This window comes from Pontibacter sp. HSC-14F20 (genome assembly GCF_019599265.1).
In the GTDB taxonomy this organism is placed as follows: Bacteria; Bacteroidota; Bacteroidia; order Cytophagales; family Hymenobacteraceae; genus Pontibacter.
Genome location: NZ_JAHZTC010000010.1, coordinates 1 through 113,322, shown reverse-complemented (window position 1 = coordinate 113,322; position 113,322 = coordinate 1). Strand labels below are relative to the sequence as shown.

The 113,322-nt window shown below is 50.5% G+C and carries 115 protein-coding genes and 1 tRNA gene; 53 read left to right on the top strand and 63 right to left on the bottom strand.

What is annotated here, in order from left to right; all coding sequences use genetic code 11:
• The first annotated feature begins 345 nt into the window (after positions 1–345).
• The 3 genes from K3G39_RS11735 to K3G39_RS11725 all read left to right on the top strand — a co-directional run bounded on the left by K3G39_RS11735 (position 346) and on the right by K3G39_RS11725 (position 2,542).
• Complete coding sequence (locus K3G39_RS11735; protein WP_220626348.1) at positions 346–975, top strand: porin family protein; 630 nt, start codon at positions 346–348, stop codon at positions 973–975.
• A gap of 174 nt (positions 976–1,149) precedes the next feature.
• Positions 1,150–1,872: a YceI family protein gene (locus tag K3G39_RS11730; protein WP_220626347.1), complete on the top strand. Its 723-nt coding sequence runs from the start codon at positions 1,150–1,152 to the stop codon at positions 1,870–1,872.
• Between the two features lie 124 nt (positions 1,873–1,996).
• On the top strand, positions 1,997–2,542 hold the full coding sequence (locus K3G39_RS11725) for a hypothetical protein (protein WP_255594263.1): 546 nt from the start codon (positions 1,997–1,999) through the stop codon (positions 2,540–2,542).
• A 123-nt stretch (positions 2,543–2,665) separates the two neighbouring features.
• Here K3G39_RS11725 and K3G39_RS11720 read toward each other — a convergent pair whose 3' ends face one another.
• Positions 2,666–3,223: a type 1 glutamine amidotransferase domain-containing protein gene (locus tag K3G39_RS11720; RefSeq protein ID WP_220626346.1), complete on the bottom strand. Its 558-nt coding sequence runs from the start codon at positions 3,221–3,223 to the stop codon at positions 2,666–2,668.
• Between the two features lie 114 nt (positions 3,224–3,337).
• On the opposite strand from K3G39_RS11720, the gene K3G39_RS11715 reads away from it, so the two are divergent.
• Together K3G39_RS11715 and K3G39_RS11710 are read left to right on the top strand one after the other, a co-directional pair.
• Positions 3,338–3,835 carry a TlpA family protein disulfide reductase gene (locus K3G39_RS11715; RefSeq protein WP_255594262.1) on the top strand — a complete coding sequence of 166 codons (498 nt, stop codon included), beginning with the start codon at positions 3,338–3,340 and terminating at the stop codon, positions 3,833–3,835.
• 20 nt (positions 3,836–3,855) lie between these two features.
• Positions 3,856–4,491: a thioredoxin family protein gene (locus K3G39_RS11710; protein ID WP_220626345.1), complete on the top strand. Its 636-nt coding sequence runs from the start codon at positions 3,856–3,858 to the stop codon at positions 4,489–4,491.
• A gap of 1 nt (position 4,492) precedes the next feature.
• Here K3G39_RS11710 and K3G39_RS11705 read toward each other — a convergent pair whose 3' ends face one another.
• The gene (locus K3G39_RS11705) at positions 4,493–4,870 is read right to left on the bottom strand and encodes a hypothetical protein (RefSeq protein ID WP_220626344.1); all 378 of its coding nucleotides are present in this window, start codon (positions 4,868–4,870) and stop codon (positions 4,493–4,495) included.
• Positions 4,871–5,162: 292 nt separating this feature from the next.
• On the opposite strand from K3G39_RS11705, the gene K3G39_RS11700 reads away from it, so the two are divergent.
• From K3G39_RS11700 to K3G39_RS11690, 3 genes are all read left to right on the top strand, one after another.
• A complete protein-coding gene (locus tag K3G39_RS11700) occupies positions 5,163–5,786 on the top strand; it encodes a C40 family peptidase (protein WP_220626343.1) in 624 nt (207 codons plus the stop codon).
• Between the two features lie 179 nt (positions 5,787–5,965).
• Positions 5,966–6,649 carry a YkvA family protein gene (locus K3G39_RS21165; protein ID WP_220626342.1) on the top strand — a complete coding sequence of 228 codons (684 nt, stop codon included), beginning with the start codon at positions 5,966–5,968 and terminating at the stop codon, positions 6,647–6,649.
• Between the two features lie 262 nt (positions 6,650–6,911).
• Positions 6,912–7,652, top strand: a complete 741-nt coding sequence (locus K3G39_RS11690) for a SprT family zinc-dependent metalloprotease (RefSeq protein WP_220626341.1) — start codon at positions 6,912–6,914, stop codon at positions 7,650–7,652.
• A gap of 162 nt (positions 7,653–7,814) precedes the next feature.
• Here the strand turns inward: K3G39_RS11690 and K3G39_RS11685 are convergent, their stop codons facing one another.
• The 8 genes from K3G39_RS11685 to K3G39_RS11650 form a co-directional block, all read right to left on the bottom strand.
• On the bottom strand, positions 7,815–8,072 hold the full coding sequence (locus tag K3G39_RS11685) for an acyl carrier protein (protein WP_220626340.1): 258 nt from the start codon (positions 8,070–8,072) through the stop codon (positions 7,815–7,817).
• A 3-nt stretch (positions 8,073–8,075) separates the two neighbouring features.
• The gene (locus K3G39_RS11680) at positions 8,076–11,510 is read right to left on the bottom strand and encodes an efflux RND transporter permease subunit (protein ID WP_220626339.1); all 3,435 of its coding nucleotides are present in this window, start codon (positions 11,508–11,510) and stop codon (positions 8,076–8,078) included.
• An 18-nt stretch (positions 11,511–11,528) separates the two neighbouring features.
• On the bottom strand, positions 11,529–12,677 hold the full coding sequence (locus K3G39_RS11675) for an efflux RND transporter periplasmic adaptor subunit (protein ID WP_220626338.1): 1,149 nt from the start codon (positions 12,675–12,677) through the stop codon (positions 11,529–11,531).
• 31 nt (positions 12,678–12,708) lie between these two features.
• Positions 12,709–14,184 (bottom strand): TolC family protein, encoded by a 1,476-nt coding sequence (locus tag K3G39_RS11670; RefSeq protein WP_220626337.1) that lies wholly within the window; start codon positions 14,182–14,184, stop codon positions 12,709–12,711.
• Positions 14,185–14,204: 20 nt separating this feature from the next.
• The gene (locus tag K3G39_RS11665; protein ID WP_255594261.1) at positions 14,205–14,837 is read right to left on the bottom strand and encodes a TetR/AcrR family transcriptional regulator; all 633 of its coding nucleotides are present in this window, start codon (positions 14,835–14,837) and stop codon (positions 14,205–14,207) included.
• A gap of 248 nt (positions 14,838–15,085) precedes the next feature.
• Positions 15,086–15,829 (bottom strand): LytTR family DNA-binding domain-containing protein, encoded by a 744-nt coding sequence (locus tag K3G39_RS11660; RefSeq protein ID WP_220626336.1) that lies wholly within the window; start codon positions 15,827–15,829, stop codon positions 15,086–15,088.
• The gene (locus tag K3G39_RS11655; RefSeq protein ID WP_220626335.1) at positions 15,804–16,853 is read right to left on the bottom strand and encodes a sensor histidine kinase; all 1,050 of its coding nucleotides are present in this window, start codon (positions 16,851–16,853) and stop codon (positions 15,804–15,806) included. Before K3G39_RS11655 ends, K3G39_RS11660 begins: the two co-directional genes overlap by 26 nt.
• A 9-nt stretch (positions 16,854–16,862) precedes the next feature.
• Positions 16,863–17,708, bottom strand: a complete 846-nt coding sequence (locus K3G39_RS11650) for a cell wall-active antibiotics response protein (RefSeq protein WP_220626334.1) — start codon at positions 17,706–17,708, stop codon at positions 16,863–16,865.
• A 211-nt stretch (positions 17,709–17,919) separates the two neighbouring features.
• On the opposite strand from K3G39_RS11650, the gene pheS reads away from it, so the two are divergent.
• The 5 genes from pheS to K3G39_RS11625 all read left to right on the top strand — a co-directional run bounded on the left by pheS (position 17,920) and on the right by K3G39_RS11625 (position 20,888).
• Positions 17,920–18,948: a phenylalanine--tRNA ligase subunit alpha gene (gene pheS, locus K3G39_RS11645; RefSeq protein WP_220626333.1), complete on the top strand. Its 1,029-nt coding sequence runs from the start codon at positions 17,920–17,922 to the stop codon at positions 18,946–18,948.
• A gap of 91 nt (positions 18,949–19,039) precedes the next feature.
• Positions 19,040–19,897, top strand: coding sequence for a 3-hydroxyacyl-CoA dehydrogenase family protein (locus tag K3G39_RS11640; RefSeq protein WP_220626332.1), 858 nt, complete (start codon positions 19,040–19,042; stop codon positions 19,895–19,897).
• Positions 19,857–20,309, top strand: coding sequence for a hypothetical protein (locus K3G39_RS11635; protein WP_255594260.1), 453 nt, complete (start codon positions 19,857–19,859; stop codon positions 20,307–20,309). Before K3G39_RS11640 ends, K3G39_RS11635 begins: the two co-directional genes overlap by 41 nt.
• A 137-nt stretch (positions 20,310–20,446) precedes the next feature.
• A tRNA-Asn gene (locus K3G39_RS11630) sits at positions 20,447–20,520 on the top strand.
• A gap of 197 nt (positions 20,521–20,717) precedes the next feature.
• The gene (locus K3G39_RS11625) at positions 20,718–20,888 is read left to right on the top strand and encodes a hypothetical protein (RefSeq protein WP_220626331.1); all 171 of its coding nucleotides are present in this window, start codon (positions 20,718–20,720) and stop codon (positions 20,886–20,888) included.
• A 66-nt stretch (positions 20,889–20,954) separates the two neighbouring features.
• Here K3G39_RS11625 and K3G39_RS11620 read toward each other — a convergent pair whose 3' ends face one another.
• The 4 genes from K3G39_RS11620 to K3G39_RS11605 form a co-directional block, all read right to left on the bottom strand.
• A complete protein-coding gene (locus tag K3G39_RS11620; RefSeq protein WP_220626330.1) occupies positions 20,955–21,569 on the bottom strand; it encodes a sterol desaturase family protein in 615 nt (204 codons plus the stop codon).
• Positions 21,570–21,676: 107 nt separating this feature from the next.
• A complete protein-coding gene (locus tag K3G39_RS11615; RefSeq protein WP_255594259.1) occupies positions 21,677–22,198 on the bottom strand; it encodes a shikimate kinase in 522 nt (173 codons plus the stop codon).
• 15 nt (positions 22,199–22,213) lie between these two features.
• Positions 22,214–23,305, bottom strand: coding sequence for a BT_3928 family protein (locus K3G39_RS11610; protein ID WP_220626329.1), 1,092 nt, complete (start codon positions 23,303–23,305; stop codon positions 22,214–22,216).
• Between the two features lie 192 nt (positions 23,306–23,497).
• Positions 23,498–24,052 (bottom strand): DUF1599 domain-containing protein, encoded by a 555-nt coding sequence (locus K3G39_RS11605; RefSeq protein ID WP_220626328.1) that lies wholly within the window; start codon positions 24,050–24,052, stop codon positions 23,498–23,500.
• Positions 24,053–24,094: 42 nt separating this feature from the next.
• On the opposite strand from K3G39_RS11605, the gene folP reads away from it, so the two are divergent.
• From folP to K3G39_RS11590, 3 genes are all read left to right on the top strand, one after another.
• The gene (folP, locus tag K3G39_RS11600; protein ID WP_220626405.1) at positions 24,095–24,952 is read left to right on the top strand and encodes a dihydropteroate synthase; all 858 of its coding nucleotides are present in this window, start codon (positions 24,095–24,097) and stop codon (positions 24,950–24,952) included.
• Complete coding sequence (gene cdaA, locus K3G39_RS11595) at positions 24,949–25,794, top strand: diadenylate cyclase CdaA (protein WP_220626327.1); 846 nt, start codon at positions 24,949–24,951, stop codon at positions 25,792–25,794. Before folP ends, cdaA begins: the two co-directional genes overlap by 4 nt.
• Before the next feature lie 291 nt (positions 25,795–26,085).
• A complete protein-coding gene (locus K3G39_RS11590) occupies positions 26,086–26,427 on the top strand; it encodes a hypothetical protein (protein WP_220626326.1) in 342 nt (113 codons plus the stop codon).
• Positions 26,428–26,774: 347 nt separating this feature from the next.
• Here K3G39_RS11590 and K3G39_RS11585 read toward each other — a convergent pair whose 3' ends face one another.
• From K3G39_RS11585 to K3G39_RS11560, 6 genes are all read right to left on the bottom strand, one after another.
• Positions 26,775–27,215 carry a hypothetical protein gene (locus tag K3G39_RS11585; protein ID WP_220626325.1) on the bottom strand — a complete coding sequence of 147 codons (441 nt, stop codon included), beginning with the start codon at positions 27,213–27,215 and terminating at the stop codon, positions 26,775–26,777.
• A 19-nt stretch (positions 27,216–27,234) separates the two neighbouring features.
• Complete coding sequence (locus K3G39_RS11580; protein WP_220626324.1) at positions 27,235–27,453, bottom strand: PLDc N-terminal domain-containing protein; 219 nt, start codon at positions 27,451–27,453, stop codon at positions 27,235–27,237.
• Positions 27,454–27,480: 27 nt separating this feature from the next.
• Positions 27,481–28,011 (bottom strand): hypothetical protein, encoded by a 531-nt coding sequence (locus K3G39_RS11575; RefSeq protein WP_220626323.1) that lies wholly within the window; start codon positions 28,009–28,011, stop codon positions 27,481–27,483.
• Positions 28,012–28,018: 7 nt separating this feature from the next.
• Positions 28,019–28,309, bottom strand: a complete 291-nt coding sequence (locus tag K3G39_RS11570) for a hypothetical protein (protein WP_220626322.1) — start codon at positions 28,307–28,309, stop codon at positions 28,019–28,021.
• A 94-nt stretch (positions 28,310–28,403) separates the two neighbouring features.
• Positions 28,404–29,600, bottom strand: a complete 1,197-nt coding sequence (gene kbl, locus K3G39_RS11565; protein ID WP_220626321.1) for a glycine C-acetyltransferase — start codon at positions 29,598–29,600, stop codon at positions 28,404–28,406.
• A gap of 65 nt (positions 29,601–29,665) precedes the next feature.
• On the bottom strand, positions 29,666–30,778 hold the full coding sequence (locus K3G39_RS11560; RefSeq protein WP_220626320.1) for a hypothetical protein: 1,113 nt from the start codon (positions 30,776–30,778) through the stop codon (positions 29,666–29,668).
• A gap of 375 nt (positions 30,779–31,153) precedes the next feature.
• Here K3G39_RS11560 and K3G39_RS11555 point away from each other — a divergent pair, with 375 nt between their 5' ends.
• The 3 genes from K3G39_RS11555 (at position 31,154) to K3G39_RS11545 (ending at position 34,386) form a co-directional block, all read left to right on the top strand.
• Positions 31,154–32,131 (top strand): NAD-dependent epimerase/dehydratase family protein, encoded by a 978-nt coding sequence (locus K3G39_RS11555; RefSeq protein ID WP_220626319.1) that lies wholly within the window; start codon positions 31,154–31,156, stop codon positions 32,129–32,131.
• 386 nt (positions 32,132–32,517) lie between these two features.
• Positions 32,518–32,856 carry a co-chaperone YbbN gene (locus tag K3G39_RS11550; RefSeq protein ID WP_220626318.1) on the top strand — a complete coding sequence of 113 codons (339 nt, stop codon included), beginning with the start codon at positions 32,518–32,520 and terminating at the stop codon, positions 32,854–32,856.
• A gap of 75 nt (positions 32,857–32,931) precedes the next feature.
• Positions 32,932–34,386: a DUF4403 family protein gene (locus K3G39_RS11545; RefSeq protein ID WP_220626317.1), complete on the top strand. Its 1,455-nt coding sequence runs from the start codon at positions 32,932–32,934 to the stop codon at positions 34,384–34,386.
• A 131-nt stretch (positions 34,387–34,517) separates the two neighbouring features.
• Here K3G39_RS11545 and K3G39_RS11540 read toward each other — a convergent pair whose 3' ends face one another.
• The gene (locus tag K3G39_RS11540; RefSeq protein ID WP_220626316.1) at positions 34,518–35,246 is read right to left on the bottom strand and encodes a hypothetical protein; all 729 of its coding nucleotides are present in this window, start codon (positions 35,244–35,246) and stop codon (positions 34,518–34,520) included.
• 235 nt (positions 35,247–35,481) lie between these two features.
• On the opposite strand from K3G39_RS11540, the gene K3G39_RS11535 reads away from it, so the two are divergent.
• The gene (locus K3G39_RS11535) at positions 35,482–36,471 is read left to right on the top strand and encodes a YihY/virulence factor BrkB family protein (RefSeq protein ID WP_255594258.1); all 990 of its coding nucleotides are present in this window, start codon (positions 35,482–35,484) and stop codon (positions 36,469–36,471) included.
• A 75-nt stretch (positions 36,472–36,546) separates the two neighbouring features.
• Here the strand turns inward: K3G39_RS11535 and rlmN are convergent, their stop codons facing one another.
• Both rlmN and K3G39_RS11525 read right to left on the bottom strand, forming a co-directional pair.
• Positions 36,547–37,620, bottom strand: coding sequence for a 23S rRNA (adenine(2503)-C(2))-methyltransferase RlmN (gene rlmN, locus K3G39_RS11530; RefSeq protein WP_220626315.1), 1,074 nt, complete (start codon positions 37,618–37,620; stop codon positions 36,547–36,549).
• A 21-nt stretch (positions 37,621–37,641) separates the two neighbouring features.
• Entirely contained in the window at positions 37,642–38,070 is a 429-nt protein-coding gene (locus K3G39_RS11525; RefSeq protein ID WP_220626314.1) for a thioesterase family protein, read from the bottom strand.
• Between the two features lie 173 nt (positions 38,071–38,243).
• On the opposite strand from K3G39_RS11525, the gene mnmD reads away from it, so the two are divergent.
• From mnmD to K3G39_RS11510, 3 genes are all read left to right on the top strand, one after another.
• Positions 38,244–38,921, top strand: coding sequence for a tRNA (5-methylaminomethyl-2-thiouridine)(34)-methyltransferase MnmD (gene mnmD / locus K3G39_RS11520; protein WP_220626313.1), 678 nt, complete (start codon positions 38,244–38,246; stop codon positions 38,919–38,921).
• A 66-nt stretch (positions 38,922–38,987) separates the two neighbouring features.
• Complete coding sequence (locus K3G39_RS11515; protein WP_220626312.1) at positions 38,988–39,527, top strand: glutathione peroxidase; 540 nt, start codon at positions 38,988–38,990, stop codon at positions 39,525–39,527.
• 271 nt (positions 39,528–39,798) lie between these two features.
• The gene (locus tag K3G39_RS11510; RefSeq protein WP_220626311.1) at positions 39,799–40,116 is read left to right on the top strand and encodes a hypothetical protein; all 318 of its coding nucleotides are present in this window, start codon (positions 39,799–39,801) and stop codon (positions 40,114–40,116) included.
• A 106-nt stretch (positions 40,117–40,222) separates the two neighbouring features.
• Here the strand turns inward: K3G39_RS11510 and K3G39_RS11505 are convergent, their stop codons facing one another.
• Together K3G39_RS11505 and bshC are read right to left on the bottom strand one after the other, a co-directional pair.
• Positions 40,223–40,804 carry a 5-formyltetrahydrofolate cyclo-ligase gene (locus tag K3G39_RS11505; RefSeq protein ID WP_220626310.1) on the bottom strand — a complete coding sequence of 194 codons (582 nt, stop codon included), beginning with the start codon at positions 40,802–40,804 and terminating at the stop codon, positions 40,223–40,225.
• Positions 40,804–42,366 (bottom strand): bacillithiol biosynthesis cysteine-adding enzyme BshC, encoded by a 1,563-nt coding sequence (gene bshC / locus K3G39_RS11500; protein ID WP_255594257.1) that lies wholly within the window; start codon positions 42,364–42,366, stop codon positions 40,804–40,806. Before bshC ends, K3G39_RS11505 begins: the two co-directional genes overlap by 1 nt.
• A gap of 270 nt (positions 42,367–42,636) precedes the next feature.
• Between bshC and K3G39_RS11495 the strand changes: the two genes are divergently transcribed.
• A complete protein-coding gene (locus tag K3G39_RS11495; RefSeq protein ID WP_220626308.1) occupies positions 42,637–43,017 on the top strand; it encodes a PH domain-containing protein in 381 nt (126 codons plus the stop codon).
• Between the two features lies 1 nt (position 43,018).
• Here the strand turns inward: K3G39_RS11495 and K3G39_RS11490 are convergent, their stop codons facing one another.
• The 11 genes from K3G39_RS11490 to K3G39_RS11440 form a co-directional block, all read right to left on the bottom strand.
• Entirely contained in the window at positions 43,019–43,414 is a 396-nt protein-coding gene (locus tag K3G39_RS11490) for a hypothetical protein (RefSeq protein ID WP_220626307.1), read from the bottom strand.
• A gap of 180 nt (positions 43,415–43,594) precedes the next feature.
• Complete coding sequence (gene rimO / locus K3G39_RS11485) at positions 43,595–44,908, bottom strand: 30S ribosomal protein S12 methylthiotransferase RimO (RefSeq protein ID WP_220626306.1); 1,314 nt, start codon at positions 44,906–44,908, stop codon at positions 43,595–43,597.
• Positions 44,909–45,121: 213 nt separating this feature from the next.
• Positions 45,122–45,532 (bottom strand): hypothetical protein, encoded by a 411-nt coding sequence (locus K3G39_RS11480; RefSeq protein ID WP_220626305.1) that lies wholly within the window; start codon positions 45,530–45,532, stop codon positions 45,122–45,124.
• A 114-nt stretch (positions 45,533–45,646) separates the two neighbouring features.
• Complete coding sequence (locus tag K3G39_RS11475; RefSeq protein ID WP_220626304.1) at positions 45,647–46,159, bottom strand: carboxypeptidase regulatory-like domain-containing protein; 513 nt, start codon at positions 46,157–46,159, stop codon at positions 45,647–45,649.
• A gap of 18 nt (positions 46,160–46,177) precedes the next feature.
• A complete protein-coding gene (ftsY, locus tag K3G39_RS11470) occupies positions 46,178–47,137 on the bottom strand; it encodes a signal recognition particle-docking protein FtsY (protein ID WP_220626303.1) in 960 nt (319 codons plus the stop codon).
• Between the two features lie 113 nt (positions 47,138–47,250).
• Complete coding sequence (locus K3G39_RS11465) at positions 47,251–47,403, bottom strand: DUF4295 domain-containing protein (protein WP_007652248.1); 153 nt, start codon at positions 47,401–47,403, stop codon at positions 47,251–47,253.
• A gap of 2 nt (positions 47,404–47,405) precedes the next feature.
• Positions 47,406–47,594 carry a 50S ribosomal protein L33 gene (gene rpmG / locus K3G39_RS11460; protein ID WP_007652246.1) on the bottom strand — a complete coding sequence of 63 codons (189 nt, stop codon included), beginning with the start codon at positions 47,592–47,594 and terminating at the stop codon, positions 47,406–47,408.
• 122 nt (positions 47,595–47,716) lie between these two features.
• On the bottom strand, positions 47,717–47,929 hold the full coding sequence (locus tag K3G39_RS11455) for a hypothetical protein (RefSeq protein ID WP_220626302.1): 213 nt from the start codon (positions 47,927–47,929) through the stop codon (positions 47,717–47,719).
• A 51-nt stretch (positions 47,930–47,980) separates the two neighbouring features.
• Positions 47,981–49,600, bottom strand: a complete 1,620-nt coding sequence (locus K3G39_RS11450) for an aminopeptidase P family protein (RefSeq protein WP_220626301.1) — start codon at positions 49,598–49,600, stop codon at positions 47,981–47,983.
• Positions 49,600–49,839, bottom strand: coding sequence for a 50S ribosomal protein L28 (gene rpmB, locus K3G39_RS11445; RefSeq protein WP_007652245.1), 240 nt, complete (start codon positions 49,837–49,839; stop codon positions 49,600–49,602). Before rpmB ends, K3G39_RS11450 begins: the two co-directional genes overlap by 1 nt.
• A 133-nt stretch (positions 49,840–49,972) precedes the next feature.
• Positions 49,973–50,146, bottom strand: a complete 174-nt coding sequence (locus K3G39_RS11440; protein WP_253401136.1) for a DUF5522 domain-containing protein — start codon at positions 50,144–50,146, stop codon at positions 49,973–49,975.
• A gap of 145 nt (positions 50,147–50,291) precedes the next feature.
• Between K3G39_RS11440 and K3G39_RS11435 the strand changes: the two genes are divergently transcribed.
• The 8 genes from K3G39_RS11435 to K3G39_RS11405 all read left to right on the top strand — a co-directional run bounded on the left by K3G39_RS11435 (position 50,292) and on the right by K3G39_RS11405 (position 58,708).
• On the top strand, positions 50,292–50,606 hold the full coding sequence (locus tag K3G39_RS11435) for a hypothetical protein (protein WP_220626300.1): 315 nt from the start codon (positions 50,292–50,294) through the stop codon (positions 50,604–50,606).
• A gap of 151 nt (positions 50,607–50,757) precedes the next feature.
• Complete coding sequence (rocD, locus tag K3G39_RS11430) at positions 50,758–51,999, top strand: ornithine--oxo-acid transaminase (protein WP_220626299.1); 1,242 nt, start codon at positions 50,758–50,760, stop codon at positions 51,997–51,999.
• Between the two features lie 119 nt (positions 52,000–52,118).
• Positions 52,119–52,376 carry a putative signal transducing protein gene (locus K3G39_RS11425; protein ID WP_220626298.1) on the top strand — a complete coding sequence of 86 codons (258 nt, stop codon included), beginning with the start codon at positions 52,119–52,121 and terminating at the stop codon, positions 52,374–52,376.
• A gap of 132 nt (positions 52,377–52,508) precedes the next feature.
• Complete coding sequence (locus K3G39_RS20875; protein WP_255594256.1) at positions 52,509–52,634, top strand: hypothetical protein; 126 nt, start codon at positions 52,509–52,511, stop codon at positions 52,632–52,634.
• Between the two features lie 46 nt (positions 52,635–52,680).
• Positions 52,681–52,851 (top strand): hypothetical protein, encoded by a 171-nt coding sequence (locus K3G39_RS11420; RefSeq protein WP_220626297.1) that lies wholly within the window; start codon positions 52,681–52,683, stop codon positions 52,849–52,851.
• Between the two features lie 116 nt (positions 52,852–52,967).
• Positions 52,968–53,942 carry a porphobilinogen synthase gene (gene hemB / locus K3G39_RS11415; protein ID WP_255594255.1) on the top strand — a complete coding sequence of 325 codons (975 nt, stop codon included), beginning with the start codon at positions 52,968–52,970 and terminating at the stop codon, positions 53,940–53,942.
• Positions 53,943–54,142: 200 nt separating this feature from the next.
• A complete protein-coding gene (locus tag K3G39_RS11410) occupies positions 54,143–57,904 on the top strand; it encodes a S8 family serine peptidase (RefSeq protein ID WP_220626296.1) in 3,762 nt (1,253 codons plus the stop codon).
• A gap of 186 nt (positions 57,905–58,090) precedes the next feature.
• A complete protein-coding gene (locus tag K3G39_RS11405) occupies positions 58,091–58,708 on the top strand; it encodes a hypothetical protein (protein WP_220626295.1) in 618 nt (205 codons plus the stop codon).
• Between the two features lie 76 nt (positions 58,709–58,784).
• Here K3G39_RS11405 and K3G39_RS11400 read toward each other — a convergent pair whose 3' ends face one another.
• The 4 genes from K3G39_RS11400 to K3G39_RS11385 form a co-directional block, all read right to left on the bottom strand.
• A complete protein-coding gene (locus K3G39_RS11400) occupies positions 58,785–61,319 on the bottom strand; it encodes a DUF5916 domain-containing protein (protein WP_220626294.1) in 2,535 nt (844 codons plus the stop codon).
• A gap of 201 nt (positions 61,320–61,520) precedes the next feature.
• Positions 61,521–61,901 carry a co-chaperone GroES family protein gene (locus K3G39_RS11395; protein ID WP_220626293.1) on the bottom strand — a complete coding sequence of 127 codons (381 nt, stop codon included), beginning with the start codon at positions 61,899–61,901 and terminating at the stop codon, positions 61,521–61,523.
• A 158-nt stretch (positions 61,902–62,059) separates the two neighbouring features.
• Positions 62,060–63,259 (bottom strand): homogentisate 1,2-dioxygenase, encoded by a 1,200-nt coding sequence (locus K3G39_RS11390; RefSeq protein ID WP_220626292.1) that lies wholly within the window; start codon positions 63,257–63,259, stop codon positions 62,060–62,062.
• Positions 63,260–63,335: 76 nt separating this feature from the next.
• A complete protein-coding gene (locus K3G39_RS11385; protein ID WP_220626291.1) occupies positions 63,336–65,021 on the bottom strand; it encodes a S41 family peptidase in 1,686 nt (561 codons plus the stop codon).
• Positions 65,022–65,702: 681 nt separating this feature from the next.
• Between K3G39_RS11385 and ruvX the strand changes: the two genes are divergently transcribed.
• The gene (gene ruvX / locus K3G39_RS11380) at positions 65,703–66,119 is read left to right on the top strand and encodes a Holliday junction resolvase RuvX (protein ID WP_220626290.1); all 417 of its coding nucleotides are present in this window, start codon (positions 65,703–65,705) and stop codon (positions 66,117–66,119) included.
• Positions 66,116–66,676 carry a peptide deformylase gene (def, locus tag K3G39_RS11375; protein WP_220626289.1) on the top strand — a complete coding sequence of 187 codons (561 nt, stop codon included), beginning with the start codon at positions 66,116–66,118 and terminating at the stop codon, positions 66,674–66,676. Before ruvX ends, def begins: the two co-directional genes overlap by 4 nt.
• A gap of 78 nt (positions 66,677–66,754) precedes the next feature.
• Here def and K3G39_RS11370 read toward each other — a convergent pair whose 3' ends face one another.
• The 5 genes from K3G39_RS11370 to K3G39_RS11355 all read right to left on the bottom strand — a co-directional run bounded on the left by K3G39_RS11370 (position 66,755) and on the right by K3G39_RS11355 (position 69,832).
• Entirely contained in the window at positions 66,755–67,621 is an 867-nt protein-coding gene (locus K3G39_RS11370; RefSeq protein ID WP_220626288.1) for a hypothetical protein, read from the bottom strand.
• Positions 67,622–67,739: 118 nt separating this feature from the next.
• The gene (lepB, locus tag K3G39_RS11365; protein WP_370627252.1) at positions 67,740–68,738 is read right to left on the bottom strand and encodes a signal peptidase I; all 999 of its coding nucleotides are present in this window, start codon (positions 68,736–68,738) and stop codon (positions 67,740–67,742) included.
• A complete protein-coding gene (locus K3G39_RS21160) occupies positions 68,695–68,823 on the bottom strand; it encodes a hypothetical protein (RefSeq protein WP_370627251.1) in 129 nt (42 codons plus the stop codon). The genes lepB and K3G39_RS21160 overlap by 44 nt, the downstream gene beginning before the upstream one ends.
• 179 nt (positions 68,824–69,002) lie before the next feature.
• On the bottom strand, positions 69,003–69,425 hold the full coding sequence (locus K3G39_RS11360) for a DUF1810 domain-containing protein (protein ID WP_220626287.1): 423 nt from the start codon (positions 69,423–69,425) through the stop codon (positions 69,003–69,005).
• Between the two features lie 218 nt (positions 69,426–69,643).
• Positions 69,644–69,832 (bottom strand): hypothetical protein, encoded by a 189-nt coding sequence (locus tag K3G39_RS11355; RefSeq protein WP_220626286.1) that lies wholly within the window; start codon positions 69,830–69,832, stop codon positions 69,644–69,646.
• On the opposite strand from K3G39_RS11355, the gene K3G39_RS11350 reads away from it, so the two are divergent.
• From K3G39_RS11350 to K3G39_RS11340, 5 genes are all read left to right on the top strand, one after another.
• Positions 69,831–70,025 (top strand): hypothetical protein, encoded by a 195-nt coding sequence (locus K3G39_RS11350; RefSeq protein WP_220626285.1) that lies wholly within the window; start codon positions 69,831–69,833, stop codon positions 70,023–70,025. The two genes, K3G39_RS11355 and K3G39_RS11350, sit on opposite strands and share 2 nt — an antisense overlap.
• A gap of 107 nt (positions 70,026–70,132) precedes the next feature.
• The gene (locus K3G39_RS11345; RefSeq protein ID WP_370627250.1) at positions 70,133–70,735 is read left to right on the top strand and encodes a zinc dependent phospholipase C family protein; all 603 of its coding nucleotides are present in this window, start codon (positions 70,133–70,135) and stop codon (positions 70,733–70,735) included.
• A gap of 75 nt (positions 70,736–70,810) precedes the next feature.
• Positions 70,811–71,029: a hypothetical protein gene (locus K3G39_RS21155; protein ID WP_370627249.1), complete on the top strand. Its 219-nt coding sequence runs from the start codon at positions 70,811–70,813 to the stop codon at positions 71,027–71,029.
• Positions 71,016–71,180, top strand: a complete 165-nt coding sequence (locus tag K3G39_RS20870) for a hypothetical protein (protein WP_255594254.1) — start codon at positions 71,016–71,018, stop codon at positions 71,178–71,180. Before K3G39_RS21155 ends, K3G39_RS20870 begins: the two co-directional genes overlap by 14 nt.
• Positions 71,181–71,300: 120 nt before the next feature.
• Entirely contained in the window at positions 71,301–72,869 is a 1,569-nt protein-coding gene (locus tag K3G39_RS11340; RefSeq protein WP_220626284.1) for a serine hydrolase, read from the top strand.
• Positions 72,870–73,864: 995 nt separating this feature from the next.
• On the opposite strand, the gene ettA is transcribed toward K3G39_RS11340, so the two are convergent.
• Positions 73,865–75,535, bottom strand: a complete 1,671-nt coding sequence (gene ettA, locus K3G39_RS11335; protein WP_220626283.1) for an energy-dependent translational throttle protein EttA — start codon at positions 75,533–75,535, stop codon at positions 73,865–73,867.
• 366 nt (positions 75,536–75,901) lie between these two features.
• Here ettA and K3G39_RS11330 point away from each other — a divergent pair, with 366 nt between their 5' ends.
• The 3 genes from K3G39_RS11330 to K3G39_RS11320 all read left to right on the top strand — a co-directional run bounded on the left by K3G39_RS11330 (position 75,902) and on the right by K3G39_RS11320 (position 78,529).
• Positions 75,902–77,215: a DUF349 domain-containing protein gene (locus K3G39_RS11330; RefSeq protein ID WP_220626282.1), complete on the top strand. Its 1,314-nt coding sequence runs from the start codon at positions 75,902–75,904 to the stop codon at positions 77,213–77,215.
• A 278-nt stretch (positions 77,216–77,493) separates the two neighbouring features.
• A complete protein-coding gene (locus tag K3G39_RS11325; protein ID WP_007652164.1) occupies positions 77,494–77,715 on the top strand; it encodes a DUF2795 domain-containing protein in 222 nt (73 codons plus the stop codon).
• Between the two features lie 91 nt (positions 77,716–77,806).
• The gene (locus K3G39_RS11320) at positions 77,807–78,529 is read left to right on the top strand and encodes an ABC transporter ATP-binding protein (RefSeq protein ID WP_220626281.1); all 723 of its coding nucleotides are present in this window, start codon (positions 77,807–77,809) and stop codon (positions 78,527–78,529) included.
• Here the strand turns inward: K3G39_RS11320 and K3G39_RS11315 are convergent.
• The 3 genes from K3G39_RS11315 to queA form a co-directional block, all read right to left on the bottom strand.
• Entirely contained in the window at positions 78,526–79,218 is a 693-nt protein-coding gene (locus K3G39_RS11315) for a 2-C-methyl-D-erythritol 4-phosphate cytidylyltransferase (protein ID WP_220626280.1), read from the bottom strand. The genes K3G39_RS11320 and K3G39_RS11315 overlap by 4 nt on opposite strands.
• 30 nt (positions 79,219–79,248) lie before the next feature.
• Positions 79,249–79,881, bottom strand: coding sequence for a CatB-related O-acetyltransferase (locus tag K3G39_RS11310; RefSeq protein ID WP_220626279.1), 633 nt, complete (start codon positions 79,879–79,881; stop codon positions 79,249–79,251).
• 94 nt (positions 79,882–79,975) lie between these two features.
• Positions 79,976–81,022 (bottom strand): tRNA preQ1(34) S-adenosylmethionine ribosyltransferase-isomerase QueA, encoded by a 1,047-nt coding sequence (queA, locus tag K3G39_RS11305; RefSeq protein WP_220626278.1) that lies wholly within the window; start codon positions 81,020–81,022, stop codon positions 79,976–79,978.
• Positions 81,023–81,204: 182 nt separating this feature from the next.
• Here queA and K3G39_RS11300 point away from each other — a divergent pair, with 182 nt between their 5' ends.
• Positions 81,205–82,452 carry an ABC transporter permease gene (locus tag K3G39_RS11300; RefSeq protein WP_220626277.1) on the top strand — a complete coding sequence of 416 codons (1,248 nt, stop codon included), beginning with the start codon at positions 81,205–81,207 and terminating at the stop codon, positions 82,450–82,452.
• 141 nt (positions 82,453–82,593) lie between these two features.
• Entirely contained in the window at positions 82,594–83,457 is an 864-nt protein-coding gene (locus K3G39_RS11295) for a TIGR00730 family Rossman fold protein (protein WP_255594273.1), read from the top strand.
• Positions 83,458–83,620: 163 nt separating this feature from the next.
• On the opposite strand, the gene K3G39_RS11290 is transcribed toward K3G39_RS11295, so the two are convergent.
• Genes K3G39_RS11290 through K3G39_RS11280 form a run of 3 tightly spaced genes read right to left on the bottom strand, consistent with a single transcriptional unit; the run spans position 83,621 to position 89,546 of the window.
• Positions 83,621–85,717, bottom strand: a complete 2,097-nt coding sequence (locus tag K3G39_RS11290; RefSeq protein ID WP_255594253.1) for a hypothetical protein — start codon at positions 85,715–85,717, stop codon at positions 83,621–83,623.
• An 11-nt stretch (positions 85,718–85,728) separates the two neighbouring features.
• The gene (locus K3G39_RS11285; protein WP_255594252.1) at positions 85,729–86,871 is read right to left on the bottom strand and encodes a DUF4249 domain-containing protein; all 1,143 of its coding nucleotides are present in this window, start codon (positions 86,869–86,871) and stop codon (positions 85,729–85,731) included.
• Complete coding sequence (locus tag K3G39_RS11280) at positions 86,868–89,546, bottom strand: TonB-dependent receptor (RefSeq protein ID WP_220626276.1); 2,679 nt, start codon at positions 89,544–89,546, stop codon at positions 86,868–86,870. Before K3G39_RS11280 ends, K3G39_RS11285 begins: the two co-directional genes overlap by 4 nt.
• A 184-nt stretch (positions 89,547–89,730) precedes the next feature.
• Between K3G39_RS11280 and K3G39_RS11275 the strand changes: the two genes are divergently transcribed.
• From K3G39_RS11275 to uvrA, 3 genes are all read left to right on the top strand, one after another.
• Entirely contained in the window at positions 89,731–90,126 is a 396-nt protein-coding gene (locus tag K3G39_RS11275) for a DUF202 domain-containing protein (RefSeq protein WP_220626275.1), read from the top strand.
• A gap of 85 nt (positions 90,127–90,211) precedes the next feature.
• A complete protein-coding gene (locus K3G39_RS11270; protein WP_220626398.1) occupies positions 90,212–90,595 on the top strand; it encodes a YidH family protein in 384 nt (127 codons plus the stop codon).
• 131 nt (positions 90,596–90,726) lie between these two features.
• Positions 90,727–93,621 carry an excinuclease ABC subunit UvrA gene (gene uvrA / locus K3G39_RS11265; protein ID WP_220626274.1) on the top strand — a complete coding sequence of 965 codons (2,895 nt, stop codon included), beginning with the start codon at positions 90,727–90,729 and terminating at the stop codon, positions 93,619–93,621.
• Positions 93,622–93,678: 57 nt separating this feature from the next.
• Here uvrA and K3G39_RS11260 read toward each other — a convergent pair whose 3' ends face one another.
• Positions 93,679–94,248 carry a DUF4142 domain-containing protein gene (locus K3G39_RS11260; protein ID WP_220626273.1) on the bottom strand — a complete coding sequence of 190 codons (570 nt, stop codon included), beginning with the start codon at positions 94,246–94,248 and terminating at the stop codon, positions 93,679–93,681.
• A 99-nt stretch (positions 94,249–94,347) separates the two neighbouring features.
• The gene (locus K3G39_RS11255; protein ID WP_255594251.1) at positions 94,348–94,926 is read right to left on the bottom strand and encodes a DUF4142 domain-containing protein; all 579 of its coding nucleotides are present in this window, start codon (positions 94,924–94,926) and stop codon (positions 94,348–94,350) included.
• A 237-nt stretch (positions 94,927–95,163) separates the two neighbouring features.
• Here K3G39_RS11255 and K3G39_RS11250 point away from each other — a divergent pair, with 237 nt between their 5' ends.
• A complete protein-coding gene (locus K3G39_RS11250) occupies positions 95,164–95,874 on the top strand; it encodes an ABC transporter ATP-binding protein (RefSeq protein WP_220626272.1) in 711 nt (236 codons plus the stop codon).
• On the opposite strand, the gene K3G39_RS11245 is transcribed toward K3G39_RS11250, so the two are convergent.
• The 4 genes from K3G39_RS11245 to rpoN all read right to left on the bottom strand — a co-directional run bounded on the left by K3G39_RS11245 (position 95,875) and on the right by rpoN (position 99,825).
• Positions 95,875–96,600, bottom strand: a complete 726-nt coding sequence (locus K3G39_RS11245) for a hypothetical protein (protein WP_220626271.1) — start codon at positions 96,598–96,600, stop codon at positions 95,875–95,877.
• A 186-nt stretch (positions 96,601–96,786) separates the two neighbouring features.
• Positions 96,787–97,569 carry an enoyl-CoA hydratase-related protein gene (locus K3G39_RS11240; protein WP_220626270.1) on the bottom strand — a complete coding sequence of 261 codons (783 nt, stop codon included), beginning with the start codon at positions 97,567–97,569 and terminating at the stop codon, positions 96,787–96,789.
• A gap of 64 nt (positions 97,570–97,633) precedes the next feature.
• Entirely contained in the window at positions 97,634–98,254 is a 621-nt protein-coding gene (locus K3G39_RS11235; protein ID WP_220626269.1) for a hypothetical protein, read from the bottom strand.
• 125 nt (positions 98,255–98,379) lie between these two features.
• Positions 98,380–99,825: an RNA polymerase factor sigma-54 gene (gene rpoN / locus K3G39_RS11230; protein ID WP_220626268.1), complete on the bottom strand. Its 1,446-nt coding sequence runs from the start codon at positions 99,823–99,825 to the stop codon at positions 98,380–98,382.
• Positions 99,826–100,112: 287 nt separating this feature from the next.
• On the opposite strand from rpoN, the gene asnS reads away from it, so the two are divergent.
• Both asnS and K3G39_RS11220 read left to right on the top strand, forming a co-directional pair.
• Positions 100,113–101,552, top strand: a complete 1,440-nt coding sequence (gene asnS / locus K3G39_RS11225; RefSeq protein WP_220626267.1) for an asparagine--tRNA ligase — start codon at positions 100,113–100,115, stop codon at positions 101,550–101,552.
• Between the two features lie 109 nt (positions 101,553–101,661).
• Positions 101,662–103,197, top strand: coding sequence for a hypothetical protein (locus K3G39_RS11220; protein WP_255594250.1), 1,536 nt, complete (start codon positions 101,662–101,664; stop codon positions 103,195–103,197).
• Positions 103,198–103,258: 61 nt separating this feature from the next.
• Here the strand turns inward: K3G39_RS11220 and K3G39_RS11215 are convergent, their stop codons facing one another.
• Positions 103,259–103,750 carry a DUF4168 domain-containing protein gene (locus K3G39_RS11215; protein WP_220626266.1) on the bottom strand — a complete coding sequence of 164 codons (492 nt, stop codon included), beginning with the start codon at positions 103,748–103,750 and terminating at the stop codon, positions 103,259–103,261.
• 282 nt (positions 103,751–104,032) lie between these two features.
• Here K3G39_RS11215 and K3G39_RS11210 point away from each other — a divergent pair, with 282 nt between their 5' ends.
• Positions 104,033–105,298, top strand: a complete 1,266-nt coding sequence (locus tag K3G39_RS11210; RefSeq protein ID WP_220626265.1) for a PorT family protein — start codon at positions 104,033–104,035, stop codon at positions 105,296–105,298.
• 108 nt (positions 105,299–105,406) lie between these two features.
• On the opposite strand, the gene K3G39_RS11205 is transcribed toward K3G39_RS11210, so the two are convergent.
• Positions 105,407–106,792, bottom strand: a complete 1,386-nt coding sequence (locus K3G39_RS11205) for an NAD(P)/FAD-dependent oxidoreductase (protein ID WP_220626264.1) — start codon at positions 106,790–106,792, stop codon at positions 105,407–105,409.
• Positions 106,793–106,869: 77 nt separating this feature from the next.
• On the bottom strand, positions 106,870–107,463 hold the full coding sequence (locus K3G39_RS11200) for an alpha-ketoglutarate-dependent dioxygenase AlkB (RefSeq protein WP_220626263.1): 594 nt from the start codon (positions 107,461–107,463) through the stop codon (positions 106,870–106,872).
• A gap of 423 nt (positions 107,464–107,886) precedes the next feature.
• Between K3G39_RS11200 and K3G39_RS11195 the strand changes: the two genes are divergently transcribed.
• Positions 107,887–109,224, top strand: coding sequence for an alanine/glycine:cation symporter family protein (locus K3G39_RS11195; protein WP_220626395.1), 1,338 nt, complete (start codon positions 107,887–107,889; stop codon positions 109,222–109,224).
• A gap of 52 nt (positions 109,225–109,276) precedes the next feature.
• Positions 109,277–109,708, top strand: a complete 432-nt coding sequence (locus K3G39_RS11190; RefSeq protein ID WP_220626262.1) for an SRPBCC domain-containing protein — start codon at positions 109,277–109,279, stop codon at positions 109,706–109,708.
• Positions 109,709–109,767: 59 nt separating this feature from the next.
• Here K3G39_RS11190 and K3G39_RS11185 read toward each other — a convergent pair whose 3' ends face one another.
• Both K3G39_RS11185 and K3G39_RS11180 read right to left on the bottom strand, forming a co-directional pair.
• Positions 109,768–110,709, bottom strand: a complete 942-nt coding sequence (locus K3G39_RS11185) for a mechanosensitive ion channel family protein (RefSeq protein ID WP_220626261.1) — start codon at positions 110,707–110,709, stop codon at positions 109,768–109,770.
• A 48-nt stretch (positions 110,710–110,757) separates the two neighbouring features.
• Positions 110,758–113,013, bottom strand: coding sequence for a cation:proton antiporter (locus K3G39_RS11180; RefSeq protein ID WP_220626260.1), 2,256 nt, complete (start codon positions 113,011–113,013; stop codon positions 110,758–110,760).
• Positions 113,014–113,322 lie beyond the last annotated feature (309 nt).

Sequence of the window (113,322 nt, the reverse complement as noted above, 5' to 3'; positions counted from 1 at the left end):
ATAATTGCCCACAAATGCACATTCAGAATGTGGAAAAATGTGGATAACTATGTTGATTATGGTGAATTATCCACCAATTCATGTTAACTCTATGTTAATTTCAGGTAAATTTTAATCTCCTCCTCTTCTATTTAGCAAATCCCCTGGGTCAGGCTTTACAGGGAGCAGTGCAAAAAACGCGCCATCTGCTTTCAATTCATCTCTCCCAAAAGCTATACCTAATCGTCTGAACGAAAGTCGCATGCAACCTTCATTACTCTAAAACGATATATAGCTATACATATATAAAATTCATACTTTGGTCTGCCCGTGGCAGGCTCTCACAGAAACCAATGACCCAACACGATGAAAAAACCCATACTTTTCCTAATTGCCTGCCTGATCTCAACAGTTACTTTTGCCCAGTCAGACTATGGTCCCTCGGCAGGACAGCAAAATCACAACCTGTTTAGCGGGACTGGCTCTAACTCAGGATTTGGCATAAAAGGCGGCGTGAACTTTGCCACCCTTCGCGGCAGCGACAAAGAGGTGTTGGGCAATTTCAGCGGCCTCACCACTTTCCATGCTGGTGTCTATACCCAGTTTTCGTTAGGCAATGTATTCTCTATACAGCCCGAGGCGCTTTACTCCCGCAAAGGCATCGAGCGCAACGACTCCACCTTCCGCTTCGACTACCTGGAAGTGCCGATTCTGGCCGTTTTTAATATCACGGAGAATGTGAGCGTGCACTTTGGTCCGCAGGTAGGTGTGCTGATGTCAGCCAAAGAAGAAGACACGGAAGTGGGTATAGAACCACTCAATACCTTTGCCTATGGCATAGCGGCCGGAGCCGAAGCACGATTGAGCATCTTCAGGCTGGGTGCCCGCTATAACCTGGGGTTGGAGGACCTTCGGAAGGAAACTAATCAGGGACAGAAGATCAATCAGGATATAAAACACGGCGTATTTCAGGTATACCTGGGCCTTGGCTTTTAAACATTACGCACCTCCGATCTTCTCTATTCAGGGACCTGGCAACAGGTCCCTTTTTTGTTTTAGTTAAGGTATAGCACGCTCATTTTTAGCTATTTGTCTATGTATGACGTATTTTATAATGTTGAGACAATGCTAAAACCACCCCCTGTGTTGCCGGACACAGTGCTTAAAATTATGAACACGTACAGACCACAACCGCTCTATACCTTACTTTGGGCTCTGTTGGCAATTGCCGGTATGGCCTGCGACACCACTGTAAATACTGACGAAGCCGAAGTGGGTGCTGCCGTACGCTACATGGCTCCGTTTAATAATGACCAGACCTTTCAGATAGATACGACTGCAAGCTCCGTTACCTGGATAGGCGCCAAAGTGACGGGCCGTCATAATGGCCTTATACCTATCAGGCAGGGCAGAATTACGCTGCACAATGGCGAGCTGCATGGCGGGAAAGTGATCTTTGACATGGCCAGTGTGCGTTCGGATGATAAGTCTATTGACAAGGCAGGGAACACGAAACTGACAACCCACCTGCGCTCTACCGAATTTTTTGCCGTAGAGCAATACCCTGCCGCTTCCTTTGTAATTACCTCCATTGCCCCATACGACAGCACGGACCGACAAGAGGCGCCAGCCACGGCAGGGAATACAAAACAGTTGCGCATCCAAGACCCTAACCACAAAATAACAGGCAACCTTACCATAAAGGATATCACTAAAAGCATCAGTTTTCCGGCCAAAGTTGAATTGGTAGATACCCTGTTGCGCGCCCGAGCCAACTTCAACATCGACCGCACACACTGGAAGCTCAATTATGGTGCTGACAAATCGCTCGGAAACAGGACGATATACCCGGCTGTAAATATTGGACTTGACATAGTAGCCCACCGCCAATAAACTGCACAGCAAACACTTATACCTGCAACTGCGTTACAGCAATTGTACTGTTCCTACATTTATTCCGGCTCAGCTATGCTAAACTCACCCACAATACGTTCCTACACAAACCAATTGTGAACATATGATGAGAAAATACCTTTGCCTGTTGCCGCTTTTGCTACTCTGCCTCACGGCCAACGCCCAGGGCAACGCCATAGCGGCATTTAACTTAGAACAGGCAGAGACGCTGAAGTTCGGGATGCTGGCACTGGGGCTTTGGGCACTGATCAACATCCTGATTAGCAGCATCAAACTCACCAAGTCGTCGCGTAACAGGCGCTACTTTTTCCAGATGAATATTTACTGGAACATCGTCAACCTGATCATCGCGGGCGGCTCGCTCTATTATACCTTGTCGGTAGACGCAGGCGCGCGCACTTTGCCCGAAACCGTGGACTACCACCAGTGGGTTTTGAAGCTGCTATACTTGAGCATCGGCCTGGACCTTGCTTTTCTGATGCTGGCTGCCTACCTCAAAGAAAGCTCCCTGAGTTCGCCAAAGGCAGAGCAATACCTCGGCTACGGGCAGGCAATTACGCTGCAGGCATTCTTTCTGCTGATACTCGATATTACGTTGGTTGTGCTGCTGGATGGTCGCTCCGAACAACTGCTGCGCCTGCTGCAGTAGGGCCTTTAAGTTCTAACTCAAATTGTCCCCTCATACCTAGCTAAGGTATAGGTATAACAAAAGCCGTTGCGCTATACCTGTTTAGGTATAGCGCAACGGCTTTTTATCAACTCCAGATCGTACTTAGCGCGGCTCGTGGCGGCCTTCGGCAAACTCCTCAATTATCTTTTTGTTGAAGGCAGGTATATCGTCCGGTTTGCGGCTCGTCACCAAGCCATTATCCACTACCACTTCCTGGTCCACCCACTCGGCACCGGCGTTATTCAGGTCAGTTTTTAAGGTATGGTAGCTGGTCATTTTTTTGCCCTTCAGTTTGCCGGTCTCAATTAGCGTCCAGGGGCCGTGGCAGATGGCGGCGACCGGTTTTCCGCTTTCCATGAACTTGCTCACAAAGCTTACCACCTGCTCGTTCACGCGTAGCTTATCAGGACTCATCACACCGCCGGGCAGCAAAAGGCCGTTGTAGTCATCGGCATTTACATTGTCTATGGTTTTGTCTACCTTGAATTTGTCACCCCAGTCGGTGTGGTTCCAGCCTTTTACTTCGCCTTCTTTCAGGGCAATGAGGTGCGTTTCAGCACCGGCCTCTTCCAGGGCTTTTTTCGGTTCGGTTAGCTCTACCTGCTCAAATCCATCGGTTACTACGATTGCTATCTTTTTTCCTTTCAGATTATTAGCCATTCTAAGTTCATTTTTTTAGTTTAACATGCGTATAGCTTATTCAAAACGATTTGGAGGGCAAATTGTTAGAACAAAAAGCAGCAATAGCCCTGCTTCCTCTTTCGTTATAATGCCATGACCGTATATCTGAAACAACTTATTTTACTGTTGGCACTGGGCTTTATCTCCAGCACAGCAGCACAGGCCCAAACCGTTACCACCATCAAGTTCGATCAGTTACAGGAGCTACGCCAGGCGCCGCACGATACGCTGTATGTGGTGAATTTCTGGGCCACGTGGTGCAAGCCCTGCATCAAAGAAATACCTTATTTTGAGGCTGCTAACGCAAAATACAAAGACCAGCCCGTGCGCGTAATTCTGGTGAGTATGGATGCTGTGCAGGACAAGGAGAAGCGTGTGCTGCCTTTTGTGAAGAAACGCAACCTGCAGTCGCAGCTATACCTGCTCGACGAGCCCGACGGCAACACGTGGATCGACCGCATTGAGCCGAAGTGGTCGGGTGCTATACCTGCCACCATGTTTTTCAACAACAAGCGCGGGCAGTACAAGTTTATTGAACGCGAAATTTCGGAGCAGGAACTTCAGGAACTGATCACCAAGTATAAACTATAACCTCAAACAAATCCATAACTATGAAGAATAACCGAATACCGTTCCTTTACATGGCCTGCCTGCTGCTGGTGGGTGTGCTGATGGCAGCTATACCTGCCTCCAACAACTCCGGTTACCAGGTAGGCGACACGGCCCGCGACTTTAAACTGAAGAACGTGGATGGCAAAATGGTTTCGATGGCCGACTACAAAGATGCCAAAGGCTTTATCGTGACCTTTACATGTAACACCTGCCCCTACTCTGTAGCTTACGAAGACCGCATCATCGATCTGCACAACAAGTATGCGCCCAAAGGCTACCCGGTTATAGCTATCAACCCTAACGATGTGAAGGAATCGCCAAAGGACTCTTACAAACACATGCAGGTGCGTGCCAAGGAGAAAAAATTCCCTTTCCCGTATGTGTATGACGAAACGCAGGAAATTACCAAAGCCTACGGTGCCACCCGCACACCGCATCTGTATGTGGTAGACAAGCAAAAAGACGGCACGTTCAAAGTAGCTTACATTGGCACCATAGACGATAATTCACGTGAGCCGGAGAAGGTAAAAAAGAAATACGCCGAGGCTGCGCTGGACGAATTGGTAGCCGGTAAAGCCGTGAGCCAGCCGAACACGAAGGCGATCGGTTGCACCATCAAATGGCGCGAAGCGTAGACTAAACTTCTTTTTTAATATCAATTGGCAAAGGCAGTTCGGTCGGTTTGATCGAGCTGTCTGCTTTTTGGGCCACCGGTAAATCAATTTCACCCTTCAAACCGGCAATGCGGGCCTCCACTTCGTACTTGTTGTTGTAGTAACCCACCCGCATCGACTCGCGCAGGTATAGCCAAAGGAAACGCAGGTAGCCGTGTTCCTGAAACTGCCGGATGTGGCAAAGCTCGTGCGCCAGCCAGCTTTTGTCTTTTAGAAAGCCGTCGCGTTTCACACCACTCAGGTGTATGGTTTTGCCCAGCACCATGGCCACATTGCTGCTCTTGAGCACCAGGCGGGCAATGCGCGCAAAGGGCGAGTTCTCCACAATTTTATACTTCATTTTTGTAAGCTTATACCTGAATAAAATATCCCTGAGAGTTACATCCCAAAGCGCAAAACCGAGCGAACGTAGCAGCTTTAATGGCAAACCCTATACCTGTTTCCCGTGAACATCAGCGGTTTAGTATATTGCCAGTTTAGAAAATTGTACCTACTTTTGCTACCTTGTTCGCCAATATTTGTATCGGGCGGACAGGTTGCAGGGTATAAATTGCATTTCCAGACCTATACCACTCTACAACCATACGGTGACAAAGTTTGCTGCCACGGCAGTGTTAAACATGCTAAACCCTATGACAAAAACAATCATACTGAGTATTCTGGCCCTTATCTCCATTGCTCTTTCTTTCTTCTACGAAGTAAAAAAGCCGGAGTCGACGCCAGTCAAAACAGAAACGGTTGCTCTCATGCTATACCCTGTCCAGACCGGAGAGGACATTGCCAGAGCGCTCGAGCTACCACCTATACCACTAGACCTAAGCGAACCTATAGACTCGGCCTTCTACCAGCGCTACTCCCGCAAACTCGGACTGAAACTTGATTACAACGAGGACAAGGATCTGCTCGAAACCATAACCAAGTGGCTGGGCACACCTTACAGCTATGGCAGCAGCTCCAAAAGGGGCACCGACTGCTCCGGTTTTGTAACCCGCGTCTACAGCGACGTATACGGCATCGACCTGAGCCGCAGTTCCCGCTCCATGTTCGACGACGTCACCCGCATCCGCAAAGACAGTATACGCACCGGCGATCTGGTATTCTTCCGCCGCAGCCCCAGGCAACCGATCTTTCATGTGGGCATCTACCTAAAGGACAACAAGTTTGTGCACTCTGCCACAAGCGGAGGCGTGATGGTTAGCTCGCTGAAAGAGCCCTACTACCGCAACTACTATTATGCGGCGGGCCGTGTAGATTAGCGCTATACCTTCGTGAAGAAAATTTAAGAACGGGTGGCAGCATAATGCGCCCGTTTTTCGTTTACAGGATAGAACAAAATTACTTGTAGCAAGGTATAGGAAGCTTGTTAAGAGTTGAGCAACTTGCGCCCGATTCGCATAACCCCTGAACTGGGGCCATCCAAAATCACAGACACTTTATGACAGATCAGAATACGCAAAACCAGCAACAACAAAGCCCGGACGGAAAGACCATTTCCCAGAGCCCTCTGTTTAAGAACATCCTCAAAAAGGCCGAGAAGTATCTGGAGCACCCTTCGCAGGTTATCAAGCTTTTGAACGACGCCTTTAAGAAGGCCACCGCCAAGAAAAGCCTGGGATCCATTGCCGCCGAGGTATGGGAAAGCTTCCAGGTGCTTTCGCACATGATCAAGTCTGCGATAAACGGCGAGTACAAAGGTATACCCAACACGACGCTTGTTGGAGGTATCGCTGTCATCCTTTACTTCCTGATGCCGATTGATCTTATACCTGACTTTATACCTGTTATCGGTCTACTGGACGATGCAACTTTGCTTGCCTGGTTCATGACCAGCATTAAGTCGGAGCTTGACAAATTCAAAGAGTGGGACGAGGATCGTCTGGCTCATCAGAAATCTGTACATATCATGGAGCCGCACCATGCCGATAGTTCTTTTGGCACCCCTAAGTACAGCGACCAGCCTGCCGGCACAACTGAAGTACAATACGAAGGCGTTTCACAGGGACAAAGTAGCGAAGAAAAAGGGCACCATGAGCCAATCGTGCGCGCCGCCACAACCGACAGCAGCCGTGTAGCCAAAGACCCGCACGACGACCTGCCGGAAGGCGGCAATATTCGCTAGCCAGGTTAACAGTACGAATTGAAAAAAGCTGCCCCGGAGGCAGCTTTTTTTATGCCATTTTAGCGCCTCAGGAAGGTATAGCAGCAGGCCAGATAAGCCCGTAACATGGCTTAAAAAAATACATAACGCCTACACAATATAGTACTATTCAAATACAGAAAATTTAAAAGTTTTAGAAAAAAGCCGTCTGACGATTAGTTTCTTAAGGAATTAATTTTCTATATTTGGACTGATGATTGTGTATTTTTAACTTTTAGCCAAGGTGTCTTCATCATTTCTACGACTAACATCCGTTAATCTTCACATCGACGGAATCGGGAAGGTTCTGATCGAACGAAGCGACAAGGCCAAGCGTCTTAGCATCAGTGTGCGCCCCATTAAAGGTATACGCGTGGCAGTGCCTCCCCATATCAGCTTTGAGAAAGCCGAACAGCTTATTTATACCAAGAGCGATTGGATAAAAGAGCACCAGGCCCGCATGAAGCAGCAGGAAGCCCGCGTGACTATGTACGATGGCAACACTGATTTTAAGACCCGCAGCCATTCCCTGCGCCTGCTTACACATGCCCAGTATACCATGCGCTGCGTGATCGAGAACGGGTACATCAACGTGTTCTATCCGGCCTACAAAGACGTGCGCGACAACGACGTGCAGAAGTTTATCCGCAAGTCGATTGAGGAGGCTTACCGTAAAGAGGCCAAAGGGTATTTGCCGGAACGTGTGAAGTTTTTTGCCGACAAGTTTGGCTTCGACTATCAGAATGTGTTCATCAAAAACGCCAAGTCGCGTTGGGGAAGTTGCTCGCACACGAACAACATCAACCTGAACCTGCACCTGATGCGCCTGCCCGACTCACTTTGCGACTATGTGATCCTGCATGAGCTGGCACACACCATTGAGAAAAACCACGGTCCGGGTTTCTGGTCGCTGCTCGACAAGGTATGTCCTAACTCAAAGGCGCTCGACCAAAAGCTAAAAGCCTACCGTATTTCCATTTACTAACCCGACTGCTTATTGACAGAACGCTTACTATAACTTTTGAAAACGTACGCAACGACAACTACATAGGAGTGCTGTTCGTCTGTTAGTGCTGTTGTTTATCAAATAAAAAGCGGCCGGGGTTTGCACCCCGGCCGCTTCTGTTTAGAGCGTTAAAAATTTCTGTTAGCTGGCTTTCTGCATCGCATGCGATGCCACAAAGTCTACAAAGTCGCCCACCGTATTGATAGGAACTTCATCCGGAATAACAATCTGGAAACTCTTCTCCAACTCCAGGATGATATCTACTACATCCACCATATCAAAGCCGAAATCCTTTTCCAGACGGGCATTTGCCTGCAAACGGGCAGGTCTAATTTCCTTGGTTTTGCTAATGATGCGGATAACCTCGCGCTCAATAGTCTTGTCTGCTGTTGCAATCATATATTATAGGGTGTATTCTCTGACTACTTTTCCGTTTACAGGCACCTCTGTTTCATCCTGAGGTATAATTTTTACGCCGCCTGCGGGCTTTCTTTCTCCTTTGATCTTCGCTCTCAGTCGCTCGTTGAGCAGGTACATCACCGGCACAATAAGCAGCGTGATGATGGTCGCAAAACCCAGGCCAAAAATAATGGTCCAGGCCAGCGGACCCCAGAAGGCAGCACTATCGCCACCCATGAAGAGGTTCGCTTTGAACTCTGTGAACAGGGTATAGAAGTTCAGGTTTATACCTAACGCCAAGGGTATCAGGCCTAGTATAGTTGCCGTTGCCGTTAACAATACCGGGTTCAGACGCGTCTTGCCTGCTTCTACAATTGCTTCCTTCAGGTCACGTCCCTCTGCTATGAGCATATCCGTGAATTCCACGATCAGGATACCGTTTTTCACCACAATACCCGCCAGCGCCACAATACCTACCCCGGTCATCACGATCGAGACATCCATTCCGAAAATGGAGAAGCCCAGCAACACGCCAATGATGCTAAACAGCACCTCCGACAGAATAATGAATGGCTTCGAGATGGAGTTGAACTGCGTTACCAGCACCAGGAAGATGATCAGGAAAGCTGCTACCAGGGCAATCAGCAGGAAGTTGGCTGTTTCCTCCTGTTCCTCCTGCTGTCCGCCCATGCTGATTTCGTAGCCTTCCGGTATTTGAAAATTCTGCAGCGCGCTTCCGATGCTCTGCACTACCTCGTTGGCGTTATACCCGTCCAGCACATTCGACTCCAGCGTTACCACTCTCTTCAGGTCCTTGCGCTTGATACCTCCGTATGACGTACCATATTCTATTGTCGCCAGCGATGAAAGCGGGATTTGCCGCACCAATCCGCTGTTCATGTCGCGGTAGGTGATGCGCATACCCAGCAGGGCATCAATGTTCTTGCGGTAAGGCTCTGCGTAGCGCACCTGTATCGGGTACTCGTCTTCGTCCAGTTTAAACTTGGAGGCCTCGTCGCCGAAAATGGCCGTGCGTAGTTCCATACCTATCTGCCCGGTGGTTATGCCTTCGCGGTTGGCGCGCTCCCGGTCGATGTTGATGATAATCTCCGGCTTGCTGTCTTCCAGGTCGCTGCGGAGTTCTTCTATACCTCCAATTTGCTGCTGCTCTATATAAGTCTGCACCTGTTTCGACAAAGCTACCAAGCCATCAAAGTCCTCACCAGCTATTTCAATACTGATCGGCTTACCCACCGGCGGGCCGTTCTGCTCTTTATCTACCGTGATGTTAGTGCCAGGTATACCGCGTACCGCATCGCGTATTTCGTTCATGTACGCCTGCGTGCTGCGCTCGCCGGTACGGTATTGATACTCAACAAAGGCTACGGTAACCTTTCCCAAGTGAGATTGTGCGGTCACGCTGCGGTCGTTCTGGTCGCCGGCCCCGATCGCCACATTGGAAATAACCGATTCTACATCGTCGTTATTTTCTCCGATTACCCGATAGATGCGCTTCTCTACTTCACGTGTAACTGAGTCTGTCACAAGCTGATCGGTACCGACCGGCATACTGATGTAGGTATAGATGAAGTTCGGGTCAGAATCCGGGAAGAATACTACTTTAGGAGCTCGCAGCCCTGTGAGAAATATTGAGAAAATAAGTAGTCCGAACATGCCTACCAGCATCCAGACAGGGCGTCTGCCTACCAGCATCCAGCGCAACAGGCGCTCGTAGCCCCGCATGAAGCGTGGCAGCGTCGTGTTCTGGAAACCATGGATCATGCGGCGGAACACAAAGCGGTTGAGCAGCACCAGCGCCACAGCCAGCATGATCAGGTTGGCCGTACCGTACCAGCCAGCCAGATAGCCCACTATAGCCACCAGTGCGGCACCCCCTATCAGCAGCCAGAAGTTACGACGGGCCCGCGGGGCAATGTCAGCCTCCTGCTCGTGCTCTCTCTTCATGAAAGAAACCGCAAACACCGGGTTAATGATAAAGGCCACCAGCAACGAAGCCAGCAGCGTTACAATGAGCGTGATAGGCAAAAAGAACATGAACTTACCTACAATGCCTGGCCAGAAAGCCAGCGGAAGGAATGGTGCCACCGTGGTAAGCGTTCCCGCCAACACGGGTACAAACACCTCACCGGCCGCAAGTTTAGCTGACTTCATTACTCCCAGATTAGACTGGTGCAGGATCCGGTGCGTATTCTCGATCACCACAATGGCATCGTCCACGACAATACCCAGGGCTAGCAGAAACGAGAAAAGCACGATCATGTTAAGCGAAAAGCCCAGCACTGGCATCAGCATAAAAGCGATGAACATGGAGATCGGTACCGACAGCCCCACGAAAATGGCGTTAGTCGTACCCATGAAGAACATCAGGATCAGAGTCACCAGCACAAAGCCAATGATGATCGTGTTGATCAGGTCATTGAGGGTGTGGCGCGTCATCGTGGACTGGTCGCCGGTGATTGTCACTTTCAGGTCGCCTGGTAAAACGCTTTCCTGCATGTCCTCTACCAGGGTATGGATGTTGTCAGACGCCTCGATCAGGTTTTCACCGCTTCGCTTGATCACGTTGAGCGTGATAACAGGTGAATTATCAAGACGGGCAAAGCTTTCCTGCTCTTCAAAACCCTCTTTAACCTCGGCAATTTCTTTCAGCTGTATGTTAGCGCCAGATAGCGATTTTACTACAATATCACCGATCTTATTCGGGTCGGTATACTGGCCTACCACACGCACAGAGCGTTTTGTTTCGCCGACCGAAATATTACCACCCGACACCGTCACGTTTTCGGATGCAATGGCCCGACTGATGTCTGCAAAGGTCACTTGCGCAACCTGCATCTTGTAAAGGTCCACGTTTACCTGCACCTCTCTGTCAAGGGCGCCCACCATGTCCACACGCGTAATCTCAGGCTGTGCCTCAATCTGGTCCTGAATATCTTCGGCGTACTTCTTCAGACGGTCGAGGCTATAGTTGCCCGATACGTTGAGGTACATGATCGGAAACTCAGAGAAGTTCACCTCCTGCACGTCCGGGTCCTGGTCGAGGTCGGTAGGCAGATCGGTGCGGGCTTTGTCTACGGCATCTTTTACCAGTTGCTTCGCCTCTACCACATCCACGTCAGTATTAAACTCTACTGTGATCATGGAGAAGTCCTGAATGGAATTGGAGGACACTTCCTTGACTCCCGAAATGGATTTCAGCTGCTTCTCGATGGGGCGGGTCACCAGGTTTTCGATATCGGCCGGCGATGTGCCCGGGTATACAGTTCCCACAAACACTGTCGGGATAACGATATCCGGGAAATTTTCTTTCTGAAGCGTGATGTACGAGAATATACCCCATACCGCGATGATCAAGGTAATGATGTAAATGCTCGTCCTATTATCAATGGACCAATTGGTCGGCTTGAAATATTTCATAGTCTTCGGCTTAAAAAGTTATTGCTGCGCGATACTTTCCTGGTTGAAAACAACCGGCTGCCCCTCATTCACGCTCTGGTATCCTGCTGTAATAATGTAGTCCTGCGCCTTCAGCCCTTTCAGCACCTCTACTTGTCCCTGGTAATTCACGCCTGTCTCCACTTCTTTGCGGGTAGCCACGTAGCGCTCGCCTTGTTTCTGGGCCACATACACATACTGCGATTTCTCGTCACGCTGCACCAGGTTGACAGGTATAATGATGGCGTCTTCTTTCCGGTAGTCCTGTATGCGCACCACGGCCACCAGGTTCGGCCGCAACTCTACATCGACGTTTTTAGGCCGGAGCTCGATGGTGAAGGTTCGGCTGCCGGGGTTGATAAAGCTGCTCACCACATCCACAGTCGCTGTTATTTCCTGATTCAGATCCGGGAAGCGCACCAGAGCTTCGTCCCCTTTGCTTATCCTGGTCAGGTATGCCTCCGACACCTCTGCCACAATTTTAGAGCCGCTTGTATTAACTACCCGGATGATGCCCACGCCCGGTGCTACGGCTTCTCCGGCGTTGGGAATCACGTTATCTACCACACCGCTTACAGGGGCTTTGACATTGTACTGGTCACGCTGCTGCTGCAGGGTAGCCAAGCTACGCTCCAAGGCCTCTTTGTTATTTTTAGCTGTCAGGAACTGCATCTCGGTGCCAATCTTCTGGTTCCAGAGGTTTTTCTGGCGCTCGTATGCCACATTGGCCAGTTCCAGACGGGTGCGCACCTCGGCAATGTTCTGCTCCAGCACCTGCGCGTCTATCGTTGCCATGGTCTGGCCTTTGGTTACCTTGTCGCCACGCTTCACGCGCACGCTAGTGAGTACACCCGGCACTTTGGCGCTCACAAACACGTTTTGGTCGAAATCTACACCGCCCTGCACTTCCAGGTAATGACGGAACGTATCCTGCTGCACCTGTGCCACGGTTACCGGCATGGTCTTCTTTTCAACCGGTCCGCCCTTACCCTCCGCCTTCAGCTCTGCCTCCAGTTGCGCGATCTGCTCCTGCAGCTCGGTCTGCTGTTGCTTCAGTTCGGCCAGTTGTGCCTCTTTGTCGTTGTCCTGGTTGCAGGCGGCCAGGCTTAAGAACAGGGCCAGCGATGAAACTCCAAATATCTTCTTCATAGTTAAGTCGTGTGTAAGCTTTTTGGGTATATTATTTTGTCAGAAGGGTGCCGGTGGCTTTGTCGAGGTTCACTTTTGCAATGAGCGCGTCGTACATGGCGGCGTAGTAGTTGGTTTGTGCTTGGCGCAGATCGGTTTCGGCGGTTACCACTTCCAGGTTAGAGCCTACGCCCTCCTGAAACTTGATCTTGGACACGCGGGCAATCTCTTCGGCCAGCTCCAGGTTCTCGCGCTGCGATGCCAGCACGTCGAGCGAGTTGGTCAGATCAGTGGAGGCCTGTTCCAGTTCCAGGTCTATACCTTGTTCCAGACTTTCAAAACCGAGTTTGGCATTCTCAAGTGTCAGGCGCGATTGCTGTATCTGGTAGTGCTTGCGCAGTCCGTCGAAAATCGGCACCTGCAGCTGCAGCCCCACATAGCCAAAGTCAAAGTAGTTTCTATCTGTCGTGTTATCCTGACCAGCCCTTATGTTCATCACATCTGAAAAAGTGGACCCTACGCCGTTATAACCATAGCGCGCATTCAGGTATAGCTTCGGCAGGTAACCGGAGCGGATGTTGCGCAGGTTCAGCAGGGCGAGGTCACGCTGCGTCTCCAGCACTGAGTATTCGATTCTGTTGCTGTAGTTAAAACCATTCCGAGTAGCCTTGGCCATATCTACCTGCACTTCGCTCAGGCTGTCGGTCAGGACCAATTGCTCTTTCTGCGGCATCCCCATCTGGAATTTGAGCAGGTATTCGCCCAAAATCAGCAAGCGCTCAGTCTTCTGTTTCTCTACATTCAGGTTGTTATAAGTCACCCGCAGCCGGTCCACGTCCAGCTTTTCGGCTACGCCGTTGTCAAACATTACCTGCGTCTGGTTCAGGAGTGTGTCGAGGCGGGTAAGGTTCTGATTGAGGAGCTCCATGCGCTCGCGGCTCACCAATACGCTGTAGTAGGCCTTGGTTACCTGTTCCACCACATCAATTTCGTTCTGCTCGGTGGTTTTGCGCGCGAGGTCGGTATAGGTTTTGGCGGCTTTCAACCCAATCAGATAAGAGCCGTCGAATAAGAGCTGGCTACCCGTAACGGTGAGACTTCCGTTATAAGGCTGCACAAAAGAAATTGCCTGGAGCCCGCCCGATGTCGGAGGTTCTGGCTGCGAGTATATCGGATTGAGAACTATTGGCTGCCCTGAAGCCAACTGTTCAGGAGTAATTACAAAGGGATCTAACACAGACGGGGCTCCGCCAAAACTACTCGGATCAAACAAAGTTTTCTGTTGGATGAAGTTATTGCCAACCTCTGCATTTGCATTAATCTGCGGCAAGCCCATCGCCCGGATCTCCCCTACTTTGGCTTTGTCAATGTCCTGCTGGTTTCGGGCTATTTTCAGGCTCGCGCGGTTCTGCAGGGCATAATCTATACCCTGCTGCAGACTAAAAGCCTGCGGCGTGCCCTGCGCCAGCACCCCGAGCGGGCTGAGCAGGACGAACAGTATCAGTAACAGGCTGCTGTATTTCTTCATAGTTGGAGAGGTATATGCTGTTATTCTTCTTCAGTGATTTGCTTGTAGTCGTTGATCATCTTATGCCCTTTGAGCGTGGCAATGCCGAGCATAAAGTACTCGAGGCTGGCCGTCTGCACATGCAGCAGCTCAAATTGGAAGCGTGGGAACAGGTTCTCGTCAAAAGGCACTTCGATCTGGGCCAGGCGAAGGCGGGCAATTACCTCTACATCCAGATCCTGGCGGAACAGGCCTTCCGAAATACCGCGCTCAAGGTTTTCCTTTATCCGGTGAAGGAAGTCGTGGTTCTTATACTCCTGCCATTTTTTCCAGGCATTGGCGTGGTACTTCTGCAGGTCATAAAAAATGCCGGGGTGAATACTGGCAAAGACCTGGCGGGTAGTTTTCATGATGTTGAAAAGCTCTTCGATGGCGTTGGGGGCCTGGTGCCTGCATCGCTCACAATCAGCGTCAATCGAGCTCAGGTATGAGTTGATGGCCCAATACACGATCTCGTCTTTGTTGCTGAACCACTTGTAAATGGTTTTCTTCGACATAGAAAGGTGCTGCGCAATATCATCGACTGAAGTGCCTTTGATGCCGCGCCGACAGAACAGCCTGAACGCTTCCGTCGCAATCCTGTCTTTTACCGATAGTTGTACTGAAGTTTCCATTTTTATAATTCCAGGGCAAAACTACGGAAACGTTTTTTATCCCGAAAGTTTCCGCAAGTGATTAACAGAATTATTTAGTAAATGTTCAGCTTATCAGAGCGAGGCAAATTTGAAAGGATTTTATGAGGGAGAAAAACTATTTAGACGAACGGGACAAACGCTGATTCAGACACTGACATTTTGCCTCTGAACAGCTGAAAACAAATTCTAAATCAGCCAGATGCAGGTATAGTTATGCTACATGGCGACTAAATCCCCAGCACACTTCGCAGGCGGGTATAGCCGCTTTTGCTCAAAGGTATACGCTCGCCGTTTCGCAGCAAGGCCACATGGCTGTCTTTCTCGAAGGGTTCGATGCGGGTGAGCTGTGACAGGGCCATGATGTATGAGCGGTGCACACGCACAAACTGCGCCGGATTAAGTGCTTTCTCGTAGTAGCCCATGGTCTTTTTCTTGAGGAACACGCCGTCGCGGGTATGGATCTTCACATAGTCGTCGTAGGCCTCCAGGTATAGCACCTCTCCCACAGGTATAATGCGGATGTTGTTGCCGGCCCGCACCACAATGCGGTGTTGCTCTTCGGGCTGTTTGCCGGTTGCTTCCTCCAATGCAGCGATGGCAGGTATAGCCTGTGCGGTCGCCTGACTCTGCAGCCACTTCCGTATAGCCGCATCAAAGCGCTCCATGCTGAAAGGCTTGAGCAGATAATCCACGGCATTGGCCTCGAAAGCCTTGATGGCATACTCGTCGAAGGCGGTGGTGAAGATGACACCGGGGGCCTGTTCTACCAGCTCCAGCATTTCGAATCCGTTGATCTTGGGCATCTGAATATCGAGGAAGACCAGGTCGGGTTGGTGCTGCATAATCGCCTTCACACCTTCAAAGCCATCGCAGCACTCCTGCACGACCTCCAGTTCGGGATAGGCTTGCAGGTATTCAGCCACGATGCTGCGGGCCAGCGGTTCATCATCTATTATCAGGCATTTTTTCATAGTGTTGCGGTATCTTGATGGTGGTTGTGAACTGGTGATCTTGTTGTGAGGTGCGCAGCAAGTCCTGCCGGGCATAAAGCAGGTATAGCCTGCGCTGAATCGAATCGAGCCCAAAGCCAGTGCCTTTGCGGGGCTGACTCGTGGCAGGGTCGTAGGGGTTTTGGGTGGTGATGGTCAGGTAGCCGTCTGCTGTGGTGGCATTTACCTTAATGGCTGTTTCTCCAACCGTGTCGTAGAGCCCGAACTTGATGGCGTTCTCCACGACCGGCTGCAAGAGCAAGGCGGGCAGCTTCAGGCTTTGGCTTTCTTCGGTGGCCTCTACTTCCACCTGCAGCCGGTGTCCGAAGCGGACTTTCTCAATATCCAGGTATAGCTGCAATTGCTTCAGCTCCTCGGTCAAAGGCACCAGCTGGTTGTTGTCCTTACGCAGGGTACCGCGCAGAAAATCGGAAAGCTGTTGCACCATGTTGCGGGCCTGTTCCGGCCGGCTCACCGCCAGGGCACTGATGGAGTTGAGGCTGTTGAACAGAAAATGTGGCTGCAGTTGCTGGCGCAGGTTGTAGAGTTCGGCTTCGCGGGCCAGCTTTTCGGTGGCGGCTTTGCGCTTCTCGGCCTCCTGCAACTCGCGGGTATAGAACCAGAGCCAGGTGAGAAGGAGCATCAAAAGTAGCATCAGCCAGTTAAAAGCCACCCGAACGGCCAGCGTATTATCCACAAAGGTAAGGTAGGTCACTTCCTGCTCGAAGAGGGCGTTGGCCAGCCAGTAAAACACAGTAGTGCTTATACCTGCCAGGCCCAAACTCCAGCCCAGCAAAAAGGCGCCCTGCCGGATACTGGGCTGGTAGAAACGCAGGCCCGTACCTACGGCATAGCCCCCCACTGCCAGCAGCAGGTTTGTCAGGAGCGCATCTGTGAGCAAAAGCCGCGTACTGAAACCTGTTGGCCAAAGCACCAGCAGCAGCACCGCAGACCAGAGCAAGGCCCAGCCCAGGTATAGCATGATTAAACGCACCTGCGACGCCATACCTATAACTTAGTAACTTTTGATGTTCAGGCCGCCAAACAGGGTAGTACCCTTCAGGATCAGCACCTTGTTAGGGTCGTAGCCTTGCTGGTAGGCCGGGCGCTTGTCGTCAATGCCCCCCAGTATCGCCACCATGTCATCCGATTTAATGTGCCAGTGCGGTGGAACAATCAGGGTGGTGCCTCCGAAAATCTGCGTGGCCTCCAGCACGATGGGGTGCTGTATGTCAGCCTGCATCAGGTTCAGCTCCGTGCCCCCGAACACACTCACTACTTCGCCTCCCTTGAAGTTTTTAGAGACGATGTTTTTTTTGATTCCTCCAAAAACCGCGGCACTGTCAATATGGTCTTCGGGTCCGTACCCCGCCTGTTCGGTTGCCCCGGTATAGCCTCCTGAGGTATAGGCCTCCTCTCCGGTGTAGTCAGTATAAGCACCGGGGTAGGCACCGTTCACCGGGTCAGTATAATAGCCGGGTACGTCTTCTGGCCTGGGGTTGGCAGGGAGCTGATTCTCCCAGGGGTTGCGCTTCTTAGGTTTCAGCATCAGCCATAGCCCCAGACCGATAATCAGGATTGGCCAGAAATACAGTTTCAGGTTAATGTTGAGGAAAAAGTGCTTGTCGAGCAGGAAAACTCCGCCGATCACGATCAGCACCAGCCAGCTTGGTTTCTGAAAAGAGTGCTTAAAGCCCAGGTACACGCCCAACGCGATCAGGAACATCGGCCAGGAAAACACCCAGCCCGGCAAAAAGAGAATGCCCATTTTGGCGGTGAGCAACAGCACGCCCACCATCAGCAGAAACATACCGGCCATTTTGCCGGAGTTTCCTTTCGTATTATAATCTCTGTTTTTCATGGTTTTATTTCGCTTTAGTTTCAGTTTCTGTTCCAAAGGTATAAGATGCCCCAGATCAACTCAATGGCTATTAGGCTACCTTTGGACAGAAGTCGGTAAACGGCCAGTTAGCGTCGGTAAACCAAGATAACATTTGTTTACCGAATGGCAAGGTTTAGCAAAGCGCCTTATTTTGGCGTTCGCATTTCTCAAATTATTATCTTTGCATACTATGGTTGAGAATATACAGAGAGTAGCACAAGAGATAGAGGCTGCGCAGCTGACAAGCGCTGCCGAACTGGAGCAATTCCGCATTGCATACATGGGTCGCAAAGGTGCCATCGCCGCCCTTTTCGATGACCTTAAAAAAGTAGCGCCGGAGCAGCGCCGCCAGGTGGGCCAGGAGCTGAACCAGCTCAAAAACCGCGCACAAGCCCGTTTCGACGAGGCGCAGGAGCAGCTAAGCAACGCCAGCGCTGGTTCTGAAGCCGAGAACGCTTTTGACTTTACGCTACCTCCTATACCTAACACCCTGGGTACCCGCCACCCGCTTTCGCTGGTGCGTGCCGAGATCGTGCGTATTTTCGAGCGCATCGGCTTCAACGTGGCCGATGGATCAGAAATTGAGGATGACTGGCACAACTTTACGGCGCTCAACTTCCCTGAAAACCACCCGGCCCGCGAAATGCAGGATACTTTCTTCCTGAGCGAAGACCGCGACAAATTGCTTCGTACCCATACCTCCAACGTGCAGGTGCGCCTGATGGAAAACAACCAGCCGCCGCTGCGTAGCATCATGCCGGGCCGCGTATACCGCAACGAAGCCATTTCGGCCCGTGCGCACATGGTTTTCCAGCAAGTGGAAGGCCTGTATGTGAACAAAGGCGTGAGCTTCAAAGACCTGAAAGAAACGCTTTATTATTTTGCCAAGGAGATGTTCGGGCAGGAGACCAAAATCCGTTTCCGTCCGTCGTTCTTCCCGTTCACTGAGCCGAGCGCCGAGATCGATATTTCGTGCCTCATCTGCAAAGGCGAAGGCTGCAACATCTGCAAGCAATCGGGTTGGGTAGAGATTGGCGGTGCTGGTATGGTAGACCCGAATGTGCTCAGCAACTGCGGCATCGATCCGGAGGTATACACAGGCTTTGCTTTCGGTATGGGCATTGAGCGCATCACCATGCTCCGCTACCAGATCAAAGATCTGCGCCTGTTCACCGAAAATGACGTGCGTTTCCTGCGGCAGTTTAAGGGGGTGATTTAGGTTTGAATGAGTGATTGAGCGAATGAGTGAATGTTTTGTTTGTAAGTATAGCAGCGCATTCACTCATTTTATTTAACAGACAATCAAAGCGATGAAGTTTGAGAACATCAAAACGATAGGTATAGTAGGTGCCGGCACCATGGGGCAGGGCATTGCGCAGATCTGTGCGCAGGCCGGGTATAAGACCATCCTGTTCGATATCAATGCGCAGGTGCTGCAGAAGGCCAAAGCCACTACCATCAAAAACCTCGACAAAGGGATTGAGCGTGGTAAGCTGACTGAGGCTGAGAAACAGGCAGCTTTGGCAAATCTTACTTATACCGGCGATACACTACAACTGAGTTGCGATGTTATCATAGAAGCCGTGGTAGAGCGCCTGGAGGTGAAGCAGAGCATTTTCAAGGACCTGGATGCGGTGAACACGCCGGATACCATTTTCGCTTCTAATACGTCGTCTATACCTATTACACGCATCGCGGCCGGTATACCGCACCCGGAGCGGGTAGTAGGTATGCACTTCTTTAATCCGGCCCATATCATGAAGCTGGTGGAAGTGATCTCAGGAGCCGCCACATCACCGGAGGTAGCTGAAACCATCAGGCAGTTGGCTCTGAAACTGGAGAAGAAGCCGGTAATGGCCAAGGACGCACCTGGCTTTATTGTGAACCGGGTGGCACGCCACTTCTACGTGGAGGGACTCAAGCTGCTTGAAGAAGGTGTGGCCGATGCCAAAGGTATAGACCGACTCATGCAGGCCAGCGGCTTCAAGATGGGCCCCTTCGAACTGATGGACCTGATCGGCGTAGACACCAATTATTCTGTCACCTCCTCCATGTTTGAGGCTTTCCATTATGACCCAAAATTCAGACCGAGCCGCATACAGCAGCAGAAAGTGGATGCCGGCCACCATGGCCGCAAATCTGGCAAAGGCTTCTACGAGTATCAGTAAGCTCGTCTGCCTGCTTGCCCTGGTGCTGCTCGCCTCCTGCGGCAGCGATAACCCGGGGCCAGGTATACCCAACGTGCCGGTAAGCGAACAGATCAACGTAAACAGCCAACTGTACACACGCTTGCGGCAGGACGGTGGCTACGTATACCTGAACTCCGGTTACAAGGGCATTATCGTGATCCGGCAGAACGCAAACCTATACCTGGCTTTTGAGCGGGCCTGCCCCTATGACCCTACTGCGGGCGCACCCTGCGGTCAGGTAGAGGCAGACCAGTCTAACCTCTTTATTGTGGACAATTGCTGCGGATCGCAGTTCAATTTTCAGGGTGGCGTAATGACCGGCCCTGCTGTATATGGGCTCAGGCAATACCGCACCGCGCTAAACGGCTCGCTGCTCTCCATTTTCAATTAAAATTTTCAGATTGATTCACAATCATTTACAGTTCACTCAAAATATTTTTTGGTCCAGTACTTGCGTAGTAAGCTTTCGCGCCGTAATATTGCACCATCATTCGACGGTAGAGGCCGTCACTGAACATAAAAAAACATTCCTCCTTAGCTCAGTTGGTTAGAGCACCTGACTGTTAATCAGGGGGTCCCTGGTTCGAGCCCAGGAGGGGGAGCAAAAAGCCACTCAATCGAGTGGCTTTTTTGTTTTATGTCCTCTCAGTCATTCCCGGCCGGCTTGTTACCGCCCCAAATCCAACCTTTTCCCATAAAAGCAAGTATCTGATATATATGACCACTTCGTCATATTAGCCACGGCCATGTGCTTTATAGAGTGCAAATGCTGTGCTGTCAACTTAAACTAAACAAGACCATGAAAAATATAAGATTATACCTGCCAATTCTGTTTGTACTGATGGCAGTTACCATGAGCAGCTGCGAATTAATCGGAGACATCTTCCAGGCTGGCATGTGGACAGCACTTATCATCATCGTTCTGATCGTAGCCCTGGTGGGCTGGCTGTTCAGCCGCTTCAGACGATAACCGCAATACCTAACAAAAGAAAAGGGAGCCAATCGGCTCCCTTTTTGATTTATCTATACCTGGAAACTACTTTGCATTTGTACGCTTCGGCATAGTACCCAATATGTAGTCCCATAGCGGCGACGACACGCCGTAAGCCACGTTGGGATCTTTGTAGTGGTGAATGCTGTGGTGGATCCAGAGTTGCTTCAGGAAATTTTTGGGCGGCGCATAGGCATGTACCGCGTAGTGCACAAACAGGTATAGCGCATAGCCAAACAGCAAACCGGCCACTACGCCAAACACAAATTGCCCGAAGATCAGCTTGAACACAAAGAAGAAGAACGAAGCGATGAACAAACTCACGATTGGCGGCATGGCCAGGCGCTCTTTGTCTTTCGGGTACTCGTGGTGATTGCCGTGGAAGGTATACTGGATGCGTTCCTTCATAGGTGTGTCGGTTTCCATGTGAAACACGAAACGGTGCGCACAATACTCGATCAGGGAGAAAATAAGCCAGCCCAGCAGAAAGAAGCCGATCGCCTCCAGCACATTAATAAAACTGTATGTTATACCATAGTAAATCAGCCCGATAGCGATGACGATAAAAATGGAAATTGGTAGTGCGATGTGTGTACGTGTCAGTCTTTCCAGCACAGGGTTCTGGAATATCTGGGCTTGTCCTTTGTGATTGGGTTTCATAGTCAGGTTTTGCTAAAAACGGATTTTAACTGCAAAATTAGTCAAATATTAGGTATACCGTATGTATTTATCCGCTGCAATACATAAGCGGTAACGCGGAGTTTTTATTATGGTTTAACTAACGATTCTAATCGTTCAATGTTATACCTTTTTCCCGATACCGTATACCTGGCCTGTTTGTAGAATACCCGTCGTGCAGCTAATGTTTTGACTATGAAATCCTTCAGCTCCACTTCGTTTTTTTGAGCCAGCAGGGGGCGCTGACGTAGATCTGTCGCAAGCAGGCGTTGGGTAAGTTCCTCAGCCGGCACATCCAGAAAGATGCTGGTGCCATGCTGGTTGATAAAAATCATGTTATCGAAGAAGCAGGGGGTGCCACCGCCGGTAGCGACAATGACGCGCTCGAACTCCTGAGCCACTGCCTCCAGCGCCTGCCGTTCCTTTTGCCTAAATAACTCCTGCCCCCCCGCCTCAAACAGTTGCGTAATGCTATAGCCTTCCTGTTGCTCGATGTACTCGTCGAGGTCTACGAACGTATAGCCGAGCCGCCCGGCCAGCTCACGTCCCAGCGTGGTCTTGCCGGCTCCCATCATACCGATCAGGAAAATGCGCTGCGTGTTCAAAGCCAAGGTATAGCGTTTCGCTTACAGCAAGCTCACCAGTTCCGACACTTCGGGCGTATCGTTGTGATGCCACATGCCTTTCACGGTGCCGTCTTCCAGCAGCATAGTGCCGGGGTTGGAGCGCATCATGGTTTTAAGTACAGTACCGTCACCGAAGAAATAAGGCGCGGCCAGACTCACTTCGTGACGGAAAGCCTCAAACTCCAGGTGGCCAGACGAGGTGATGACAACCGGGGTTATACCTTGCTGCTCGGCTTCCCGCACCAGTTTGGTTATTTTATCGATGTTGCTGCGGTTGGCTTTGTCCACACTATGCACGATCACGAGCAGCTTTTTACCGCTCAAAATCTCTTGTGTGAAGTCTCCCTGATCGTTCCACACGTTGAAGTCGGTAATCTTGGGGCCATCCTCCGGATTCACGGCAACCATCTCTTTAAAGGTATAGGCATCGTCCATCGGGTAGTCCTCGAACTCCTGCTCCTGTCCGTCTTTCACCATCACATACTTGTAGCGCAGTGGTGCCGAAGGTTTCATAAGGGCAGGAATGTTGTTGCCTATTTTATAAGCGCGGAAGTCGACATAAGGCAGGTGCTCATAAGCATACCAGCCGATGCCTACCGAAATCAAGGCAGTAAGTGCTGTTACGACCGCGCCCACTTTAGGCTGCACCAACGGCTGCAGGTAACGTTTATTGATAAGCAGCCAAACGATCATCACCAGCAGCACGATGTCTTTGGTAAACGACTCCCAAGGCGTGAGTTTGATGGCATCGCCGAAGCAGCCGCAGTCGGTTACTTTGTTGAAGTATGCTGAGAAAAAGGTCAGGAAGGTAAAGAAAACGATCATGGCCAGCAGCAACCACAGCACTTCTTTCAGTTTCCAGCGGATAAGCAGCGCCACGCCCAGCACAATTTCGGCCGCACTCAGGAAGATGGACAGAAACAGCGCCGCCGGCACCAGCGACAAAAACACCGGTGAAAAATCATGGGCGAATACCTCAAAGTACTCCTCCAGTTTGATGGCCGTACCTACCGGGTCGTTGATCTTGATCATGCCCGAGAAGATGAAGAGAACTCCTACAAAGAGCCAGAAAAACTTAGTGATGTGTCGCATTTTGAGTTTGAGATTTTAAGTATGTGGGAGTTTAGGAAACCACAATACCGGATCACCTATACCTCCTAATATCTTCTATTTTAGAGTATTGTCATTTCGAACGCTATTGAGAAATCTGAAGCGTTATCGTGGATTAAAAACTCCAGATCTCTCCAAAGGGTCGAGATGACATGTTTGTACACAGGCTATACCTTACTTCACTGTTTCCGCAAAGCCCGATTTTATCAGAGCGAACACGGCGTAGTTAATCATATCGCGGTAGTTGGCTTCCACGCCTTCCGAGATCAGGGTATGGCCTTCGTTGTCTTCTATTTGCTTGGTGCGGTAGAGCTTCATCAGAATAATGTCAGTGATGGAGCTCACGCGCATGTCGCGCCAGGCCTCGCCGTAGTCATGGTTTTTGGCGTTGAGTAGTTTGATGTTTTCCTCAATATGGGTGGTGTACATGCGCTCCACTTCCTCTGCCGAAAGCGTCAGTTCGTCACTCTCCTGCAGACCAAGCTGCATCAGGGCGATCACGCAGTAATTGATAATACCCACAAATTCGTCGCGGATGTCATCCTCCACCATTTGTTTGCCCTTCTCCTGAATGGAGCGGATGCGCTGCGCCTTGATAAAGATCTGGTCGGTGATGGATGACAGGCGCAGCACGCGCCAGGCGGTGCCGTAATCTTTGGTCTTCTTGACGAAGGTATCTTTGCAGCGGTTTACTACCTGATTATATTCCTGGAGTGTTTGACTAATCAACTTTTTAGCTTTAATTTTAAACGATTGACAGATACGCCAACATTGGAATCGAAAGATAAGTTTTTTCGAAGGAAAAGCACACTTAACTGCCGCGGAAAAATCCTTTCGCTGGACACGCCGCTCGTGATGGGCATCCTAAACGTTACGCCTGACTCCTTTTATGCCGGCAGCCGGCTCAGCTCTCTCGACGATGTATTGCACCGCACCGAAAGCATGCTGCGCGACGGCGCTGATATCCTCGACCTGGGAGGTTACTCTTCGCGACCGGGTGCTGTGGAGGTCTCGGTAGCCGAAGAACTGGACCGGGTTATACCTGCCGTCGAAGCCGTTATGCAGCATTTTCCGGAGGCTGTTATTTCCGTGGATACCTTCCGGGCCGAAGTGGCCGAAGCAAGTATACAGGCCGGTGCCTCGATCATCAACGACATTTCGGGCGGCAACCTGGATGAGGCCATGTTCGAAACCGTGGCGCGACTGCAGGTGCCGTACATACTCATGCATATGCGCGGCACACCGCAAACCATGAACAGCCTCACGGATTATAATGACCTGGTGCTGGGCGTGATTGATGAGTTGCAGGCTAAAGTGGCACAGTTGAAAAACCTTGGTGTGAACGACATTATTTTGGACCCGGGTTTCGGTTTTGCCAAGACCGTGGACCAGAACTTTGAGCTAATGCGCCGCCTTGAGGAACTTCGTATACTCGAGCTGCCGTTACTAGTGGGAGTATCCCGCAAGTCTATGACCTACAAGTACCTGGGCATCGACCAATCTGAAGCACTGGCTGGCACAATAGCACTTAACACCATCGCGTTAACAAAGGGCGCCGACATTTTGCGGGTGCACGACGTAAAAGAAACTAAACAGACTATCCAACTATACACGAAAGTAACGCATTGATTCCTTTATTTACACTGGGTTTTTTGGAGATTGAGTTGCTGGATGTGCTCGACATCCTGCTCGTCACAGTATTGCTTTACCAGCTCTACAAGCTCCTGACCGGTAGCGTGGCCCTCAAAATTTTCCTGGGGCTGCTGTCCGTATACCTGCTATACCTGGTAGTGAGGGCGGCAGGTATGGAGTTGCTCAGCATCATTCTCGGCCAGTTTATGGGAGTAGGTGTGCTGGCGGCCATCATCGTGTTCCAGCCCGAAATCCGGCGCTTTCTTTTGCTTATCGGTAAAACTACCTCTCTCAACCACGACCGCTTCTGGGGATTTGCGTGGCGCCGGGAGCAGGTTGACAAGCTCAGCCTCACTCCTTTTATAGAAGCCGCCAAATCGCTGGCCGCCAAAAATACGGGAGCACTGATTGTGTTTGCCAAGAGTTCTGAACTGAAATATTACGCTGAGTCCGGTGACCTGATCGATGCTGTGATCTCGAAGCGCCTGCTCATGTCGATCTTTAACAAGACGAGTCCGCTGCACGATGGTGCCGTGATCATTTCGGGCAATCGCATCAAAGCGGCCCGCTGTATTTTGCCCGTAACAGAGAACAACGATATACCTGCTTCAATGGGTCTTCGTCACCGCGCCGCCATTGGCCTTACGGAAGTGACAGACAGTGTGGTGCTTGTGGTATCAGAAGAAACAGGCCAGATCGCGCTGGTGCGCAATGCCGAGGTATTCCGCAACCTTTCCTCAGCCGACCTGCGCGTGAAACTCAACCAATACCTGTTCGACACAGACCAGAAAACAGCTGCTGCTCCAGCTCCTGCCGAGAAGTCGGTGAGTGCCGCTTAAGGTATAAACTGCATTAAAAGCAAAGCCAGCCTCTTGGGGCTGGCTTTTTTATTTGCTCTGGCCATACCTGGCTGCTATACCTCATCTTTAGAATAAGACGTGGTGGGGTCTTCCACCACAAAGTGTGGAAATCATTCCCCACCTTTTTACGCGCTTCCACAGTTTAAGCAAAATCCAATTAATTCATAATCCCATGATTTACAGCATCTTAATCAACAAATCAACTTGTGGCACGGTTATGCCAATAGGGCTATGCGAATCAAATGTTAATCAGAACTAAACTAACAAAATATGAAAAAAGTAACTTTTTTAGCAGCCGCCATTGCCCTTCTTGGATTTACATCAATCGATGCAAACGCACAAGCTACACAGACTGCTGAGCAAGCTCAGACACAAACTCAAAACGACAATAAAGAAAAAGTTACCAAAGATCAGCTTCCCGAGCCTGTAAAGGCAGTGTTGGATCACGAAACTTATAAAGAGTGGACGGTAGGCGACATTTATAAAGTGAAGCCGGCTGAAGGTGATGCAAACGCAAAAGTTGTTTACGAGATCAACCTCACGAACAAAGAAGGCCAGACTGGCACGATCACTCTTGACGAACAAGGCCAGGACGCTTCTAAAGAACAATAGCCATAGCGCATTTAAGACAATACTTAGAACTAATTATGGAAAGGGCCTCCGCTAAGCGGAGGCTTTTTTATTTTGTAGATTTCATTGCACTTTCTTCGCTCAGCAGTTGCTCTACCTGCTCTTTCAAGCTTTTGTAGTTGATAGCATTTGCCTGCTCCTGTGTAGTCGTCACTTTTCCCCTTTGTCGTTTGTGTAAGTCATCGGCACAGCTGCCCCTTGTGAAAAACTTACAATCTTTCTTTCGTGTTTATCACATAGTTTGCAGAATAGCCAAGAATATGTCTGAAGCCAGAGATATTCAGTATATGAGCGCTCTCTTCCTGTTTTATGGAGGGGACAAGTAAAATCTAGTCATTGCACTTCTTTGCCAACTCGAAAAGCTTTTCATCTTTGTTGTCATGAAAGAGCACCACAAAAGTCACTTTATCCGCAAACTCCTTAGCTACCTTGTTCAGAACCGGGACTTCACTAACACAGCCGGCGCACCAAGTAGCAGAATTAATTAGCAGCAGGGGCTTGTCGAGGCTTTCGAGTTTTACATCCCTGTTATCCAGTGTTCTGAAGGTATGGTTGTCAATATAAGCGCCAATGATACTATACCTTACCGAATCGCTGTAAGCCAGCGCAAGCGACTTGTTACCTGCATCCCAGGCTTTCTGCTCCTTCACCTTAAATTGGGTTATTACGGGCTCTGTAACTGTTAGCATTTTTCTGTCTGCAGACTTAACCTGGTCATACCCTGTCAGGGCTAGCAACAGCATCGCAGCTATACCTAATGTTGTTTTCATTTATTGATCAATTGACCGTTTAGAGAGAAGCTCTTCTTTTCCAGAATACCCAATATGCCAGCAGGCCAAACACGGGCACAACCCAGAGCACAACCATCCAGAGGAGGCGTTCGGTCAGGCTATAGTTTGTTCTGAAGATCAGGTGGAGCAGCGAAAGCACAACCAATATGTAGTAGGCCACCACCACCAGCGCAATGGATCCGAAGAAAGGGTCATTTCCGATAAAACAGAATAACATAGAATAGGATTGAGGTTGAGATGAGTTTTAAAGTTTACCGTTTAGGAGCCTTACATAATCTTTCGCTTCGGCAACTAAAGTATCTTCGGGGTCTATTGCATCATCTTCAAAACGATTGTGCCCAGTCGTTTCGTAGTGCAGCAGTTTTCCGTTGACGAAGTAATAGCGACCATCAAAGGTCTTTTCAGTTTTATTCAGGTTAAATGTATCATTTTGTATGTCATACACAAAACTGTTGAACTGCTCTTGCACGAAAATCAGCTTACCATTTTTGAAGTAGTAATCCTTCGTTTCGAAGCCATTTGAAAGTCCTAACCACAACCTGATACTTCTGTTGGAACCAGCTTCATAAAATCCTTTTAATTCGCCTCCACCATCTGGCTGATTCTCCAAAAAAGCGTCTGCATCCAGTATAACTTCTGTAAAATTAGTAGCGGCATTGATAGTTGAAACTTCTTTCGAAATCTCTGCTATCAAATGCTCATTTTCCGATTGACCGCAAGCTGTCGCTACTGCTGAAAACAATAAAAATACACTAATAATAAATCGGTATTTCATCAGGTAACTACCCAAAAATAAGCTGACTGACAAACCAGGCCAGATAGGCCAGTGCCGGGGCGCTAAGCAGCAGCACCATACCCAGGTTCACACGCACCCATTGCGGATTGAGTATCATGCTTAAGTAGGCTTCAGCTGAGAGTAGAATAGAGAAGTAGAAAGTAATTTGCAGCAGCGTATCCGTCAGGTTTACCTCCCCGCGCATGTCGGCTGTAGCATAGGCCAGAAAAGAAATCACCAGCCAAGCCAGCACAGTGCCGAGCAGCAGCTGGCCAGCCTTTACTTTTATGTTGTTCATAGGTATAGCGGATAAGCAAGTTCATTACAAGGTATAGAAACAGCCACTCCCCCAATGGAAGCGGCTGTTTCTATACCTTGAAGAATTTGCAATCTTACTTGATCACACCAAGCTCTTTGCCTACCTCCACAAAAGAGGCAATACACTTATCCAGATGCGCACGATCGTGCACGGCAGAGAGTTGCACCCGGATACGGGCCTGGCCTTTTGGAACTACCGGGTAGTAGAACCCGATCACATAAATGCCTTTGTCGAGCATGCGGGCGGCGAACTCCTGCGCCAATGGTGCATCGTAGAGCATCACCGGCACAATAGGGTGGTCGCCTGGTTTGATGTCGAAACCGGCAGCCGTGATCTGCTCACGGAAATATTTGGTATTCCACTCCAGCTTGTCACGCAGCTCGGTGGTAGAACTCAGCAAATCAAGCACAGCGATGGACGCACCCACGATAGACGGCGCAAGTGAGTTAGAGAACAGGTATGGACGCGAGCGCTGGCGCAGCATCTCGATGATCTCTTTTTTGCCGGATGTAAAACCACCCATAGCACCACCCAGTGCTTTGCCCAACGTGCCTGTGATGATATCGATCTGGCCCATTACGTTGTGATATTCGTGCGTGCCGCGACCTGTCTTGCCCATAAAACCTGAGCTATGGCACTCGTCTACCATAATCAACGCTTTATACTTGTCGGCCAGCGCTACGATCTTGTCGAGCTGCGCTACCGTGCCGTCCATCGAGAAGGCCCCATCCGTTACGATGATGCGGTGCTTGGTGCCGGCATTTACGGCTTCCTGCAGCTTGGCTTCCAGGTCTTCCATGTTGTTATGCTCATAACGGAAGCGCTGCGCCTTACATAGACGGATGCCGTCGATGATGGAAGCGTGGTTCAGAGCATCCGAAATAATAGCGGACTCTGCATCAAACAAAGGCTCGAACACACCACCGTTCGCATCGAAAGCTGCTGCGTACAGGATGGTATCTTCTGTGCCCAGGAACTCAGAGATTTTGCGCTCCAGTTCTTTGTGGATGTCCTGGGTACCGCAGATAAAGCGCACGGAGCTCATACCATACCCGTGCGTGTCGATGGCGTTCTTGGCTGCCTCGATCACTTTCGGGTGAGCTGACAGGCCCAGGTAGTTGTTAGCACAGAAGTTGAGCACGTGCTGCATCTGCGTGGTATCGATATCGGCTCCCTGCGGCGTGGTGATAATACGCTCCTGCTTATACAAACCAGCTTCCTTGATCTCGGCAAGCTGTTTTTCCAAATCTGGTTTTAAGGTTTCGTACATGGGTTATCTTCGTTTAGCTGTTACTTGTTTTATTTTGTTTGGACAGGTATAGCACCTGCCTCCGATTATTCTTCTGTTTTAGGCGGCGGGCGGCGGATGATGGGCCGTGGCCGTGGAGGTTTTGGCTTTGGCGCTTCCTCTTCAGGTATAGCCGACTCTCCTGCTGCTCCATCAGGAATATCCGTTGCCCTTGGATTTAGCTGCTCCTCGGTTTTCAAGTTGGTAGTTGGTTCTGTTTCCGGTGCGGCAGCTGGCGGTGTTGGTCGCTTGATGACAGGACGCGGCCTCGTTGGTTTTGGTGCATCCTCGGCTACAGGCTGAGCTGGATGTTCTATACCTGTTGGAGCTGCTTCTGTGGCTGCGGGCTTTTCCTCAACATTTGGAACCGATTGCTGCTCCGCAGGTTTCTGCAAAGCGGCTGGCCTTTTGATGACCGGCCTTGGGCGCGGTAGCTTTGATGCGTCTGTGGCGGCTTCACTGGCTGGTGCTATACCTTCGGCTGGCTTTTCCGGCGCGGGTTGTTTCTCTCCTTGTGATGACTTTTGCAGCGCGGCAGGTCGCTTGATCACGGGCCTTGGCCGGGCAGGTTTGGCAGGTTCAGTTGATGTTTCTTCTGTAGTAGCAGCCTGTTCAGGTATAGCTTGCGTGTCCTGTTCTTGGCTGCCTGGCTGATCTTCTGGTTTTGCAAGAGCAGACGGGCGCTTGATTACTGGTCTGGCTCGTAGTGCTGCAGGCTTGGCGGCTTCTTCGGCTGGTTTTGCCGGAGCAGGCGCTTCTCCTTCGGCGGGAGGCGTTTGCAGGGCAGCCGGCCGGCGCACGACGGGTCTTGGTTTAGGCGCCTCGGCAGGCGTAACCGGCTTTTTCTCAGTTGTTTCCTGTGGAACTTCCGGGGTAACAGGTATAGCTGCAGGGCTTTCGGCTTCAGACCTCGGAGCGGGAGAGGCTGCGCGTCGGGCGGCAGGACGTGGAGCTGCTGTAGTGGCTGGCCTCGGCACATCCTCTTCACGCAGGTGGTAGCGCAGGCGCACGTTGTTGAGCACCATTTTCACGGCCACATAAAAGCTATTGGGGTGCATTTGCGCATACATGCTTTCCCAGACCTGGTACCGGGCCGGGTCTTCTGCCGCAAAGGCATCCCTGTTTATCCGCTTTTTTATAAGGTACTCTTCAAACGTCATAGTGCGCTGACCATGTGCTATACCTGCAAAGGTACGGAAACAGGCCTGAATCGTGTTTTATATTCGTCCAATCGGCCTTTTATACTATCTAAATCGGCCTTTTGCTCAACAAATATAAGAAAATCGCTCTCCTGAAACAGGATGGCATTATTTCTATTTTACCATTGCGTTACTTAATCGTTAAATCGGCTTGCAGCTATGTCAGGACCCGATCAGCCGCTATACCTTTGGCCTGTGGTGAAAGCATTTAATTAATGAGCTTGAAGCGCTTGCCTTTGGCAGGCGTTTTCTATTTCAGAGCCCCTGGGATTCTTACGCTTATACTTTCAGGATTGCCCTGAAATCGGTTACTTTGTGCAAATAATTTATCTGACTATGGCAAACACAAGTGACACGGTATTGGTGATTGGTGCCTGCGGACAACTTGGCTCTGAACTCACCCTCGAGCTCCGCAACATGTATGGCGGGTCTAATGTAGTGGCAGCCGACATTGCGGCTCCCAAGCAAGCTGACCTCCGCGACTCAGGCCCATTTGAGAAAGTGGATGTGCTGGACACAAACGTATTGGCCGAACTGGCCTCCAAATATAAATTCAAGCAGATTTACCACCTGGCAGCAGTGCTGTCGGCCACCGGCGAGAAGAATCCAAAGTTCGCCTGGAAACTGAACATGGAAGGCCTGTTCAACGTGCTGGACCTGTCGCTGGAGCACAAGGTGCAGAAGGTATACTGGCCAAGTTCTATCGCCGTTTTCGGCCCGAACACGCCGCGCCAGAACACACCGCAGCATACCATCATGGACCCGAACACGGTATATGGCATCAGTAAACAAGCTGGTGAGCGTTGGTGCGAATATTACTTCCAGAAGTATGGGTTGGACGTGCGCAGCCTCCGCTACCCGGGCCTGATTGGCTACAAAGCCCTGCCAGGCGGCGGCACCACCGACTATGCTGTGGATATCTACCACAAAGCTCTGGAAGGCCAAACATACGAGTGCTTCCTCAGCGAAGACACCTACCTGCCGATGATGTACATGCCGGATGCGCTCAAGTCAACACTGGACCTGATGCATGCCCCGGCTGAGCAGGTAAAGATTCGTGACTCTTACAACCTGAGCGCGATGAGCTTCTCGCCAAAGGAAATCACCGAATCAATCCAAAAGTTTATACCTGACTTCAAGATTACCTATAAGCCCGACTACCGTCAGCAAATCGCCGACTCGTGGCCGCAAAGCATTGACGACAGCACCGCCCAACAAGACTGGGGTTGGAAACCGGCCTACGACCTGGACGCGATGACGGAGGATATGCTCCTGAACCTGAAGAAAATGAAGGAAGAGCAGACAGTGGCGTAGGTATAGTGTTTCAAAGCATAACCGAAGCGGGTGGTGCAAAAGCATCATCCGTTTTTTTTTACTCACTAAACTATCTTATCATACCCGGACACTACCTGTAATAATTAGGCACAACATTTGCTTCAGACTATATAGTATTACAAGTATAAAAAGGAGTTGACGCGCCTATAGCCTTTGCTTTCCATTTGCCAATGAATGCCTCCGCCTTGGATTTGTATTTTAATAAAGATTAAAGATTAGCTACACTTGTATAATCAGCCGTCTGCATCTTGTTGGCGGCTGTTTTCTTATTCAGCAGTTAACCTATATTTTGCACAAAACGTCTATAAGTTACAGAAGTGCTGTCGCAGGGCCGCAGCAGGTATGCGACTACAAAATACGAGACCATGACTGTAACTGATATAAATGACGACAAGCTGCGCCAGCTGATATTTGAAAAAGAAAGAGTGATCGTGAAGTTCACGGACCCGGCTTGCCCGGTGTGCAAAAAACTTTCCCCTTCTTTCCAGAAGCTTTCTACCGAACATCAATATAACAACATTACCTTCTCGCGCATGAGTGCCAGCGAAAACCCTGTGTCTAGTCAGGAGGTTAAGCTAACGGGTACGCCATTTTTTGCTTCCTACCTGAAAGGAACAATTCAGGAGTGCGGCATTGTTGACACCGAAGAAGGCATCCGCGCTATGCTGACCCGGCTCCTGCAACCTGCTGGTCAGGAATCCTGATTTGCTATACCTTGCATAGGTATAGCACAGGTGCAAAAGCCGTAAATTGCGCCATTATTTAGAAGGTTATACCGCGTGCTCCGACTCACGACTCTACAGCTGGTTTTTATTTTATTCGTATTAGGCAGCCTGCTCACTTTTCAGGCCTGCTCCAGTACTGCCCGCCTTGATGCTATTGCCCCACCGGCTACCGTGGCGCATGCGCCCGTCTACCAGCCGAAGCTCTCTTCCATCAGCATACCTGTTTCCATTCCGCTGTCTGCCATCGAAGACAAACTCAACCAGGAAATACAGGGCACGCTTTACAAAGATGATAACCTGGACGACGACGACTTGATGGTGACGGTGCTCAAAAAGGGCCGCATGACCATCCGGGCTGAGAAGGATAAACTCTACTTTAGTGTGCCGCTGCAGGTATACGCCAAAGGCCGCTGGAACTGGAATCCCTGCAAGGCTTGCCCTTCGTTCAGCAAAACCGAGTCTACTTCTTTTGATATGGTCGTGCAAACTGAAAGCCGCTTCGGCCTGACCGACGATTATAAAGTGAACACGAGCACGAGCAGCAATTTTGAGTGGGGTAACACCAAGCCTTTCATTCATTTGGGTCCGCTCAAGATCGGACTTTCGCGCTTTATAGAGCCTGCCATGAAGCAGCAGATGAACACGATCGCCCGTCAGCTAGATAAGGAAATACAAGGCCGCCTGAACCTGCGCCAGTACGTGGCCGATACCTGGGTGCAAATGCAGCAGCCCGTGAAGCTGGACAACAACCTGAATGCCTGGCTCACCGTGAGTCCGCAGGAAGTGCGAATGGCGCCCTTATATGCTGAGAATGGTAGTCTGCACACCCGCCTCGGCATCAGCTCATTTATACGGGTGAGTACCGACGGCAAACCACAGACACAAGTAAACAAGAACCTGCCCCGCCTTATCATCGACAGCCGCCTGAACGACGACATCCAGATCGGGCTGACCGCGACCGTGCCCTATACCCATGCCAGCAGCTTACTACAGCAACAAGTGGCCAACCAAACCTATACCTTCGACGACGGTAAAAGTCAGCTTACCGTGAAAGACGCCGCCATCACCCCGAGCGGTGAGCAGCTGATCCTGATGCTGGATGTGGATGGGAAAACCAAAGCAGGCCTCTTCACCAAAAAGTTGGTCGGCAAGCTATACCTACGCGGCACGCCCTACTACGATCCACAGACCGCCTCCATCAAACTTCGCGACGCGGATTACGACTTCGACACCAAAGACATGCTGCTGAACACGGCCAACTGGCTCGTTAAAAACAAATTCAAGGAGATGATCCAGAGTCAGGTGAACATACCGGTGCAGAGCCAGCTGACCGATGTGCGAAATATGCTGCAGAAGACGCTGAACCAGTCAGGTCGCCTGCACGAAGCCGTGCTGTTGCGTGGTGCCGTCAGCGAGCTGGCACTTGAAAACATCTACCTGAGCCCGACAGGTATACAGGCCGTTGTGAATACACGCGGTACCCTCACGGCCACCATTGATAAGCTCTAGTTCCGGACGCAGGACTTAGACACAAGACTTTTTAAAAACGGGAAGGGCTGCCAGGTATGGCAGTCCTTCCCGTTTCTTCTCTTCTGTACCGGACCAGTATAAAATGATCCTTGTTCCCTGTACCCAAGGAACTAAAGTTTCTCTATTGGCGTGGGGCTGCTGAACACGCTATCCGGCACCTCAGCTGGAGCGGCTATGTCGGTTAGCTTGAACTCACCTTGGGAGTTGCTGCGGTCGGAGGCCAGTTTTATACTTCCGTAGTCTTTGTAATCGCTCCAGCGCCGGGTAAAGGAGGGCTCGGCATCCTCTGCGCTTCGGAAGAAGGCCCACTGCGCTACCAGCCCCTGCTCCTTATCCACCCATAGTTTATATTTGTTCTGTGGCGTGAGGCCAACCTGGGCAAAGGTCATCTCCAGCACATCGGCAGGGGCCCCATCCATGGTTTGCTCCTCGCCCACATACCGGAGCGTTACGCCCTCGTCCTGCAGCTTAAAGGGCATCACGAGCCAATAGGAGTTGTTTATCCAGAGGGCATAGGCGCGCTCCAGCAGCTTCTGTTTCTCCTCCGAGTTCTGCAGCTCCTGGCCCTCTACGTATACTTTGCCGTCCTTGGTGTCGATGTTGATAATGGCCACGAGGCTGTCTTGCTCCCAACGGAAAAGGTTCTGGTGTTTGTCCCACACCTGGTACTGGTCGTTGAAAGTCCAGGCAAGGTAGCGGGTGTCGTTCCAGCCTTTCTCCCCACCCATGTTTTCCATCACCTCCGAGGCTATACTTTTGGCTTTATCGTTGGGGCTTTGGTCACAGCCGGACAGCAGCAGGAACAGCAACAACGGTTGGAGGAGGTTTCGTAGCGACATCGGGCTATACTTTACGTTCGCTCCCGTGTACGGATTTATACCTGCGCAAGATACCGCCACGGTGCTGCTGCGCGGGGCCGCTGGTGCTTGAGAACGTTTTCCTGAGCATGGCAGGTATACAGGCTGCTGTGAGCGCACATGGCAACCTCGCCGACGCCATCGATAAGCGCTAGCATTTCCAACCTAACATTTATCGCTGCCGTATCAAAAAGCTATTCTGATACAGAAAAGCGATATGACGAAATCTATAACCGGCATTATATTCCCTCTCACAAAGAACACTTTCAACGGGTTTCTGGATAATGGCTCCCTGATGCTTGCGGCGGCGCTCGCTTTCAACGCTATTTTCTCTATTCCCCCCCTGCTGGTCATCATCATACAGGCGGCTGGGTTCTTTTTTGGTGAAAAGGCCGTCTCTGGTGAACTGTCTAATCAGATTTCAGGGGCAATAGGCCCGAGCGCAGCCGAATCCATTGAGACCATTGTGCAGAATGCGGCTGTGAGCGAAGGAGGCGGCATAGCGTTCTGGATAGGTATAGGCACGCTTATTTTTGCGTCTACTACGTTTTTTGCAACGCTGCAGGAGTCACTGAACCGGGTTTGGAATGTGAAGCCGAAGCCAACAAACGGTATCGTGAAGATGCTGAAGGTACGACTGTTCTCATTTGGCATCGTGCTGAGCATCGCCCTGCTGATGCTGGTGTCGCTCTTGCTGAGTGCCGTCATCTCTATTCTGAGCGATTACCTCCGTGACATCTTCGACAACTACCTACAGTTCATATCGCCGGATGTACTTTACTACCTCATCAAGACCATGGACTTCGTTCTGTCAGTTGCCATTATCACGGCCCTGTTTTCACTCATTTTCAAGTACCTGCCCGATGCTATTATTAAATGGCGAGATGTATGGGTAGGCGCTCTGATCACGGCACTACTGTTCACCATCGGCAAATTTCTGATCAGTTGGTTTATCAGCACCAGCGATCCGGGCTCGGCCTACGGGGCAGCAGGCTCTATTATCGTCATTTTAGTCTGGATCTATTATTCGTCGCTTATCGTGCTGTTCGGGGCGGAGTTTACCCAGCAGTATGCCGCTGAGTTTGGACAGGAGATACGGCCGAAGGCCCATGCCGTGCTGTTCAGAGAGCAGGAGATCACCGACAACCCGCACGACTTATCGAGCGGCAGACCAAGGCCCGAAGGCAGGTTTAACAAAGCTAGTTAGTCGTAAACTCAGGTATAGCAAAAGGCCCCTGCTACAGGTATAGCAGGGGCCTTTTGTATTTGTGTGAGGTATACCTTAAGCGGGCTGTTTCTCCTTTACGGCCAACTGTCCGCAGGCAGCATCGATGTCTTTGCCACGGCTGCGGCGCACGTTCACCTGTACGCCACGATCGGCGAGGTAGTAAATGAAGTTCTGCCAGCGGTCTTCGTCAGTATTTTTAAAGTCAGCGTTCTCAATCGGGTTATACTCGATCAGGTTGATCTTGCAAGGTATAACTTTGGAGAAACGATACAGTTCTTCGGCATCCTGCAGGGTATCGTTGAAGTTCTGGAATACGATGTACTCATAAGTCACTTTACGACCCGTCACTTCATGGAAGTGCTTGAGGGCATCAGTCAGCGCTTCCAGCGAGTTCGTTTCGTTGATCGGCATAATCTGGTTGCGCTTCTCGTCGTTGGCGGCGTGCAGCGACAGGGCCAGGTTGGCTTTCACGCCATCGTCGGCCATCTTCTTAATCATTTTGGCTATACCTGCTGTGCTCACCGTAATGCGTCGTGCGGCCATACCTAGGCCGTCGTGCGCTGTGATGCGCTCGATGCTCTTCATCACGTTGGCATAGTTCAGCATCGGCTCGCCCATACCCATGTACACGATGTTGGAAAGCGGTTGGCCATACTGCTCCAGGCTTTGCTGGTTGATGCGCACTACTTGGTCATAAATCTCTGCGGCATCGAGGTTGCGCACGCGGTCCATGTAGCCGGTAGCGCAGAACTTGCAGGTAAGCGAGCAACCTACCTGGCTACTCACGCAGGCAGTTTTACGTTCCTCGTGGGGTATAAGCACACCTTCCACAATGTTGTCGTCGTGTAGCTTGAAAGCAGATTTGATAGTGCCGTCGTTGCTGATCTGCTTGGTAGCCACTTGCACGGCGTTAATAGCAAAGTGCTGGTCCAGCTTTTCGCGTAGGGCCAGGCTCACATTGTTCATCTCCTCAAACGACTGCGCTGAGTGCTTCCAGATCCATTCATAGACCTGTTTGGCACGAAACGCTTTCTCGCCCTGCTCCACGAGCCAGGCCTTTAAGTCGTCGAGTGACAGCTTACGGATGTCTTTTTTAGTTAAAACGGGTATATCTGCAATCAAATTCATACCACAAAATTACAAAAATACTTAGGCTTTAGTTTCAATCCGGGCTTTTACTTCGTCGGGCAGGGCCATTAATTTTCGTTGCTGGTAGTTAAAGCACAGCATACCTGTTTTAGCGCGGGCTACTTCCTTGTCGTTTTGGTTGAGCACGTGGTAGGTAATATCGAAGCCATACTTGTGCACATCGCCGAAAGCCAGCCGCAGCGTCAGCACATCGCCATAGAAGCCTTCGCCCTTGTACTCGATGGCCACATCAGCCATGATCAGGCTCGCGCCGCCCAGGTCGAGCTCGGTATAGCCGAAGTGCTTGAGTAATTGAAGTCGTGCCTCGTGCAGGATAGAGAGCAAAGCATCGTTACCCAGGTGGGCACCGTAGTTCAGGTCTGTGATGCGCACCGGTATAGTGGTCTCAAAAGAAACATGTGCAGGTATAGCTACTTTGATGCGGGGCATATTTAGATGGTTAAATTGTTGAATTGTTAAATAGTTGGTAGGTTTTTATCACCATGCAGGAATAGGTCGTGCACATGTATTCATCGCATCGGCCATTATTCACTAATCATTAATCATTATTTATTGCGGACAGGACAAAGCATTGCTTACATTTGTAAAGTAAATAAATAATCATGCATCTCGAAATCAGGCAGACCAAAGACGGCTCCAACACCCTGTATGTGCCCGAATTGAACGAGCACTACCACTCGGTGCATGGCGCTTTGCAGGAGTCGCAGCATGTCTTCATTAAGCATGGACTGGAGTATGTGCTTAATCTCCGTAAAGACATCAAAATACTGGAGGTAGGATTTGGCACCGGCCTCAACGCTATTCTCACCTACCCTTTTGCGTTGGCTCAAAAAGCGTTTATCCAATATGATACGCTGGAGAAGTTTCCGCTGACCATGGACGTGGTGGAGCAACTGCAGTTTGATCAAGTGATCCTGAATCCGGAGCTGCACGATGCATTTTTGGGTTTGCACCAGGCCCCCTGGAACGAGCCGGTTGATGTGATCCCCTACTTTACGCTGCAAAAGATCCACGAAACACTCGAGGAATTCGTGCCACCGCGCGCCTATTACGACCTAATTTACTTCGATGCCTTTGCTCCAGAGAAGCAGCCCGAACTGTGGTCTGACCAGATGTTTGCCAAGCTATACCAGGCCACCCGCCCCGGCGGCGTACTGGTTACCTATTGTGCCAAGGGCTCGTTTAAGCGCAGCCTCAAAGCAGCCGGTTTTGAAGTTGAAGCCCTGCCAGGCCCTCCGGGAAAACGCGAAATGACACGCGGCATCAGACCAGTCGAATAAAACTTTTTCCCTCGTTTTCGGTTGAGGTATAGTATACCTGAAGTAGAAAACATACCCAAACGAACGATGAACAATCAAAATAATAATAGTCCATTTTATAATCTCTCGGCCACATCATTGCAGGGCAGGAAAGTGAACATGGAAGACTTTAAGGGGAAAGTGGTGCTGGTGGTGAACACTGCCAGTAATTGCGGATTCACGCCTCAGTACGAGGGGCTGGAAAACCTCTATAAGCAATACAAAGACGAGGGTTTGGTCATTCTTGGCTTCCCTTGCAACCAGTTTGGCAACCAGGAGCCCGGCGGTAAAGAAGAAATAGAACAGGGCTGCCTCATCAATTATGGCGTGAGTTTTCCAGTGATGGAAAAAGTAGATGTAAACGGCAACAACGCCCACCCGGTGTTCCAGTACCTGAAATCAGAGCTGGGTGGTCTGCTGGGTAGCCGTGTGAAATGGAACTTCACCAAATTTCTGATCGATGCCAACGGGAAACCGGTAAAACGCTACGCTCCGATTACCAAACCTGAGAAGATAACACCGGACATAGAGCGCCTGCTGCAGAAAACGCAGGTAACACCCGACCCCCTGGAACAAGCTAACAAATAGCATATCAGCAAGTTGCGAATCATCCTATAGTAGCCTGTTAAGTATGTTGCCAAGGTACAGCACACATGCTGTATAACTTCGATTTATACCAAGCTGCTTATTTTTAGGCCATTACAACAATGTTTTATCTTAACAAAGTATAAAACAGACACTTACATTTATATTTCGATAATTTTTTTTCAGGCGCTGCCACAAAAATTGTTTTATTTCTGGAATTAAGTCTTATTTTGCATTGTCTTAGAGCAGTGAAAGCAAATCAACAGGAAGCAAAATGAAGAAATTATTACAGAAAGTGGTGAAGCCTTTAGTAACCCCATTCAAGGCGAAGTATGAAGTAGTGTGCACGACATATCAGGTTATACCTGGTCTGCCCGTAAACAAGAACGAGTCGAGACACCAGTTTGAGCGTGGCGCTGTAGTAGAGGCCCGCGAGTTTTACACCAAAGTGGTAAGCTCCGACATGACCCGCACCATGGCACCTGTTGAAGTGCAGCTGCGCAAAATTTACCTCGGCGGCAAAACAATTGAGCAGGCTGAATTTGGCCCTGTATCTCAGTTGCGCCAGGTGGTGAACGGCAAAAAGAAATAAACGCCAACCGCGTTACTTACAAAAAGCCCTGTCGCAGCAATGCAACAGGGCTTTTTGTTTAGGAATAATAATGTTGGGCATATGAAAGTCACTCGCCAAGAAAAAACTAAGGTATAGCGTCTGGCCAGACACCCTGCGGGGTAATGGCAAAGTCGAGTAGCACGTCGTATACGTTGGGGTCGGCAATGTGCTCCACGGGCGGTTCCAGCGAAAGGCCTATCTTCACCACATCAGGGCGGCATTCGGCCAAGAAACGGTCGTAGAAACCCTTGCCATACCCTACCCGATGGCCCTGCTTATCAAAAGCCAGCAAAGGAATCAGCACCAGGTCTACCTCGTTGGCATGTATGATCTGCCCATCTTTCGGCTCCGGTATACCCCAGGCATTTTCCACCAGCACCGATTCTTCGGTGAGGTGATGGTGGGTGAGCACGTTTTGTATAGCATCAGTTACAGGCACTGCCACTCGCACTTCGGGGTACTCCAGCCGCAGCCGCTCAATGATGGCCCAGGTATTTACCTCATTATTTTTGATGATGGGCAAAAACAAGTGCACCGTCTGCCCCGCTTTTAGCGCAAACTGCTGGAAAAACAAATCGGCGATGCGCTGGCTCCGCACGGCCACCTCGTCAACGGACAGGGTCCGGCGGCGTTGCAGCATGGTTTTTCGCAGCTCAGCTTTTCGCATTACTCCTCCTCCAGTATCGTGAATTTAAACTCCAACGGGTCGAAAGCCTCTACCAGCGCAGGTATGAAGTTCGGGTGATTGGTCTGGTATGAGAGCAGGTTATCCTGACGCTCCTGCAGGCTGCCGTTCGGGAAGAGTTTGTCTTTCAGGTTCTCGAGCTGCTTAAAGGTTTGTTCGTGCTTGCTGTCGCGGGCCTTGGAAAGCTTTTTCTCGAGCATCTGCAAAGAGTTAATAGCCTTCTGCTGTTCGGCCGCTACGGCTTTCACCAAAGTCGGGTCTATACCTGCGGCTAGTTCCTCTACCTGTTTAAAAGTTTGCGACACAGCATCGCGTTGGGTTTCTAAGTTAATTTCTGCTTCGTGCAGCTGCGACGAGAGTTTCTTTTTGAGTTCCTGGTAATCCTGAAACAAGTCGAGTGGCTGCAGACCCAGTTTATGCATGCGGGTAGCGTTAGGCTTGCTGATATACAGGGCCGAATTGCGCAGCATGATGATCGGGAAAGTTACCTGATGGGCCTCGAACACCTTGCCCAGTTGGAACCAGTACGCCACTTCGGCTCCACCGCCAATGTAAGCCAGGTTCGGCAGTACCATCTCTTCGTAGAGCGGGCGCAAAATCACATTCGGACTAAAGCGCTCCGGGTGCTGCTGCGCCTCCTGCAGTATTTCCTGCTGCGAGAAGCTCAGGTCGGTGTTGAGTACTTTATACCTATCGCCTTCCTGCACAATACGCTCGCGCATACCATCCTGCAGGTAAAACAGGTTAATCTCGCGTGAAAACACCTGTGGCCTATACCCAAGTTGCTCCAGTTGTGTGTTCGTTTCCTCTACTAACTTATTCGATAGCTGCTCAGTCAGTTCTTGTTCCACCACAGGTAGCAGTGCCTTCTTCAGTTCTTTGTCGTCACCGTCGATGCTCACCAAACCATACTCCCCAAACAGGGCATGCGTAATGGCGCGGGTTGCATCGGCCAGGGTGCTGCTGTTGCGGTAGGCTTCTTCAAAAACAGGGAAAGCTTCCGGTAATTCTTCCAGCACCTTGTCCAAACCAGTTGTTGAGAAACGGCCCACCGCACCGGTTTGGTCCGACTCCCAAGTATAGCGATTGCCGAACAGGTTGAAGTGGTTTATCTCCGCGAAGTCGTGGTCTTCGGTAGCCATCCAGTACACCGGCACAAAGTTAGCATCCGGGTATTGCTCCTTCAGCTGGCGACAGGTGTTGATAGCCGTCACGATCTTGTACACAAAATAAAGCGGACCGGTGAAAATATTGAGCTGGTGGCCGGTAGTAACGGTATAGGTATTGGGCTGCCGCAACAGTTCCAGGTTTTGCTGCACAGCAGGGTGAACTTCGGCAACAGCACTATACTGCTTCAGCAAAGCCTGATACAAGGTATGGCGCTGGACTTCGGTGAATCGCTTTTCCTCGATCTGCTTACCAAAGGCCTCCAGTGTCGGGAAGCGATGGTAGAAAGTCCGCAGCTTTTCGCTTTGGGCAAGGTAATCAGCTATTGTCTGGGAGAAGGCGCCTGTGGTGGCATAGTCCACCTTCGTTATTTTCATATCAGTTACTTCCATCTGCTTTGTTTTGTGGCCCTGCGCTTGTGTAGCTACCTGCACGGTATAACAAAGCGCGCTCACCTAAGTTAGCCACAAAGTACGTTTTTTTATTATTGATATATAGCCGATACGATAGAAAACAGGTATAAGCGGATGGAATCAGGAGTTTGTGCGTATACACATTTGGACGAATCCTGCAGAGTGATACCCGCCGGGCTATACTTGCACTGGTCTTTTGTCCTTTGTCAAATATTCTTTTATTCAATCAACTATATGGGACTACTAAACGGATTATTAGGCCATGCTTCGGCGGTGCCTGTCGAGAAACTCACCAAAGAATTTCAGCCTATTTTGCTTGATGACGAGCAAATCGAAAAAGCTTTTCGCCTGATCCGTGACATGCTCGTGTTCACGAATAAGCGGCTGATCGTGGTGAACAAGCAAGGGCTGACAGGCTCCAAGATTGAGTATCAGAGCGTGCCGTATGCCAGCATCAAAATGTTCTCGAAAGAGAGTGCCGGCATGATGGACTTCGACGCCGAACTGAAGATTTGGCTGACAGGTGAAGCCACACCCACCATTAAGCAGGAGTTTCGCAAAGGCGACAATGTAAACGAGGCCTACAAGGTGCTGAGCAAATACGTGCTAAAGTAGTTTACACGGAGTTGAGCCAGCCCTCGGCGTTTTCGGTCGTTTCGAAGCCTTTGGCAATACCATCCCGCACCATGCTCATGGCCCTGTCGGTGGAGAGACGGCTGAAGTAGTCCTGCGAGTAGACGGCTGCATGGTATTGCAGCCCTGCCTGCTCGGCCCGCGGATGCCAGTCAAACGCCAGCCAGTCAGTCAGTTCTACCCAAAGGCCCTGAACGTCGTAATGGTTGTCTAGCAATTTGTGGCAGCGCTCTTTCTGCACAAAAAATAGTATCTGCTCATACCCCTGCTTGATGACATCGCTGGTAAAGGTGCCATGCCAGGTAGCTACAACGTAGTCTTCCACAGCGTTGTATTCGAGGGTAAGCGAATCGGTGGTGAGTAGTTTAATGTGACGCATCTGGGAGAGAAAGACCTTCGGAGAAAAGTCTATGTTTTGTATATATGTAGGTTCGAAAAACCATAATACGCAATTCCGGGCTATAATCAAAAAAGGAGATCCCAGGTTTGCCGCAGCATCCAAGGGATTTCCTTTAATTATTGTCTATACGTGAGTTAAACGCTTAATTCTTAGCAAAAATTAAAGTATGATTTCGCCATACAGGTCAAAGTCCGAGGAGTCGGTGATTTTCACGTTGGCAAAGTCGCCAATGCGCACATACTGGTTGTCGGCTGGCACGAGCACTTCGTTGTCTACTTCCGGCGAGTCGTATTGGGTACGGCCCACGAAGTAGCCGCTCTCTTTACGGTCAAACAACACCTTGTAGGTTTTGCCTATTTTCTCTTCGTTCAGCTCTACCGATATACCTTGTTGCAATTCCATAATAGCATCGGCACGCTCCTGCTTCACCTCGTCCGGCACGTTGTCCTCTAAGGTATGGGAGTGGGTGTTTTCTTCGTGTGAATAAGTGAAAATGCCCAGACGCTCGAAACGCGTCTCCTCTACCCAGTCGTACAGCTCTTGAAAATCCTGATCGGTTTCGCCCGGGTGACCTGCGATCAATGTCGTACGCAAAGCAATGTCCGGCACACGCTGACGAATCTGATCCACCAGCTCTATGGTGCGGCGCTTGCTGATGCCACGGCGCATGGTCTTGAGCATATTGTCAGAGATGTGCTGCAAAGGCATATCCAGGTACTTGCAGATATTTTCGCGTTCGTTCATCACGTCAAACACCTCCATCGGGAACTGCGATGGGTAAGCGTACTGCATTCTGATCCAGTCTATACCTTCCACATCCGACAGATTGCGTAGCAAGTCGGCCAGCTTGCGCTCCCCGTAGTGCTGCAATCCGTAGTAAGTCAGGTCCTGGGCAATCAGGATAAGTTCTTTAGTGCCCATGCTGGCCAATCGTTTTGCCTCCTTCACCAGGTCTTCAATCGGACGGTCCACGTGTTTGCCACGCATCAAAGGTATAGCACAGAAAGAGCAGGGACGGTTACAGCCTTCAGCTATCTTAAAATAGGCGAAGTGCGAAGGAGTAGTAATCAATCGTTCACCAATCAACTCGTGCTTGTAGTCTGCCTCCAGTTTTTTGAGGAGCTGCGGCATTTCGAGCGTTCCGAAGTAGGCATCGACCTGTGGAATCTCTGCTTCCAGGGAGTCCTTATAGCGCTGCGACAAACAGCCGGTTACGTATAGCTTGTCAATCTGACCTGCTTCCTTGGCATCGGCATAGCGCAGAATGGTGTCGATAGACTCCTGCTTGGCATTGTCGATAAAGCCGCAGGTGTTCACGATGATAATATTCGAATCGTCGTTTGCAGACTCGTGCGCCACGTCAATCTCGTTGGCACGCAGCTGCCCCATCAGCACTTCCGAATCCACGAGGTTTTTAGAGCAACCCAGCGTGATGACGTTTACCTTGTCTTTCTTTAAACTTCTTACTTTCACTTATCTATGTATTAGCACGGTAATTCCCAATTACTCAAAACCATTGCGGCTCGGCATTAGTTCGATTGGGCAAATGAACTGCAAAAGTACAACAAGTTTGGCTAATAAAAGAACGTCGCAGGTGTAGCAGGCTGTACTTTCGGAGCTATACCTGCTTTACGACACCGCGTTGTAGCCACTGTTATACCTCCACGCGCTGATATACCTCTTTTTTCAAGCTTTGGCCGATTGGCTGAACCATTTCCTGGCAGCAGACTCGTCTTTCACTACTTCGATTTCAATTGGCAGTTGATAGTTGACGATCAACAGATTAATCACCTGGTATAGGTTTGAGTCCCAGAGATAATCAGGAGACTCAAGCATGGCGATGCGCTTTAGGGGAGTATGGGGAATGTTGAGGATGAAATGGTTGATGATGTCCTCGGTGAGTACGCCCCCCGACGGCTTTCCTGACGAAATAATCAGGTTAGCCGCCTGCTTCTCCTGAATAACAGTGAACAGTGTAACGATGGTTTGGAAAAACCGGGCAGACTCAACACTCAGCTCATCCGCCCACCTCACACTCAGGATGTTCGGTACAGCTTCGTATACCATCTCCATCATACTATCTTCGCTCTCAATCATCTACAAATACCCAGGTAAAACGAAGATCTTAAAATAAACAAAGCGGACTTTTTAGAAGTAATGGAGCATGCTGCAGGAGGCTCATTCGGTAACCAGCCACATAGTTGCATGTGCTTAATAAAACGCGTTGTAATTCACCAGAAACTCCACCGTCGTTACTTTACCCTCCTGCACCTCCACCGGAAAAATGTTCATCTCGCCGTCAAAAAGGTTAGCGTACAGGCCTTGTTCTTCTTTTGTGAAGAGGCTATACCTGCCAGGCTCCAGAAGAACTGCAAAGTTGCCGTTGGCGTCTGTCTCCACTTGCGTAATGAGTTTAGTTTGAATGTTGGTGTGAAAAACACCGTCCTGGGATGTGGTTTGCGTGCTGTTGGTAAGCTCGTAGATGTAGACTGTGCGCTCTACGCCACGTGGCTGGCTGGGCGGCGCGTCCGGAGATGGCATTTGGTTGCCTGCCTCCCACAGTATCTGCCCCTGTATACCTTGCTTGATCTGCATCTGCTGCCCGGTTTGCGTTTTCAGCTCCTGCTGCGTGTTTTGCGCTTCGCCTTCTTGGCCTAAGGTGCTTTGAGTGCCGTTACAAACGGTCAGCAACAATGAGAGCCCTATCAGCAGCAATTTTCCCATACAGGCAACAGCAAAAATTTATTTGCGGGAGAAGAACGACTCTACGAACTGGTTCTTATCGAACAATTGCAGGTCTTCAATCTTCTCGCCTACCCCGATGTATTTCACCGGAATCTTAAACTCGTCGGAGATACCGATCACCACACCACCTTTGGCCGTACCGTCGAGCTTGGTGATGGCCAGCGCCGTAACGTCGGTGGCTTTGGTGAACTCACGAGCCTGTATCAGGGCGTTCTGGCCTGTGCTTCCGTCGAGCACCAGCAAAACCTCGTGCGGCGTGTCTTCTGTTATCTTCTGCATCACACGCTTGATCTTCGAAAGTTCGTTCATCAGGCCCACTTTGTTATGCAGTCGGCCCGCCGTGTCAATAATCACGACATCGGCGCCTGAATCTACTCCTTTTTTTACGGCATCGTAGGCCACAGAGGCTGGGTCGGTGTTCATGCCATGCGAAATGACCGGCACACCTACACGCTCGCCCCAGATGATCAACTGATCCACGGCGGCGGCACGGAAGGTATCGGCAGCACCCAGCACAACCTTTTTGCCGGCTTTATGGAATTGCGATGCCAGTTTACCGATGGTAGTGGTTTTACCCACGCCGTTCACACCCACAACCATGATCACGTACGGCTTTATACCTGCCGGTAGATCGAAGTTAGCGCCGTCGCCGGCGCGGTTCTCCCCGAGCAAAGCCGCAATCTCTTCACGCAGAATCCTATCGAGTTCGCTGGTGCTCACGTACTTGTCGCGGGCCACACGCTTCTCAATGCGGTCGATGATCTTTACCGTCGTCTCTACTCCTACGTCCGCATGCACCAGAATTTCCTCCAGTTCGTCGAGCACCTCCACGTCTACCGTGGATTTGCCAACAACTGCTTTGCTCAATTGCCCGAAAAAGCTGGTTTTGGTTTTCTCAAGACCTTTATCGAGCGATTCTTTCTTCTGCTCTTTGCTGAAAAAGTCAAAAATTCCCATTTGCGTGTTTTGTAGGGTGAGACTATCTCGGTGTGATACGGTAATATACTAAAAAAGTCCCGGTAAAGGGACTTTTTCATGTATTCAATCTATGTATAGTAGAGTAGGCTTAATTACTTCTTAAGGAACTCCTGTACTTTGTCAACAGGCACCATCTCTTCTTTAAAGCTGTAAGCACCAGTTTTTGGAGACTTAACGGCTTTGATCACTTTTGCCCAATCTTTACCTGTAGCGGTCTTTAGGGTTGCAACTACCTTCTTAGCCATGGTTATTTAATTTCTTTGTGTACAGTTACTTTTTTCAACACAGGGTTATACTTCTTAAGCTCTAAACGCTCAGCTGTGTTCTTTCTGTTTTTGGTAGTGATGTACCTTGAAGTTCCAGGCATGCCAGTCGCTTTATGCTCTGTGCACTCCATAATTACCTGGATTCTATTACCTTTTGCTTTTTTAGCCATCTCAACAGTAAATTTTTATTTAGGACTGCAAATATACAAGCTTAAATCTCTAATTACAAACAAAGTATAAATTTTTCTAAAGAAGCTTTTTCGAGCTGCCAGAAGTACCCTTTTATACCTGCTTATGCGTCTTGCTCTTTCAGAAATCTGTGGGACAAAAGGGCATACAGTAGCATACCAGCAATAGGAATCAGCATCACAGCCGCCAGGAACAGCGTTCTGCCCCACTCGCTTCTAAAGTCTTTCCGGTATATGTCCCACACGATATACATCTGCAGGATAAGTAAGGCGCCAATAACACAGCAGAGTACTGTTTCATTAAAGTTTGCATCCATCTTCTTTATACCTGAACAAGTATGCAATATACCTGATGGTCGCCTTAACTACTAATGTTCTAAAGCTGGCAATTTAAAACCATCCAAAGCGCTCGGCTGAGTCATAGTCTTCTCAATTTCCGCTACGGTACGTGGCGCCAGTTTCGAGAGGTTTTCCCAGCCTTTTTCTGTGATCAGGATATCATCTTCGATGCGCACGCCGATGCCCCACCACTTCTTGTCGCAAGGGCTACCTTCGGGTATATAAATGCCCGGTTCCACGGTAATGACTGTGTTTGCCTGGAAAGGCCCGAAGCTGCCACGATCGTGCACATCCAGGCCCAGGTAGTGCGAGGTGCCATGCGGAAAGTAGCGCTGCACTTCTTCTCTTTTCTTGATTACGCCCAGCTTCACCAGCCCATCAGCAATTACGGCTTCTGCAGCCTGGTGCGGGGCGTTAAAAGCATTGCCCACTTTGCATTGTTGAAAACCCGCCTCCTGCGCCTTTAATACCAGTTCATAAATGGCGCGTTGCGCTTTGGTAAACTTGCCATTGACAGGTATAGTGCGTGTCACGTCAGCGGTATAGCCCAGGTACTCAGCTCCCACATCCATCAATACCAGTTCGTTGCCAGGTATAGCCGGCTTGGCGCTGGAGGTATAGTGCAGCACACAGCCGTTGTTGCCGGCCCCAACTATACTCGGGTAGCCTACATGCTGCGCCCCGTATTTTTTGAACACAAACTCGTGTATACCCTGCACTTCCATTTCGGACATGCCCGGCTTCAAGGCTTTCATTACCTCTATCTGCCCGATGGCTGACATACCTGCCGCCTTGCGAAGGAGATTGATTTCCGCCTCGGTTTTCACTTCCCGCATGCCGTCCAGTAGTAGGTCGAGTGTGAAAGCGTCGAGTTTATGATTAGGTATAGCAGCCACGGCTTTAGTGCGGGAGCGCATGTCTTTGGCTTGCAGGTAACCTTGTAGTGACTTGTCGTTCTTCAGTTCCGGCTCTCGTTGCATGGCCTCCTGTATATAGGCAGCTACTCCTTCTGTCTGCCCCAACCCGTGTTCGCGCACAATGCCGTAGAGCATGCTGCGGGTCGCGTTGAAGTTGGCCGGGTACTTTACTTTCGTTTTGAACTGACCGAGCAGGCTAAACAAGTCCGCTTCGTCAGCTGCATCGTCGCGCACGTCATGCGGCAATTCCTTGATCAGGATGTGCTGCAGGTTGGTCGTGTCGAGTTTAAAGCCGGCAAAGTCGGTGTTCGCAAGTGTGGCTATACCTAGTTCCTTTTCTGCTCTTTCTACGCCTAGCCTGCTACCGTTCCACAACTCCTGCATCTGGTCGTTGGGCTGCACGAACAGTAATTCCTGCACCTGCTTGCCATTCACGTGCTGCGGACTCTGGAAAAGCAGCAGCACCGCACTCGGCTCGGTATAGCCGGTCAGGTAGTAGAAGTCAGGGTCGGGATGGTAGTAGTAGTCCACGTCGTTGGCGCGGTTGCGCACGGGACTGGCAAAAAGAACGGCAACGGAGCGAGGGGGCAGCTGTTGCCGCAGGACCTCTCTCCGTTGCCGATGAAACTCTTTATCTAAAGTATCAGATGGCTTTCCTGAGCCTGCGTGCGGTTGCGCTACTGCCGTAAAGGACAGCCAGCATAACAGTACGCACAGCCGGAAGGCTGCCATTAGTACATAATGAAGCCTTGCTCTACTGCTTTCTTCAGAACGGCAGAAATACCGTTTTTGTTGATTGTTCTCAATGCTGAAGTAGAAACTTTAAGGGTTACCCAAGCATCTTCCTCAGGGATGTAGAAACGCTTCTTCTGAAGGTTCGGATAGAACTTACGCTTTGTCTTATTGTTAGCGTGAGAAACGTTATTTCCTACTTGTACTCTCTTTCCGGTTAAATCGCAAACTCGTGCCATCTTGTATTTTCTTCTAAATTATTTCAATAGGGGTGCAAATATCTATAAAAAGAAACACAATGTCAAAGGCATAGCAGATAATTTTAGCAAAACATGCTCTAAAACAGCTACAAAGGCCTTTAAACTGCATCGCCTATACCTTGTCCGAACCTTTCTCTCCGGCTTCTTTCTTCTTTTTAGTGAAGCCATAAGGGCAGTTGCGGCAGGCGTTGCAGCAACAGTAGCCACGCTTGAGCAGGTACTTGGCCGTCAGCACCATCAGTCCCCGCTCAAAGTAAAAATCCTCTCCTTCTTTCAGATCGCTCACGGCTATACTTCTTTTTGAACGCCAAATATCGGCAAAATCAGGACGCTCACCAAATAACTGTGCTTCTCTCTATACCTTCCTCACAATACCCGTTAACCAAGATATTGTTCCTTGCCGCGCATTCAATACCTAAACCATATAAACTATGTCCCATTTCAACAATTTGAGTGAGGCCGTATCCGTCATGCGCTCCCGCGGCTTCGTGAATACCTTCAGCATACAGCACCGGCAGGTATACTGCTCTGAACTGAGCAAGTCCATCTCCCCTGCCCAACTTACCTTGATCGAGCGGCATGTCGTGCCTTCGCCTTCTGCGCAGAATGGCGAAGAGGAGGTATACGGCTTCCGCACCGATGACAACCAGTTCGGCATCATGACCAACATTTACGCTGAGTATGATCCCGAGGGCTTCTACACTGTGTTCAGACAATGCCTGAAAGGGCAAACAAGGCGCGCGTAGGCCTAGTTTCCGGGCAAAGGTATAATTCAGGCTGTTTATCGCTATATTTACAACAAATCATCAGAAACCCTGTAGATATAGGTTCGGAGTTGCAGCCTGTGGCGCAGCCCTGTCCCGAGTTTCAGAAAACAGCTTTTTTAACACATCAACTATGAGCACGCTATCCATTACTTCCAGCCAACAGGCCATCGAAACCGAAGAAAAATACGGCGCCCACAACTACCATCCACTGCCGGTGGTACTCAATAAAGGCGAAGGCGTATACCTGTGGGACGTGGAAGGCAAACGCTATTATGATTTCCTGTCGGCCTACAGCGCCGTGAACCAGGGACACTGCCACCCGCACATCATCAACGCCCTGATCGAACAGGCAAAACAGCTCACACTTACTTCCCGCGCCTTTTACAACGACAAGTTAGGTATAGCCGAGAAGTACATCTGCGAGCTGTTTGGCTACGACAAGGCGCTTTACATGAACTCGGGTGCCGAGGCCGTAGAGACCGCTATCAAACTGGCCCGCAAGTGGGGTTATCTGAAAAAGGGCATCGCCTCGCATAACGCCGAGATCATTGTGGTAGAGCGCAACTTCCATGGCCGCACTACGGGCATCATCTCTTTTTCTACCGACCCGGACTCTACCAAAGGCTTTGGTCCGTACATGCCGGGCTTTAAAGTAATTCCTTACAATGATCTGGAAGCACTGGAAACAGCCCTGAAAGAAAACCCGAATGTGTGCGGTTTCCTGGTGGAGCCGATTCAGGGCGAAGCGGGTGTGGTAGTGCCGCAGGACGGCTACTTATCCAAGGCGCATGCGCTTTGCAAAGAGTATAATGTGCTACTGATGGCCGATGAGATTCAGACAGGTATAGCCCGCACGGGTAAGCTACTGGCTACGTACTACGACGACGTGAAAGCCGACATTCTGATACTGGGCAAAGCACTTTCGGGTGGTGTGCTGCCGGTGTCTTGTGTTCTGGCCGACGACGATATTATGCTGTGCATCCAGCCGGGTGAACACGGTTCTACTTTTGGTGGCAACCCGATGGCTGCCGCTGTGGCTATTGCTGCTTTGGAGGTGATAAAAGATGAGAACCTGGTAGAGAATGCTTATAAAATGGGGGAGATCTTCCGGGACCGCATGAACCAACTGATGGTAAAACGCCCCGAAGTGGTAACACTGGTACGTGGCCGCGGATTGCTCAATGCTATTGTGATTCAGCCGGCAGCTGACGGCCGCACTGCCTGGGATGTGTGCGTAGAACTGAAGGAGAATGGCCTGTTGGCCAAACCAACGCACGGCGACATAATCCGTTTCGCACCGCCGCTTGTGATGACCGAGGAGCAACTGCACGAGTGTTGCGATATCATCGAAAAGGTGATCATGAAATTCTAAGTCAGGTATACCTGAAACGCATGAAAGGCGAGGCTGTAGCGGCTTCGCCTTTTTTTCTGCATCGGCCATGTAAGTCTGATTGTAATTCACTAGCTTTAGAAAGCAACAGCTTTGAAAACATGACTCCTTCAGATCAAACCAAACCCATCGTTATCTTCTCCGGCGACTTCCACCGGGCGGCCGTCATCAAAAATATGCTTGAGAACCACAGCATTTACGTGTTCATGCAAAACGAGCACATGGGCAGCATTGCACCCTGGCAGGTTGCTTCGGGCGGCTTCAATCCAGTGAAACTGATTATTTCCGGGCAGGATGAAGAGGAAGCCAAAAGACTCCTGGAAGGTTTTAATGACGCCGCTTTTGACAACGAAGACTAGCATATCTGACTTATGAAAAAATCAGTTAGAATAGTTACAATCATAATAGCGCTTATTATAGTTTTCATAGCAGGAGAACAGGTCGGAAGCAGTATTGGCGAACTTATTTTTAACTTAACACGCTAATCCGTTATGAAAAAAGGGAACCTATACCTGACACCGATAACCATCAAAGCAATCTTACTTGCCGCTTCGGCTTTTGCTATTTACAGTTTCGGCAAAAGCATGGGTGAGGCAATTTATTATATTACAACTTAATACAGCGCGACTTCTTTGAACGATTCCCAACTGCAAAACTCCATCAATGAAACCCAACACCTATTCCCTCTCTCTTCGCTTAAGAAAATGGATCATCGCTTTTGCTTTTGCCGGCTTTTTGGTCGGGCTTGGTATCGGCGCTTACGTGGCGCACAAGCAGCATACAAAATCTGACAACACCGCACCGGAAGCTATTTCTGAAACCCAGCAGGAGTAAACGAGATTCCAGGTATAGCGCCTGCCAAAATATAAGGTATAACTTCGCTTTGCCCCGCATAAGCCGTACCTTTGCAGTATACTTATGTTGAAACATTTTAGAGCAAACGCTATATTATGATCACGAAAAGACCAAGAAGAAACCGCTATAACGAAGTCATCCGCAGCATGGTGCAGGAAACCGCTCTGGAACTAAACGACTTCATTTTCCCACTTTTTATCATCGAGGGCCAGAACCAGAAGGTGGAAGTAGGCTCCATGCCAGGCATTAACCGCTATTCAGTGGACACCCTGCTCGACGAGGTAGCCTCCTGCGTGGACCTGGGCATCAAAGCCTTCGCCCCTTTCCCGAGCATCCCCGAAAACCTGAAAGACAAGTACGCCAGAGAGAGCGCGAACCCCGACGGCTTATTCCCGAGAGCTATCCGCGAAATCAAGAAAAACTTCCCGGATGTGGTGCTGATGACGGACGTCGCCATGGACCCTTATAGCTCCGACGGCCACGACGGCATTGTGATAAACGGTGAAATTGTAAACGACGAAACGCTGGAAGTACTGGGCAACATGGCGCTCACACAAGCGCAGGCCGGCGCCGACATTGTAGGTCCTTCGGATATGATGGATGGACGCGTTGGGCACATCCGTCGCGTACTCGATGAGAACGACTTCCACAAAGTAGGCATCATGAGCTATACTGCCAAGTATGCGAGTGCTTTCTACGGTCCGTTCCGCGACGCTCTGGATTCTGCCCCGAAAATGGGCGACAAGAAAACTTACCAGATGAACCCCGCCAACAGTCGCGAGGCCCTGATCGAAGCTGCCCTGGATACCGAAGAAGGAGCCGATTACCTGATGGTGAAACCTGCTTTGGCATACCTGGACATTATCAAACTGCTGCGTGACAACTCGCACCTGCCCATCGCCGCCTACAACGTGAGCGGGGAGTATGCCATGGTAAAAGCTGCGGAACTCAAAGGTTGGATCGACGGTGAAAAGGCCATGCTGGAGAGTCTGCTGAGCATCAAGCGTGCTGGTGCCGACATCATCCTGTCCTATTTTGCCAAGGATTTTGCAAACTACCTCCGAAAATAACCGGAAATGCCTTCTGAAATTGAGAGCGCCCTGTACTAAAAGTGCAGGGCGCTTTTTTTTTGCAAATGGCCTGATATTAATCAGGTATAGACAGCTACCGGGTCAATGTCTAGCCATTTATCGTATTCATTCTGAACCAGTTTGGGGTTCGGGCACTTTTAGTTATATTGGTGGTTCTAAACTTCTACCTAAACTACTTTATGAGAGGATTGAGCCTTTGGCTGATGGCGGCGGCACTTGTAACAACTACTGTTAGCTTCGCGCAGCAGCTCGGTACGTTGCCTGTGCGCGCAAATGTGAAGGAACTGGGCCGCATTGCGGCAGCTGAAGACAAGAATTACCGGGTAAAACGTGCCGAGGCCATTGCGCTTGCCAGGCAAAACGGCTGGGAAATAGAAAAGACTTACCCGGACGGTACCCACATCTCGCTGCAACACCTCGACAAGCTGGGTATGCCGGTTTACTACATCACCTACAACAGCTCCGCCGCCAGCACCACCCGCACGGACCAGCTTTGGGAAGGCGGCAAACTAGGCCTCAATCTCAGCGGTGCAGGCAACAGCGTAACCAACAAAATGGGCATCTGGGACGGTGGTATGGTGCGTGAATCGCATGTGGAGATGCGCGGCCGCGTAGAGCAGAAAGACAAAGTCACTAAGCTAAATGAGCATGCTACCCACGTGGCAGGCACCCTCATTGCCAGCGGTCTGAGCGCTAAGGCGAAAGGGATGGCCTATGGCGTGCAGAAACTCTATGCCTATGACTTTAACAACAACACCTCCGAGATGGCCGAAGCTGCACAAGGCAACATGCTGGTCTCAAACCACTCGTATGGCACCATAGCCGGCTGGCGCTATAACAGTGAGCGCAAAGGCACTGACGAAGATCCGTACTGGGAGTGGTGGGGCTCCACACAGATAAGCGAAACCGAAGACTACAAGTTCGGTTTCTACGACGAGACCTCTGTTAGCTGGGACCGCATTGCCTACAACGCCCCTTATTTTCTGATTGTGAAGTCGGGCGGGAACAACCGGCAGGAACCAGGCCCCGAAGTGGGCAAACCCTACATGCAGCGCAACTCCAACGGTAACTTTACGCTGGTGGCAAAGCGCCCGGATAACATCAGCAGCAACGACAGCTATGATGGCATCGCCACTTACGGCTCCGCCAAAAACATACTGACAGTAGGCGCGGTGAGCAACATACCGGGCGGCTATAACCAGCCTTCTGATGTAAAGGTCTCCGGTTTCAGTAGCTTTGGCCCTACCGATGATGGCCGCATCAAACCTGATCTGGTAGGCGGTGGAGAAAACATACTTTCCACGACCAGTGTCAGTGATAAATCCTATAAGGCATTGAGCGGCACTTCCATGGCTTCTCCCAACATATCGGGTTCGCTGCTACTCCTGCAGGAGCACTATGCCAACCTGAACAAAGGGCAGTTTATGCGCGCCGCCACACTCAAGGGTCTGGCCACCCACACCGCTGACGAGGCCGGCGATGCCCCAGGTCCGGACTACATGCATGGCTGGGGACTCTTGAACGCCAGTCGCGCTGCTACCATGATCAGCAACACACAGGGTACGCACCTCATACAGGAGCGCCAGATGGCGCAAGGCAAAACCTATACTTTCGAGGTAGTAGCATCCGGTGCGGGCCCGCTGGTGGCCACCATTTCCTGGACCGATCCGGAAGGAGCCGTCCACCCGACGGCAAGCGCCCTGAACAACCGCAGCCCGCGCCTGATCAACGACCTGGATGTGCGCATCACCCACCGTGGTACTACGATTTTGCCCTGGGTACTGGACCCGAACAAACCAGAGCAGCCTGCAACCCGCGGCGATAACCTGGTGGACAACGTAGAGCAGGTGTTTATACCTAAGCCTATGCCTGGCGAGACCTATACCATTACCGTATCGCATAAACGCACGCTACAGAAGGGACCTCAGGATTATTCTTTATTAGTGAGCGGCGTGGGCGGCACCGCCTACTGTGCAAGTGCCCCTGCTTGGGAGGTTGGTTCACGCATCAGCAAAATCACATTCGACGGCATCACTACTCCTTTTGATGGCTGCGCTACCTACCGCCTGCAAGAAGAAATGCTGTTGACGTTTGAACCGGGTCAGACCAAAATGGTATCGTTTGAGCTGGGTACCTGTGGCACCAACGCCAGCAAGGCAGCCAAGGTATACGTGGACTGGAACGGCAATGGCAGCTTTGAAGATGAAGGAGAAGAAGCAGCTGTTTCGGGTGTGATTAGCGGCGTAGGTATGTTTAATGCCAGCATTTCCGCCCCTTCGTTCCTGCAACCGGGCTACATCACCCGCCTGCGCGTTGTCCTGGTCGAAACATCTGACCCGGCAGGTATAAGCCCCTGTGGCATCTATACCCGCGGCGAAACACAGGACTACATTGTGCAGGTGGCAAGGCCCTCTTCGGATATCGTACTGCATCAGGTAACACCGGTTGGGGCTTCACTTTGTGCGGGTACAACTCAACAGTTCATCGTTACACTTCGCAACAACGGGCTGCGCGATCAGAAGGCTATACCCGTCACCCTAGAGGTATACCGCAGCGGTTCCAAAGTAGCCACCCTGACAACAGTCTATACCAATACTTTAAAATCTTTCAATTCTGACGAGATCTTACTTACTGCTGATTTTCAGACGGAAGCAGGGGTAACTTATGAACTGGTTGCCTCGGCAGGCACTGCTGGTGATGCCGTACCTGAGAATAACACGCTACGCAGGAACTATGGAGTAGGCGGTAATACAGCTGCCCCACAGGCTGTGGCCACGCGCTGCGGAGATCAGCCCAGCTATACCCTGACCGGCACAGGCGACGGCACCGTGTTCTGGTACAACATGGCAAGCGGAGGCACGCCCATAGCGGCAGGTAACGCAACCAGCATTGCCAGGAGCAGTGCTAACGGCACCATCTATGCCTCCCTCAATGATTTCTCGGCTACCATTGGCCCGGCAACAAAGAAGCTTGCGACAGGTGGTGGCTATAACCAGTTCACGCCAGATGTTATTGTAGAAACGCAGGCTCCGATGCTGCTGGAAAGCGCCCGCCTGTACATCGGCAACTCCGGCAAGATCACCTTTACGGCCTACAACAGCAACGGCTCCCCTGTTTCAAGCCGGACAATTACTATGGAAGCTACCCGCACCACCCCTGCCCCGGGTGTACAGGAAGATGACCCGAACGATCAGGGTGCGGTGTACTATTTAGGGCTGGAGTTACCCGAGGCTGATACCTACAACATTGCCATCAGCTACGACCACAAAGATGGAGCGACCATTTACCGGAACAATGCGGGTGTAACAGGCTACCCCTTTGGCGTAAGCAATGTGTTTACCATCACCGGAAACACGGCCAGTCCAGGTTCGCTAAGCTATTACTATTACTTCTACGACCTGAAAGTGCGGGCGCTCGGCTGCGCCAGCCCAAGGGTAGCAGTTCCGGTAGAGAATGGCTCTCCTATTCCGACGCCGCTCATAACACGCCAGGACCTGAGCCTGCAATCGAGCGTGGCGGATGGCAACCAATGGTACCTGAACAGCCAGCCTATACCTGGCGCAACCGGACAAACCTATACCCCAACCGAAAGTGGCGACTATACCGTGCAGGCACAGTGGCAGGGCTGCGTTTCTTCTCGGTCGCAGGTCTATACCTTTGCTTATCAGGCTAATGGGCGTGCTCTTAAAAAGGAACTGGTAGCCTCACCCAACCCAAGTAACGGGGTGTTTAAAGTTCAGTTTGAGACGGAACAACAAGAGGACCTCTTCCTGAATGTGACGGACATGCTGGGCAATCTGATCTATACCCGCAAGGTGACTGGCTTTAACGGTTTCTACGAAGCAGACATTGATCTTTCAGCTAAAAACTCAGGCATTTATCTGCTGCGCGTGAAATTCGGAGACGAGGCCTATACCCAAAAATTAGTTCTGCAGCGTTAGTAAGTAACAAGCAGTAGGAAGAACCCTGGCCATTGAGTCGGGGCTTTTTTTATGACCTGGCTTTCGCATCATCCACAGGTATAAGGTCTTAGTCAACTCCTATGCCTGCCACTGCCGGGCTGCCCTTATTTTGCTGAACCACCTGTAATGCCTATCTTCAGCGGAACAAACAATAAGACATAGACTATGAAGAAACTATTACTCGCTGCAGGTATAGCATTTATGTTCGCCTCCTGCGCCCAACAGCCACAGGCCAGCAATACCACCTCACAAACCGAGGAACTTGAGCAGGTGCCCGAAGAGCAGCAGCGAACCTCGCCAGCAACAGCTACCCAGCAGGCGTTTTTTACCGAGTTGAGCAAGTTGTGCGGCAAGAGCTTCAGGGGCGTGGCCGTGTTCCCGGCCGATGGCAAAGACCCGTTTGCAGGGAAAGAACTGACCATGCACGTGCGCGAATGCTCTGACCAGATTATCCGTATCCCCTTCTATGTCGGCGAGGACAAATCCAGAACGTGGGTGTTTACTCAAATGGAAGAAGGCCTGCAGCTAAAGCATGACCACCGCCACGAAGACGGCACCCCTGACGAAGTAACCATGTACGGCGGCATTGCTATGGACACAAACGATGCGAGTACCATGCGCTTCCCGGCTGATGCCTTTACCGCCCAGCTTATACCTGCCGCCTCTACAAACGAGTGGAACGTTGTGCTGAGCCCGGATGGTAAAACCTTCAGCTACATTCTCAAGCGCGACAACCAACTTCGCTTTCAAGCTGATTTTGATCTGACCCAGCCGATTAATTAAGTTACACTGGCTATACCCCAAAGAGAAGGCCCGAAGCTGCTGCAGCTCCGGGCCTTCTCTTTGGGGTATTACAAACTTAAGATTTTGAGAACTGCTTTTTCAATACCTGGTAATCGATGAAGTAAAGCACGCGTATCGATAGACTGTTGGTCTGCGGACCGGTAATAGTGCGGGTGAAGTTTTCGTGGTAATGCGGGATGATGTCTTCCTGGCTCTCCAGGATGGCGTTCTTCCACATAATACTGATCTCGCTGCCCGGCGCAAACCACCACGAGTACATCATGTCGATGTTGAAGGCGTTGTAGTTGATGTTGTGATTCGGCAGCTCGCCATCCGGAAAGTAGCCACCGTGCGGGTAATTATTGGCCAGCAACTCGCCTTTGTCGTCGAGCGTGAAAAAGCGGTTATACTCGGCCTTGGACCAGTAGTGCCGCGCCCGCAACGACAGCGACATCCGGTTGTTGAAGATGTATGAACTTGTAAGTGTATTGTCAACCGTATGCACGTCGCGCAGGCCAAAGATGATGTCGTGCTCCTGTCCGCGCTCGGTGTCGCGTGAAAAATGCTTGGCGTAGCCCATGTCATCGCGGCTGTTGTTGCGGCTATACCTGTAAATGAACATCAGCTTGTCGTTCACCCGGAAACGTGGGGCAACTACGTAAGTGAGCCGCTGGCGCTTGTGCTCGTCGAAGGTACGATAGTCGAGCTCCACATCCAGGGCCAGGCGCTTGCGGTAGTCCGACGAGACCCAGGTGCCAATGCTGTAGTTAGTTGGGTAGGTATAGTAGCGCCCCTCCACCCGCGGCTCAAAGAAGTCGTAGGTCTTCACCGGCTCCAGGTTCGAGTAGATGCCCATGCTCATGAAGTTGCGGAACGTGCCGCTCACCCGCCCGTAGATCACCAGGTTTTGGAAGTCGCCGGGCTTGTAGCGGCGGCTGTACTGAGCCCCCAGCTGGGTGTTCATGTTGAGCAGCTTCCAGAACGGCTGGTAAAAGTTATACCGCAGGTTCAGGTCTTCGTCGATAGTGTTCCGGATGAAATTGATGCCCATATCGTTGGGGTCGTAGGTATCGGACTTCATGGAATGGGTATAGCTGTACTGAAAATTCCCGCTCACCTTGCCCGCCCCAATACTGTACATGTGGCCCAGTTGCGTATCGCCGGTGTAGTATTTCTGGCTCAGGGCAGCCTTGCCACTCACAGCATATTTGTTTCCTTTGCTGGAGATCTGGAACAAAGCGCCTGTCAGGTTGGCGTCGTAGGTGCTGCCTGCGCGCATTACGTTGGTGTTTACCAGCGTTACGTAAGAGTTGTTTTTGAGCGATTGATCCAGCACCAGTATGTTGTAGTTAGTGAGCGGCTGTGTCTCTTTCCTGAAACGGTTGCCCTCGCTGTCCTCCAGCGTGGCAAACTGCTGCCCCACCACGGCGTTGAATAGGCCAATGCCCAGGCCCGACTGCGTGCGACCCGAAATCTTGGTGCCGTTCAGCATCTTGGTCTCGCGCGGGTTCTCAATGATGGTGTTGCCCAACTCCTGCTCCTCATCCGCGTCCAGCGAGTTGATGGGCCTGCCGCCGATCCGGCGTGAGTACAGAAAATCACCCTTGTTAAAAAGCTCGGTCCCCTCCATAAAAAAAGGCCGGTTCTCGTTGAACTGCACCTCAAAAGGCGAGAGGTTGAGCACCTGATTGTCGGACTGCACCTGGCTGAAGTCAGGTATAAGCGTCATGTCGAGCGTGAAAGCGTCGCTGATGCCGTATTTCACGTCCATGCCGCCGCTGAAGTTGAAGTTGTTCTCATACCTGGTGGTGCCGTCGCCGTTGCGCACCGGGTACTTCTCCACATACCCCGACACATAGGGCGTGAGCGAAAGGCGTAGCGGTGCCTCCACGTTTTTGATGCCGGTGAGCTTGCCCCACTGGTTCGCAAAGCCGCTGTTAGCCGGATCCACGTGGTTCCAGAAGTAACCCTTGCGCGTGGACTGCCGGTTGCGCATAAAGTTGAGCCCCCAAAGTTGCTCCGGCTTGTTGCTGAATCGGATAGCCGAGTAAGGTATGCGCATTTCTGCCACCCAGGCATTTCCCTGAAGGCGCGTGCTGCTCTCCCACACAGCGTTCCAGGTAAAGTCCTCGCCATTAGAGGAATAGCGGGCATCAAGCTGCACACCGGCGGGTGTCACAAAAAAGCCGAAACCGTTGATCTGGTCGTTATAGGTATCGAAGAACACCCCAAAGAAGTCGGTGTTACCGAGGTCATCGCGCTTGCCCAGCTGCCTGAAAATGCTGTCCTGCGACACATCGTGCATAATAGCGCCCACATATAAGAAGTCATCGTCGTAGAGGATGCGCACCTGCGTAGGATGCACCTCTTTCGGACCGGGGTTTGGCCGGTTCTGTATAAAGTCGGTGGCTATTTCTGCTTGCTGCCAGATGGCCTCCTCCAACACACCGTCCACCTTAATGGGCTCGTTGATGCGCATGGCCTGCAATTGCTTGGGCGGCGCAATAGCTGGCGCTGCCTTCTTTTCCTGCGCCCATACCTGCTGCAGCGTCAAAATCCAGACAAAAATAACACCCAGTCCCCAGGCAGGTTTAGGTAAAAATTGATTCATAAAAGATGGCAGCAAAAATGTACGAATTGACAAATATATTGAATAGATGGAAGATTGATTGCCATAGTTGCTTCTGCCCGATTGCATTTGGGCTAACGGCAGTAATGAGCAGGTGAACTGGCTGGTTTTATCTACCAAAAAGCAAGGCGCCATACCTGTCTGTCAGGTATGGCGCCTTGAAACCTCCTCAAAACCTATTGCTTACAGGTCTTCTTCGCGCACCAGCATCAGCACAGCCGACTGCGGCACAATAAAGTATTTTTCACTGAGGTAGTTGATTTCGATGGCGTCGCGCTGCAGATAGATAGCCAGATCGCCCTCTTTTATCTGTAGCGGCAGGTAGCGCACCTGCTCCTGTTCCTCGTCGGGGAGCATCTCTTCGTCAAAGCCATAGTCGGCAGGCATCGGATAACCGGGGCCAACCCTCATCACGTAGCCTTCCTGTACTTTTTCTTTTTCCTGCACGCCGGGCGGCAGGTATAGCCCGCTCTTGGTCTGCTCCCGCGAGCTTTTCGGCTTGATCAGTACACGGTCGCCAACGATGATGATTTTCTCGAGTTTATTGCTTTCTGAAATTCTCATGGATAAAGTCTGCATGTTTGATTGGAGTTTACCCTCACTTTTAAAAAATGTCTGGCTGTGCTAATCTAGAACAAAAAAGGAGAGCAGCCTTGCGGGCTGCCCTTCCTAAATGCCTGCACAGCGTGCAAAATTAAGTAAAATGATTGAGAGTAACGTGCTTAGTCGAACATGTCGGCGGCGCGGGCGGTATCCGAACCATACTCTAGCCAGCTCATCGGGTAATTCTTGTCCATCAGGCCCACTGCCTCCTCAGTCAGGTATAGCGGCTTGAAGGTGTCGATCATCACGGCGTACTCGTGCGTTTCTTTCTTGCCGATGCTCGCCTCTACCGTGCCCGGGTGCGGACCATGCGGTATACCGCCCGGGTGCACCGTAAACGAAGCCCTGTCCACACCTTTGCGCGACATAAAATCGCCGGCCACGTAGTAGAGCACCTCGTCGGAGTCTACATTGGAGTGATTGTAGGGTGCAGGTATAGCCTGTGGGTGATAGTCGAACAGACGCGGCACAAAAGAGCAGATCACAAAGTTGTGCGCCTCAAAGGTCTGGTGCACGGGAGGTGGTTGGTGGATGCGGCCGGTTATGGGCTCAAAATCATAGATAGAAAGCGCGTACGGATAGAAATAGCCATCCCAACCGACCACGTCAAACGGACTGAAGTCGTAATAGTACTGGTGCAGCATGCCGTCTTTCTTGATCTGCACCAAATGCTCGCCACCCTCTGTATACTCAACCAACTCATGGGGAGCCCGAATGTCTCGCTCACAAAACGGCGAGTGCTCCAACAGTTGCCCGAAATGGTTGCGGTAACGGCGTGGGGTTTCAATCGGGCTGAATGACTCGGTAATCAGCAAACGTACCGGACCGTCGTTGAAGTGAAACTGGTGGATGATCGTACGCGGAATCACGATGTAATCGCCTTCCCGGAACTCCAGCTTGCCCATCTGCGACAGCAACACCCCGCTGCCTTCGTGTACAAACACCACCTCGTCAGCCTGCCCATTTTTGTAGTAGTAATCCATTTTCAGCTCCGACGGATTGCAAATGCTGAGGGCCACATCGCTGTTGAGCATCATGGTCTTGCGGGCATTCAGGTAGTCGGTGCCGGTAATGGTCTGGTCGAGTGTTTTGAGGTGATGCGGCGCCAGTTTTATACCTTCGGCAATTTTGGGTGCGTAAGGTATAGGCTCCCCGATGCGGGTGATGCGCGTCGGCGGATTCTTGTGGTATAGCAACGACGACAGACCGCTAAAGCCCAGCGTACCTACGAGCTGCTCGGCGTACAGACTACCGTCTTCCTGCCGGAACTGCGTGTGGCGCTTCTGCGGGAAAGTGCCCAATTTGTGATAGTAAGCCATTCCTTTTCTTTGGTTATGGTTTTCAAAAGCTACCCTACCAGGCGCTCTTCCTTATACAAATATAAATTTTGGTTTGTTATACGCCACCTTTGGCCAGACGCTGCGCCTTACCAAACTGACGCAAAGCTTCCTGAAACTCCTCGTCTTTTTCGTGCAGAATCGGGAAGAAGCCCGGATTGCCGTATACGCTGCGACCAATAAAAGCTTTTACATTGTTGCGCAATAAGGATTCCGACCGCTTAAATTGCAAATCATCATAGGTTACTTCCGATTGTGACGCTAACCTGAGCAGGTCTTTCATCATCTTGTCTGATACGTTGAAAGACTTGATATACTTGTCCATTTGCATCTTCTCCAGGTCTCTGCGGTTATCGTTGTAGTAGGCCAGGGCGTACTCGCGTATCACGTTCTTGCTATACAGCTGCCCCAGAAAGTCTGAGATCTCGGTGGTATCGCGCGCCACAAACACATCCGGCATAATACCGCCGCCGCCGTACACCACACGGCCTTTACTTGTCTTATACTTAAGCGAATCCACAAACAAGCTACTGTCCGGATGGAAGTACTCGCCGTTCTCGAAACGGTTCAGCATGTCTTTCTGGTAATCCTCGGTGCCTGCCACATAAGGTTTCTGGATAGAGCGCCCGCTTGGGGTATAGTAACGCGAGATGGTGAGACGCAGCTCTGAGCCATCGTTGAGCGGAATCGGCATTTGCACCAGTCCTTTGCCGAACGAGCGACGGCCCACGATCAGAGCGCGGTCGTTGTCCTGCAGGGCGCCGGCCACAATCTCAGAAGCGGAGGCACTACCCTCATCCAGCAGCACGATGACCGGGTTATTTTCGAAATCACCTTTGGTGCGGGCAAAAGATTTGGAGTCGTAGCGGGAGCCTTTGCCGTCGGTATACACGATCAGCTTATCTCCGGCAATGAACTCATCAGCCATGCGGGTAGCGTGATCCATGTAACCGCCGGGGTTGCCGCGCAGATCCAGGATCAGCTGTTGCATACCTTTCTTCTTCAGACCAGAAAGTGCCACTTTAAACTCGTCGAAGGTATTGGAAGCGAAGCGGCTCACTTTGATATAACCGGTGTTGTTGTTCACCATGTAGCTCACATCCACCGACACGGTCGGGATTTTGTTGCGGGTGATGGTAAAGTCGAATGGTTTTTTGCTGGCTTTGCGGAGTACCTGTATTTTTACGTCAGTGCCTTTTGGTCCGCGTAGGCGTTTAAACACTCCCTCGTTGGTAATACCGGTGCCGGCCACATTTTCGCCATCCACCGAGACAATCTTATCGCCAGCCTGTATACCTGCCGCCTCTGACGGACCGCCACTCAGAGGCGTGATCACATAAATCGTATCCTTGAAAATATTGAACTCTACACCAATGCCTTCAAAATCGCCTTCCAGATATGAGCGGGCCATAGCCAGGTCGGCGGCCGGAATGTAGGAAGTATGCGGATCGAGCTTCTCGAGCATTTTAGTGATGGCGTGGTCGGCAAGTTTCTCAGTGTCCACGGTGTCCACGTAGTCGCGATCGATGTAGCTGAGCACATCACGGAACTTCAGATAAGCCTTGGCCGTGCTTTGCGGGTTGTTATCAGAAGGGGAAAATGTATTGGCACCGATCAGCACCCCCACGATCAGGGCCGCGGCGATGTACAGGGGCAGTCGTACCTGAAAAGGCGTGTTGCGGGGTTTGCTCTGCTCTGTCGCTTCCGGCTCCTCCTGCGGGTTGTATTTGGTTTCTTCGCTCATCTCGATCTCTAAAAACGGTTAAATATAAAGCTAAGCGGGCGCTTTTGTGCAGCTTTATGGAGATAAATATTCACGCTTCTCTATGCAAGGCTTCTTTATAGGTATACCTTCATGCTGTATAGCTTGTTATTCTTTGAACAAAGCTTTGGTCGGGTTTTATTCCATTTTAGTATAAAAAAATGCTGTAGTAGGGTTTTAATATAGCTGCGTAGTGGCGGCTGTTGGAGGTATAGCGGGCCCTGCTATTGCAGGTATAGCAACCTGTATTGCTTTGTAGCTCGCCCTGGCCGGGCGGGCCCTACTTTTTGTCTTGACAAAAAAATCGAGGGCCCCTACCCCCACTCGCTGAACGCTCTTGACAGGGGGACCCCTTCACTCCCAACAGTGGAGTGTCGTAAAGGCGCACCTGACAAAGTGATCTGTTTCATTGTCAGCGTGCAAGTTAATCTTGCTATACCTGCCAGTGGTATTTGCTACGATGCTATACCTGGAGAATTGGTAGTAGCAGAAGTTCCTCTTTGAAGGGGGATGTTAATCGTGCACGAGAATTCTATTATTTTTTAAATCCTGATTCAGAGAAGGAAAGGCCTGACAACTACAATTCCCGATTAAATCCCTTAACTTTGTATTTTTAAGCGCGAGCCACCAAGTAACAGGCAGCAAAGGCAAAAATCAGGTATAATGGCGAGAATTTTAGGTATAGATTATGGCAATAAGCGGGTGGGACTGGCTGCGACAGACGCGCTCCAGATCATCGCTTCGCCACTCGAAACCATACACGCCAAAGACGTACTCGCATACCTGAAAGCCTATACCCAACGCGAGCCCGTGGAGGCTATTGTAGTAGGTATGCCCCGCCGCCTGACCGGTGAGGCAACCGATGCAACGCCACATGTTATCGGTTTTGTGCGTAAGCTCCAAAAGGAGTTTCCGGGTATACCGGTGCATACCGTAGACGAGCGCTTTACCTCCAGCATGGCCCAGAAAGCAATGCTGGCCGGCGGGCTCAAGAAGAAGGACCGTCAGGACAAAGGTACGGTAGACCGCGTGAGTGCCGCCATTATTTTACAGTCGTATTTAGAAAGCAGAGCAATATGATTTACCCAATTACCGCCTATGGCGACCCGGTGCTGAAGGAGCCGGCGCAGGATATCCCCAAAAACTACGAAGGTCTGAACGAGCTTATCGAAGACATGTATACCACCATGTACCATGCACATGGCGTGGGTCTGGCTGCTCCTCAGATCAGCAAAAGCATCCGTTTGTTTGTGATCGACTCGGAGCCGATGATGGACGAAGGCGACGAAGGTAAAGGCGTGAAGAAGGCGTTCATCAACGCGGAAATAATTGAAGAGGATGGCGAAGAGTGGGGCTTTGAAGAAGGCTGCCTGAGCATACCGGGTGTGCGCGAAGTGGTATACCGCCCGGAGCGCATCGTTATCCGCTACTTCGACCAGGATTGGAACGAGCACACCGACACCTACGACGGCATGACAGCCCGCGTGATTCAGCATGAATACGACCACATCGAGGGCATCCTGTTCACTGACCATATCTCGGGCCTAAAGAAACGCCTGATCAAGAACAAACTCACCAAAATATCAAAAGGTGAAGTGGACGCCGACTACCGCATGAAGTTCCCAGTGAAGCGTTAGGCTATACCTTAGCATAAGAAAGCGCCTGCCCCAGAAACGAGGCAGGCGCTTTTCTTTTGTGTAATGCTATACTTCAAGCTATTCCGTTATGGTTAATGTATAGGTGTTTACCATGTTGAAAGGTTCTCCTCCGTATGGATTTGGCCATATGTACTCCTCTCCGTCTGCAATTGTCCCGTCTTCAGCTGCAGTAAGTTTGATGTGTATTATTTTCTCAGGGTCGAAACTACTTGTTTTATTAATGCGCAGCACCTCGTAGCTATTACCTTGAAACGAGCCTCTTGAATTAACAACCAGTTGCTCTTCTTTATCATAATGCACACCCTCTGCTGCAGTTCCCGAAAAGGCAAGCGTGACTTTCTGAGGATGTGTAAAAGCTCTGTCTGCCATTACAGTGAGATAGAAACGACCCTGATTGTCAAGATGCGCTATATTGACTGTTTGTGTTACATCTCTTTCATTTTTTTTGAACAAACCGAAAACTGGCTTCGGCGTTATATCCTGGTAATCAATGGACAGGCCGGCTTTGGGCATCACTACCCCGTTTTCATAGCTGTAGACTTTTATTTCGAACGCGCTATTACCTTGGTATACCTCATCTTTATCCACCCGCAGTTGTATAGTTCTTGTTCTTTCCCCAGCAGGTATGGGTATGCGCGTCAAATTTCGTTGCTTGCCATCCACTTCTGCAGTAATCCACCCGTCATCATGACGGATCTCCCTGTTCATAAACATTGCAGCCCCATCCAGGTATAGATATTTAAGTTCTTTGTAAGTTCTATCCATCTCCACAGTTACTTCAACAACATCTCCCCCTTCCACCAGAGTCTGGCTGTTGCTTGATATTTTTACCTGCAAATTGGCGGGACCCACGTCATCATCCTTGCAACCAGTTAAAAAAATGCTCAGGCATAAGCCCAGACCGAGTAGTACTTTAGATTTCATAGGCGTTTAAGTAAGACGGTTAGTAGACATTGGTTAAAGATATACTCCTGAAAGACAATATTCTAACAAGCAACATCCATACCATATTTACTATATCCTATGTTTTTGTTTGCACCATTTACTCTATCCAGCTGAACAACCTGCCCCAACGCACTTTTTCGAATATTTCAGCCTCCTCGTCCACCGAGAACCAGGTGAAAATGGGTTTGCCTACGATGTGGTCTTCCGGCACAAAACCCCAGTAGCGGGAGTCGAGGGAGTTGTGGCGGTTGTCGCCCATCATGAAGTAGTAGTTCTGCCGGAAAGTATAGCTCTTCGCTTCCTGCCCGTTCAGGTATAGTTTGCCGTCGCGCACTTCGGTATTCTCGTTTTGCTCGTAGCCTAAGATGATCTTCTCGTAAAGCGGCAGTGTCTGTGAGTTAATTGCTACCGTAGCGCCTTGTTTCGGGATGTAGAGCGGGCCGTAGTTATCACGATTCCAGCCGTGGTTGCCAAAGATACCCGGTTCTGCCTCACCGGTTTGCATTTGCTGCAACTCCACCTGCCTGATAAAATCGAGCGAAGCCAGCGCCTTAGCCTTGATGGGAATCGTGTGCAGAATGTAACCGCCCGGCACAGGGTATAAGTCGGTGATATCGCGGTCCCGCAAGAACTTAGGTTGCAGCACTTTTTCGGTGGCCACAAAGTAAGCATACTGCATCTTCTCCGGATTATCGAGTGGCTGACCGTTTAGGTATAGTTGTCTGTCACGAATCTCGAGCGTGTCGCCGGCTATCCCTACGCAGCGCTTCACGTAATGCGTGCGCTGGTCCACGGGGTGCTCCTCCTCCACCGGAAGGTTAAACACCACCGGGTCGTTGCGTTTGATTTCGGAAAAGCCAGGCAAGCGAAGCGATTCCAGCTGCAACGCATCAGAATAGGCAGGTATGTCGGTGCCCCAAATGGTCTGGTGCGTGAGCGGCACTTGCAGCGGCGTAATAGGCGTACGCGGGCCATAATGCAGCTTGCTCACAAACAAGCGGTCGCCCACCAGCATCGACTTCTCCATAGAAGACGTAGGTATGGCATAGGCCTCAAACGTTGCCCACCGAAAAAAAGTGGATACGACGACGGTCAAACATCAATGCGTTGCCCCATTCGCGCAGGGCACTCTTCCTGACTGGCTTTTCGGTAGTTTTTTTCTTCCAGAATCTTAGCTGCATTTTTAAAGCATAGTGAGTTTACTATACTTTAACTGTATTACTGGTCAGCAAATTATACCTGTAGCCAAGAAAATTATCAAACTATACCTTATAAAAATAGAACAGAGAAGGTATAGCGATAGTTGTCGTGATGAAACCCACTTTGGAATTACATAAGTTGACTGAGACAGAAACTGGTTTTATCGCAGTAGTTGCCGGGTCTTCTCATCCGCTTCGCCCTTATAATATTTATCCAGCACATTTTTAAATACTGGGTCAGCATTGGGCACAGCCGCAAACAAGGTCATGCTGGAGCGCAGCTTCAGGTCGTCGGGGTTTCCTAAAATCTGATTGGCAGTTTTACCCTCCAGCGCCAGCATAGCTTTAGAAATCTCAACCAGGCGAGGCCCCAGCACGGGGTGCTGCAGGTATAGCCGGGCCTCTTCCAGATCTTTGATAGCGTAGAATTGGGCGGTTTCGCTATACCCCAGGCCTTGCACCTGCGGGAAGATAAACCACATCCAGTGACTGCGCTTGCGGCCACTTTTTATCTCGGAAAGCGCTTGTTCATAGCTATCCGTTTGGGCATCCAGAAATCGGGTCAGGCTATCGTTGTTTTTCATATCGAAGGTATAGGGGTAATGGCTACTTCAGTAGTGGATACTGCATGTACGCAGCAGGTAGTTTGCGGTATACTCCCTGCCACGCTGAATTAGGCTGTTTTTTCCTCTTTTAACATCTTCCTGATGCGGGGGCTGATACCGACTGATGAAACAGAAATAGTCCTGGCCCAGTCCGCTTCGGTTAATTCATTCCGATTCAGGTTCTCGATAACCAAGGTCTAGAGGGCCGCTATATAATCGTTCAGATTCCGGATGTCGGTGGGCACCAGTTCTCTCGTAATGGCATCTTCCTCAATCTGTAAATCCGAGTCTACCCTTATACCTATGGTACCTTTGTTGGGTATAAGTTGCTTTCTCCCTGTTGAGTCCGCTATTTCTTCGGAGGTATAGCCCAATGATACCATCATGGCCGTAATGGTCCCTGCCGATGTGCCGCCGACCTATACCCTGCAGCTTGCCATGCCGTTCCAGTTCGTCGATAACGCCGGCGTAGGCAATGCCCCTATACCTGCTCCCTCAAAAGCCGGGTTCCTGATCTCACAATCCTGGCCCTATACCTGCGTGGTAAGCAAACAGAAGAGAATGGCAAGCTTAATATAATGCTTCATAAGAGATGGGTAAATTCGGTTTCATGCAGGTACTGATGAATAAGGCTGCACAGGTATAGGATTGCTGCCTGGCAGGAACGAACAGCGATCTGGCTAGCCATGTGGCGTCTAATATACAAATTCCCCGATTATCCGTACACCGTAGGTATGGCTTTCCGACACATCGCTGTACTGTTGCTTCTCTCATTCCTGCTGCCGCTCACCGGGTATAGCTGGGGCTTTTTTGCGCACCAGCGCATCAACCGGCTGGCCGTCTATATCTTGCCTCCCGAGATGGTGGGCTTCTACAAAAAGCATATCCGCTACATCACCGAAAACGCCGTGAATCCCGACCGCTGCCGATATGCCGTGGCAGGTGAAGCACCCCGCCACTACATCGACCTGAATGTGTACGGCGACAGTGCGCTCTATAAAATGCCCCGTTTCTGGCAACAGGCTATGGAACGATACGGCAAAGACACGCTGATGGCGCATGGTATCATGCCGTGGCACATCAACCGCATGAAGTTCCAGCTCACGCAAGCCTTCAAAGACCGCAACCTCGACCAGATTCTTCGCCTTTCTGCCGACATAGGCCACTACATTGCCGATGCCAGCGTGCCGCTTCACACTACGCGCAACTACAACGGGCAGCTGACGGACCAGCGCGGCATCCACGCTTTCTGGGAAAGTCGCCTTCCCGAAATGCTCTCCGACAATTAAGACTTCTTTGTAGGGCAGGCGCAATACATAGAGCAGCCGCAGCTCAGGGCCTGGGACATCATCCCCAGCGCTCATTTGGCCCTCGACTCGGTGCTTGGATTTGAGCGGGAACTGACGCTCGAATTTGATGAAGAAAAGAAGTACAGCTATGAAGTGCGCGGCAACCTGACTACTCGGGTATACTCCAGGGAATTTTCAAAGGCTTACCACCGAAGGCTCAACGGGCAGGTGGAGCGGCAGATGCGCCTTGCTATTCACAACGTGGCCAGCTACTGGTTTCTTGGGTCAGCCTGACCTGCGCCAACTGGCTTCTATCCTCTCGGTTGAAGAACAGGAACGATTGCGCATGGAGCTAAAAGAATACAAACAAGGGCCGCACCTGCCGCGCGAAGAAGGCGAAACGCACCTGCACCGAAACACGTGGATTTCAGGCCGAAAAGAGTAGTCCCTACGGTAACTCGCAAAAGCAAAAAATCTTTACTGGCGTCTATACAACAACGAGCAAGCGGCATTATGCAAAGGACATGAAATTACATAACTTGCCTTTGTAAATATTAACTCACCCATGAGCTATACCTATACCTTCTTCAAGCGCATTGCGCTGTTCTTTACTTTAGCAACCATCGTTAGCCTGCAGGCCTCGGCCCAGCAAAACACAGCCGCTACCCTGCAAAAGCTCGACGCTTACTACCAGAAAGCCCTGAAAGACTGGGATGTGCCCGGCATGGCGATTGCTATCGTGCGGAACGACTCCGTTATTTTCGCCAAAGGCTACGGCGTGCGCGACCTCAAGGCAGGCGGACAGGTAGACGCCAACACCGTGTTCGGCATCGCCTCCAACTCCAAAGCCTATACCGCTGCAGCCCTCGGCATACTCGTGGACGAAGGCAAACTCAACTGGAATGACAAGGTAACGAAGCACCTGCCCTGGCTGCAGCTATACGACCCGTACGTAACACAGGAACTCAACATTAAAGACCTGCTTAGTCACCGGGCCGGTTTCCGTACCTTCAGCGGCGATTTGCTCTGGTACAACACCACCTACAGCCGCCGCGAAATTCTGGAGCGCGCCCGTCACCTGCGGCCCGCCTACAGCTTCCGCGACGGGTATGGTTACTCCAACCTGATGTTTATCGCCGCCGGCGAAGTGATTGAGGCTGTGTCAGGCCAGAAGTGGGAAGACTTTATCAAACAGCGCTTTTTCGGCCCGCTGGGCATGAACCGCTCTTATACCTCCGTGAACGAACTGGCTGGTAAAGACAACATCGCCTCTCCGCACGGCTCCGACGAAAAGCACAAACCATACCCGACTACTTTCACAGCATGGGACAACTGGAACCCGGCAGCAGGCATATTCACCAGCGTGAACCAGCAAGCCCAGTGGATGAGACTGCAACTCAACCGTGGTACCTACAAGAGCAAGAATATTTTCAGTGAGGACGCCAGCCGCATGATGTGGACTGCCCAAAATGCCATGCCTGTTTCAAAACAATCCGAGGCTAATGTGCCTTCTACGCACTTTTCGGCCGCTGGCCTGGGTTGGATGATGAACGACTACGAAGGACGCAAAATACTGGCGCACGGCGGTGGCCACGAAGGGATGAACAGCCGCACCGTACTGGTACCCGAAGAAAACCTCGGCATTGTGATCCTGACCAACAGCATGAGCAGCATCATGTCGCCGTTGGCCAACTATACCTTAGACCAGTTCTTCGGAGTACAAAACGGTCGCGACTGGAGCCAGTTCTCGCTCGACAACATAGCCAAAGCACGCAAAGCGCAGGAAGAAGCGGCTGCCAAAGCCCCCAAAGAGAAACCGCGCAAAAGCAAGCCAACTATGGATCTGGAGGCCTATGCCGGTACGTACAACAGCCCGCTTTATGGCGACGCCACCATCACAGTGCAGAACAAGCAACTGGTATTAGATTTGGCTCCAGCTCCAGCCTTGGGTGGCAAGCTCACGCACTGGCAGCACGACATCTTCGACCTCGAGTGGAAAAACAACTTTGCCTTGCTCACACCTACTAAAGTGCGCTTCATTGTTGGGCCTGATGGAAAAATTGCCGAAATGCGACTTGATTCCAATAACCCTGATTTTCACTTCAGTGAGCTGGAATTTAAAAAAGTTAAATAAGCGGACTCTTGACTTAAAAACAGCGGGGCCATACCTGATTCAGGTATGGCCCCGCTGTTTTTTTAAGATGCAGCTCTTAGTAAGCTACGATTACAGAAACTATGCTCGCAACTGCAAAATAGCCTGCTATTACAATGTATGCCAGCGCATCTTCATCAAAGTAGAGTTTTTTCATGAGTGACAACCTTTTAAACGTTAGAAATAATTTAAAATACCTTTGGCTGTCGGTTGCTTTTATTTACGGAGTAGGTGTGCAAATGTTGTACTATTTACAAAAAAGATGTTATTTTATATATATTAATATAGAGATATTGATACGTACTTTAATGACAGGCGATTACCGAACCTCTAGCCCTCTTCATGTTCTAACGTAACCATTCTTCTACAGGATGCTTTTGGAGAATAAATAGCTGCCTAAACAATAAGGGCGATGCTTGGTAGCATCGCCCTTATTCATAACTTATATTGGTAAGCTAAATTATGCTACTGCTACTAGCAAACTACTTATTGCTCCGCCAAGCACGAAATAAGCAGCAACAATTACATTAGCTAGAGAATCATTTAGAGTAAATTTTTTCATGACAATAGAACATTTTAAGGTTTAGGTTAGACTTTGTTATTTCAAGCATAAAAAAATTAACTTCCATTTAAATATATTCATATTTATTACAGAAGACGATGCAAGTAAATATAAAATAATTATTATATGCAAATAATTTCATGTAAATCATATTTATTATAACGATACACAGGCGATTAACCCATTACCCACCTTGTTATATTGCAATTCTCTAATAATCAATAACATACAATACACAGTGTATTATTCAAATAATTATAATTGTATATTTTTTTAAATTTTGCTGCTAGCCTATACAAAATGAGAGAATCTCACTTTGTATAAGGACTGGAAAAGCAAAATCCCCTGACAAACAATTAGTTGCCAGGGGATTTTGCAAAAAGGAATTTCGGTTCTTAGCACACAATGGTGCAATCTATACCAGCTTCTTATAGCGTATACGTTTCGGCTCTACATCACCTAAACGCTTCTTCTTATTCTCTTCATAATCTGTGTAGTTACCCTCAAACCAGTATACCTGCGAGTCGCCTTCAAAAGCCAGAATGTGTGTACAAATACGGTCGAGGAACCAGCGGTCGTGCGAGATAATTACGGCACAACCGGCAAAGTTCTCCAGCGCGTCTTCCAGTGCACGAATGGCGTTTACATCCAGGTCGTTGGTCGGTTCGTCTAGCAGCAGCAGGTTACCGCCTTCTTTCAGCGTCATGGCCAGGTGCACGCGGTTGCGCTCACCACCCGACAGCTTCTCTACTTTCTTTTCCTGATCGCCGCCTGAGAAGTTAAACTTGCTCACATAAGCACGGGAGTTTACCTGCCGTCCGGCCATCATCATATGCTCCGTACCTCCTGAGATCACTTCAAACACCGATTTGCTTGGGTCCAGATTGGTATGCTCCTGGTCAACGTAAGATATCTCTACCGTTGAACCAACCGTAAAATCACCTGCATCGGGCTTTTCCTGACCGGTTATCAGCTTAAACAAAGTAGTTTTACCAGCACCGTTCGGACCAATGATGCCCACAATGCCACCTTGTGGCAGGGAAAAGTTCAGGTTCTCGAACAACAACTTATCGCCATAGGCTTTGCTGATGTTATGCGCCTCAATCACCTGCGCGCCCAGGCGTGGCCCATCAGGTATAAAGAGCTCCAGTTTTTCTTCCTTCTTAGAGGCCTCTTCGCTGGCCAGCTTATCGTACTGACTGATACGCGCCTTTGACTTGGCATGACGGGCTTTCGGCGCCATACGCACCCACTCCAACTCACGCTGCAGGGTTTTCTGACGCTTGCTTTCTGTTTTCTCTTCTTTTGCCAAACGAGCAGCTTTCTGCTCCAGCCAGCTGCTGTAGTTACCTTTCCAAGGTATACCTTCGCCACGATCCAGTTCCAGAATCCAGCCAGCCACATTGTCGAGGAAGTAACGGTCGTGAGTTACAGCGATTACAGTGCCCTTGTAGTGCTGCAAGTGCTGCTCCAACCAGTCCACAGACTCAGCGTCGAGGTGGTTGGTAGGTTCATCCAGCAACAGTACGTCTGGTTCCTGCAGCAGCAGGCGGCACAGGGCCACGCGGCGCTTCTCACCACCCGACAAGTTGCCGATCAGAGCATCTTCCGGCGGTGTGCGCAGGGCATCCATGGCGCGCTCCAGGCGGTTGTCCAGTTCCCAAGCGTTGTGGTGATCCAGTTTTTCCTGCACGATACCTTGCCGCTCGATGAGTTTGTTCATCTCATCATCGGTCATCTCCTCGGCGAACTTCATGTTGATCTCGTCGAACTCCTTCAACAAGCCAACCACTTCGCTCACACCTTCTTCCACCACTTCGCGCACCGTTTTGGTCGGGTCCAGTTGCGGCTCCTGCTCCAGATAGCCTACACTGTAGCCCGGCGACCAAACTACTTCGCCACGAATCTCTTTGTCCACACCGGCAATGATCTTGAGCAGGCTCGACTTACCGGAACCGTTAAGGCCCAACACGCCTATTTTGGCGCCGTAGAAAAATGAGAGATAGATATTTTTAAGTACTTGCTTCTGTGGGGGGTAGATCTTGCTGACCCCGGCCATAGAGAAAATAATGGTTTCGTTGCTCATTTTACTGTATATCAGATTAGTGCTGCCCGCAGACAACAAATTAAATTTAAATAAGAACAGTGTTTACAGCGCCCGACCCGACAAATATGCACAATCAGGCTATTTTTTGTACCGACAAATACAAATATCGTAAAAATTCATGTGTTTATGGTTCACAAAAGTGCTTTGAAATCACTAAACTTGTAGAAAAACTGTATGGGAGCAGTCCGCAAAGACTTATCGTAGCACCAAGTCAGGTTTTTATTGGAGGACTTCTGCGACTAAACCGCAGGCTGTCAACGCTACAACCTGACTTGCGTATGCTAAGGTTAGTCTAAATTCTGGACCCTTTGCCCTTTTATGTTCCGAATCTAACCCGATCCTTAAATGGAAAACAACGACCTATTGGAAGAAGCCAAAAAGTACGGCTTTATTCAGGACCAACAAGTATGGCTGAAAGCTTTTATGACTTATCCCGACAGAAAGGTGGGTGAGGTAAAAGAATCAGAAGAAGACTCGCTGGTTTATTTTGCCAGGCGCTTTCTCATGTTTAGCGATAAGGTAAACGCCCTGCTTGAGCGCATTGCAACTTCCGAAAACAAAGGCTCTTTCCTGATGAAGGTGCTGCACATGAAGGACCAGGTAGGTAACTACGATGCTTTAGGTGACTTTGAGGCTGTTTACCATATGCTGAGCAAAGCCGAGGAGGACATCAACGAGACCATCAAGCAGAACCGCGAGAAGAACCTGAGCATCAAGATCGGGCTTATAAATGAGGCTGAAGCGCTGCAGGATAGCGTAGAGTGGAAAGAAACTTCTGATAAGATGAAAGACCTCCGCGCCACCTGGATTAAGACCGGCCCTGTGGAGAAAGATCTTACCGAGGAGATAGAGGAGCGCTTTAAAACAGCATTGGAAGCTTTCTTTGAACGCAAAAAATCCTTTTTCAACGATAAGAAGCAAATGCAGAACCGCACATACGACAGGTATAGAGACCTGATCGCGAGGTCGGTAGCGTTGCAAAACTCCGAGGAGTGGGAAGCCACAACAGCCAAACTGAAGGACCTGCAGACGCAGTGGAAGCAGATAGGCGGGTCGTTGCCACGTGCTACGACCAATAAGCTATGGACTGAGTTCAGAAAAGCACATAACCACTTCTTTGAGCGTCTCAAAGTGAAGATCACCAACGAGAAGACCGACTCAAAAGAGAAATACTACGAAACCAACCTGGAGCGTAAGCAGGAACTGGTAAGCCAGGCCGAGCAGCTGCTTCAGCAAAACAGTCTGAACGACGCCGTGAAGCGCGCGAAAGAACTACAGGCAGAGTGGAAAAAAGTAGGCCCCGTACGACCTGATGTTTCAGATGCGATCTGGGAGCGCTTTATCAAGGCTTGTGACCGTGTGTTCGAAATGAGCAGCCTGGAGCACTACATCCGCAAGCGCCAGCAGAACGCCAACGAAACGTATGGCCATGAGGAAGGACTGAATGCCCGCATCAACGCCCTGCGCGATTTCATCAAGTCTGATCGTCAGGAGCTGGAAGTGCTGGAGACGAACCTGGGGAAATTGAGCGAAGCACCAAGCAACGATTCATTCCGCAACATGCTTTTGGGCAAGATCCGTAATTTCAATCGCAAGATCACAACCAAGCAAGCCCTGATCGAAATGTTCCAGGAGCAGCTGAGCACGATCAATAAATAGAAAAATTAAGATTTAACTATATCTTTTAGTGGAGCGCCTGTTGCTAATGCGGCAGGCGCTTTTTATATTTACCTACAACCCAATCAAGGTAGATTGCAGTAAAAGATTGGAGTCCGAAAAAACTTGACTCAAAATGAACATTTACTGTGTATTTGCGTTGTTTTGGTAAAAACAATCACAAAAAGCAATAAATATTTTAAAAAAATTTTAGTTTGTGAATTAATTCATACTTTTGCGAACTATTTTTTAAAAGCCATTAAGTTAAGGAGACACATACTATGTATTGGACACTGGAATTAGCATCATACCTGGAGGACGCACCCTGGCCAGCCACAAAGGACGAGCTGATCGATTATTCTATCCGCTCGGGCGCCCCTATGGAAGTGGTAGAAAACCTGCAAGCACTTGAAGACGACGGACAGCCTTACGAGAACATCGAGGAAATCTGGCCTGACTACCCTACCAAGGAAGACTTCATGTTCAACGAAGACGAGTACTAAGGCTAATTAACAATTATGAATTAGAAATTAGAAACTGACTAGAGTACAGCTAACATCATTTCTAATTTTGAATTTCTAATTGAGCGAAGCTTTGATCGTTGAAGTAAAAAATCTGGTTGCGGGTTATGAGCATCGAACTCTGATCCGCAACCTTTCTTTTTCTGTGCCTGCGCAGGCATTTGTGGCTATTGTGGGCCATAATGGGGCGGGTAAAACAACCCTCTTCCGGGCTTTTCAGCAAAAAATCCCTTACCAGGGTCAGCTCCTGCTACGTGGACAAGACTTGGGCAACGCCAAAGATGCCGCAGCATCCGGCCTCCTCTCCTACCTCCCCCAAAAAAACATCGTCTCTTTCTCGATCAGCGTGCTTGACCTCGTGGTGATGGGGCTTTTCCGGAAGAAAGGTTTTTTTGAGAATTATACAGCCCAGGATTATACCCAGGCTCGCGCCACCTTAGCGCAATTAGAACTGACGCACCTGCAGGAGCAGGATTTCACAACACTTTCAGGCGGTGAGCAGCAAATGGTATGGCTGGCACAACTGATGCTACAGGATGCCGATGTGGTGTTGCTGGACGAGCCTACCCAGCAGTTGGACGTTTACTATAAGAAGCAGGTTTTTCAACTTTTGCAGCAGTGGGTACAGCAAAAAGGCAAAACGGTGTTCTGCATAACACATGACCTATACAACCTGCAACCTATGCAAGGCTATCTCCTCAACCTTTCGAAGCCCGACCCTATACTTGAGCGGCTTTCCCCTGAAACTGTGCAGCAGAACCAGAACTATCTGGAGGCACAGCGCATTGTTCGTTAAGATACCGACTCAAACTGCCTCACTAGCACTTCGGCTAATAATAAGTCTTCCGGTGTAGTGATCTTGATGTTACTGTAACTGCCTTCCACCAACGCTATACCTGCGCCCAGCTGCTCTACCACCGAAGCATCGTCGGTGAAATGCTCCTGCTCGGGCTGTTCGTAAGCGGTTTGCAGTAAACCGGCCCTGAAGCACTGGGGAGTTTGCACAAGTTTATACCTGTTGCGCGGCACCGCCTGACTTCCACCTTCGGTGAGCTCCCGGATAGAGTCTTTGGGCGACACAGCCACAACCGCAGCACCCGATTCAGCAGCCTGCTCAAAGGCTGCTTTGATTATACCTGTATTTACAAACGGCCGCACGCCATCGTGCACAGCTACCAGCGCTTCGCCATGTATGGTTGCCAGGCCATTCTTTACAGATCCGAAGCGGGTCTTTCCTCCCGGCACCGCCATATGAAACACAGGAAACTTATGTTGCTTACACAGGTTTCGCCATACCTGCAACTGGTCCTCCGGCAGCACGACTACAATCCGTATACCGGGGTTGTAGTTATAGAACCGCTCAATGGTGTGCATCAGGATAGGCTTGCCAGCAAGTTCAATGAATTGCTTGGGCATAGTGTGTTGCATGCGGCTACCCGTGCCACCGGCCACAATAATGGCGTATTGTTGCAAGGTCTTGTCCATGTGAGAAGTGTTATGTTAAGACAGTCTGTGCTACTGGCAATCAGCCAGCCGGTACACATCTGCTGAATTGATGAACGATAAGTTGCGGGTGATTTTTTCTTTACTCCAGTCCCACCAAGCGATTTGAAGTAGCTGTGCTATTTCACTTTCTGAGAAACGCATCTTCACCACCTGCGCCGGGTTTCCTGCCACAATCGCGTAATCAGGCACATCTTTGGTTACCACAGCCTTGGTCGCCACGATGGCACCGTTTCCGATCTTTACGCCAGGCATGATCACCGCTTCATAACCGATCCAGACATCGTTCCCCACCACGGTGTCTCCTTTATAGGGATACTTGTCTGCTCCATCATCCATCTGCTCCCACCCGTTTGCAAAAATCTCAAAAGGGTATGTAGAGGCGGACCTGGTTTCATGATTGCCCCCATTCATGATGAATTTCACACCAGAGGCAATGGCACAGAACTTCCCGATGCGAAGTTTGTCACCTATGAAGTCGAAATGGTAAAGCACATTCTTTTCGAAGTTGTGCGGATCATCCATATCATGATAATAGGTATAGTCGCCTACCTCGATGTTAGGGCTCCGGATGATGTTCTTCAGAAAGACCAGGTGGTGGTGATGCGGAAGTGGAAACGTATTATTTGGATCTGGACCGGTCATACATTCAGGCTGGCTAGCAGTACATGAAGCTGCAAATAAAACAAAAAGCCCCGACTTTGCAGGGTCAGGGCTTTTCTAAATCTTATACCTGCTTTTACAGGATCAGCATTACGTCGCCGTAGCTGAAGAAACGGTATTTCTCTTTTACGGCCTCTTCATAGGCTTTCATTACCAATTCGTAACCACCAAAAGCAGCTGTCATCATCAGTAGGGTGCTCTCCGGCATGTGGAAGTTTGTAACCAGTGCGTTTGCGATCTTGAAGTCATACGGAGGGAAGATGAAACGGTCCGTCCAGCCCTCGTTTGGCTTCAGGCGATTGCTTGCCGATACAGAAGACTCGAGCGCACGCATGGTAGTTGTACCGATGGCACATACACGCTTCTTATTGTCCAGCGCTTTGTTTACCATCTCAGCTGTTTCGTTTGGCACCATGAAGTTCTCAGAGTCCATCTTGTGCTTGGTGAGGTCTTCTACATCCACTGGACGGAAAGTGCCTAGGCCAACGTGCAGGGTAAGCGGCGTTACATCTACCCCTTTGATTTCAAGGCGTTTGAGAACTTCTTTCGTAAAGTGCAGGCCGGCGGTTGGAGCGGCTACGGCACCTACGTTTTTGGCGTATACCGTCTGGTAGCGCTCTTTGTCTTCCGGCTCAGCTTCGCGCTTGATGTACTTTGGAAGCGGCGTTTCGCCCAGCTCGTTGATGGTCTTATAAAACTCTTCATCCGGACCATCAAACAAAAATTTGATCGTGCGGCCACGGGAAGTCGTGTTGTCAATTACTTCTGCTACCAGGTCGCTGTCGCCGAAGTAGAGTTTGTTGCCAACGCGGATCTTACGGGCCGGGTCTACCAGCACATCCCACAAGTGGATATCCTTGTTAAGTTCACGCAGCAGGAACACTTCGATTTTGGCACCGGTTTTTTCTTTGTTGCCATAGAGGCGGGCCGGAAAAACTTTGGTATCATTTACTACCATCACATCGCCTTCGTCAAAGTACTCCAGGATGTCTTTGAAAATGCGATGCTCGATTTTGCCCGAGTCGCGGTGCACGACCATCATACGCGATTCGTCGCGGTTTGAGGATGGATGCGTTGCTAGCAGGCTTTCAGGTAGCTCAAACTTAAATTCTGATAACTTCATACTTTTTATATTACGGTATAAATCGTGCTGATTTAGAACGGCGTGTATCTGGCAATATGCCGGTTTCCTGAAATTTCAGGATAGCTTACCCATGATACAATTAAAAAATCAAACCGCAAATTTACTTAGTTTGCCCGAAATATTCTTACTTTTAAGAAAATTACTTTGCTATACGCCAAACTATGATCTACCTCCGCCTAATAGCTGAAAGTTTCCGCTTTGCATGGCAGGCTTTACGCGCCAACCTGCTCCGAACGATCCTCTCCCTGCTGGGCGTCACGATAGGCATTTTCGCCATCATATCGGTATTCACGCTGGTCGATTCGCTTGAGCGTAACGTACGCGACAGCATGAGTTTCATTGGTGACAAGGTGCTGTATGTGGAGAAGTGGCCCTGGAGTTTTGGAGGTGAATACCCTTGGTGGAAGTATTTTAAACGTCCGCAGCCTAACACCCACGAATACCGGCTACTGGACCGCAACCTGACCAACGATGCCGGCGTGGCTATTTTTGCCAACAGAGGGCGCAGCCTGTTCAAGCACCGCAACAACAATTACAGAGACGCCGGCCTGATGGGCGTAACCTACGACTACAACAAAGTAACAGAGATTCCGGTGGCGGAAGGACGCTACTTTGTGCCGATGGAGGTGGACGCAGCCCGGAATGTAATGATCATAGGCGATGAAGTGGCCAGTACGCTATACCCGGGCCAGTCAGCTATAGGGCAGGAACTCAGGGTGAGCGGACATAAGTTTACGGTCATCGGCGTAATGGAGAAGCAGGGCGAAAGCATGTTTGGCATGCCTAACTTCGACCAGATGGGGATTATACCTTACGGCACGTTCAGCAAGATGTATGCGACCGGCCCCAACGGCATCGGCTCGACCATTGCTGTAAAGGGGCGTGACGATGACGTGGGGCTACAGGAACTGGAATACGAGGTGCGCGGCATGATGCGCAACATCCGGGGCCTGAAACCACGCGACGAGGACAGCTTCGCCATTAACCGGCCCGAAATGGCTACACAAGCCATAACAGGCTTATTTGAGGTAATTGGTATGGCTGGCTGGATGATCGGTGGCTTTGCTATACTGGTAGGCGGTTTCGGCATTGCCAACATTATGTTTGTGTCTGTTAAAGAAAGAACTAATATCATCGGTATTCAAAAATCACTGGGTGCCAAAAACTATTTCATCCTTTTCCAGTTCTTGTTCGAGTCTGTATTTTTGAGCATTATTGGCGGTGGCATTGGTATCTTGCTGGTATTCCTGCTCACGCTTATACCGCAGGACATGATGAAAATATCGCTCTCGGCAAGCAACATTATACTGGGCCTGGGCGTATCGGCGGTCATAGGTATGCTGTCAGGTATAATACCGGCGGTGCTCGCTTCAAACCTGGACCCGGTAATTGCGATACGCTCCAAGTAGGAAAAGACACAACCGTGGCTGCAAAGTTTAACCTCCACGCTGCAGGCACAAGCCCTTAAAATTATTTATTAAATGAAGAAGGCGCCTCTGTTTGAGTGCGCCGCAGGAGGCCTGCCTCCTGAAGAAGACGAAGAAAGATTTATGACAAAGCTTAGAAAAACAAGCAAAACGAAACTCAATGATGAGTCACACAACACCGGTAGCGGACAAACGATCCTAAACCCGGATGTTAACGAGAATAAAGCAAAAACCATTACTGATCTGCGCGAGTCCGGACACGTGCAGGCCCCTCCTGCTTCAGAAGAGGACATCAAAATCAGAAAAGCCTTTGTAGACAAAGACTGGAACGAGATCAAAATTGCCGACTCCTGGCAGATCTTTAAGGTGATGTCGGAGTTTGTGGAAGGCTTCGAGAAACTGGCCAAGATCGGTCCCTGCGTTTCTATTTTTGGTTCGGCCCGTACCAAGAACACGCACAAGTACTACGTTATGGCCGAGGAAATTGCCGCTAAGCTGGTGCGCCACGGGTATGGCGTTATCACGGGCGGCGGACCAGGCATTATGGAAGCCGGGAACAAAGGCGCACACTCAGAGGGCGGCAAATCGGTAGGTTTGAACATCCACTTGCCATTCGAGCAGTTCAACAACATTTACATCGACTCTGACAAGCTCATCAACTTCGACTATTTCTTTGTGCGCAAAGTGATGTTCGTGAAGTATGCACAGGGCTTTATCGTCATGCCGGGTGGTTTTGGTACGCTCGACGAGCTGTTTGAGGCGATCACGCTGATCCAAACTAAGAAGATCGGCGCATTCCCGATTGTGCTGGTAGGGCGCGAATTCTGGGGAGGTCTGTTTAAATGGGTTGAGGACGTGATGCTGAACACAGAAAGCAACATCAGCCGGGAAGACATGGACCTGATCCACATCGTTGACGATGCGACTGAGGCGGTAAAAGTAATCGACGAGTTCTACAGCAAATACCTGCTGTCTCCGAACTTCTAAGAGAAAAGAAGTTCCACAAAAAACGCCCCGCTGCAGAACAGAGGGGCGTTTTTTTATGAAAGTCTATATCGTCTTTCAATAGATGACACTCTTTCAGCATTTGATAGTAGCGTGTCTTTACGGGGAACAGGGTATAGGTTAAAGTTTAGTCTTATGCTGTCTTCTAGTTTAGCAGCTTTACTTCAAATGATGAGCTTCCGCTTACAGGTATACCCTCTGCAGTTTGCCCCTGTACCTGTATCTCAAATACGCCGGTTTCGTCGGAGGTATAGAACGTGAACGTAGCACTGCCGTCGGCTCCGGCCTGCAGGTATGGCTGCCAGAACAATTGTTGGCGGAAGTCTGGAAGCTGGGCCTGTGCGGCATCGCCGGAAATAGCAGTTGGCACTACGAAGTTCCGGGGCAGGTTGTACTGTTCATACAGTACGGGCATACCCTTTTCTTTGAGTCGTTCACGGGCCTCACCACTTTTGGTGTAGATGGCAAACATACCATTGTCGACCAGACGTCCCAGGTTGCCGGCGTACAGTTTCTCCTCTGACCACGCAATCTCAATAGAGGCGATATCGTTCAGGTCGAGTGCCATGATCTCGTCCATATTTTCCAGCATGACACCGTCCAGCAGGTATAGCGGCTCCTCTTTCATCATGCGCTTGGTTCCGGGAGCTACATAAAGCAGCCGCACGGTTTGTTTGCCCTTCTTTTTGAGCATACGCAGGTTGGTAGTTGCCTCCCGTATAGCCTCCTCTACATCCTGAAAAGCAACGTACTCGTCCAGCTTAAACACCCGGTCGGCTGGCAAACGTGGCAGCGGGGCAGTGGCATGCGGTTCTGTCAAACCATAAATGTTATGGATGTTGCTGCGGGTATAGTGTTTTTGCGCAGCGCTTATTACATGTGGTGGCAGTGCCTGCACAAAGGCTGTGTCTGTTTTCCTGGCGAAAATATCCTGCTGAAAAGGTGCCTTTATACCTTCCTGCCGCATCGGCTCGACCAAAGACTCACGGCCATACCGGGCTTCTGTTTCATTTTTTGCAATGGCATCCCAAAGCTCCCGGTCCACTTCATATCCTAGTTCTGTGTTGTTTGCAATGACAAAACCAGCAGGCTGCTGAAGTGCTGCAAGGCGCTCCGCTACAGAGGCTGCAAGCCAAACAGAGTGCGGCAGCCCCGTTACGGTAACAGTGACTTGCTGGCGGGTGCCATACTGCTTGCTGTCTGTTTGCACTTCTATACCTGTTGAATGAGGTAGACGAACCTGCTGCTCTGCTTCTACCAGACCGCCCGTGTTGAGCAGCAGCAGGCGAGATCCGGGTTGCGCGGCATTAAGCCATGGCACCGTGAACTGCCCAGTTCCGGTAATATGCTGCGAGAAGTACACAGTTCCTCCCGATGCTGCCACCAGCACATGCCCCGTCCCCGGTTGGCTTTGCACGTTTACCTGTATACCTGCGGTGCTTACTTTTCCGACTGATAGCGCTATACCTTGCTGCTTTGGTTTCGGAAGACTCACCTGTTGCGGTGCATAGCCTTCTGCCTGCAGCTTCGCGACCAGATCCTGCTCTTCTGTGGCCGTCAGGCTGAAAGTTGCTATACCTGTTTCGTCGCTTTTGAAGGTGGTGATGGTTTGCCCGGCCGTATCAGTTACTATACCTTGAGCGGCTATACCTATACCTGCAGCGTTGGTCACGGTTGCTACTATTTGGGTAGGTACCCCTGCCGGCCATCTGCCAGACTCCGGTTGGAAGCGCACTTGTAGTGGTTTAGTCTTTGCCGGCTGTGCCTGCAGCGCCCTGACTTCGTTTGGGTTTACAATGGTGAGCTGCTGTTGCCAGTGTTGCTGCGCACTGAAGTTCCTCATCCAGTTAGTGGCAGCCTGCAGCGTATAGCTGCCCGAGGGCATATCTTTAGGCAACAGAAAATCTCCCTGCGCTTTTCCGTCTTCGATAACAAGTCGCTGGCTGATTAGGGCAGTGCCTTTCGCGTCCAGCAGCTCTACATAAAGCACCCGGCTCGCGGGAGCAGTGGAGTTTTTGCGCACAGCGGCACTGTACCAGAGTCGCTCACCTGCCATGTACCAAGGCTGATTGTGCACCAGCTGAACCTGCTCATCGGAGAGCTGCAGCTGTACCTGGGCGGCGGCTACTTTGGCAACCTGCTCCTGCTGCGCAAATACCGGCAAGCTAAGCATGGGAGCTACCAGCAACCAGCACACGACCCGCAGTTTCCTGCTATTTATTATTCCGGGTTTGATCATCATCCAATAATTTATCAAAAGCCGATTGGCCGCTGGTCAGTTACATTAGGGTATAGAAGAGTGAAGCGACAGTCTCCCATGGGCGGCTCGTAAGGCAATCCTGGAAATGGCGCGTACAGCTGCCGATGAATCACAATAAAATCTTCTACCATAGAAGAAGCAGTAAAATACCCAACCACCCACTCTTCAGGATTGGTGATGCTGTACATGTTACCGTTGATGCGTGCCGGAGGCGGGTCGAAAATACTGCCCACGCTGGACTGCTGCTCATTGAACAGGCGCCAGAATTCATAGGCTTCGCCGGTCAGTGAGAATTGCCTGATCTTAATGCGGTATTTGGTTGGGATGTCGGCTGGCACGACCACCACCGGCTGCTCAAAATAACGGCCATTTACCAGCCTGTCGTCGTTTGTTACCACTTTGGTGTTGATGCTCCCCCTATTGGACCAGCACCTTGCAGGCAAGGGCGCATCGCCTACATCGGAATAAAACTCGAACACACCCTCTGTGTCCCAACGGTAGTAGTTGCCTCGCTCTGACGGATCCTGTACCTGCGCCTTCACCTCAAAACCCACCGACTTGCGCTCGATCAGCATACCCGCTGAGTTGCGCACCACGTCTACGAATTGCTTATACTCATAGCTTATACCCTGCATGGCAGGCACCGGGCGCAATAGTTCCGGACGTGAGGTATACTCCCGGCCGTCGGGCAACGTGATGTGCAAGGTATAGCTCTTGCCCTGCTCTACCTGGTAGTCATCCGCACTGAGGGTATACACGCCGGTTCTGCCTTCTTCATACAAAGGCATGCTGTTGCCGAGGTTGTCCTGCACCGTGACGGTGGCATTATGCAGGCGCTCTACCACTACCTGCTGGTTCTCACTATCGAAAGGGGCGGTCCAGGTGAGGGTTACTTTGTTTAGTTCCGGGTTATTCTGGTCTGTGATCATCCCACTCACCACCAGCGACTTCTGCTCGGCACCTGTCTGGAGCTCAAAAGGCTCCACGCAAGCCTGCAGTAGGACGAGGATCAGCAATGTGGCCCACACCCGGATCTGACAATATTTAGTTGCTAACTGCATTTTCAGGTGACTTTCATTTCTGTGTAAAATCAGGACGCTGCGCCAGGCCTGTCCTTTCCATAACCCTGTGCTCATCTCGTGATCTTGAAATTGTAAGTAATTGCCGGCACCGCTGAACCTATTACCGACAATCGATAAGCCTGCGGAATAGTGCCGCCGTAAGCTGGCTTGAAGAACACCGAGTAAGGATTCTTCCGCCCGTAAACATTATACACCGAGAAGGCCCAGCTGCTCACCCAGTTTGCGTTCCGCTTGTTGGTACCGTCAATCACAAAGGCTAGGTCCAGGCGGTGGTAATCAGGTATGCGGTGCTGGTTGCGGTCGCTGTAGTTCACCATCAGCAGCCCATCGATGTAACCAACCGACTCCGGATATGTAATAGGCCTGCCGGTGCTGTAAGTGAAGTTCGCTGACATGCTGATGAGCCTGGTCAGCTGCTGATTCACGACCAGGGTAAGGTCATGCGGCTTGTCGAAATTGGCCGGGAAAAAGTTGCCGTTGTTAATGCGTTCTTCGGGAGTAGGACCGTTCACGCGACGCTGCGACCTGGAGTAGGTATAGCTTGCCCAGCCCGTCAGTTTTTTGCCTTTGCGGCGCATCATCAGCTCTAACCCGTAAGCTTTACCTTCCCCTGGCAGCAGGTCGGCATCAAGGGTGCTGTTGAGCAGCAGCCGGGCGCCGTCTTTGTACTCTACCAGGTCGTGCAGTTTCTTGTAATAGGCCTCCGCTGAGAGCTCAATGGTATTGTCCTGCAGGTTTTTGAAAAAGCCCAGCGCCACCTGATCGCCGATCTGCGGACGCAGGTTCGGGTTGCTGGTTTTCCAGATATCCACCGGAGAGGCAGCTGTTGTATTGGAGATCAGGTGAATGTACTGCGCCATGCGGTTGTAGCCCAGCTTCACAGAGCTATTCTCCCCCAGGCTTATTTTAAGTGAAGCACGCGGCTCAAAATTACTATACTGCTGTATCACGCCGCCATTGCTGTAGCTCAGCGTATCGATGATCGTTGCCTCCCTGCGTGGCGACTCCGGATCGTACACGTATACATCGCCTGGCCCCAGGTTAAAGTATGAGGAGTAGCGCAGGCCGTAGCTAACCGATACCTTAGGGCTGAGCGTGTACTCATGGTCCAGGTATAGCGCAGCTTCAACGGAACGCTCCCGCGGCATGTTGACCGGCAGCAAACTCGACAGCTCCGAACCCGGTGTAAGCGTGCCGGGATTAAATTCATACCAGGAGGACGAGGCACCCAAGCCCACCTTATGCCGCACGGAGGGCTCATAATTAAGGTCTGCCCTGATCTGCTTGTATTTGATCTCCGAAGCGAGGGTATAGCTGTAGGGTTCTGTTTCGGCCTCCACGCCATAGTCATAATCACCAATGACGCCGGTTACGCTTGACAGCAGTTTGTCGTTGAAGGTATGGTTCCAGCGGGCGGTGCCGGTGGCAGTGCCCCAGGTATAGGTGGTATCGGCTCCAAACCGAAAGCCGTCGCGGCTCAGGTAGCCGGACATCATCAACTGGTCTTTGGGGCTGATAGTATAGTCGACCTTAGCGTTGAAGTCATAGAAATAACCGTCGCTGTTGCGCACGGACTTATCCGGCACGTAGCGCAGCACCAGCCCGGGGTAGGCACCACGAGCTCCGAGCACAAAAGAAGCTTTGTCTTTCAGCAGCGGCGCTTCTACCATCAGGCGGCTGGCCAGCAAACCGATACCTCCACTCAGAATAGGAGCCTTTTTGTTGCCTTCTTTCAGCTCCACGTCCAGCACCGACGAGATGCGCCCGCCATACCTGGCAGGTATACCACCACGGTACAAAGTGACATCCTGCACCATATCAGGGTTGAAAACCGAGAAGAAACCGAACAGGTGGGAGGCACTGAAAAGCGGCGCTTGGTCCTGCAGAACTAGGTTCTGGTCGATGCTGCCGCCGCGCACGTTGAAGCCACTGGCGCCCTCGCCAACAGTGGTCACGCCCGGCAATGAAATGATGCTGCGCAGTACATCCACCTCTCCCAAAAAGTTAGGCATCTTACGTACCTCCTGTATATTCAGGCGGGCCACCCCCATCTCGAGGCTTTCCACATTATGGTCAGGCGCTTTGGCGGACACCTCCACTTCCCGCAATTGGTTACTTACTTCAAACAGCTCGACATGCATGGTGCGGCTTTGCTGCAGGCTCACCCGCCGCTGGTCCTCCACCATACCGATGGCCCGCACCCGCAAGGTATAGTTACCGGCCGGCGCCGACAAGGTATACCTACCCTGCTCGTCGGCAACGGTACCTTTCCCAGTCTCCACGAGCAGCACAGTGGCTCCTATGAAGGGCTCGCCTGTTTTGGCATTGCGTACCTGCCCGCTCAGGGTCACGATGCGCTCAGCGGCCTGGCCTGCAGCAGCTTCCCCAGATGGCACCGTGTCTGTGCGAAAGAGGGAGGCCGCAGATTGAGGCACCAGCACCACAGTGCGATCATCATAGAGCACAAAAGAAAGGCGGGCTTTATCCAGAAGCTTTTGCAAAGCATTGGAGAGTGGTTCCTGGTTAAAGGTCTGGGAAATTTGTACTCCTTCTACCCATTCCGGCTGATAAAATAACCGCAGCTTGTGCTTCTGCTGCAAGTCATGCAGCACTGCTTCTAAGGACTGCCCCTGGTAACTGGCGGTGATGCGCAGCTGCCCGGTGTCCTGCGCCCAGGTATAGCCTGCCAGCAGCATGAGGATGGCAAGCAAGAAATAATGTCTTCTCATAAAAAGAGGTGCGGTTGGCGTATGTGCGCAGCAGGTATAAAAAGGAGAAACTTTGCACCTTAGCAATATATAGTTTTAACACTGAATTTGAAAATTTTGAACTCGGCTCCGCTCAAAACCTTTGCGGGTTTGCTTATTACCTAAGTCCAATAGAAACGTACATAATAGCAGGAGAACTAAACTTATGTCAGAAGCCGACAAAGAGTTGATAAAGAAGCTCAAGAAGAAGCTCAAAGTGCAGGAGCAGAAAAACACCGAAATACGCGATCACATGGCGGCCGAGCGCACCATCTTTGCCAATGAGCGTACGCTGATGGCCTACTTGCGCACGGCCATGACGATATCTGTAGGCGGTTTTGCAGCCGTCAAACTTTCCGATGACCTATACCTGGATGTCATCGGTGTCATCCTGATTCCTATAGGCATCATATTGGGCATTTACAGTTTTGTCAGGTATAGGCACAAGCAGCGCGTTATTGAGGGGCACCACCAGAGCTACTGCCCCACCAGCCACGAGCACGAGCGGGCGCACAATGAACTGCCCCAGCCCGGCGAGAACGGCAAGAGCACATCCACTTAGTTAAGGTAGCTGGCTAGTAGCTCGGCAGGTAATAGGTCTGCACTCCGTCGTATTTGTTTCGTATATTTCTCAAAAAACAGAGTTGATGCAGGCGCCGGAGCAAGACGAAATCAAAAAGCTGAAGAAGAAGATCCAGAAGCTGGAGAAGAGGAATTCGGAGATACGTGACGAGATGGCGATACAACGCACCATCTTCGCCAACGAGCGCACGCTGATGGCCTACTTCCGGACCGCCATTGCGCTTATTGCCGGTGGTTTTGCCGCTATCAAATTTTCGCAGCTTGTGTACATGGAGCTGATTGGCCTGACCCTGCTGCCGATTGGCGTATTGCTGGCGGTATACAGTTTCGTGCGTTACCTGAACAGACAGCAGCTGATCAAGCGCCACCGGCAAGACTACGAACCCACCAGCCAGCATCACGAAGAACTGTACGAAAAGCAGTCCTCACGCTACGGGAACGCAGATTGAGGTACAGGCTAAGGATAATGGCGAAAAGCTAAACCATTTAGCGTTGATTGCTGTTAAGAAGGGTTGGCATCTTCGGGTACGGAGGCGCTGATATTTTTGTACCTTTGCTATTTAAAATCAAGCATTCCTGAATGGCTTTTAATCAAGCGCAAGACACAGCAACCGGCACCGATACTGCCTTTTCGCAAAATGGCGAAACACAGCAGATCGAAGTTTACGGTGCCCGCGAACATAACCTCAAAAACATTTCCATCAAGCTGCCGCGCTACAAGCTGGTGGTCTTTACCGGCATCAGTGGTTCGGGCAAGTCCTCACTGGCTTTCGACACGATCTATGCCGAAGGGCAGCGCCGCTACATGGAAACTTTCTCGGCTTACGCCCGCTCGTTTATGGGCGGACTCGAGCGACCCGATGTGGACAAGATCGAAGGCCTCTCGCCGGTGATCTCTATCGAGCAGAAAACGACCAGCCGCAACCCGCGCTCCACTGTGGGCACCATCACCGAGATCTATGACTTTATGCGTCTGCTTTGGGCCCGTACCGCAGAGGCGTATAGCTATGTGACCGGCGAGAAAATGGTGCGCCAGAGCGACGACCAGATCGTGAACCACATCCTGGAGAACTTCGACGGCAAGCGCATTATCGTACTCGCTCCAGTCGTAAAAGGCCGTAAAGGCCACTACCGCGAACTCTTTCAGCAGATCCGGAAAATGGGCTTTATCCGTGCCCGCGTAGATGGCGAACTTCTGGAGATCGCTCCAAAAATGCAGGTCGACAGGTATAAGATCCACGACATTGAGATCGTGATCGACAAGATCGCGGTGAAAGAAGAAGACCGTTTCCGTTTGTCAGGCTCTATCCAGAACGCGCTCACGCATGGCAAGGGCACGGTGCTGATACTGGACGTGGACGCTGACAAAACCCACTTCTTCTCCCGCCACCTCATGGACCCTGCCACAGGTATAGCCTATGATGATCCGGCCCCGAACTCCTTCTCTTTCAACTCCCCTTACGGTGCATGCCCGGTGTGTAACGGTTTAGGAGAGATACAGGAAATCACAGAAGAATCGGTTATACCTGACAAAAGCCTGAGCATACGCCGGGGAGGTATAGCACCGCTCGGCGAGTACCGCGACATCTGGATTTTCAAGCAAATCGAAGCACTGTTCAAGCATTTCAAGGTTTCAGTTTCGACGCCGATCAAAGACCTGCCGGAGGATGTGTTGAAGGTATTGCTCTATGGTCTGGATGAAGAACTGGAAGTTAATACCAAAAAGGGCAACTATGTAGTAGAGTTTGAGGGCATCGTCAACTTCCTGAAAGGGCAGATGGAATCAGATTCCGACAACATTCGCTCATGGGTGGAGGACTTTGCACAGACCACGACCTGCCCGGAATGTAACGGGTATAGACTGAAGAAAGAGTCGCTGCACTTTAAGATTGCTGACACCAATATAGGTGAGCTTTCGGTGCTTGACATCAATAAACTAGCTGCCTGGTTTGAGGGTGTAGAAGAGCGCATGAACGAGCGCCAGAACGTGATCGCCCGTGAGCTGTTGAAAGAAATCCGCAAGCGCATCGGCTTCCTGCTGGACGTAGGTCTGGATTACCTGAGCCTGCATCGACCTGTGAAGACACTTTCGGGTGGCGAGAGTCAGCGTATACGCCTGGCCACACAGATAGGTACGCAGCTGGTAGGCGTGCTTTACATCATGGATGAACCAAGCATCGGCCTGCACCAGCGCGACAACGAGCGCCTCATCAAAGCCCTGCAGGACCTCCGCGATCTGGGCAACTCCATTATTGTAGTGGAGCACGACAAGGACATGATCCTGCAAGCCGACTACGTGGTGGATATTGGCCCGGGCGCAGGTATACACGGTGGTCAGGTGGTAACTGCCGGCACGCCGGAAGACATGATGAATGCCGGCACGACCACTGCCGACTTCCTGAGCAACCGCAGAGGTATAGCCGTGCCGCGCGTGAAGCGCCCGGGAACAGGCGAAGTGCTTAAACTGAAAGGCGCTACCGGCAATAACTTAAAGAATGTGACACTGGAGCTGCCACTGGGCAAAATGGTATGCGTAACCGGTGTATCGGGCAGTGGTAAGTCATCACTCATACACGACACGCTTTACCCGATCCTGAATACGCATTTCTTTAGAGCTAAGCGCGACCCGCTTCCTTACAAGAAAATTGAAGGGCTCGAGCATATCGACAAAGTAATTGAAGTAGACCAGTCGCCAATTGGCCGCACGCCGCGCTCCAACCCGGCGACTTATACTGGTGTGTTCACCGACATCCGTACCTTGTTTGCCCAATTGCCTGAAGCCAAGATCAGAGGGTATACGCCAGGTCGTTTCTCTTTTAACGTGAAAGGTGGTCGCTGTGAGGCTTGTGAGGGAGCAGGTATGCGCACGATTGAGATGAACTTCCTGCCGGACGTATACGTGCCGTGCGAGGTCTGCAAAGGTAAGCGCTACAACCGCGAAACGCTGGAAGTGCGCTTCAAAGGAAAGAGCATTACCGACGTGCTGGATATGACCGTGGAACAGGCAGTTGATTTCTTCGAGAGTCAGCCACGTATTCTGCGCAAGATCCAGACATTGAACGAAGTGGGTTTGGGCTACATCACGCTTGGTCAACAAGCCACTACCCTATCGGGCGGTGAGGCGCAGCGCGTGAAACTGGCGACGGAGCTTTCCAAAAAAGATACGGGTCAGACGCTCTATATTCTCGATGAGCCAACAACGGGCTTGCACTTCCAGGACATCGAGCACCTGAGCGAAGTGCTGCATAAGCTAACTGACAAAGGCAACTCGGTGCTCATCATCGAGCATAACCTGGATCTGATCAAGATCGCTGACTGGATTATCGACATCGGGCCGGAAGGTGGCGAGGGCGGTGGTACCATTGTGGCAGCCGGCACACCAGAGGATATTGTCAAGAAAGGAAAAGGCTATACTGCCCGCTTCCTGAAAGAGGAACTGAAAACAAGCCACTACCGCGAAAACGGTCAGGCTTAACAGGTATAACAACCTATCAAAAATGCCGCTCTCAGGTATGGGAGCGGCATTTTTGTTTTAGATATTACCTAGTCTGTCTTCTAGTGCTTCCGTTTGCTTCAAATGCTGACGCAGGAGCGGGAGCTGCTTGGAGGCGAATTGCTTTACCTCCATTACCTGGGCATTTTCTGCCATACCTTCGTAGCGTTTCAGTAAACGATCATGCTCTTCGCGGATACGCTTGATATAGGCCAGGTCAAAGCCTATACCTGTGTGGCTGCTCACTTCGTCGTACACTTTCTGGTGCGCACTGCCCAATTCGGTGGGCACCACAAACTCGCCCTGCACGGCTGTGCTTTGCAGGTCTTCCATCAAGCGCCGGTGGCCCTGCCCTATTTCCTGCGCCATTTCCTTCACTTCAGGACTCACAGCATTCTCGAGCGCTAGGTCACTCAGTTGCACCTGCAGCATATTGGCGCTGGTCGCCTCAGCTATGAAAAGGGCATCGTTTTTCATGCCCTGCATACCGACAGCCTCAAACTGCTCTACACTTTGGGCAGCCGCCTGTTCTATGCTGTCGCCGGGTCCGCAGCTGGCTGTGCCGAGCAGCAGGGCGCAAGCCAGGTATAGGGAAAATCTTCGCATCATTGTATGGGTCTAAAACGAAACATCTGCAACCGGTGGTGGCTGCAGATGCTCAAGATAATTAGTTTTTTGGAATTGCTCCGTATTTTGCACGAACGCCTGTTACTTCAGCGCGTCCTTAATCTGCTGGGCACGCTGATGATGCTCACGCAACTTAGGCAGTGTCTTGGCAGCAAAAGCTTTTACTTCTGCGTCTTTATAGTTGTTATCTTCTGCCACATCTTCAAACATGCTGATGTCGTTGTCATGGGCGCTTACCATTTTGTCCATGTAGTCCTTGTCAAATTCGGCTCCCTGCTTTTCGCGCAGATCACGCATGTGGTCCATGTGGTCATTGCTCATGCTGTCGGGCAGCGTGATGTTTTTGCTCATCGCCAAGTCACTAAGTTCTTTGCTGGCAGCGGTATGGTCCTTCACCATCATGGCGGCAAATTCCTTTACCTGAGGGTTTGTGGCACGCTCCTGCGCTAGCTTACCGGCCTCAATCTCCATCATGCTGCTGCTGGCCGCCTTGGTCATAAATTCACCCTGGTCGTCGCGCTCTTCTTCCATGGCTGTATCTTCAAAGCGCTGCTCTGTAGCATTTTGCGCCTGCTCCACGCTGTCGTTAGAGCCGCCGCAAGACATGGTGCCGAATAGGAATACACAAGCCATTAATCCTGTTGTTGCAATTTTTTTCATAGTATTATCTCGCATTAATATTAAAATATAGTTTAGACAAATTGGTATACGCCCTTAAAGCGATGGAGTTATATCATGGGCATCTAATATTAAGCCCAGCGCCAGAATTCGCACTTTGAGGGCATCGCCGACCAGCGTAAGTGCGTACAGAAAATCAGTCAAAAAACGGTCACAACTATCTCATGTATAAAACGATATACCTGAAATAAGCCAGAACTCCTTCTTACGCCATACCTTATGAAACAACTCTTTGCCAAGCACACCATCGCAGCTTTGTTGTTCACTTGTTGCTTTCTGATCTGCTTTGTGGCCCAAGCGCAGGAAACTGAACAGGAAAGGGAAGACCGCACCATCATGATGAACATAGACCGCGACCATGACAAAACGATCAAGCTGCATCCGCTGCATTATGGGGAGGTGTTTGTATCGTACGAGAAGGTGCGTGCACCCAGCGTCAGCAATGAGTTCGGGCTGAGCTATTTCTACAAGCTGCACATGAAAGGCGATGGCTGGACTACAAATACAAAAGACGTGCTGGGTATAGGCATCCGGATGAGTCAGCGATACTATACCTCTAAGAAGAAGCCCGCCCCTTTCGGTTTCTTTCACGGGCCTATGTTCAGCTACCGTTTTATTGTGTTTGAGCGCAATGTGTTCGATCTGCCGGACCTGCCACCCAACGATCCTGACTTCCGGTATGTGGGCCGGCTTTACCAAAACGCACTGGACCTGAGCTACCACTTGGGCTATCAGTTTCAGCTGGGACGCCACTTTACCACGGAGCTCTCTGGCGGCATCGGAGGACGCGTCAAAATTGCCAATGCCACCAACGGCGCAGATCTGATCAAGGAGAACATCATCGGGCATGTGGTGCACTCCGATGATGGGGCTGTTATAACAGTGGGCCCCTCGCCGCAGCTGAACTTCTCGATCGGTTACTCTTTCTGATTACTTGTTGATCTTGTTGAGCACACTGTAGGCCATTAACTTGCCATTGCGGTAAGTTTCTGTTTTAACCCAGCCCGTGCCAGGCACAAACCACTCCACCGTTTGCATGCGGGTGCCGGGCATCTTCAGCCCCATGGCGCGGGTTTGTACTTCCATATCCTGGTTTATCTTGTAGCCTTCGTAGGTACCGGCCGGTACTTCCAGACTTTCTTTCTGACCCACGGTACGCCCTGTCACCTGCATCGTGATCGTGCTCATGTTCTGGCCGCTGCCTTTGTCGATCACATTAATGGTGAAGCTTCCGTCTTTGAGCTGCTGCCCCGGACTAAGGGAGGCCGGATAGTCCATGTGGTCGCCCTCCATCTTGATCTCCATGTTCTTGTAAGCCTCCATCATACCCGGATTCATGAGCGAGCGCATGTCAACCCAGATGGAGCCATTTTCGCAACCAACCTGGTAGCTGCCTTCGTTGGCCATCTTTCCTTTTTCGTCATACATCTGAGTATGCACCGTCGCCTCCGACTTGTCCCCGTCGTTCCGCACATCGGTTACTTTGTAGAGCACCCGGCCTGTGAGTTTGTTGCGCTGGTTATAGCTGAGTATCTCGTACTCGGCATTTTCTGTTAGCAGCATATAGCTGTTGCAGTCCTGGGCTTGCGTATGGGCAGGTATTGACAGCATAACCCATAAAAGGGCGATTGTAGTGAGTAGGAAATAGTTTTTCATAATTTAAAGATATTTTGATCATGGAAAATTACCATAAAGATACTACTTATAGCGAGCTGGTGCCTAATATGATTCCAGTTAAGTGCGAAGGGTCTGATAGTAAGGGTGAACGGCCTTAAACATAAGGTATAAAAAAAGCCGGACACATGGCCCGGCTTTGTAGGTATAGATACAGGTACAGAAGGTTTAAGCTCCTTTAAACTGTGGTTTACGCTTTTCATTGAAGGCCGTCACTCCTTCTTTATAATCAGCGGAGTTTCCGGCTATTTTCTGACAATGGGCTTCGTAATCCAGCATTTCGTCTAGCGTAGAGTTAAACGATTTGTTCAGCATTTTTTTCATCAACCCGATGGCCTTGGTCGGAGCCACGGCATAGCGCGCCGCCAGTTCAGCTACCGCCGCATCCAACGCTTCAGGAGCTACTACCCGGTTAACCATGCCCAATTGCAAGGCTTCTTCGGCGCTCACTTTCGAGCCCAGCGTGCTCAGTTCAAATGCTTTCAGTGAACCCACCACACGCGGCAAAAAGAAAGAAGAACCGGAATCGAGTACTAGTCCCACATTTACGAACACCTCGATCATGCTGGCGGCAGAGGAGGCTACTACCAGGTCGCAGGCGAGAGCCAGCGAGCAACCGGCACCGGCAGCCACACCATTTAGCTTGCAGATGATTGGTTTGGGCAGGTTGCGCATGGCCCGGATGATGGGGTTATACCTTTTCTCCAGCGACTCAGACAAATCACGCTTGTCGGCACTGGCAATTGCTTTAAGATCCTGACCAGAGCAGAAGGCTTTGCCGGCCCCCGTCAAAATAATCACCCGCACGCTGTCGTCGCGGGTCACCTGCTTCAGGGCGTCCTGCAGCTCGTAGCTCTGCGTGTCGTTAAAGGCATTGAAAACATCGGGTCTGTTCAGCGTGATGGTCGCGATGCCATCCTGCACATTATATAGTAAGCACTCGTAGTTCATGTTGTCGTTTGTTTTTAGAAGAGATAACCAAAGGTATAGATAATCACCCTGAAGAGCAAAACGACTACAGTGCCACAAACCCGGCCATAAGTACCAGCATAAGCCCAATCAGAAAACCGGTATAGGCCTGCGCCGGGGTATGCGCATGCAGCGCCAGCCTTGCCGACAACACGGCGCCCGACACCAGAATCATCAGCACAATAGGTATAAGCAACCCTGATTCAGGCATTAATTTGTTCACAAGCAAAAGCACGCCCAACGCTCCTCCCAGTCCGATGCCATGCGCACTGATCTTCCAGAAAAAAGAAACAACCCAGGCTACGAAAACGGAAGCCGTAACTACACCCATCACGAAATAGAAAAGCTGATCAAACACGGACTCCGTGTAAAACAGGTAAGTCGTGACGCCATAGCAAAGGGCGGTAAACAGAAGGGGCTTACTACGCTGCTCCCGCCGGTCAATCTCGTAGGAGTCGATGAAACCGGTTTTGAACATCGCAAAAGCTCCCAGTCCGGGCACCACAAACGTGGTAAAAAAGATCATGCTCAGCACGATCCAGCGGCTTTGCAGCGGAAGTGAAATAGAAGAAACCGGTAAAAAATAAAGGATGATGACAAACAGATACGTCGGCATCAGCAGTGGGTGAAACGCAACAGATAAAAATCGGGCGAGGGAGCGGTTCAAGGGGAGTTAGTGATTGAGTGAATTAGCGTTTGAGTGATTTTTAGAAGAGCCTGCATGTAGAGACAGGTCGCTACCTGTCCTTACATGCACCAAACAACAATTTAACCATTTAGCAATTCAGCCATTTAAAGTTCCTTCCGCAGTCGCGCAACAGGTATATTGAGCTGTTCACGATACTTGGCTACGGTACGGCGCGCGATGTTGTAGCCTTTCTCGTTGAGCATCTTCTCGATCTTCTCATCTGAAAGTGGCTTGCGCTTGCTTTCTTTATCGATGATTTCCTTCAGAATGTGCTTTACCTCGCGGCTGCTGGCATCCTCGCCTGAGTCGGTGGCTATACCTTCGGAGAAGAAGTACTTGAGCGGGTAAATGCCGAACTCCGTCTGCACGGCTTTGCTGTTGGCCACACGGCTCACGGTACTGATGTCCATGCCGATGTCCTCGGCGATGTCCTTCAGAATCATCGGCCGCAGCTTGCTTTCGTCACCCTCCAGGAAAAACTCGTGCTGGTACTTGATGATGGACTCCATGGTGCGCAGCAGCGTGTTTTGGCGCTGGCGAATGGCATCGATAAACCACTTAGCTGCGTCCAGCTTCTGCTTCACAAAAGTTACCGTTTCCTTCAGCTTCTTATCTTTCTTATCCGACTTGTCATACGCATCAAACATGTCGGCGTAGGAGCGGCTGATGCGTAGGTCCGGGGCGTTGCGGGAGTTGAGCGATAGCTGCAGCTGTCCGTTTTCGTTGGTCAGGATGAAGTCAGGTATAATGTACTGTACCCTTGCCATGCCGGCCCCGCTTCCGCCCGGTTTTGGATTGAGTTTGATGATGACGTCGATGGCTTTTTTCAGCTCATCTTCCGTTACGCCAAACTTGCTCTGTATTTTTTGGTAGTGTTTCTTGGTGAATTCGTCAAACGTTTCCCTGATGATGCGCTCAGCCAGATGAGTGGTTTCGTCCTGCTCGCGGCGCTCCAATTGCAGCAGCAGGCACTCCGGCAAATCGCGGGCACCTATACCTGCCGGGTCGAAAGTCTGGATCATGTGCAGTACCTGCTCAATCTCCTCTTCGGTGGTCATCACGTTCTGCGAAAAGGCCAGATCGTTTGCAATGGAACTCAGCTCACGGCGGATGTAGCCGTCGCTGTCGATGCTGCCGATGAGCTGCATCCCGATAGTGTACTGCTTGTCGTCGAGCTCCAGGAAACCGAGCTGGTCCATCAGGTTGTCGGTAAGCGAGGTGGACATGGCGATGGGCATTTCGCGGTCTTCCTCATCGCCGCCGCGGTCGCCCTGCATCTTGTAGCCGCTTATTTCGTCGTCGTTGAGGTAGTCGTTGATGTCCACGTCATCTTTGCCGAAGTCATCATCGCTGTCATAGTCCTCTGATTCTGAGTCGCTGTACTCGCTTTCGGGTTCTTCACGGCCTTCTTCCAGGGCGGGGTTTATCTCCATTTCCTCTTTTATGCGCGCTTCGAGCTCAACAGTAGGTATCTGCAGCAGCTTGATAAATTGTATCTGCTGCGGCGATAACTTCTGGGATAAGAGTTGTCTTAAATCGAGTCGCTGCATAGTAAGAAAAATAGATTCCGGCACCTGTCAGTGCACGTCCAAATTTAGGATAATTTTACTTGCATTTACAAAAAAGGTTAAAATATCGTTACTTTGAGGGATTATTGGAAAAGGTACTGCTCCAAGGCGCCAACCATGGCCAGTCTGCCTGTTACAGGACTTTCCCTAAGCAGGTTAGGGTGGCTGATTTAGGGGTGGCCGGGCATCTTTTTATACCTTGCCAGGTGGGCCGAAAACTATACCTTAACTTATAATTTGTTCAGACACATTACGCTACTAGAAATAACATGCAACGCACAAAAGTAAAAGAGCTACTGACGGGTGCCGGTGTAGGCAACGAGGTTTTATTGAAGGGCTGGGTACGCACCAAGCGCGGCAACAAGTTTGTGAATTTCATTGCCGTGAACGACGGCTCCACGATACAAAATCTGCAGGTAGTGGCCGATGCTGAAAAGTTTGGCGAAGAGTCACTGAAAGACGTAACAACCGGTGCCGCCGTAGCCATTACGGGCCAACTGGTAGCCTCGCAGGGCAAAGGACAAGCATTTGAGGTGATGGCCAACACGATTGAAGTGCTGGGCAAAGCCGATCCGGAGACATACCCGCTGCAGAAGAAAGCGCACTCGCTGGAGTTTTTGCGTGAAATCGCTCATCTGCGATTCCGCACCAACACGTTCGGCGCTATTTTCCGGGTGCGTAACTCACTTGCTTTTGCTGTGCACAGGTTCTTCAACGAGAATGGCTTTGTGTACATGCATACGCCAATCATCACGGCATCTGACGCAGAGGGTGCCGGCGAAATGTTCCGCGTAACTACCCTGGACCCCATTAACCCGCCGCTTACCGAAAACGGACAGGTGAACTACGACGAAGACTTTTTCGGCAAAGCGACAAACCTGACGGTATCTGGTCAGTTGGAAGGCGAGCTGGCGGCCATGGCTTTCAGCGATATCTATACCTTCGGACCAACCTTCCGTGCCGAGAACTCCAACACCGCCCGTCACCTGGCCGAGTTCTGGATGATTGAGCCGGAGATGGCTTTCTACGACCTCAAAATGAACGCTGACCTGGCTGAGGAATTTATCAAATACATCATCCGCTACGCACTGGAGCACAACCGTGAGGACATTGAGTTCCTGGGCCAGCGTTTAGTGGAAGAAGATAAGAGCAAGCCGCAGAACGAGCGCCAGGAAATGACGCTGCTCGAGAAACTGGAGTTTGTAGTGAACAACGACTTCGAACGCGTGACTTATACCGAGGCCATCGATATTCTGCTCAACTCGAATCACTACAAGAAGAAGAAATTCCAGTACGATGTGAGCTGGGGCATTGACCTGCAGAGCGAGCACGAGCGCTACCTGGTAGAGAAGCACTTCAAGAAACCGGTGATCGTAACTGATTATCCCAAAGATATCAAGGCCTTCTACATGCGCCTCAACGACGACGGCAAGACCGTGGCAGCTATGGACATTCTGGCGCCAGGTATAGGCGAGATCGTGGGCGGTTCGCAGCGTGAAGAACGTATGGAGTTACTGGTCGAGCGCATGAAGGGCGTAGGTATACACGAGGAGGACTTGTGGTGGTACCTGGATACCCGCCGTTTCGGTGGCTGTCCGCATGCCGGCTTTGGTCTGGGTTTCGAGCGCATGGTGCAGTTCGTGACAGGTATGGGCAACATCCGCGACGTGATTCCTTTCCCGCGCACGCCAAAAAATGCAGAGTTTTAACAGCAACTATACCTGATACAACAAAAGCCCGGCTATACCTTAGCCGGGCTTTATTTTTGGCTAGAAATTTGCTATCTTAACTAAGATAAATCCCTAATAAATTATACTTATGCGATATATATTTTTAGCCTTGCTCCTGCTCGGTTTTGCGGCCCCCGATGTGCATGCGCAGCAGGAGTTCGCCAGTCTGGAGCTACCCTTGCGCCGGGCTGAAGATCTGGTGTCGGTAGCGGATGGTGATGGCAATGTCTGCCTGTACTTCTTTCAGGGAGGCAAGCTGAACTTCAATTTGGTAGATGCCAAAGGCCAGACCGTTGCCACACAGGAGATCCCCTACCGTTACAACCAGCAGCCACAGGTGCTGGGCACCCGCGTAACCGATACTGAGTTTGTGTTTTACAGCCGCTTTGTAGATGGCTATAAGGAATTTGTGCGTCCTTTTGCCGTGAACAGGTATAGCGGTGCTTTCCGAAGCCTGCCCGATGTGCCCATACGCCGCGACAGAAACGAAACATTTGTCGGAGCTTTTGCCGATGCATCTCACTTTTACATGATGTACACCGACAAAAGGGATAACCTGATTCTGCACCGTGAGCTGGGCGAAAGCGATTACGAGAAGAAGATGTTCCAGATGGCCGACCTGCCCCGTACCCGCACCCGGAACGAGCGCCAGCAGGAACTCATCTTTGTACATCCGGATCTGGAGCGTACGGTATTTGCCGGCCAGCACCGCAGCAAAATCTATACCCGCGGCGATAAGCTATACCTGGTGTTCGACGGCTTTTCGCTCCGTGGCAAGAAAAACGAACTGACCACCGAAATCCTGACGATTGACTGGCCAAGCGGACAGACCGAGTACCGCACCCTGCCGTCGCTGGCTGTTAAAAACGAAGCAAATTTCAACTCTTTCCTGCATGACAATACCCTGTTCCGGGTACAGCTTGAGAAAGACGAATTCACGCTGACCGTTTTTGACTTCAGCAGCCTGCAACCGATCAAAGAGTACAGGTATACGGCCGACCAGGACATCGATATCAAAGCTACGCCGGTACACCAGCGGGGAGCAGGGGCCTTGTTTTCTTCGGGAAACAGCGTGATTGAGAAGACTTCAAAAGTAATGCGCAACTTATCTAACGGAAAGCCTGCCATTACAGTGGATGCTTTCAACGACAGCACCTTGCAGCTTACCATCGGTTCGTACCAGCCGCCAAGCCGTCGAAATCCGGGTGGCGACCCGACCCGACTGGTGCGCACACCCGACCGCTACATCCAGACTTCCCGTGGGCTATACCTGATGCCGGGCCGCTGGGTACCTGCTTACTCGCTGCCGTATAGCTCCAGCATGTTCCCGTACAACCGCTACTACTACGACCCTTACTACAACCAAGCAGGTGAGTCGGTGGGGCCGGGCATTAGCACCTACTTCAGGGCTGTGCTGGACAGCGAGACGCTCGACAAAGCCGTTGTGGCGAAAGACGACAGTACAGCTGCCACAGTGCAGGATAAGATTGAGGCCTACGAGGAAGAACTGAAGCAGACACCGGAGTACAAAACCTTGTACCGCTACGGCAACAACAAGCTTCATTACGGCTACTTCGATAAGCGCAGCAAGACCTTTAAGATACTGGAGTTCACACAAAACTAAATCCAACAAAAAAGCTTCGCCAATTCTGGCGAAGCTTTTTGCTTTATAAAGGGGGCTTCGTTTACAAACCCATCAATTTCTGAATTTTAGCCTGTACGGCGGGATCCTGTTGGTAGGCCAGCATGATCTGCTCGTAGCGCTCCACTGTCATACCGTCTTTCTGGATGGCCGACTGCATGTTCTTCTCAATGTCGGGTTGCATTTCCATCATACGACCGATCGCCTTGTTAAAAGCGGCTTTTTCGGCGGTTGTGCCTTCTGCTTCGGCCAGTTTCTGCTGCTGGTGCGCCTGCGCCAGGGCGTTAAACTTATCTACACTTAGTTTCTCTTCTTCCAGAATCACCAGCATAGCTTTTTCGCTTTCCTGCTGCAGCTCCATCAGACGTGTGCTGGCATCTACAAAAAGCTTGATGTCCTGATCAGAAATAGTTTGCGTTTGCTGCGGTGTTTTTTGAGGAGTGGCCTGCTGCGCCAAAGCGCTACCACTGCCGGATACCAAACAGACAACAAGCCCTGCCACAGCAGTGACCTTCAGTTTATGGAGAATATGCATAAGATTCGGGGTTAATAATTTTTAATAAGATGACCAAAGAAAGGCAGGTTCTCTCGATTACCACTCAAACTATACATTATTTTAGAAAAATAGTTTTAAGCTTTTGAGTTGCCTCCCGCTCCGGGTATCCAAATATCCTGCCATAGACTATTATTGGCTATTTGTATAACAAAGGACGTCCTTGTTGAGATTTCAATAATATTTTATGAGAGGCTGGTAGCCTATATAGGTATATCCTACTATCTTTATTATCTAATCTTGTTTTAGGAACTAGCTGTACCTATGAAAAACCTATACAAACTTATTATGCTGTGCATCAGCGCCTTACTTTCAGCACCAGCGGCAGCACAAAGCGATTACAGGCCGGGTTATGTTGTGATGCCGCAGGGCGATACTCTGCAAGGCCACGTGAGTTACCGCACCGACGCGCTCGGCAAAACAGTAGGCTTCAAAAGAGACAACCAGTCGATTACGACCTCTTACACTGCCAATGAGATCTCAGGCTATGGTTTCCCGGGCGACAGAAACTACCGCACCCGCACACTGGATCACGCTGATACCCTGGCTGCGGAGTATGTGTTTATGCAGGAACTGGTTCGGGGAACTGCCAGCCTTTTTGTTTATAAAAATACGTTCTTTATCGAAAAGAATGATAATCCTGATAAACTGCACAAGCTTTATATCACCAAGGAAACCTATGTTAACACTTATGGTGTGACAGCTCAAAGAGATATAAACCACTACGTCCGTACTTTAAACACACTTTTGCAGGACTGCTTTGCGATGTTCAACAAGATTGAGCGTGTAAAACTAGCCGAAAAAAACCTGGTGGACCTGGTAAGAGAGTACAATAAATGCGTTGGCAGAGCCGATGAACAAATTATTTTTAAGGTATCCAAGAAATGGTTTGCCATCAGACCAGGCTTTGTAGGCGCCCTCAGCCATACCTCTCTTAATTTCTCGGCTACTGATGAGAGGTACCTGCCTCTGGAACATGCTGAATTCAACACCAATACTCACCCAACTTTTGGCCTTGCCTTGCTACTTAATTCACCCCGCATCAACGAGCGTGCCTCTATACTGGTGGAAGGTCGTTACTTTAGCAACAGTTATCGGTCAGACCCCAGCTATATATGGTTTGAATCCTACTATGATAACGAGATTGAGATTGAGCTTTCTGCTTTAAAACTTACGACGGCCCTACGCTACGACTTCGCAGGAAAAACCCTCCAGCCTTTCGTGAACGCCGGTGGTTTCCTCAATTTCTTCAATAAGCGCGACTTCAGGCATATCCAGTATGTCAGAAGCACACAAAGTAGCACGCCAACAGAAAGAAATCGCGACAATGCGGAGTTCCTCAGCAAAATGCAGCAGGGGCTGATGCTAGGCGCCGGCTCATACCTGCATATCAACAAGCACCGCCTGTCACTGGAGGCTCGTTACGAATTGGGCCTCGACCTGCATAAGCACAACGCTGTCAATAAAATCAACACCGCCCTTGACTCAGATACCAGGTCGGTATCGCTGTTGTTCGGGTTCTATTTTTAGGCTGCAAGCAAGCGTTCTCGACCAAATTTACATTAGTGAATTAACAACAAAAGCGCTTGTACCCCGGTTGGAACAAGCGCTTTTGCTTTTCTAATATGTTGGGGTTCCTTATACCTTCTGCGCCTGGTATCCCTTCAGCTTCTCTTTCTTCACGAGTTGCTTTTCCAACAGCTTCTGCACTTCCGGCTTGTCGTAGTCTTCCACGGTTTTGATGTGCTTCATCACCTTTTTCATGATCTTGTCCTGCTCCCGGCCTGTTTCCAGGGCATAGGAATATGGTAGGTCGGTGAAGGTAACCATGGAGTAGAGCGGAATCCACTTGTCGGGGTATTGCTGGTTGATTTTGCCTTCAATTTTCTTTCGCAGCAGGAAGCGCGGGTCGGCGACTTTGTCGCGCATCTCAATGAAGTTCATCACGGCCAGATCAGCGATGGCGTCGGCGTCGGGTTTGCGTTTGCATTCAAACTTCTTGAACAGGCTTTCCCAATCGCCATCGAAGTTTTCCAGCATCTGGTCGAGCACGGTAATATCCTCGAAGCCGGCGTTCATCCCCTGCCCGTAGAAGGGCACTACCGCGTGGCAGGCGTCGCCTATCAGCAGGGCTTTGTCCTCAAACGACCACGGAAAGCACTTCACCGTTACCAGTGTACCAATCGGGTTGGAGAAATAATCCTCGGCCAGGTCAGGCATCAGCGGAACAGCATCCGGAAAAGTGTGGAGAAAGAAGTTGAGTAGGTCATCGTCGGTCTTGATGCTCTCAAAGGAAAGTGCGCCTTCGTAAGGGAAGAACAGGGTACAGGTAAAGCTGCCATCGATGTTGGGCAGGGCGATCATCATGTAGTTGCCGCGTGGCCAGATGTGCAGGGCGTTCTTCTCCAGTGCCCAGCCACCATCTGCCGTAGCAGGTATAGACAGCTCTTTGTAACCATACTCCAGGTAGCTTTGTGAGTAATTGTAGCGCTCGGTTTTCTGCATGGCATTGCGCACCATCGAGAAAGCGCCGTCGGCCCCGAAAAGCATTTCGGTCTGCAACTCTTCTAACTCGCCTGTTTCGTGGTTGCGTAGCGTGGCTTTGCTCCGATGCAGGTCCAGGTCGAGCAATTGGCGGTTGAAATGGTAGGTGATATCCGGGTTCGGCTCCGATAAATCCATCAGGGCGGCATTTAAACCTGCACGCGATACCGAGAAGATGGACTGTCCCTCTTTGCCGTAAGGCTGGAAAGTAAGATTCCCTTGTTCGTCGTGCATCATGCGGCCATGCATAGGTATAGCCACTTTGCGCACTGCCTCTTCTATACCTATCCCTCTGAGCGTCCGGAAACCACGGTCGCTTAAGGCGAGGTTAATCGAGCGGCCACCATCGAGCAGGGTCTTGCGCATGTCAGGGCGGCGCTCATATATGTCTACTTTGTGGCCGCGTTTGGCCAGGTATAGCGACAACAGCGAACCAACCAGTCCGGCTCCCATGATGGTGATGTTCTTTCTCTCGGCCATAATGCAAGGGTATAGAATTCCTGTTTGTAAAGAAACGTTTTCCAATCGGGAAAGGCAATACTCGGCGGCAATATACCTTAGCCCACAATATTCCGGAAAGTCAGGTTGAGGCGCGGCGCGATAGGCCGGCTGGTTTTGGGGAGTTGGTGCTGCCAGTTTTGTTGCGTGGCGCCTTGCATTAACAACAGACTACCATGCTGCAAGGTGAGTTTCACGGTGGGCAAATCTTTTCGCTTGCGGTGCCGGAAAGCAAAGCTCCGCTCTCCACCAAAACTGACAGAGGCTATACCTGGCCCAAGCGATTTCTCGTCGTCGGAATGCCAGCCCATGCAGTCCTGCCCGTGGCGGTAATAATTAAGGAGCACACTGTTATACCTGTCGCCGGAGGCAGCCTCTATACGATCTTTTAGCTCCAAAAGCATAGGCAGCCACGGCTGGGGTGCGTTGTAGAGTCCGGAGTAGGTATAGCCTTTGTCGCCATACCAAGCCGTGAGCCGTGGCAGCGGGAGTTGCTTGCCAAACATCTTGATCTCCTCCTGTTGCCAGGCCACCTCATCCGACAATTGCTGCAGGTATAGGTCGCTTTCTTCTTTCGTAAAAAAGTATGGTGCATAGTATACCTCTGCCTTCGGCATATCGAGTTGCGTGAAGTTTTCGCTCTCCTGTATCATTTTCTTTCTCCGGCTTTTCCCAATGCTTGTCTTACCGTGATTTCACTTTTAATTCCATTTTATGGCTGCACTTCCCGTGCTACGAACTCTACCCTATCTTCAGGTGCTGGGTTGCCGGGCTGTATACCTTTTAACCTGCTTCAGCATATTAAGAAAACAGCTCTGTACAACAAAAGACGGCCATAAAGTTTATAAAACGCTTGTAGCGAAATGGTTTATTTTGACATACGGTAAGGCGAACAATGCTTATTGTGCGGAGTAAATAAGTTGGATTACCAGGACCTATACCTTCAAAAACCCTTTTAGCACAGCGGAGCTTTTTGCCATTCTGAATGTATCTTTGTAGCTTTCTACTTCAGCAATCTGTTTATATTGAAAACATTAGAAGAATTATTTGTCGCGTTTAGTGACGCCGCGTGGGGTATGCCTTTGTTGATACTCCTGATGGGCGGCGGCTGTTATTTCATGTTTTACTCGGGCTTTTTGCCTTTTCGTTACCTGCGCCACACCATTAACGTGCTGCGCGGTAAATACGACGACCCCAACGACCCCGGCGATATCAACCACTACGAGGCGCTTTCGGCTACGCTGGCAGCTACAGTAGGTATGGGCAACATCAGCGGCGTAGCGGTGGCCATTGCCATTGGCGGACCGGGCGTGCTGTTCTGGATGTGGGTGAGCGCCTTTGTGGGTATGGCGACCAAGTTCTTTACCTGTACGCTCTCGGTGATGTACCGCGGCCACGACAGCGTAGGGCACCTCGAGGGCGGCCCGATGTACGTGATCGAAACCGGACTGGGCAAAAAATGGAAACCGCTGGCTATGCTCTTTGCTGTGGCAGGTTTGTTTGGCACGTTGCCTATCTTCCAGGCCAACCAACTCACACAGGTGGTCCGTGAAGTGCTGCTGGAGCCCCACGGCTATACCACTGCCGACCTGTTCTATACCAACCTTACCATCGGGCTTGGCCTTGTGTTCATTACTTCTCTGGTGATTTTCGGAGGTATACAGCGCATCGGACATGTGGCAGGCAAGATGGTGCCAAGTATGGTTATCCTTTACATGCTGGCCGTTTTATACATCATGTTCGCCAACTATAACGCTATACCTGCTGCCTTCGCACTTATTTTCACAGATGCTTTCTCGGCGCAGACTATGCTGGGCGGCGCAGTAGGTGCCATCATCATAGCGGGTGCGCGCAGGGCGGCTTTCTCCAACGAGGCAGGTATAGGCACAGCTTCCATGATGCACGGTGCCGCCAAAACCGACGAGCCCATCCGCGAGGGTTTGGTAGCCATGCTCGGGCCGTTCATCGATACTATTGTGGTGTGTACGCTCACAGGACTCGCTATTATTGTGACAGGCACCTGGCAGACCACCGATGCCAGCGGCGTGACCATGACAGCCACTGCTTTCAACAACGCAATGCCGGGCTTCGGTAGCTACGTGTTGGTTGTCTGCGTCCTGATTTTCGCCTTTACCTCACTCTTTTCTTACTCTTACTACGGCACCAAGTGCTTCAGCTACCTCTTCGGCGCGAAGTACAAGCACTTCTACAACTACTTTTATGTAGTCACCATCGTGTTCGGTGCCACTGCCACTATCACGGCTGTTATCGCGCTCATAGACGGCATGTACGCCATCATGGCAATCCCTACCATGGTGTCAGCACTGTTACTATCACCAAAGGTAATGGCCGCCGCCCGCGATTACTTTAAGCGGATGAAAGAGTTTAAGAAAGCGGAAAGGCAGAAGGCTTAGCACCAAGACATTTCTCTTTTTACCGTCACCTTACAGAGCTTATTTTAACGTTATGCAACACATCGAAACCGAGATTCTGATCAATGCGAGTCCGGAAAAGGTATGGACCGTCCTCACCGATTTTGAGCGCTACCCTACCTGGAACCCCTTCATTAAATCTATTAATGGCGAGAAAGGTTTAGGGAAGCAATTGAAGGTTTCTATTCAGCCTCCGGATGGGACCGGCATGACATTTAAGCCAAAGGTGCTGGCATTTGATGCGAACAAAGAGTTCCGTTGGAAAGGCAAGCTTTTCTTTAAAGGTATATTCGACGGCGAGCACTACTTCCGGCTGACTGACGCAGGAAACGGCACAACCCGGTTTAGCCATGGCGAAAAATTCAGCGGCTTTTTGGTAGCGCTGATGGGTGGTACGCTTGACAAAACGAAAGTAGGATTCGAGCTTATGAACGAGGCACTGAAGTGGGAATGTGAGCGGGTATAAACTCGGATATGACAGTACATAAAAGCATGAAGGCCTGGGCGATCCCAGGCCTTCATGCTTTACTCCATACCTCTTCTGCCACTCTCCATATGCTGCATTTCGCTCTCCTGGCCTTCGGCGGCGCTGTAAAAGCGGGTGGTTGGGTAAGCAAAACGAATGTCCGGAGAAGCTAGGAACTCCGTCAGTACATCTTCCCAAATCTTAGCTTCGCTTTCGCGACGACCGTTGAGGTTACAGAGGTAGCGCACCGTAAGCTGAACGCCGTTCTCTCTCACTTTGGCAAACACTCTTGGCTCGAAGCTCCGGTAAAAAATCAGGTGCTGCTGGGCCTCAATGCGCACGCGCTGTTCCTGTTCTCCGTTTAGCCGCTCGGAGTGTCGCAGGGCTATTTCCTGCAAAATAACTTTGGCTTTTTGCCAGTTGCTTTCAAAAGTGATGCGCACCTGCAGCTCGTGCCACAGAAATGGGAAACCGTAGTTGTAGTTGATCTGCCCCTGCGTGAACACCTGGCTGTTGGGAATGTGCACTACACGACCTGTCGCCTGTTCGGAGTCTACCCACTCACCGAGCTCATTAATGGTGAACTGGAAGAAGGCAATATCGATCACGTCGCCGGTATAGAGGCCTATCTTAATGCGGTCGCCTACTTTAAAAGGACGCTTCCAGATCAGGAACACCCAGCCCATCATGTTCAGAATAGGGTCGCGGAGCACCACTACCAGACCGACTGAGAAGATACCCAGAAACGTAGTGATGGACTTGAAACCTTCGAACCAGATGTTGGCCAGAAAGATAATTCCAAGCCCCGTAACCACATAGTTGGTCGTTTTCTTCCACTGGTATAGCTTGCGTGTGTCCGTTTGCTGCCGCGAGGCCAGCCGCAACAGCACCCGACTGATAATCCAGAGCACCAGCAAAGCCACCACCGACTTTACAATGTTTTCCTGTATCTGAGCCGACAGATGAAAATTTCTTTCTATCCAGTATTCAATTTTTTGCATGCAGCTTTATTTTAATCAACAGAAAATTGTGGCACTCACAATCGGGGCTTACTTCTTATTTACTTTAACTGAATTTTGTCGGGCGGCCTCCAGTTGTTTTATACGCCACGGGCTTCCTACAATCCAAAGAATGTCGCCTTCCTCCAGTACCAGTTCAGTATCCGGGTTGAGTATACGCTCTCCATGCTTTTCTATACCTACGATCAGGCCTTTGGTTTTCTCACGCACACCCGATTGCCGCACGGTTTTTCCAAGCAATAGTGAGTCCGACGACAAAACCAGCATTTCCAGCCCGATCTCCTCCCTTGTTGTTTCATTTTGCTCAGGTATAACTTCCTCATTTATAAAATCTCTGAAAGCTGCGATCTGCTCGTCTGTGCCGAATATGTAAATTTTATCGCCCGGAAATATACGTTCGTTGCGCGTTGGAGCCATAATCGTGCGACCTTCCCGCTCTATAACGGCCACATTTACACCATATTTTTCGCGTATCTGCAGCTCCAGCATGCTTTTGCCTACTACTACAGCATTTGGCGCCAATTCAAAGCTGGTCAGGTGTGCGTCCCAAGGCACCAAGGTATGGGTCATGCTGCTGGCAGCTGCGATCTCGCGGGCGTTCAGGTTCGACATAAACCGGGCTACGATCCGGCTGTAAAAGTTCTGAATTCTCCTGGACAAAAGCACCAGCAGGACAATAATACACAAACTTATGATAAGAGCCACCTGCGCCGACAGCACCTGGTTGAGCATGAAGCCGATAAAGAGAATGGCTATACCTACGCGCGTAAACTCCAGCACAATAATCAGGCTGCGGTAATTGCGGTTAGCCCAGATACGGCCCTGCGCTTCTTTCTGCGGATGGTACACAGCCATCGCCCACAGGAAGGGCGACATGGCGATCAGCGTAATGGTAACCGTGGCTATACCTCCCCAAATGCCCGGCATCACTTCTTCGGACATGAATGGGTACAGGTAGTTCTCTGCCAGCAGCACAGTGGCCACCAGCACAACCGACGACACCCCCATGTTGAGCACATAGGAGCGCAGCAGTATTTTCCAGTCGCTGGCCGTGCTGATGGTCTGGGCGCCGGAGCTATATTCGTCTAGCGACTTTTTCCATTTTTCGGGTAGCAGTCGCTCTACTGACCTGTAAAGTGGCTCCGACATTTTGATCATGTAGGGTGTGGTGAAGGTCGTGATTGCCGAAACCGCCACTGCCACAGGGTATAAAAAGTCGCTGGTTACTTTAAGCGTAAGTCCGAGGGTGGCAATGATGAACGAAAACTCACCGATTTGCGACACGCTCATACCTGACTGAATGGATGTTTTGAGTCCCTGCCCCGCCATGAGGCCACCAGCCGAGATGCTCACCATCTTGCCTACCAGCGTCACGACCGTAATCAAAGCAATGGGCCCGGCATACTCAACAATCATCTGCGGGTTGATCAGGATGCCCACCGATACAAAGAAAATTGCGCCAAACAGGTCCTTTACAGACATCACCAGGTGCTCAATCTTCTCGGCCTTGGTGGTTTCGGCCAGGATAGAACCCATAATAAAGGCACCCAGCGCCGGCGAGAAACCCACTTGCGCGGCCAGAATCACCATCAGGAAGCAAAGCGCGATAGAGACAATCAGAAGCGTCTCATCGTTCATCAGTTTGCTTGCCCTCCGGAGCAGTGTAGGTATAAGAAAGATGCCCGCCAGAAACCACACCGCCAGAAAAAAGGCGAGTTTTAGTACGGCCTGCAGCATTTCGGTACCGGCAAACTGCTGGCTTACTGCCAGCGTCGAAAGCAGCACCATCAGCAGGATGGCCACCAGGTCTTCCACAATCAGCACCCCAAACACCAGCCCGGCAAAGCGCTTTGACTTTACGCCCAGCTCGTCGAAGGCCCGGATGATGATAGTGGTGGAGGAGATGGAAAGTATACCACCCAGGAACACGCTGTCCATGGTGCTCCAGCCGAGCAGTTTGCCTGTGAGGTAACCCAGCAGGAGCATAACCACAACCTCTACACCCGCCATGATGGAAGAGGCCCCGCCTACTTTCACGAGTTTTTTAAAGCTGAACTCCAGCCCCAAGGTAAATAACAGAAAGATCACCCCAATCTCTGCCCACACATTGATGTTCTCTATATCCACAATCGTGGGGAACAGCTTAACATGCGGCCCGACTAACAAACCTGCAATAATATAGCCCAGCACCAACGGTTGTTTCAGCTTCTTAAAGACAAGCGTCATGATGCCGGCTGCACCAAGTATCAACCCGAGGTCCAAGACCAGATTGGGGAGGTGTGTCATATAGTGGTATAATGCTTAAACAATTGTGCTGAAATCAATTCGGCAGCAGGTTGCCAACCTCACAATATACATCAAAATGTGCCCACATACAGGGCTCTATACCTGGAAATTAACGGCTGGCACTTATTTTTTATACCTGTCCTGCAACCGGCACAATGCATACCTTTCTAACTACAGAAGTCCTAGTACACAGTCAACTTAGTAGGTAATGATTGCGTTTCTTCCTTAAAAGCAGGAGGAAGCATGGAGAAGATAGAAATAAAATTGAGTGAATCAGATAAAGAGTACCTGGAGCATTATGTGAGCAAA

Excerpts from the sequence above, each read along its gene's own strand:
- def (WP_220626289.1), top strand. The coding sequence starts at position 66,116 with ATGATTTACCCAATTACCGCCTATGGCGACCCGGTGCTGAAGGAGCCG.
- K3G39_RS11480 (WP_220626305.1), bottom strand. The coding sequence starts at position 45,532 with ATGATTGAGAGCGAAGATAGTATGATGGAGATGGTATACGAAGCTGTA.
- K3G39_RS11200 (WP_220626263.1), bottom strand. The coding sequence starts at position 107,463 with ATGATACAGGAGAGCGAAAACTTCACGCAACTCGATATGCCGAAGGCA.
- K3G39_RS11435 (WP_220626300.1), top strand. The coding sequence starts at position 50,292 with ATGTCCCATTTCAACAATTTGAGTGAGGCCGTATCCGTCATGCGCTCC.
- K3G39_RS11250 (WP_220626272.1), top strand. The coding sequence starts at position 95,164 with ATGAAACAACTCTTTGCCAAGCACACCATCGCAGCTTTGTTGTTCACT.
- K3G39_RS11525 (WP_220626314.1), bottom strand. The coding sequence starts at position 38,070 with ATGCCCCGCATCAAAGTAGCTATACCTGCACATGTTTCTTTTGAGACC.
- K3G39_RS11680 (WP_220626339.1), bottom strand. The coding sequence starts at position 11,510 with ATGAAATATTTCAAGCCGACCAATTGGTCCATTGATAATAGGACGAGC.
- K3G39_RS11385 (WP_220626291.1), bottom strand. The coding sequence starts at position 65,021 with ATGAGCGAAGAAACCAAATACAACCCGCAGGAGGAGCCGGAAGCGACA.
- K3G39_RS11325 (WP_007652164.1), top strand. The coding sequence starts at position 77,494 with ATGTATTGGACACTGGAATTAGCATCATACCTGGAGGACGCACCCTGG.
- hemB (WP_255594255.1), top strand. The coding sequence starts at position 52,968 with ATGATCACGAAAAGACCAAGAAGAAACCGCTATAACGAAGTCATCCGC.
- K3G39_RS11575 (WP_220626323.1), bottom strand. The coding sequence starts at position 28,011 with ATGAAATACCGATTTATTATTAGTGTATTTTTATTGTTTTCAGCAGTA.
- K3G39_RS11620 (WP_220626330.1), bottom strand. The coding sequence starts at position 21,569 with ATGAAACCCAATCACAAAGGACAAGCCCAGATATTCCAGAACCCTGTG.
- K3G39_RS11270 (WP_220626398.1), top strand. The coding sequence starts at position 90,212 with ATGCAGGCGCCGGAGCAAGACGAAATCAAAAAGCTGAAGAAGAAGATC.
- asnS (WP_220626267.1), top strand. The coding sequence starts at position 100,113 with ATGCAACGCACAAAAGTAAAAGAGCTACTGACGGGTGCCGGTGTAGGC.
- K3G39_RS11610 (WP_220626329.1), bottom strand. The coding sequence starts at position 23,305 with ATGCGACACATCACTAAGTTTTTCTGGCTCTTTGTAGGAGTTCTCTTC.
- K3G39_RS11425 (WP_220626298.1), top strand. The coding sequence starts at position 52,119 with ATGACTCCTTCAGATCAAACCAAACCCATCGTTATCTTCTCCGGCGAC.
- K3G39_RS11350 (WP_220626285.1), top strand. The coding sequence starts at position 69,831 with ATGGCCGTAATGGTCCCTGCCGATGTGCCGCCGACCTATACCCTGCAG.
- mnmD (WP_220626313.1), top strand. The coding sequence starts at position 38,244 with ATGCATCTCGAAATCAGGCAGACCAAAGACGGCTCCAACACCCTGTAT.
- K3G39_RS11465 (WP_007652248.1), bottom strand. The coding sequence starts at position 47,403 with ATGGCTAAGAAGGTAGTTGCAACCCTAAAGACCGCTACAGGTAAAGAT.
- K3G39_RS11675 (WP_220626338.1), bottom strand. The coding sequence starts at position 12,677 with ATGAAGAAGATATTTGGAGTTTCATCGCTGGCCCTGTTCTTAAGCCTG.
- K3G39_RS11665 (WP_255594261.1), bottom strand. The coding sequence starts at position 14,837 with ATGGAAACTTCAGTACAACTATCGGTAAAAGACAGGATTGCGACGGAA.
- K3G39_RS11635 (WP_255594260.1), top strand. The coding sequence starts at position 19,857 with ATGGCCGCAAATCTGGCAAAGGCTTCTACGAGTATCAGTAAGCTCGTC.
- K3G39_RS11300 (WP_220626277.1), top strand. The coding sequence starts at position 81,205 with ATGATCTACCTCCGCCTAATAGCTGAAAGTTTCCGCTTTGCATGGCAG.
- K3G39_RS21165 (WP_220626342.1), top strand. The coding sequence starts at position 5,966 with ATGACAGATCAGAATACGCAAAACCAGCAACAACAAAGCCCGGACGGA.
- queA (WP_220626278.1), bottom strand. The coding sequence starts at position 81,022 with ATGAAGTTATCAGAATTTAAGTTTGAGCTACCTGAAAGCCTGCTAGCA.
- K3G39_RS11720 (WP_220626346.1), bottom strand. The coding sequence starts at position 3,223 with ATGGCTAATAATCTGAAAGGAAAAAAGATAGCAATCGTAGTAACCGAT.
- K3G39_RS11450 (WP_220626301.1), bottom strand. The coding sequence starts at position 49,600 with ATGGCAGCCTTCCGGCTGTGCGTACTGTTATGCTGGCTGTCCTTTACG.
- K3G39_RS21160 (WP_370627251.1), bottom strand. The coding sequence starts at position 68,823 with ATGCAGCTAAGATTCTGGAAGAAAAAAACTACCGAAAAGCCAGTCAGG.
- K3G39_RS11355 (WP_220626286.1), bottom strand. The coding sequence starts at position 69,832 with ATGATGGTATCATTGGGCTATACCTCCGAAGAAATAGCGGACTCAACA.
- K3G39_RS11185 (WP_220626261.1), bottom strand. The coding sequence starts at position 110,709 with ATGCAAAAAATTGAATACTGGATAGAAAGAAATTTTCATCTGTCGGCT.
- K3G39_RS11245 (WP_220626271.1), bottom strand. The coding sequence starts at position 96,600 with ATGAAAAACTATTTCCTACTCACTACAATCGCCCTTTTATGGGTTATG.
- K3G39_RS11205 (WP_220626264.1), bottom strand. The coding sequence starts at position 106,792 with ATGGCCGAGAGAAAGAACATCACCATCATGGGAGCCGGACTGGTTGGT.
- K3G39_RS11655 (WP_220626335.1), bottom strand. The coding sequence starts at position 16,853 with ATGGCGTCGCAGGTGCGTTTAATCATGCTATACCTGGGCTGGGCCTTG.
- K3G39_RS11515 (WP_220626312.1), top strand. The coding sequence starts at position 38,988 with ATGAACAATCAAAATAATAATAGTCCATTTTATAATCTCTCGGCCACA.
- K3G39_RS11570 (WP_220626322.1), bottom strand. The coding sequence starts at position 28,309 with ATGAACAACATAAAAGTAAAGGCTGGCCAGCTGCTGCTCGGCACTGTG.
- rpmG (WP_007652246.1), bottom strand. The coding sequence starts at position 47,594 with ATGGCTAAAAAAGCAAAAGGTAATAGAATCCAGGTAATTATGGAGTGC.
- K3G39_RS11550 (WP_220626318.1), top strand. The coding sequence starts at position 32,518 with ATGACTGTAACTGATATAAATGACGACAAGCTGCGCCAGCTGATATTT.
- K3G39_RS11705 (WP_220626344.1), bottom strand. The coding sequence starts at position 4,870 with ATGAAGTATAAAATTGTGGAGAACTCGCCCTTTGCGCGCATTGCCCGC.
- K3G39_RS11505 (WP_220626310.1), bottom strand. The coding sequence starts at position 40,804 with ATGCGAAAAGCTGAGCTGCGAAAAACCATGCTGCAACGCCGCCGGACC.
- K3G39_RS11210 (WP_220626265.1), top strand. The coding sequence starts at position 104,033 with ATGAAAAACCTATACAAACTTATTATGCTGTGCATCAGCGCCTTACTT.
- K3G39_RS11735 (WP_220626348.1), top strand. The coding sequence starts at position 346 with ATGAAAAAACCCATACTTTTCCTAATTGCCTGCCTGATCTCAACAGTT.
- ruvX (WP_220626290.1), top strand. The coding sequence starts at position 65,703 with ATGGCGAGAATTTTAGGTATAGATTATGGCAATAAGCGGGTGGGACTG.
- K3G39_RS11405 (WP_220626295.1), top strand. The coding sequence starts at position 58,091 with ATGAAGAAACTATTACTCGCTGCAGGTATAGCATTTATGTTCGCCTCC.
- K3G39_RS11710 (WP_220626345.1), top strand. The coding sequence starts at position 3,856 with ATGAAGAATAACCGAATACCGTTCCTTTACATGGCCTGCCTGCTGCTG.
- K3G39_RS11585 (WP_220626325.1), bottom strand. The coding sequence starts at position 27,215 with ATGAAAACAACATTAGGTATAGCTGCGATGCTGTTGCTAGCCCTGACA.
- K3G39_RS11535 (WP_255594258.1), top strand. The coding sequence starts at position 35,482 with ATGACGAAATCTATAACCGGCATTATATTCCCTCTCACAAAGAACACT.
- rocD (WP_220626299.1), top strand. The coding sequence starts at position 50,758 with ATGAGCACGCTATCCATTACTTCCAGCCAACAGGCCATCGAAACCGAA.
- K3G39_RS11650 (WP_220626334.1), bottom strand. The coding sequence starts at position 17,708 with ATGAAAAACAGAGATTATAATACGAAAGGAAACTCCGGCAAAATGGCC.
- K3G39_RS11475 (WP_220626304.1), bottom strand. The coding sequence starts at position 46,159 with ATGGGAAAATTGCTGCTGATAGGGCTCTCATTGTTGCTGACCGTTTGT.
- K3G39_RS11345 (WP_370627250.1), top strand. The coding sequence starts at position 70,133 with ATGTGGCGTCTAATATACAAATTCCCCGATTATCCGTACACCGTAGGT.
- K3G39_RS11730 (WP_220626347.1), top strand. The coding sequence starts at position 1,150 with ATGAACACGTACAGACCACAACCGCTCTATACCTTACTTTGGGCTCTG.
- K3G39_RS11555 (WP_220626319.1), top strand. The coding sequence starts at position 31,154 with ATGGCAAACACAAGTGACACGGTATTGGTGATTGGTGCCTGCGGACAA.
- K3G39_RS11315 (WP_220626280.1), bottom strand. The coding sequence starts at position 79,218 with ATGGACAAGACCTTGCAACAATACGCCATTATTGTGGCCGGTGGCACG.
- K3G39_RS11540 (WP_220626316.1), bottom strand. The coding sequence starts at position 35,246 with ATGTCGCTACGAAACCTCCTCCAACCGTTGTTGCTGTTCCTGCTGCTG.
- K3G39_RS11330 (WP_220626282.1), top strand. The coding sequence starts at position 75,902 with ATGGAAAACAACGACCTATTGGAAGAAGCCAAAAAGTACGGCTTTATT.
- K3G39_RS11700 (WP_220626343.1), top strand. The coding sequence starts at position 5,163 with ATGACAAAAACAATCATACTGAGTATTCTGGCCCTTATCTCCATTGCT.
- K3G39_RS11640 (WP_220626332.1), top strand. The coding sequence starts at position 19,040 with ATGAAGTTTGAGAACATCAAAACGATAGGTATAGTAGGTGCCGGCACC.
- K3G39_RS11285 (WP_255594252.1), bottom strand. The coding sequence starts at position 86,871 with ATGAGCACAGGGTTATGGAAAGGACAGGCCTGGCGCAGCGTCCTGATT.
- rpmB (WP_007652245.1), bottom strand. The coding sequence starts at position 49,839 with ATGGCACGAGTTTGCGATTTAACCGGAAAGAGAGTACAAGTAGGAAAT.
- K3G39_RS11275 (WP_220626275.1), top strand. The coding sequence starts at position 89,731 with ATGTCAGAAGCCGACAAAGAGTTGATAAAGAAGCTCAAGAAGAAGCTC.
- K3G39_RS11290 (WP_255594253.1), bottom strand. The coding sequence starts at position 85,717 with ATGATGATCAAACCCGGAATAATAAATAGCAGGAAACTGCGGGTCGTG.
- bshC (WP_255594257.1), bottom strand. The coding sequence starts at position 42,366 with ATGAAAATAACGAAGGTGGACTATGCCACCACAGGCGCCTTCTCCCAG.
- rpoN (WP_220626268.1), bottom strand. The coding sequence starts at position 99,825 with ATGCAGCGACTCGATTTAAGACAACTCTTATCCCAGAAGTTATCGCCG.
- K3G39_RS11370 (WP_220626288.1), bottom strand. The coding sequence starts at position 67,621 with ATGAAATCTAAAGTACTACTCGGTCTGGGCTTATGCCTGAGCATTTTT.
- K3G39_RS11360 (WP_220626287.1), bottom strand. The coding sequence starts at position 69,425 with ATGAAAAACAACGATAGCCTGACCCGATTTCTGGATGCCCAAACGGAT.
- K3G39_RS11255 (WP_255594251.1), bottom strand. The coding sequence starts at position 94,926 with ATGAAAAAAATTGCAACAACAGGATTAATGGCTTGTGTATTCCTATTC.
- K3G39_RS11295 (WP_255594273.1), top strand. The coding sequence starts at position 82,594 with ATGACAAAGCTTAGAAAAACAAGCAAAACGAAACTCAATGATGAGTCA.
- K3G39_RS11625 (WP_220626331.1), top strand. The coding sequence starts at position 20,718 with ATGAAAAATATAAGATTATACCTGCCAATTCTGTTTGTACTGATGGCA.
- K3G39_RS11220 (WP_255594250.1), top strand. The coding sequence starts at position 101,662 with ATGCGATATATATTTTTAGCCTTGCTCCTGCTCGGTTTTGCGGCCCCC.
- K3G39_RS11215 (WP_220626266.1), bottom strand. The coding sequence starts at position 103,750 with ATGCATATTCTCCATAAACTGAAGGTCACTGCTGTGGCAGGGCTTGTT.
- K3G39_RS11510 (WP_220626311.1), top strand. The coding sequence starts at position 39,799 with ATGAAGAAATTATTACAGAAAGTGGTGAAGCCTTTAGTAACCCCATTC.
- K3G39_RS11410 (WP_220626296.1), top strand. The coding sequence starts at position 54,143 with ATGAGAGGATTGAGCCTTTGGCTGATGGCGGCGGCACTTGTAACAACT.
- kbl (WP_220626321.1), bottom strand. The coding sequence starts at position 29,600 with ATGTACGAAACCTTAAAACCAGATTTGGAAAAACAGCTTGCCGAGATC.
- K3G39_RS11490 (WP_220626307.1), bottom strand. The coding sequence starts at position 43,414 with ATGCGTCACATTAAACTACTCACCACCGATTCGCTTACCCTCGAATAC.
- K3G39_RS11400 (WP_220626294.1), bottom strand. The coding sequence starts at position 61,319 with ATGAATCAATTTTTACCTAAACCTGCCTGGGGACTGGGTGTTATTTTT.
- K3G39_RS11240 (WP_220626270.1), bottom strand. The coding sequence starts at position 97,569 with ATGAACTACGAGTGCTTACTATATAATGTGCAGGATGGCATCGCGACC.
- K3G39_RS11390 (WP_220626292.1), bottom strand. The coding sequence starts at position 63,259 with ATGGCTTACTATCACAAATTGGGCACTTTCCCGCAGAAGCGCCACACG.
- K3G39_RS20875 (WP_255594256.1), top strand. The coding sequence starts at position 52,509 with ATGAAAAAAGGGAACCTATACCTGACACCGATAACCATCAAAGCAATC.
- K3G39_RS11685 (WP_220626340.1), bottom strand. The coding sequence starts at position 8,072 with ATGATTGCAACAGCAGACAAGACTATTGAGCGCGAGGTTATCCGCATC.
- pheS (WP_220626333.1), top strand. The coding sequence starts at position 17,920 with ATGGTTGAGAATATACAGAGAGTAGCACAAGAGATAGAGGCTGCGCAG.
- K3G39_RS11590 (WP_220626326.1), top strand. The coding sequence starts at position 26,086 with ATGAAAAAAGTAACTTTTTTAGCAGCCGCCATTGCCCTTCTTGGATTT.
- K3G39_RS11340 (WP_220626284.1), top strand. The coding sequence starts at position 71,301 with ATGAGCTATACCTATACCTTCTTCAAGCGCATTGCGCTGTTCTTTACT.
- K3G39_RS11580 (WP_220626324.1), bottom strand. The coding sequence starts at position 27,453 with ATGTTATTCTGTTTTATCGGAAATGACCCTTTCTTCGGATCCATTGCG.
- K3G39_RS11420 (WP_220626297.1), top strand. The coding sequence starts at position 52,681 with ATGAAACCCAACACCTATTCCCTCTCTCTTCGCTTAAGAAAATGGATC.
- K3G39_RS11280 (WP_220626276.1), bottom strand. The coding sequence starts at position 89,546 with ATGAGAAGACATTATTTCTTGCTTGCCATCCTCATGCTGCTGGCAGGC.
- ftsY (WP_220626303.1), bottom strand. The coding sequence starts at position 47,137 with ATGGGAATTTTTGACTTTTTCAGCAAAGAGCAGAAGAAAGAATCGCTC.
- K3G39_RS11715 (WP_255594262.1), top strand. The coding sequence starts at position 3,338 with ATGACCGTATATCTGAAACAACTTATTTTACTGTTGGCACTGGGCTTT.
- K3G39_RS11670 (WP_220626337.1), bottom strand. The coding sequence starts at position 14,184 with ATGAAGAAATACAGCAGCCTGTTACTGATACTGTTCGTCCTGCTCAGC.
- K3G39_RS11310 (WP_220626279.1), bottom strand. The coding sequence starts at position 79,881 with ATGACCGGTCCAGATCCAAATAATACGTTTCCACTTCCGCATCACCAC.
- K3G39_RS11395 (WP_220626293.1), bottom strand. The coding sequence starts at position 61,901 with ATGAGAATTTCAGAAAGCAATAAACTCGAGAAAATCATCATCGTTGGC.
- K3G39_RS11180 (WP_220626260.1), bottom strand. The coding sequence starts at position 113,013 with ATGACACACCTCCCCAATCTGGTCTTGGACCTCGGGTTGATACTTGGT.
- K3G39_RS11725 (WP_255594263.1), top strand. The coding sequence starts at position 1,997 with ATGATGAGAAAATACCTTTGCCTGTTGCCGCTTTTGCTACTCTGCCTC.
- K3G39_RS11560 (WP_220626320.1), bottom strand. The coding sequence starts at position 30,778 with ATGACGTTTGAAGAGTACCTTATAAAAAAGCGGATAAACAGGGATGCC.
- K3G39_RS11455 (WP_220626302.1), bottom strand. The coding sequence starts at position 47,929 with ATGGATGCAAACTTTAATGAAACAGTACTCTGCTGTGTTATTGGCGCC.
- K3G39_RS11660 (WP_220626336.1), bottom strand. The coding sequence starts at position 15,829 with ATGAAAAAATGCCTGATAATAGATGATGAACCGCTGGCCCGCAGCATC.
- uvrA (WP_220626274.1), top strand. The coding sequence starts at position 90,727 with ATGGCTTTTAATCAAGCGCAAGACACAGCAACCGGCACCGATACTGCC.
- rlmN (WP_220626315.1), bottom strand. The coding sequence starts at position 37,620 with ATGAATTTGATTGCAGATATACCCGTTTTAACTAAAAAAGACATCCGT.
- K3G39_RS11260 (WP_220626273.1), bottom strand. The coding sequence starts at position 94,248 with ATGATGCGAAGATTTTCCCTATACCTGGCTTGCGCCCTGCTGCTCGGC.
- ettA (WP_220626283.1), bottom strand. The coding sequence starts at position 75,535 with ATGAGCAACGAAACCATTATTTTCTCTATGGCCGGGGTCAGCAAGATC.
- K3G39_RS11195 (WP_220626395.1), top strand. The coding sequence starts at position 107,887 with ATGCCTTTGTTGATACTCCTGATGGGCGGCGGCTGTTATTTCATGTTT.
- K3G39_RS11495 (WP_220626308.1), top strand. The coding sequence starts at position 42,637 with ATGGGACTACTAAACGGATTATTAGGCCATGCTTCGGCGGTGCCTGTC.
- K3G39_RS11190 (WP_220626262.1), top strand. The coding sequence starts at position 109,277 with ATGCAACACATCGAAACCGAGATTCTGATCAATGCGAGTCCGGAAAAG.